This is a genomic window from Acetobacter ghanensis (genome assembly GCF_001499675.1).
Classification (GTDB): Bacteria; Pseudomonadota; Alphaproteobacteria; order Acetobacterales; family Acetobacteraceae; genus Acetobacter; species Acetobacter ghanensis.
In genome coordinates, this window is record NZ_LN609302.1 from 1,540,858 (window position 1) to 1,654,284 (window position 113,427).

The 113,427-nt window shown below is 55.8% G+C and carries 114 protein-coding genes, 1 tRNA gene and 4 pseudogenes (1 of these 119 only partly in view); 65 read left to right on the forward strand and 54 right to left on the reverse strand.

Translation table 11 applies throughout. The features are described 5' to 3' along the window. From galU to moaA, 3 genes are all read left to right on the forward strand, one after another. Positions 1-810, forward strand: the 3' portion of a protein-coding gene (galU, locus tag AGA_RS07360; RefSeq protein WP_059023677.1) for a UTP--glucose-1-phosphate uridylyltransferase GalU. The gene continues 75 nt to the left of window position 1, outside the view; only the last 810 of its 885 coding nucleotides appear in the window; its start codon lies off the left edge, out of view; the stop codon is at positions 808-810. After that, entirely contained in the window at positions 810-2,219 is a 1,410-nt protein-coding gene (gene pgmG, locus AGA_RS07365; protein WP_059023678.1) for a phosphoglucomutase/phosphomannomutase PgmG, read from the forward strand. Before galU ends, pgmG begins: the two co-directional genes overlap by 1 nt. 143 nt (positions 2,220-2,362) lie before the next feature. Beyond that, a complete protein-coding gene (moaA, locus tag AGA_RS07370; protein ID WP_059023679.1) occupies positions 2,363-3,379 on the forward strand; it encodes a GTP 3',8-cyclase MoaA in 1,017 nt (338 codons plus the stop codon). Between the two features lie 3 nt (positions 3,380-3,382). Here moaA and AGA_RS07375 read toward each other — a convergent pair whose 3' ends face one another. Further along, complete coding sequence (locus AGA_RS07375) at positions 3,383-4,258, reverse strand: methyltransferase domain-containing protein (RefSeq protein WP_059023680.1); 876 nt, start codon at positions 4,256-4,258, stop codon at positions 3,383-3,385. A gap of 119 nt (positions 4,259-4,377) precedes the next feature. Between AGA_RS07375 and AGA_RS07380 the strand changes: the two genes are divergently transcribed. From AGA_RS07380 to AGA_RS07395, 4 genes are all read left to right on the forward strand, one after another. Further along, a complete protein-coding gene (locus tag AGA_RS07380) occupies positions 4,378-5,103 on the forward strand; it encodes a double zinc ribbon domain-containing protein (protein WP_231945738.1) in 726 nt (241 codons plus the stop codon). Positions 5,104-5,179: 76 nt separating this feature from the next. Beyond that, positions 5,180-5,440, forward strand: a complete 261-nt coding sequence (gene grxC, locus AGA_RS07385; RefSeq protein WP_059023682.1) for a glutaredoxin 3 — start codon at positions 5,180-5,182, stop codon at positions 5,438-5,440. A gap of 41 nt (positions 5,441-5,481) precedes the next feature. Next, positions 5,482-5,964, forward strand: a complete 483-nt coding sequence (locus AGA_RS07390) for a DUF1178 family protein (protein ID WP_059023683.1) — start codon at positions 5,482-5,484, stop codon at positions 5,962-5,964. A 117-nt stretch (positions 5,965-6,081) separates the two neighbouring features. Beyond that, positions 6,082-6,594 carry a DUF2147 domain-containing protein gene (locus AGA_RS07395; protein WP_059023684.1) on the forward strand — a complete coding sequence of 171 codons (513 nt, stop codon included), beginning with the start codon at positions 6,082-6,084 and terminating at the stop codon, positions 6,592-6,594. A gap of 54 nt (positions 6,595-6,648) precedes the next feature. Here the strand turns inward: AGA_RS07395 and ubiG are convergent, their stop codons facing one another. Further along, a complete protein-coding gene (gene ubiG / locus AGA_RS07400; protein WP_059023685.1) occupies positions 6,649-7,389 on the reverse strand; it encodes a bifunctional 2-polyprenyl-6-hydroxyphenol methylase/3-demethylubiquinol 3-O-methyltransferase UbiG in 741 nt (246 codons plus the stop codon). Between the two features lie 172 nt (positions 7,390-7,561). Here ubiG and AGA_RS07405 point away from each other — a divergent pair, with 172 nt between their 5' ends. The 6 genes from AGA_RS07405 to prfA all read left to right on the forward strand — a co-directional run bounded on the left by AGA_RS07405 (position 7,562) and on the right by prfA (position 14,878). Beyond that, positions 7,562-8,815 (forward strand): aspartate kinase, encoded by a 1,254-nt coding sequence (locus AGA_RS07405; protein ID WP_059023686.1) that lies wholly within the window; start codon positions 7,562-7,564, stop codon positions 8,813-8,815. Continuing rightward, positions 8,808-9,896 (forward strand): NAD(P)H-dependent flavin oxidoreductase, encoded by a 1,089-nt coding sequence (locus AGA_RS07410; RefSeq protein WP_059023687.1) that lies wholly within the window; start codon positions 8,808-8,810, stop codon positions 9,894-9,896. Before AGA_RS07405 ends, AGA_RS07410 begins: the two co-directional genes overlap by 8 nt. Continuing rightward, complete coding sequence (locus tag AGA_RS07415; protein WP_172793727.1) at positions 9,889-11,145, forward strand: helix-turn-helix domain-containing protein; 1,257 nt, start codon at positions 9,889-9,891, stop codon at positions 11,143-11,145. Before AGA_RS07410 ends, AGA_RS07415 begins: the two co-directional genes overlap by 8 nt. 137 nt (positions 11,146-11,282) lie before the next feature. Then, positions 11,283-12,443 (forward strand): flavodoxin-dependent (E)-4-hydroxy-3-methylbut-2-enyl-diphosphate synthase, encoded by a 1,161-nt coding sequence (ispG, locus tag AGA_RS07420; RefSeq protein WP_059023689.1) that lies wholly within the window; start codon positions 11,283-11,285, stop codon positions 12,441-12,443. Positions 12,444-12,572: 129 nt separating this feature from the next. Then, entirely contained in the window at positions 12,573-13,820 is a 1,248-nt protein-coding gene (gene hisS, locus AGA_RS07425) for a histidine--tRNA ligase (protein ID WP_059024741.1), read from the forward strand. Beyond that, positions 13,820-14,878, forward strand: a complete 1,059-nt coding sequence (prfA, locus tag AGA_RS07430; protein ID WP_059023690.1) for a peptide chain release factor 1 — start codon at positions 13,820-13,822, stop codon at positions 14,876-14,878. Before hisS ends, prfA begins: the two co-directional genes overlap by 1 nt. Positions 14,879-14,884: 6 nt before the next feature. Here the strand turns inward: prfA and AGA_RS07435 are convergent, their stop codons facing one another. Next, complete coding sequence (locus tag AGA_RS07435) at positions 14,885-15,286, reverse strand: hypothetical protein (protein WP_231945739.1); 402 nt, start codon at positions 15,284-15,286, stop codon at positions 14,885-14,887. Positions 15,287-15,383: 97 nt separating this feature from the next. Between AGA_RS07435 and prmC the strand changes: the two genes are divergently transcribed. Both prmC and AGA_RS07450 read left to right on the forward strand, forming a co-directional pair. Further along, the gene (gene prmC / locus AGA_RS07440) at positions 15,384-16,286 is read left to right on the forward strand and encodes a peptide chain release factor N(5)-glutamine methyltransferase (protein WP_083503580.1); all 903 of its coding nucleotides are present in this window, start codon (positions 15,384-15,386) and stop codon (positions 16,284-16,286) included. Positions 16,287-16,534: 248 nt separating this feature from the next. Then, on the forward strand, positions 16,535-16,978 hold the full coding sequence (locus AGA_RS07450; protein WP_059023693.1) for a DUF4167 domain-containing protein: 444 nt from the start codon (positions 16,535-16,537) through the stop codon (positions 16,976-16,978). Between the two features lie 147 nt (positions 16,979-17,125). Here AGA_RS07450 and AGA_RS07455 read toward each other — a convergent pair. Together AGA_RS07455 and AGA_RS07460 are read right to left on the reverse strand one after the other, a co-directional pair. Continuing rightward, positions 17,126-17,200, reverse strand: a tRNA-Met gene (locus tag AGA_RS07455). 96 nt (positions 17,201-17,296) lie between these two features. Next, entirely contained in the window at positions 17,297-17,755 is a 459-nt protein-coding gene (locus AGA_RS07460) for an MlaD family protein (RefSeq protein WP_059023694.1), read from the reverse strand. A gap of 131 nt (positions 17,756-17,886) precedes the next feature. Here AGA_RS07460 and AGA_RS07465 point away from each other — a divergent pair, with 131 nt between their 5' ends. Then, complete coding sequence (locus AGA_RS07465) at positions 17,887-18,735, forward strand: undecaprenyl-diphosphate phosphatase (protein WP_059023695.1); 849 nt, start codon at positions 17,887-17,889, stop codon at positions 18,733-18,735. 13 nt (positions 18,736-18,748) lie between these two features. Beyond that, positions 18,749-20,266, forward strand: coding sequence for an amino acid permease (locus tag AGA_RS07470; RefSeq protein ID WP_059023696.1), 1,518 nt, complete (start codon positions 18,749-18,751; stop codon positions 20,264-20,266). 5 nt (positions 20,267-20,271) lie between these two features. On the opposite strand, the gene AGA_RS07475 is transcribed toward AGA_RS07470, so the two are convergent. Together AGA_RS07475 and AGA_RS07480 are read right to left on the reverse strand one after the other, a co-directional pair. Beyond that, positions 20,272-21,345, reverse strand: coding sequence for an ATP-grasp domain-containing protein (locus AGA_RS07475; protein ID WP_059023697.1), 1,074 nt, complete (start codon positions 21,343-21,345; stop codon positions 20,272-20,274). A gap of 2 nt (positions 21,346-21,347) precedes the next feature. After that, entirely contained in the window at positions 21,348-21,914 is a 567-nt protein-coding gene (locus AGA_RS07480) for a DedA family protein (protein ID WP_059023698.1), read from the reverse strand. Positions 21,915-22,147: 233 nt separating this feature from the next. On the opposite strand from AGA_RS07480, the pseudogene AGA_RS07485 reads away from it, so the two are divergent. The 8 genes and pseudogenes from AGA_RS07485 to AGA_RS07520 all read left to right on the forward strand — a co-directional run bounded on the left by AGA_RS07485 (position 22,148) and on the right by AGA_RS07520 (position 29,955). Beyond that, a pseudogene (locus tag AGA_RS07485) lies at positions 22,148-23,136 on the forward strand (lytic murein transglycosylase). Between the two features lie 23 nt (positions 23,137-23,159). Continuing rightward, the gene (locus tag AGA_RS07490) at positions 23,160-23,981 is read left to right on the forward strand and encodes a septal ring lytic transglycosylase RlpA family protein (protein ID WP_194299202.1); all 822 of its coding nucleotides are present in this window, start codon (positions 23,160-23,162) and stop codon (positions 23,979-23,981) included. 9 nt (positions 23,982-23,990) lie between these two features. Continuing rightward, entirely contained in the window at positions 23,991-25,205 is a 1,215-nt protein-coding gene (locus AGA_RS07495; RefSeq protein WP_059023700.1) for a D-alanyl-D-alanine carboxypeptidase family protein, read from the forward strand. A gap of 3 nt (positions 25,206-25,208) precedes the next feature. Continuing rightward, positions 25,209-25,847 carry a dTMP kinase gene (gene tmk / locus AGA_RS07500; protein WP_083503581.1) on the forward strand — a complete coding sequence of 213 codons (639 nt, stop codon included), beginning with the start codon at positions 25,209-25,211 and terminating at the stop codon, positions 25,845-25,847. Beyond that, positions 25,840-26,799: a DNA polymerase III subunit delta' gene (locus tag AGA_RS07505; protein ID WP_231945742.1), complete on the forward strand. Its 960-nt coding sequence runs from the start codon at positions 25,840-25,842 to the stop codon at positions 26,797-26,799. The genes tmk and AGA_RS07505 overlap by 8 nt, the downstream gene beginning before the upstream one ends. Beyond that, a pseudogene (metG, locus tag AGA_RS07510) lies at positions 26,796-28,333 on the forward strand (methionine--tRNA ligase). Before AGA_RS07505 ends, metG begins: the two are co-directional and overlap by 4 nt. A gap of 11 nt (positions 28,334-28,344) precedes the next feature. After that, complete coding sequence (locus tag AGA_RS07515) at positions 28,345-29,133, forward strand: TatD family hydrolase (protein WP_059024745.1); 789 nt, start codon at positions 28,345-28,347, stop codon at positions 29,131-29,133. 15 nt (positions 29,134-29,148) lie between these two features. Then, on the forward strand, positions 29,149-29,955 hold the full coding sequence (locus AGA_RS07520; protein ID WP_059023702.1) for an MBL fold metallo-hydrolase: 807 nt from the start codon (positions 29,149-29,151) through the stop codon (positions 29,953-29,955). Between the two features lie 33 nt (positions 29,956-29,988). Here the strand turns inward: AGA_RS07520 and AGA_RS07525 are convergent, their stop codons facing one another. Beyond that, the gene (locus AGA_RS07525; protein ID WP_059023703.1) at positions 29,989-30,867 is read right to left on the reverse strand and encodes a universal stress protein; all 879 of its coding nucleotides are present in this window, start codon (positions 30,865-30,867) and stop codon (positions 29,989-29,991) included. A gap of 67 nt (positions 30,868-30,934) precedes the next feature. Continuing rightward, complete coding sequence (gene pdxH, locus AGA_RS07530) at positions 30,935-31,573, reverse strand: pyridoxamine 5'-phosphate oxidase (protein WP_059023704.1); 639 nt, start codon at positions 31,571-31,573, stop codon at positions 30,935-30,937. A 191-nt stretch (positions 31,574-31,764) separates the two neighbouring features. Between pdxH and fabI the strand changes: the two genes are divergently transcribed. Beyond that, entirely contained in the window at positions 31,765-32,604 is an 840-nt protein-coding gene (gene fabI / locus AGA_RS07535) for an enoyl-ACP reductase FabI (protein ID WP_059023705.1), read from the forward strand. Positions 32,605-32,612: 8 nt separating this feature from the next. Continuing rightward, entirely contained in the window at positions 32,613-33,686 is a 1,074-nt protein-coding gene (gene aroC / locus AGA_RS07540) for a chorismate synthase (RefSeq protein ID WP_059023706.1), read from the forward strand. Positions 33,687-33,690: 4 nt separating this feature from the next. Here the strand turns inward: aroC and AGA_RS07545 are convergent, their stop codons facing one another. Next, complete coding sequence (locus AGA_RS07545; RefSeq protein WP_059023707.1) at positions 33,691-34,125, reverse strand: OsmC family protein; 435 nt, start codon at positions 34,123-34,125, stop codon at positions 33,691-33,693. 277 nt (positions 34,126-34,402) lie between these two features. On the opposite strand from AGA_RS07545, the gene AGA_RS07550 reads away from it, so the two are divergent. Continuing rightward, on the forward strand, positions 34,403-35,902 hold the full coding sequence (locus tag AGA_RS07550) for a malate:quinone oxidoreductase (protein WP_264811954.1): 1,500 nt from the start codon (positions 34,403-34,405) through the stop codon (positions 35,900-35,902). 57 nt (positions 35,903-35,959) lie between these two features. On the opposite strand, the gene AGA_RS07555 is transcribed toward AGA_RS07550, so the two are convergent. From AGA_RS07555 to bioB, 4 genes are read right to left on the reverse strand one after another with little or no spacing between them, the layout of a single operon-like run. Then, on the reverse strand, positions 35,960-36,484 hold the full coding sequence (locus AGA_RS07555) for a 6-pyruvoyl trahydropterin synthase family protein (RefSeq protein WP_059023708.1): 525 nt from the start codon (positions 36,482-36,484) through the stop codon (positions 35,960-35,962). Continuing rightward, positions 36,477-37,205: a 7-cyano-7-deazaguanine synthase QueC gene (queC, locus tag AGA_RS07560; protein ID WP_059023709.1), complete on the reverse strand. Its 729-nt coding sequence runs from the start codon at positions 37,203-37,205 to the stop codon at positions 36,477-36,479. Before queC ends, AGA_RS07555 begins: the two co-directional genes overlap by 8 nt. 2 nt (positions 37,206-37,207) lie before the next feature. After that, complete coding sequence (queE, locus tag AGA_RS07565) at positions 37,208-37,852, reverse strand: 7-carboxy-7-deazaguanine synthase (protein ID WP_059023710.1); 645 nt, start codon at positions 37,850-37,852, stop codon at positions 37,208-37,210. 8 nt (positions 37,853-37,860) lie between these two features. Continuing rightward, on the reverse strand, positions 37,861-38,859 hold the full coding sequence (gene bioB / locus AGA_RS07570; RefSeq protein WP_059023711.1) for a biotin synthase BioB: 999 nt from the start codon (positions 38,857-38,859) through the stop codon (positions 37,861-37,863). A gap of 184 nt (positions 38,860-39,043) precedes the next feature. Here bioB and AGA_RS07575 point away from each other — a divergent pair, with 184 nt between their 5' ends. Together AGA_RS07575 and AGA_RS07580 are read left to right on the forward strand one after the other, a co-directional pair. Next, positions 39,044-39,319 (forward strand): putative hemolysin, encoded by a 276-nt coding sequence (locus AGA_RS07575; protein ID WP_059023712.1) that lies wholly within the window; start codon positions 39,044-39,046, stop codon positions 39,317-39,319. 22 nt (positions 39,320-39,341) lie between these two features. Next, positions 39,342-39,806: a nuclear transport factor 2 family protein gene (locus tag AGA_RS07580; protein WP_059023713.1), complete on the forward strand. Its 465-nt coding sequence runs from the start codon at positions 39,342-39,344 to the stop codon at positions 39,804-39,806. Between the two features lie 43 nt (positions 39,807-39,849). Here AGA_RS07580 and AGA_RS07585 read toward each other — a convergent pair whose 3' ends face one another. Further along, the gene (locus tag AGA_RS07585; protein ID WP_059023714.1) at positions 39,850-40,929 is read right to left on the reverse strand and encodes a YeiH family protein; all 1,080 of its coding nucleotides are present in this window, start codon (positions 40,927-40,929) and stop codon (positions 39,850-39,852) included. Positions 40,930-41,042: 113 nt separating this feature from the next. On the opposite strand from AGA_RS07585, the gene AGA_RS07590 reads away from it, so the two are divergent. The 19 genes and pseudogenes from AGA_RS07590 to AGA_RS07680 all read left to right on the forward strand — a co-directional run bounded on the left by AGA_RS07590 (position 41,043) and on the right by AGA_RS07680 (position 59,686). After that, positions 41,043-41,930, forward strand: a complete 888-nt coding sequence (locus AGA_RS07590; RefSeq protein WP_059023715.1) for a LysR family transcriptional regulator — start codon at positions 41,043-41,045, stop codon at positions 41,928-41,930. A gap of 151 nt (positions 41,931-42,081) precedes the next feature. Beyond that, a complete protein-coding gene (locus AGA_RS07595) occupies positions 42,082-43,041 on the forward strand; it encodes a threo-3-hydroxy-L-aspartate ammonia-lyase (protein WP_059024749.1) in 960 nt (319 codons plus the stop codon). A gap of 39 nt (positions 43,042-43,080) precedes the next feature. Beyond that, a complete protein-coding gene (locus AGA_RS07600; RefSeq protein WP_172793729.1) occupies positions 43,081-43,764 on the forward strand; it encodes a hypothetical protein in 684 nt (227 codons plus the stop codon). A 187-nt stretch (positions 43,765-43,951) separates the two neighbouring features. After that, positions 43,952-44,320, forward strand: a pseudogene (locus AGA_RS14095) (hypothetical protein); the annotation flags it as partial. An 84-nt stretch (positions 44,321-44,404) separates the two neighbouring features. Continuing rightward, positions 44,405-44,743, forward strand: a complete 339-nt coding sequence (locus AGA_RS13830) for an RNase A-like domain-containing protein (RefSeq protein WP_231946117.1) — start codon at positions 44,405-44,407, stop codon at positions 44,741-44,743. Positions 44,744-45,482: 739 nt separating this feature from the next. Then, entirely contained in the window at positions 45,483-46,181 is a 699-nt protein-coding gene (locus tag AGA_RS07610; RefSeq protein ID WP_157065323.1) for a phosphoadenylyl-sulfate reductase, read from the forward strand. A 59-nt stretch (positions 46,182-46,240) separates the two neighbouring features. Next, positions 46,241-47,035, forward strand: a complete 795-nt coding sequence (gene cysD, locus AGA_RS07615) for a sulfate adenylyltransferase subunit CysD (RefSeq protein WP_059023717.1) — start codon at positions 46,241-46,243, stop codon at positions 47,033-47,035. Positions 47,036-47,061: 26 nt separating this feature from the next. Next, the gene (gene cysC / locus AGA_RS07620) at positions 47,062-48,942 is read left to right on the forward strand and encodes an adenylyl-sulfate kinase (RefSeq protein WP_059023718.1); all 1,881 of its coding nucleotides are present in this window, start codon (positions 47,062-47,064) and stop codon (positions 48,940-48,942) included. A gap of 123 nt (positions 48,943-49,065) precedes the next feature. Next, on the forward strand, positions 49,066-49,917 hold the full coding sequence (gene cysT, locus AGA_RS07625) for a sulfate ABC transporter permease subunit CysT (protein WP_059023719.1): 852 nt from the start codon (positions 49,066-49,068) through the stop codon (positions 49,915-49,917). Further along, positions 49,914-50,717 (forward strand): sulfate ABC transporter permease, encoded by an 804-nt coding sequence (locus AGA_RS07630; RefSeq protein ID WP_059023720.1) that lies wholly within the window; start codon positions 49,914-49,916, stop codon positions 50,715-50,717. Before cysT ends, AGA_RS07630 begins: the two co-directional genes overlap by 4 nt. Beyond that, entirely contained in the window at positions 50,714-51,778 is a 1,065-nt protein-coding gene (locus tag AGA_RS07635; protein WP_059023721.1) for a sulfate/molybdate ABC transporter ATP-binding protein, read from the forward strand. Before AGA_RS07630 ends, AGA_RS07635 begins: the two co-directional genes overlap by 4 nt. Positions 51,779-51,859: 81 nt before the next feature. Next, the gene (locus tag AGA_RS07640; protein ID WP_059024753.1) at positions 51,860-52,207 is read left to right on the forward strand and encodes a DUF2849 domain-containing protein; all 348 of its coding nucleotides are present in this window, start codon (positions 51,860-51,862) and stop codon (positions 52,205-52,207) included. Positions 52,208-52,227: 20 nt separating this feature from the next. Then, complete coding sequence (locus AGA_RS07645; RefSeq protein WP_059023722.1) at positions 52,228-53,919, forward strand: nitrite/sulfite reductase; 1,692 nt, start codon at positions 52,228-52,230, stop codon at positions 53,917-53,919. Continuing rightward, a complete protein-coding gene (locus AGA_RS07650) occupies positions 53,906-54,397 on the forward strand; it encodes a DUF934 domain-containing protein (protein WP_059023723.1) in 492 nt (163 codons plus the stop codon). Before AGA_RS07645 ends, AGA_RS07650 begins: the two co-directional genes overlap by 14 nt. 345 nt (positions 54,398-54,742) lie before the next feature. Continuing rightward, the gene (locus AGA_RS07660) at positions 54,743-55,891 is read left to right on the forward strand and encodes a 3-deoxy-D-manno-octulosonic acid transferase (protein WP_264811947.1); all 1,149 of its coding nucleotides are present in this window, start codon (positions 54,743-54,745) and stop codon (positions 55,889-55,891) included. 2 nt (positions 55,892-55,893) lie between these two features. Then, positions 55,894-56,877 carry a tetraacyldisaccharide 4'-kinase gene (gene lpxK / locus AGA_RS07665; RefSeq protein ID WP_373319919.1) on the forward strand — a complete coding sequence of 328 codons (984 nt, stop codon included), beginning with the start codon at positions 55,894-55,896 and terminating at the stop codon, positions 56,875-56,877. Further along, positions 56,874-57,784 (forward strand): annotated as a pseudogene (locus AGA_RS07670) (lysophospholipid acyltransferase family protein). The gene lpxK and the pseudogene AGA_RS07670 overlap by 4 nt, the downstream one beginning before the upstream one ends. A gap of 170 nt (positions 57,785-57,954) precedes the next feature. Then, on the forward strand, positions 57,955-58,755 hold the full coding sequence (locus AGA_RS07675; RefSeq protein WP_059023727.1) for an inositol monophosphatase family protein: 801 nt from the start codon (positions 57,955-57,957) through the stop codon (positions 58,753-58,755). A gap of 88 nt (positions 58,756-58,843) precedes the next feature. After that, positions 58,844-59,686: a lipid-binding SYLF domain-containing protein gene (locus AGA_RS07680; RefSeq protein WP_059023728.1), complete on the forward strand. Its 843-nt coding sequence runs from the start codon at positions 58,844-58,846 to the stop codon at positions 59,684-59,686. A 46-nt stretch (positions 59,687-59,732) separates the two neighbouring features. Here AGA_RS07680 and mltG read toward each other — a convergent pair whose 3' ends face one another. The 9 genes from mltG to AGA_RS07725 form a co-directional block, all read right to left on the reverse strand. Continuing rightward, entirely contained in the window at positions 59,733-60,767 is a 1,035-nt protein-coding gene (gene mltG, locus AGA_RS07685) for an endolytic transglycosylase MltG (RefSeq protein WP_083503583.1), read from the reverse strand. Next, positions 60,757-62,025, reverse strand: a complete 1,269-nt coding sequence (fabF, locus tag AGA_RS07690; protein WP_083503584.1) for a beta-ketoacyl-ACP synthase II — start codon at positions 62,023-62,025, stop codon at positions 60,757-60,759. The genes mltG and fabF overlap by 11 nt, the downstream gene beginning before the upstream one ends. Positions 62,026-62,131: 106 nt before the next feature. Beyond that, positions 62,132-62,371 (reverse strand): acyl carrier protein, encoded by a 240-nt coding sequence (locus AGA_RS07695; protein WP_025825175.1) that lies wholly within the window; start codon positions 62,369-62,371, stop codon positions 62,132-62,134. Between the two features lie 289 nt (positions 62,372-62,660). Then, positions 62,661-63,401: a 3-oxoacyl-[acyl-carrier-protein] reductase gene (gene fabG, locus AGA_RS07700; RefSeq protein WP_059023730.1), complete on the reverse strand. Its 741-nt coding sequence runs from the start codon at positions 63,399-63,401 to the stop codon at positions 62,661-62,663. Between the two features lie 16 nt (positions 63,402-63,417). Further along, positions 63,418-64,362 carry an ACP S-malonyltransferase gene (fabD, locus tag AGA_RS07705; RefSeq protein WP_059023731.1) on the reverse strand — a complete coding sequence of 315 codons (945 nt, stop codon included), beginning with the start codon at positions 64,360-64,362 and terminating at the stop codon, positions 63,418-63,420. A 162-nt stretch (positions 64,363-64,524) separates the two neighbouring features. Then, on the reverse strand, positions 64,525-65,052 hold the full coding sequence (locus AGA_RS07710; RefSeq protein ID WP_059023732.1) for a YdcF family protein: 528 nt from the start codon (positions 65,050-65,052) through the stop codon (positions 64,525-64,527). A 12-nt stretch (positions 65,053-65,064) separates the two neighbouring features. Further along, on the reverse strand, positions 65,065-66,324 hold the full coding sequence (locus tag AGA_RS07715; protein ID WP_059023733.1) for a class I SAM-dependent methyltransferase: 1,260 nt from the start codon (positions 66,322-66,324) through the stop codon (positions 65,065-65,067). A gap of 12 nt (positions 66,325-66,336) precedes the next feature. Next, a complete protein-coding gene (locus AGA_RS07720) occupies positions 66,337-67,086 on the reverse strand; it encodes a glycine betaine ABC transporter substrate-binding protein (protein ID WP_059023734.1) in 750 nt (249 codons plus the stop codon). A 201-nt stretch (positions 67,087-67,287) separates the two neighbouring features. Beyond that, a complete protein-coding gene (locus AGA_RS07725) occupies positions 67,288-67,644 on the reverse strand; it encodes a hypothetical protein (protein ID WP_059023735.1) in 357 nt (118 codons plus the stop codon). Between the two features lie 726 nt (positions 67,645-68,370). On the opposite strand from AGA_RS07725, the gene AGA_RS14320 reads away from it, so the two are divergent. After that, positions 68,371-69,054 carry a cold-shock protein gene (locus AGA_RS14320; RefSeq protein ID WP_059023736.1) on the forward strand — a complete coding sequence of 228 codons (684 nt, stop codon included), beginning with the start codon at positions 68,371-68,373 and terminating at the stop codon, positions 69,052-69,054. A 111-nt stretch (positions 69,055-69,165) separates the two neighbouring features. Here AGA_RS14320 and smpB read toward each other — a convergent pair whose 3' ends face one another. Genes smpB through AGA_RS07750 form a run of 4 tightly spaced genes read right to left on the reverse strand, consistent with a single transcriptional unit; the run spans position 69,166 to position 72,214 of the window. Next, positions 69,166-69,672, reverse strand: a complete 507-nt coding sequence (gene smpB, locus AGA_RS07735) for an SsrA-binding protein SmpB (RefSeq protein WP_059023737.1) — start codon at positions 69,670-69,672, stop codon at positions 69,166-69,168. Between the two features lie 2 nt (positions 69,673-69,674). Further along, complete coding sequence (gene dapA / locus AGA_RS07740; RefSeq protein ID WP_059023738.1) at positions 69,675-70,565, reverse strand: 4-hydroxy-tetrahydrodipicolinate synthase; 891 nt, start codon at positions 70,563-70,565, stop codon at positions 69,675-69,677. Positions 70,566-70,576: 11 nt separating this feature from the next. Beyond that, entirely contained in the window at positions 70,577-71,473 is an 897-nt protein-coding gene (locus AGA_RS07745) for a prephenate dehydratase (RefSeq protein ID WP_059023739.1), read from the reverse strand. A gap of 6 nt (positions 71,474-71,479) precedes the next feature. Beyond that, on the reverse strand, positions 71,480-72,214 hold the full coding sequence (locus tag AGA_RS07750; protein WP_083503585.1) for a 3-deoxy-manno-octulosonate cytidylyltransferase: 735 nt from the start codon (positions 72,212-72,214) through the stop codon (positions 71,480-71,482). A gap of 107 nt (positions 72,215-72,321) precedes the next feature. Between AGA_RS07750 and AGA_RS07755 the strand changes: the two genes are divergently transcribed. The 4 genes from AGA_RS07755 (at position 72,322) to AGA_RS07770 (ending at position 76,509) form a co-directional block, all read left to right on the forward strand. Continuing rightward, entirely contained in the window at positions 72,322-72,837 is a 516-nt protein-coding gene (locus AGA_RS07755) for a c-type cytochrome (protein ID WP_059023741.1), read from the forward strand. Next, positions 72,834-73,631 carry an inositol monophosphatase family protein gene (locus AGA_RS07760; RefSeq protein ID WP_059023742.1) on the forward strand — a complete coding sequence of 266 codons (798 nt, stop codon included), beginning with the start codon at positions 72,834-72,836 and terminating at the stop codon, positions 73,629-73,631. Before AGA_RS07755 ends, AGA_RS07760 begins: the two co-directional genes overlap by 4 nt. A 102-nt stretch (positions 73,632-73,733) precedes the next feature. Then, the gene (serA, locus tag AGA_RS07765; RefSeq protein WP_059023743.1) at positions 73,734-74,993 is read left to right on the forward strand and encodes a phosphoglycerate dehydrogenase; all 1,260 of its coding nucleotides are present in this window, start codon (positions 73,734-73,736) and stop codon (positions 74,991-74,993) included. Positions 74,994-75,015: 22 nt separating this feature from the next. Beyond that, positions 75,016-76,509 (forward strand): YifB family Mg chelatase-like AAA ATPase, encoded by a 1,494-nt coding sequence (locus AGA_RS07770; RefSeq protein ID WP_059023744.1) that lies wholly within the window; start codon positions 75,016-75,018, stop codon positions 76,507-76,509. Positions 76,510-76,514: 5 nt separating this feature from the next. Here AGA_RS07770 and metC read toward each other — a convergent pair whose 3' ends face one another. Further along, entirely contained in the window at positions 76,515-77,726 is a 1,212-nt protein-coding gene (metC, locus tag AGA_RS07775; RefSeq protein WP_059023745.1) for a cystathionine beta-lyase, read from the reverse strand. Continuing rightward, a complete protein-coding gene (locus AGA_RS07780) occupies positions 77,719-78,570 on the reverse strand; it encodes a sulfurtransferase (RefSeq protein WP_157065324.1) in 852 nt (283 codons plus the stop codon). Before AGA_RS07780 ends, metC begins: the two co-directional genes overlap by 8 nt. A 216-nt stretch (positions 78,571-78,786) precedes the next feature. On the opposite strand from AGA_RS07780, the gene AGA_RS07785 reads away from it, so the two are divergent. Beyond that, positions 78,787-79,875 (forward strand): AI-2E family transporter, encoded by a 1,089-nt coding sequence (locus AGA_RS07785; RefSeq protein ID WP_059023746.1) that lies wholly within the window; start codon positions 78,787-78,789, stop codon positions 79,873-79,875. Next, complete coding sequence (locus tag AGA_RS07790) at positions 79,872-80,579, forward strand: endonuclease/exonuclease/phosphatase family protein (protein ID WP_059023747.1); 708 nt, start codon at positions 79,872-79,874, stop codon at positions 80,577-80,579. Before AGA_RS07785 ends, AGA_RS07790 begins: the two co-directional genes overlap by 4 nt. Here the strand turns inward: AGA_RS07790 and cls are convergent. Continuing rightward, positions 80,570-81,997: a cardiolipin synthase gene (gene cls / locus AGA_RS07795; protein WP_059023748.1), complete on the reverse strand. Its 1,428-nt coding sequence runs from the start codon at positions 81,995-81,997 to the stop codon at positions 80,570-80,572. The genes AGA_RS07790 and cls overlap by 10 nt on opposite strands. 10 nt (positions 81,998-82,007) lie before the next feature. Between cls and AGA_RS07800 the strand changes: the two genes are divergently transcribed. Beyond that, positions 82,008-82,448 carry a YraN family protein gene (locus AGA_RS07800; RefSeq protein WP_331711633.1) on the forward strand — a complete coding sequence of 147 codons (441 nt, stop codon included), beginning with the start codon at positions 82,008-82,010 and terminating at the stop codon, positions 82,446-82,448. Between the two features lie 39 nt (positions 82,449-82,487). Here AGA_RS07800 and AGA_RS07805 read toward each other — a convergent pair whose 3' ends face one another. The 9 genes from AGA_RS07805 to purB form a co-directional block, all read right to left on the reverse strand. Next, the gene (locus AGA_RS07805) at positions 82,488-82,799 is read right to left on the reverse strand and encodes a hypothetical protein (protein WP_059023750.1); all 312 of its coding nucleotides are present in this window, start codon (positions 82,797-82,799) and stop codon (positions 82,488-82,490) included. A 71-nt stretch (positions 82,800-82,870) separates the two neighbouring features. Then, positions 82,871-83,209: a Grx4 family monothiol glutaredoxin gene (gene grxD / locus AGA_RS07810; RefSeq protein ID WP_059023751.1), complete on the reverse strand. Its 339-nt coding sequence runs from the start codon at positions 83,207-83,209 to the stop codon at positions 82,871-82,873. Between the two features lie 39 nt (positions 83,210-83,248). After that, positions 83,249-83,479 carry a BolA/IbaG family iron-sulfur metabolism protein gene (locus tag AGA_RS07815; RefSeq protein WP_059023752.1) on the reverse strand — a complete coding sequence of 77 codons (231 nt, stop codon included), beginning with the start codon at positions 83,477-83,479 and terminating at the stop codon, positions 83,249-83,251. Positions 83,480-83,497: 18 nt separating this feature from the next. Next, on the reverse strand, positions 83,498-85,702 hold the full coding sequence (gene purL / locus AGA_RS07820) for a phosphoribosylformylglycinamidine synthase subunit PurL (protein ID WP_059023753.1): 2,205 nt from the start codon (positions 85,700-85,702) through the stop codon (positions 83,498-83,500). Then, positions 85,699-86,400, reverse strand: a complete 702-nt coding sequence (gene purQ, locus AGA_RS07825; protein WP_059023754.1) for a phosphoribosylformylglycinamidine synthase subunit PurQ — start codon at positions 86,398-86,400, stop codon at positions 85,699-85,701. The genes purL and purQ overlap by 4 nt, the downstream gene beginning before the upstream one ends. After that, entirely contained in the window at positions 86,397-86,768 is a 372-nt protein-coding gene (locus tag AGA_RS07830; RefSeq protein WP_059023755.1) for a Rap1a/Tai family immunity protein, read from the reverse strand. The genes purQ and AGA_RS07830 overlap by 4 nt, the downstream gene beginning before the upstream one ends. Beyond that, positions 86,765-87,007, reverse strand: coding sequence for a phosphoribosylformylglycinamidine synthase subunit PurS (gene purS / locus AGA_RS07835; protein WP_059023756.1), 243 nt, complete (start codon positions 87,005-87,007; stop codon positions 86,765-86,767). Before purS ends, AGA_RS07830 begins: the two co-directional genes overlap by 4 nt. Positions 87,008-87,035: 28 nt before the next feature. Continuing rightward, positions 87,036-87,803: a phosphoribosylaminoimidazolesuccinocarboxamide synthase gene (gene purC / locus AGA_RS07840; RefSeq protein WP_059023757.1), complete on the reverse strand. Its 768-nt coding sequence runs from the start codon at positions 87,801-87,803 to the stop codon at positions 87,036-87,038. A gap of 151 nt (positions 87,804-87,954) precedes the next feature. After that, positions 87,955-89,304 carry an adenylosuccinate lyase gene (gene purB / locus AGA_RS07845; protein WP_059023758.1) on the reverse strand — a complete coding sequence of 450 codons (1,350 nt, stop codon included), beginning with the start codon at positions 89,302-89,304 and terminating at the stop codon, positions 87,955-87,957. 164 nt (positions 89,305-89,468) lie between these two features. Here purB and AGA_RS07850 point away from each other — a divergent pair, with 164 nt between their 5' ends. The 4 genes from AGA_RS07850 (at position 89,469) to AGA_RS07865 (ending at position 93,142) form a co-directional block, all read left to right on the forward strand. Beyond that, entirely contained in the window at positions 89,469-90,077 is a 609-nt protein-coding gene (locus AGA_RS07850; RefSeq protein ID WP_059024757.1) for a YjbE family putative metal transport protein, read from the forward strand. A gap of 83 nt (positions 90,078-90,160) precedes the next feature. Further along, positions 90,161-92,131 carry a lytic transglycosylase domain-containing protein gene (locus AGA_RS07855; RefSeq protein ID WP_059023759.1) on the forward strand — a complete coding sequence of 657 codons (1,971 nt, stop codon included), beginning with the start codon at positions 90,161-90,163 and terminating at the stop codon, positions 92,129-92,131. Further along, positions 92,131-92,613, forward strand: coding sequence for a phosphatidylglycerophosphatase A family protein (locus AGA_RS07860; RefSeq protein ID WP_059023760.1), 483 nt, complete (start codon positions 92,131-92,133; stop codon positions 92,611-92,613). The genes AGA_RS07855 and AGA_RS07860 overlap by 1 nt, the downstream gene beginning before the upstream one ends. 13 nt (positions 92,614-92,626) lie before the next feature. Continuing rightward, on the forward strand, positions 92,627-93,142 hold the full coding sequence (locus AGA_RS07865) for a CinA family protein (RefSeq protein ID WP_059023761.1): 516 nt from the start codon (positions 92,627-92,629) through the stop codon (positions 93,140-93,142). 7 nt (positions 93,143-93,149) lie between these two features. Here AGA_RS07865 and AGA_RS13720 read toward each other — a convergent pair whose 3' ends face one another. From AGA_RS13720 to AGA_RS07925, 13 genes are all read right to left on the reverse strand, one after another. Then, positions 93,150-93,410, reverse strand: coding sequence for a hypothetical protein (locus AGA_RS13720; RefSeq protein ID WP_157065325.1), 261 nt, complete (start codon positions 93,408-93,410; stop codon positions 93,150-93,152). Between the two features lie 73 nt (positions 93,411-93,483). Continuing rightward, on the reverse strand, positions 93,484-93,975 hold the full coding sequence (locus AGA_RS07870) for a type II toxin-antitoxin system RatA family toxin (RefSeq protein ID WP_059023762.1): 492 nt from the start codon (positions 93,973-93,975) through the stop codon (positions 93,484-93,486). After that, entirely contained in the window at positions 93,975-94,949 is a 975-nt protein-coding gene (gene lipA / locus AGA_RS07875) for a lipoyl synthase (protein ID WP_059023763.1), read from the reverse strand. The genes AGA_RS07870 and lipA overlap by 1 nt, the downstream gene beginning before the upstream one ends. A 140-nt stretch (positions 94,950-95,089) precedes the next feature. Then, positions 95,090-96,502: a dihydrolipoyl dehydrogenase gene (gene lpdA, locus AGA_RS07880; protein WP_059023764.1), complete on the reverse strand. Its 1,413-nt coding sequence runs from the start codon at positions 96,500-96,502 to the stop codon at positions 95,090-95,092. Positions 96,503-96,532: 30 nt separating this feature from the next. Then, the gene (locus AGA_RS07885; RefSeq protein ID WP_059023765.1) at positions 96,533-97,771 is read right to left on the reverse strand and encodes a pyruvate dehydrogenase complex dihydrolipoamide acetyltransferase; all 1,239 of its coding nucleotides are present in this window, start codon (positions 97,769-97,771) and stop codon (positions 96,533-96,535) included. A gap of 11 nt (positions 97,772-97,782) precedes the next feature. After that, positions 97,783-99,144, reverse strand: a complete 1,362-nt coding sequence (locus AGA_RS07890) for a pyruvate dehydrogenase complex E1 component subunit beta (RefSeq protein ID WP_059023766.1) — start codon at positions 99,142-99,144, stop codon at positions 97,783-97,785. 6 nt (positions 99,145-99,150) lie between these two features. Further along, the gene (gene pdhA, locus AGA_RS07895) at positions 99,151-100,161 is read right to left on the reverse strand and encodes a pyruvate dehydrogenase (acetyl-transferring) E1 component subunit alpha (RefSeq protein ID WP_059023767.1); all 1,011 of its coding nucleotides are present in this window, start codon (positions 100,159-100,161) and stop codon (positions 99,151-99,153) included. A 131-nt stretch (positions 100,162-100,292) separates the two neighbouring features. Further along, on the reverse strand, positions 100,293-100,769 hold the full coding sequence (moaC, locus tag AGA_RS07900; protein WP_059023768.1) for a cyclic pyranopterin monophosphate synthase MoaC: 477 nt from the start codon (positions 100,767-100,769) through the stop codon (positions 100,293-100,295). A gap of 1 nt (position 100,770) precedes the next feature. Then, positions 100,771-101,637, reverse strand: a complete 867-nt coding sequence (gene trpC / locus AGA_RS07905) for an indole-3-glycerol phosphate synthase TrpC (RefSeq protein WP_059023769.1) — start codon at positions 101,635-101,637, stop codon at positions 100,771-100,773. A 17-nt stretch (positions 101,638-101,654) separates the two neighbouring features. After that, positions 101,655-102,764, reverse strand: coding sequence for an anthranilate phosphoribosyltransferase (gene trpD / locus AGA_RS07910; protein WP_083503586.1), 1,110 nt, complete (start codon positions 102,762-102,764; stop codon positions 101,655-101,657). After that, on the reverse strand, positions 102,757-103,353 hold the full coding sequence (locus AGA_RS07915; RefSeq protein ID WP_059023770.1) for an anthranilate synthase component II: 597 nt from the start codon (positions 103,351-103,353) through the stop codon (positions 102,757-102,759). Before AGA_RS07915 ends, trpD begins: the two co-directional genes overlap by 8 nt. A gap of 57 nt (positions 103,354-103,410) precedes the next feature. Then, positions 103,411-104,943, reverse strand: a complete 1,533-nt coding sequence (trpE, locus tag AGA_RS07920; protein ID WP_059023771.1) for an anthranilate synthase component I — start codon at positions 104,941-104,943, stop codon at positions 103,411-103,413. Positions 104,944-104,951: 8 nt separating this feature from the next. Next, positions 104,952-106,868, reverse strand: coding sequence for a peptidylprolyl isomerase (locus tag AGA_RS07925; RefSeq protein ID WP_059023772.1), 1,917 nt, complete (start codon positions 106,866-106,868; stop codon positions 104,952-104,954). A 230-nt stretch (positions 106,869-107,098) separates the two neighbouring features. On the opposite strand from AGA_RS07925, the gene tpiA reads away from it, so the two are divergent. The 4 genes from tpiA to kdsA all read left to right on the forward strand — a co-directional run bounded on the left by tpiA (position 107,099) and on the right by kdsA (position 110,827). Then, positions 107,099-107,839, forward strand: coding sequence for a triose-phosphate isomerase (tpiA, locus tag AGA_RS07930; RefSeq protein ID WP_059023773.1), 741 nt, complete (start codon positions 107,099-107,101; stop codon positions 107,837-107,839). A 26-nt stretch (positions 107,840-107,865) separates the two neighbouring features. After that, positions 107,866-108,210, forward strand: a complete 345-nt coding sequence (gene secG / locus AGA_RS07935) for a preprotein translocase subunit SecG (RefSeq protein WP_059023774.1) — start codon at positions 107,866-107,868, stop codon at positions 108,208-108,210. Between the two features lie 143 nt (positions 108,211-108,353). Continuing rightward, on the forward strand, positions 108,354-109,988 hold the full coding sequence (locus AGA_RS07940) for a CTP synthase (RefSeq protein ID WP_059024760.1): 1,635 nt from the start codon (positions 108,354-108,356) through the stop codon (positions 109,986-109,988). Then, complete coding sequence (kdsA, locus tag AGA_RS07945; RefSeq protein WP_059023775.1) at positions 109,985-110,827, forward strand: 3-deoxy-8-phosphooctulonate synthase; 843 nt, start codon at positions 109,985-109,987, stop codon at positions 110,825-110,827. Before AGA_RS07940 ends, kdsA begins: the two co-directional genes overlap by 4 nt. 77 nt (positions 110,828-110,904) lie before the next feature. Here the strand turns inward: kdsA and gyrB are convergent, their stop codons facing one another. Next, positions 110,905-113,343, reverse strand: coding sequence for a DNA topoisomerase (ATP-hydrolyzing) subunit B (gene gyrB, locus AGA_RS07950; RefSeq protein WP_059023776.1), 2,439 nt, complete (start codon positions 113,341-113,343; stop codon positions 110,905-110,907). Between the last annotated feature and the right edge of the window lie 84 nt (positions 113,344-113,427).

Below are 113,427 nucleotides of genomic sequence, written 5' to 3' on the forward strand. Positions count from 1 at the left end.
AAGGCGATGCCAAAAGAAATGCTTCCGGTCGTGGATAAACCTCTTATTCAATATGCCATTGATGAAGCACGGGCCGCAGGGATTGAGGAATTCTGCCTGATTACCGGCCGCGGAAAAGATTCCCTGATCGATTATTTTGATATTGCCTACGAGCTGGAAAGCACGCTCAAGGAACGTAACAAGGTGGATTGCCTGGAAGCGCTGGAACCCAGCAGCATTCAGGCCGGGTCTCTTATCGCCGTGCGTCAGCAGGAACCACTTGGGTTGGGGCACGCCATTTGGTGCGCGCGGTCCTTTATTGGGGACGACCCGTTCGCCATTCTGCTGCCTGACGATATGGTGATGTCGCAGAAAGGCTGCCTGAAGCAGCTGGCAGACGCTTACTACGAAACTGGGGGCAACGTAGTGGCCGTGTCCGAAGTGCCGCGCGAGCACACCAACCGCTATGGTATTCTGGCCACAGGCAAGGATGATGGGCGTTTGGTTGAAGTGAAGGGACTGGTTGAAAAGCCCAAGCCCGAAGATGCACCGTCCAACCTCTCCATTATCGGGCGCTACATTTTGACACCTGATGTCATGCCGCACCTCTCCAAGCTGGAAAAAGGTGCCGGGGGTGAAGTGCAGTTGACGGATGCCATGGCTAAGACCATCGGCCATGTGCCGTTTTTTGGTCTGCGCTACGAAGGTACGCGTTATGACTGCGGTAACAAGCTTGGCTTCCTTGAAGCGCAGGTTGCCTTTGCGCTGGAACGCCCGGAACTGGCTGATGGGGTGCGTGAGTTCCTTAAAAAGTATACCGAACAGAATTAATGTCTTTTGTTCATGGCTTTGATGCCACCAGTCTGCGCGAATACGATATTCGCGGCATCGTCGGCAAAACACTAACTGCCGACGATGCGTTCGCCATTGGCCGTACCTTTGGTAGTTTGGTGCGCCGTAATGGCGGTAAAACACTGGTGGTTGGGTATGATGGCCGCCTGTCTTCGCCCATGCTGGAAGACGCACTTATAAAAGGTGCTCTGGAGTGTGGGCTGGATATTACGCGCGTTGGGTGCGGGCCATCCCCCATGCTGTACTACGCATCTGCCACGTTGAATGCCGATGGGGCTATTATGGTGACGGGTAGCCACAACCCGCCCAATTACAATGGCTTTAAAATGGTGCTGGCGGGCAAGCCGTTCTTTGGCGCCCAGATTCGTGAACTGGGAGAACTGTCAGCCAAAGGGGATGTGGTCCCGGCTAAAAAAGGGACTATTCGCACGCTTGATGTGCGGGACAAATACGTCAAGCGCCTTGTTAAGGATTACGACGGTGGCGCGCGTAAGCTCAAAATTATCTGGGATAACGGCAACAGTGCCGCTGGCCAGATTTTGGAAAAGCTGGTGGCCGTACTGCCGGGCGAGCACATTGTGCTGAACGCTGCCATTGACGGTACATTCCCAGCCCATCACCCTGACCCAACGGTTGCCAAAAACCTTGAGCAGCTCATTGCCGCCGTCAAAGACAACCATGCGGACATTGGCATCGCTTTTGACGGGGATGCCGATCGTATTGGTCTGGTGGACAATAAGGGCGAGATTCTGTGGGGGGATCAGCTTCTCGTTCTGCTGGCGCGCGATGTGCTTAAAAGCCATTCAGGCGCCACCATTATTGCCGATGTAAAGGCCAGTCAGACCCTGTTTGATGAGGTGGCACGCGCAGGCGGTAAGCCGCTCATGTGGCGCACAGGCCATTCGCTCATCAAATCCAAAATGGCGGAAACCGGCTCCCCACTGGCAGGGGAAATGTCGGGCCATATTTTCTTTGCGGATAAATGGTTCGGGTTTGACGATGCGCTTTACGCGGCTGTGCGTGTGCTCGGCATTGTTGCCCGGTCGCATGAACCGCTCTCTGCTTTTCGTGAGGCATTGCCCGTCTCGTTGTCCACGCCGGAAGTGCGCTTTGACTGTGACGATCATCGCAAGTTCAAGGTGATTGAAGATGTGGCCGAACGTCTGCGCAAGGATGGCGCGGATGTGTCTGAAATTGACGGGGTGCGTGTTCATACAGCGGATGGCTGGTGGCTGTTGCGCGCATCCAACACGCAGGCCGTATTGGTTGCGCGTGCAGAAGGCCGGGATAAGGCCGGGCTGGAACGCCTGAAAGGTGCTTTGGTAAAGCAGCTTGAGTTGTCTGGACTCGCTAAGCCGGATTTTTCAGGCAACAACGCGGGTCACTAAATTTCTGTTTGCAGCTTGTCTGGTGCATACGGCCCGCTTAAAGCGGGCCGTATGTTTTTTGCAGGGCAGAATGTTGTTTCCGCCCTGACTGGATAATCTTTTGCATTTTAATGCGGCAGGGATTTCTGATATAAAGTGTACCTATGTTGTCCTCTTTAACGGACCCCGCCGGAAGGCGGATTTCCTACCTCCGTATCTCTGTAACAGACAGGTGCGACATGCGGTGCGTGTACTGCATGTCCGAACACATGTCGTTTTTGCCGCGTGCGGATGTGTTGGATTTTGATGAGCTCTTACGCCTGAGCCGGGTGTTTGTGCGCCATGGGGTGCGCCGCTTGCGCATTACAGGTGGTGAGCCACTTGTGCGGCGGGATATTGGTTTTTTCTTCAAGGAACTGGGGTCATGGCTAAAACAGCCAGAGCAGTCCGGCCGATTGGATGAGCTAACGCTCACAACCAATGGCAGCCGCCTGGCCCAGTATGCGGACACTCTGGCGGAGGCTGGGGTCAAGCGTGTGAATGTTAGCCTTGATTCGCTGGATGAAGCGCGGTTTGCAAAGCTAACGCGGCGGGGCAAACTGGCCCTGACGTTGGAGGGCATACGCGCCGCCCGTGCGGCAGGTCTGGCCGTAAGGGTCAATACCGTAGCCATGGCCGGTGTGAATGACGATGAGTTTGATGCGCTGCTGGCGTGGTGTGGTGAAATTGGTGCCGATCTTTGCCTGATTGAAACCATGCCTATGGGGGAAACGGGCGAGGACCGTGTGGGGCAATACCTCTCGCTGGATGTGGTTCGTCAGAGTCTTTCTCAGCGCTGGACTCTGGAGCCTCTGACTTATCAGACGGGTGGGCCGGCCCGTTATGTGCGGGTGGCGCAAACAGGCCAGCGTCTGGGTTTTATTACGCCCATGAGCCACAATTTCTGTGCAACATGTAACCGTGTGCGCCTTTCCTGCACTGGGCGGCTTTATACCTGCCTTGGGCAGGAAGATGGCGTGGACCTACGCCACCTCATGCGTGACGGTGCGACTGATGGCGCTCTGGAAGAGGCCATACAGTACGCCATAGCCCGCAAGCCTACAGGGCATAACTTTCTGCTGGATGCTCAAACAGGGGCCATATCAGGCCCACAAAGGCATATGAGTGTAACCGGGGGCTGACCTTTAACGTTTAGTCTGTTCGGTCTCCTGCTGAGCCAGAACGTCATGCAGTGAGTGCTCGAACTGTCCCGGTTGTAAGGGAACAGGTTGAGTCGGGGCAGGAGCCCAGCCAGACAAAACGGCCATATGCAGAGGCATGGAGAAGCTCTCTGTATCCGGTTTTTCCAATTCAGCGGCAGTTGCCGGGAATAACATCCGTGGAGCCAGATGGCGTGTGCGCTGGACGAGTGCATTTGTTTCTCCCGCAGCGCGCAGGTCAGCCATAAGAGCGCTCAGGGAACGGTAGCGTAGGTCCAGTTGCTCAGTATCAATAACGGGGAGGGCAAACCCGGCCCGCTGCATAAGCTGTGCACAGCTTTGCTGGGTAGGAAGCGGCGAGACATGGGGGGAAACACCATCACATAACGCGAGCTCCGTTGCCTCCAGAGCTGTACGCAATGGGCGCAAAGTCGGCAGAATGGGCATACTGGCCAAAAATAGCCCGTCAGGGCGGAGCACATGCCGGATCTGGCTGAATACGCCTGGCAGGTCATTGGCCCAGTGTAAGGACAGGTTGGCAATGACCAGGTCAAAGCTATGTGGCGCAAATGGCAACCACTCCTCATCCGCGCACACGCGTAATCCACTTGCACGGGCTACTAGCTGGGGGGAGAGGTCCATGCTGACAGTACCAATGCCGCGTGCGGCAAGGCGCTGGCTGGTTATGCCGCGCCCGCCAATGTCCAACGCGCAGGAAAATGTCCGCGCCATGTCATCCAGACGATCGAGCAGAATATCAGTTGCCGCATCTAATACGGGGGTCACGCTATCCAGCGTCCGTGCGGCACGGTCCCTATGCTGTCTAACGGCTTTGCGGTCAAAAATAACAGGTGTATCCATACGTCAGATGTGCGCGTATCCACACTTTTTGCCAAGTTGCCTGCCATGACAAACCTGTGTTTGCGCTAAGGCGGCATATGACCGGAGGGCCGCGGTCCTTTTGGCAGTCGGCCCTACAGGTGCTTTACCCGCCAGCCTGCCTGCATTGTGGAGCGGAGGTGGTGCAGCACGGGACCGTATGTGCGACCTGTTTCCTTCATCTTCAATCCGTTGTCGCACCTTATTGTCAGGCCTGCGCCGTACCGCAGGTCAGCGTTGAAATGCTGGGGGCCGATGGGTTGTGTCCGGCATGTGAGCGGCATCACCCGGCATGGGGGAAGGCGCGTGCGGCTTTTGTGTATGAAAGCGTGGCAAGGGAGCTGATTCTAAAGCTTAAATATGCCGATAGAATCGACAATGCCTCGTTTCTTGCCCAGCATATGGTGCGCATAGGACAAGATATTCTGGTGGAAGACGCCCTTGTTGTGCCGGTGCCTGTGCATCGTTGGCGTCTGTTCAGGCGTCGCTACAATCAGGCGGCGTTGCTGGCGCATGGGGTGGCAAAGCTGGCAGGCTTGCGCTGCCAGCCAGATATGCTGGTCCGTGTCCGTCCTACTGCGCCATTGGCAGCTTTTTCGCGTCAGGCCCGGCAGGATGAAATGGCGCAGGCTATTACGCTGCGGGCTGCCCGCAAGCCAATGGTTTGTGGCCGGGATATTGTTGTGGTGGATGATCTGCTTACGACTGGGGCCACAGCTACCGCATGTGCCAATGCATTGCTGCACGCTGGTGCGCGAAGCGTCAGTCTTCTTGTCGCAGGAGTGGTGCCTGCACGCCCAGATGTTGATATGGATATGCCAACATAGACACGGCGGGCCAACACCATAATATGGTCAGCTAAAGTGGATTGAACCGATAACCCATACTCAGCAAGGACAGTTTATGCCTGAAATTAAAATTTATACCCAGCCCGGTTGCCCATATTGCATGCGTGCAGTGGCTTTGCTGGAAAGCAAGAAGGTTCCGTTTACCGAGATTAACGCACCGCGCGGCACAGCAGAGCGCGATGAAGCCATAGCTCTTTCTGGTGGCCAGACAACGGTGCCGCAGACATTTTTGGATGGAAAGCCTCTGGGTGGGTGTGATGACCTGATGCGTCTTGAACGCACCGGGCAGTTAAATGGTATGCTGGGCCTGAGCTGACTTTTTGTCACAATTAAAAGGCCATATCAGGATAAGTTAACATGATCTGCTACCGTCTGCGTTGTGCCCACGACCATGTGTTTGAAGGCTGGTACAAGGACAGCAGTACGTTCGTCATGCTCCGGCAAAAGGGGCTTCTCAATTGTCCGGAGTGCGGCACGTCCGAGGTGGATCAGGCCCCTATGGCCCCGGCCATTGTTGGGCGCGGTCGTGCACGCCCTGTATCGGAAGAATCTGAGCAGGAGACGGAGGCCGATGCGGCTCCCGTTGCCCCAGTCGCGCCCTCTGGTCCGGCGGTCTTACCTGATGTTGTGCTGAGTGCCATGCGCGAGGTCAGGCGCACGGTTGAAGACAACTGCGAAAATGTGGGGCGGCGGTTTGCAGAAGAGGCCTTGCGCATTCATTATGGTGAGGCCCCTGAGCGCGGCATTTATGGCGAGATGTCTGAATCCCAGCGTGAAGAACTGGAAGAAGAAGGTGTCGCCTTCCAGAATATTCCCTGGGTGCGTGACACGGACAGTTGAATGTCTGGTCTGACCATATACAAATGGGGGTGGTGTGTAAGGGAGTGATCCCCCACATCCTTGAGGGCTGGATGGCCCGGAAGCCATACCGCTAGCCCGGTTGAGGGAGAAGCAGATATGAAAAGAGACAGAGCGTCAGGCATGGTATCTAAAGCCAAAAAGGGTGTGGCAGCCCTGCTGGCTGTTTTTCTGGCTGGTGCGCCTGCTGTGTCTCTGTCTGCTGAATCCTTATCGAATGAAAACACTTTAAGCGGGTACTGGCTGAGTCAGGACCATGATGGTGTTTTTAAAATAGATCGGTGTGGTCAGAATTTGTGCGGGCATCTGGTTGGCCTGCGCTACGAGGGGACAAATGTCCCACATGGGCATGACGGCAAGTCCGAATGTGACCTGCTCATGCTGACGGATTTCCGCCCTATGGGGGATGATAATAAAGGGCGCTGGGCCGGGCATATTCTGGACCCCGATACGGGGCATTTATACGATGCCCAGATATGGTCCAATCAGCCGGACGTTCTGAAGCTGCGTGGTTATCTGGGTCTGCCTATTTTTGGCGAAACCCAGACATGGACCCGCTATAATGGCCCACCTATGGGGCCTGTGTGCAAAATTCCCGACTCAGTTAAATAGCATCGGGTTAGGGGCTGGAGAAATGTGCTCTCCAGCCCGTTAAAACTTTTATAATCAGTATTTTGTAAACGCTGCGATGTAGTTGATCCCAAGGTCACGCGTTTCCTTCCAGCCCGTGGGGCCGGGCATCATGCCTGCAATGTCGATCATGCGTAGGCCTGCCGCTCGGGCATATTGACCCAGTTCGGATGGTTGGATGAACTTGCGCCATTCATGCGTTCCCACAGGGAGCAGGCGGAGAATATATTCCGCGCCAATTTTTCCCACGGCAAGGGACCGCAGGGTACGGTTCATGGTGGAAACAATGACCGTACCCTGCGGTCCTACAAGTTGGGCTAGCATGTCCATAAATGCCGCAGGATCAGTAACATGCTCAATAATTTCTAACGCGACCACGGCGTCAAACTGGCTGCCTTCGGCAACCAGATCTTCCGCGCTGCCATTGCGGTAGTGCAGAGGGCCTGCGTGTTCAGGAAGCGGGCAGGCAGCTAGGTGCTCTTTGGCTGCGGCAATGCCATTGGCCGAGGCATCCAGCCCCAGCACATCGTAGCCAGCTTTGGCCAGTGCTTCGCTCGCCAGCCCGGCGCCACATCCGATGTCCAGAATTTTTGCGCGGCGCGATGTGCGGCCACGTAACGGCAGGTGCCGGCAGGCCCAGTCTATGCGCAACGCATTCATGGCGTGCAGTGGGCGCATGGGACCAGAAGGATTCCACCATTGCTCCGCAAGGGCGCTAAACCGTGCGATTTCTTCATCAGAGACCGAAGAGGCCCCATGTGGGCTGGTGGCGTTCATGCAACAAATTCCTTTCCTGCTGGTCTCCCCGCTGGACGAAAGGGGGCCGGGAAGGTTATGTGACGCGCCTTGTAAAGCTGTGCAACCGTTCCTGTTCGTCTTTTCTGGCAGAGCTGGGGTCGAATTGGGGTTGGTGGCATGTTCTGCGGCTTGTCTGGTGGAGAATAAAGCTATGTCCGGTTCCGCACCCCGGATTGTCATGAAATTCGGCGGAACGTCTGTCGGCGACCTTGATCGTATTCGGGCCGTGGCCGAGCGCGTCAAAAAACAGAAAGACGCAGGATGTGATGTTCTGGTTGTCGTTTCCGCCATGGCGGGGGAGACAAACAGGCTCGTCGGCTTCTGTCAGTCTCTCTCTCCTTTGCATGATCCCAAGGAATACGATTCCATTGTGGCTACGGGAGAGCAGGTGACCAGTGGTCTGCTTGCCATTGCATTGCAGAAGCTGGGTGTGCCTTCCCGCTCGTTTGCCGGCTGGCAGGTGCCTATTCTAACCGATTCGGCGCATGGCAAAGCCAGCCTGGATACGATAGATGGCGCACGTCTGCTGGGCTGCATGGCCGAGGGCATGGTGCCGGTTGTGGCGGGCTTTCAGGGCGTTGCGCCAGATGGGCGTGTGTCCACTTTGGGGCGAGGTGGTTCGGATACGTCCGCTGTGGCGCTGGCTGCGGCCATTAAGGCGGACCGGTGTGACATCTACACGGATGTGGATGGCATTTACACAACCGACCCGCGTATTGTGCCGAAAGCGCGCAAGCTTGATAAAATTACCTATGAGGAAATGCTGGAACTGGCCTCGGTCGGCGCCAAGGTGCTGCAAACCCGCAGTGTAGGGCTTGCCATGCGTGAGGGTGTGCGGGTTCAGGTGCTTTCCAGCTTTGCGGATGGTCCGGCTGTTATGGAAGGGCATCTTCCCGGGTCTTTGGTGGTGGATGAGGACGAAATCGTGGAAAAGAAACTGGTTACCGGCATTGCCTACTCGCGTGATGAAGCCAAGCTGTCGGTTCGGCGTATTCCGGACCGTCCCGGCATTGCCGCAGCGATCTTTGGCCCGATGAGCGAAGCGCACGTGAACGTGGACATGATTGTGCAAAGCACTGGCGCGGACGGCACCACCAACATGACCTTCACAACCAGCAAGAGCGACCTGCCGCAGGCGATCAATGTGCTGGAAAGTGTTCGGGACTCCGTGCAGTACGAAGAACTGGCGACTGACCCGGATATTGTTAAGATCAGCGTTGTCGGCACGGGCATGCGTTCGCACGCTGGCGTGGCTAGCACCATGTTCCGCACTTTGTCTGAGCGGTCGATCAACATTCAGGCTATCTCTACCAGCGAGATCAAGATTTCTGTTCTGGTGGCGGCGGAATATGCAGAACTTGCCGTTCGTGCCCTCCATACCGCATACGGGCTGGACAATGTCTGAGCAAAACCAAGTGGTCACGCCGAGCGATGCCCCCACGGATGCGGAGCTGCAACGCGCCCGCAAGCGGCTGGATGCCCTGTGGCGGCGTGGAACCGAGTTTTTGGGGGCGCAGTATGCCATTCTTGGTGGCGCCATGTCCTGGGTCAGTGAGCGCAATCTGGTTTCGGCTATTTCCAACGCTGGTGGGTTTGGCGTCATTGCCTGCGGGGCAATGGAACCGGCCCGTCTGGCGGAGGAAATTCAGGCCACCCGCGCTCTGACGGACCGCCCCTTTGGCGTGAACCTGATTACCATGCACCCGCAGTTGAATGAGCTGGTGCAGGTCTGTCTGGATGCAGGCGTGGGGCACATTGTGCTGGCGGGTGGTATTCCCCCCGGCGCAGCCATCAAGGCCATTAAGGAGGGAGGGGCAAAGGTTATTGCGTTCTCTCCGGCTCTGGTGCTGGCCAAGCGTCTGGTCAAGATGGGCGTGGATGCGCTGGTGATTGAAGGCGCGGAAGCCGGTGGGCATGTTGGCCCGGTTTCGCTAACCGTTCTGGCGCAGGAAATTCTGCCACATATCCAGAGTGTTCCGGTTTTTGTTGCGGGCGGTCTGGGTCGGGGCGACGCTCTGGTATCCTACCTTGAGCAGGGAGCCTCCGGCGGGCAGTTGGGCACACGCTTTGCTGCGGCGGAAGAAAGCATCGCTCACGAAAAGTTCAAAAAAGCATTTGTGCGTGCCGCTGCGCGTGATGCCGTAACCTCCGTTCAGCTGGATGAACGTTTTCCGGTCATTCCCGTGCGTGCTCTTGGTAACGAGGGTGGGCGGCAGTTTGTCAGCCATCAGGCCGATGTGATCCGTCGTTTTCAGGCGGGGGAACTCACGCGGGAGGCTGCTCAGCTTGAAATCGAGCATTTCTGGGCTGGTGCGTTGCGCCGTGCCGTGATTGATGGCGATGTTGAGCAGGGGTCTGTTATGGCAGGCCAATCTGTTGGTATGGTAACATCTGTCCAGCCCGTGGCGCAGATTATTGAAGATCTGGTCGAGCAGGCTACTGTGGCACTGGTACGTCAACAACGTCGTATGGATGCGGATGGCTGAATACGCCCAAGGTTCTGATCAGGAGCAAGGTTCGCCTTTGCCCCCGCTGCCAGATGCTGCGGCTCTGGGGGTAGGCGAAGCTTTGCGTAAACGCCGGGAGCAGCTTGGCTGGGCAATTGAGGATGTTGCCGCCTGGCTGCGGATCCGTGGCGTTTATCTGGAAGCGTTGGAAAGCGGTAATGCCAGCGTTCTTCCCGCCGAGGTCTATGCACTAGGTTTTTTACGCACATATGGGCAGGCTCTGGGCTTTGACCCGGAGCAGTTGCTCAAGCTGTACCGTCAGGAGGGGCGGCTTGGGGTGCGCAAGCCAGAACTGGATTTTCCCGATCCTCCGCCTGACCGTCGTTTGCCGCCCTCTGTCAGTATTTCGTTGGGGCTAATTGTTATTCTGGCCAGTTATGTGGGGTGGTACTGTTTTGTTGGACATGCCCCGCCTGTGCCGGAAAGGGTGCCGCCTGTAGCGACCCTTATGCCCGGTGAGAGTGCAAAAAACGCACCGTCCCCACAGGTTGCTTCCATTCTGCCTGACCATAACATCGCACAGGTCCCAACCGTTCCTCCGACTGTTATTCCCTTAGCGCCCCCCGCACCACCAGAAGGGGGCGAGCCCCCATCGTCCGGCAATGCGGCCAGTGTTGCGGATGCCGGTGTTGCAAATGCAGGGGGAAGTACTGCACCAGTTGGTGCACCTTTGCCAGTGCCGCCGGCTCACAGTGAGCCGGATGCGGTTGTGCCCGCAGTGGATGCACCGCTTATGCTCAAGGCAGTCGCGCCAAGCTGGGTTCAGGTAAAGAACACCGCAGGCAAAGTGGTGTATGATCACATTCTGCAACCGGGTGATGTTTGGAGCGTGCCTGCCGATAACGGGCCTTACAGCCTTACTGTCGGGAATGCCGGTGGGATTGTACTGGCGCAGGGGGCGTTGACAACACCGCCTTTGGGACGGAATGGGGCCGTGCTGCGGCATATAGCCCTCACGCCAGATGTCATGCAGCAGGCTCAGGCTGGTGGGGTTAGCCCCACACCTGTAGCACCTGTTGTGCCTGCCGGATCAGCGCCGGGGGCTGCATCCTTACCAGTCAATGGTGCAAAGGACGTTGCGCCCGTTACCACTGAGGGTGGGCCGCCTGCACCGGCACCGGCACAGGCTGAGGCGGCTAAACCGCCGCCACGCGGCAATACACCCCCCGCCGAGCCGAGTGCGGACGACCTGAACGCCCGCCAGCTAAATGGGCTTGGCACGCATTGAATGGCTCTTTCCATGCTTTATGTATAGCCAACAGGGCTTGATTTTGGCAGGAAAGCAGCAAACTTAAAGCGGGAGACGCCGCAGCGCCGAAATGCGGCCCACCTCCCTCAACTGTCGTCTCGACAAAAGGATGTAAGATGAGCGGCTACCGGCCATACCAGCATATCGAGCGTCGGAAATCTCGGCAGATCCACGTCGGCAAGGTAGCCGTCGGTGGGGACGCCCCAATTTCCGTCCAGACCATGACCAATACGCTGACCAGCGACGCACAGGCGACCATTGAGCAGATTCGCCGGGCGGAACTGGCAGGCGTTGATATTGTTCGCGTGTCCTGCCCAGATGAGGACAGCACGAAGGCGCTTGCTGAAATTGTGAAGGAAGTGAACGTGCCCATCGTGGCGGACATTCACTTCCATTATAAACGGGCCATTGAGGCCGCCAAGGCCGGGGCTGCCTGCCTGCGCATTAATCCGGGCAACATTGGTAGTGCAGACCGTGTGCGCGAAGTGGTGCAGGCTGCCAAGGATTATGGCTGCTCCATTCGTATTGGCGTGAACGCAGGCTCGCTGGAAAAGCACCTGCTGGAAAAATATGGTGAGCCCAACCCCGAAGCTCTGGTGGAAAGTGCGCTCGAACACGCCAAAATTCTGGAAGATCATGACTTCCGTGAATTCAAGATCAGCGTAAAGGCGTCGGACGTGTTCATGGCAGTTGCGGCTTATCAGCAGCTTGCCGATGCGTGCGAGTATCCGCTGCACATTGGTATTACGGAAGCAGGCAGCAAGCGTGCTGGTACCGTCAAGTCTTCCATTGGTCTGGGCAATCTGCTGTGGGCTGGTGTGGGTGACACCATGCGTGTTTCGCTTTCTGCCGCACCGGAAGAAGAAGTGCTGGTGGGCTGGGATATTCTGAAGTCCCTTGGGCTGCGGCATCGTGGTGTTAAAATTATTTCCTGCCCGTCCTGCGCACGTCAGGGCTTTAACGTGGTGGAAACGGTCCAGACTCTTGAAGATCGTCTGGCCCATATCAAAACCCCGCTCACGCTTTCCATCATCGGGTGTGTGGTTAACGGACCGGGTGAAGCCCTTATGACGGATCTGGGTGTGACGGGTGGTGGTTCCGGCCGCCACATGGTCTATTCAGCCGGTAAGCAGGATCACACCGTGCCCGCAGGGGACATGATCAACCATGTTGTTGGTCTGGTGGAAGAACGCGTGGCGGCCATTGAGGCTGAAGAAGCGCGTGCCAAGCAGGAAGGGGCGGCCCCGGAACTGCCAGACATGGCCTCCGCCAATTAAAACTTGCATACCATCCGCCGCACGTAACCCGGCCTGTTCGGGGCGTGTGGCGGCTTTTTGTTCAGTACATTTCATATATCAGGACGCCAAAGCCCCTTGGGGTTGCCCGTCAATCAGGAAAAACAGGCCGTGAGCAGCATTCAGCCCGTAAGAGGAACGCACGATCTTATTGGAGAAGAGCAGCGCCGCCATGCGCGCGTGGTGAGCACCGCCCGCCATATTGCTGGACTCTACGGGTTTGATGAATGGTCCACCCCTATCTTTGAAGAAACCCGCGTGTTCTCCCGTTCTCTGGGCGATACGTCGGATGTGGTTTCCAAGGAGATGTACTCCTTCAATGACCGGGATGGAGAGAGCCTGACTTTGCGGCCAGAAGGGACTGCTGCGGTCTGTCGTGCGCTGGTTACCAATGCGCTAACCCAGTCTCTCCCGCAGAAAGTGTTTTATACGGGGCCGATGTTCCGGCACGAGCGGCCGCAGAAGGGCCGTTACCGCCAGTTTCATCAGATCGGAGCGGAGTTGCTTGGTGCCGCCGAGCCTCTGGCGGATGCCGAGGCCATTGCCATGGGTTACGCTGTGTTGGAAGCCTTGGGTGTTGCGAATTGTGTAACGCTTGAACTGAATACACTGGGGGATGCTGCCAGCAGGGACGCATGGCGGCATGCGCTCGTGGCATATTTTTCAGCACATGGAGACAAGCTGTCAGAAGATAGCCGTGTCAGGCTGGAAAAAAATCCGCTGCGTATTCTGGACAGCAAGGATGCAGGCGACCGCGAGCTTGTTGCCAACGCGCCGATGATGGCTGAATTTTTGACCCCAGAGGCCCGTACATTCTGGGATGAATTGCGCCAGAAGTTAGATCTGTTTGGCATTGCGTACACCGTCAACCCCAGCATTGTGCGTGGGTTGGATTACTACAACCACACTACGTTTGAGTTCGTGACCAACCGTTTGGGCTCGCAGGGTACGGTGCTGGCTGGTGGTCGCTATGACGGTCTGGTCAAGCAGATGGGAGGGCCGGAAGTGCCCGCTATTGGCTGGGCTGCAGGGGTGGAACGTCTGGCCATGTTGTTGGAAAGTGCCCCAGAGGCTCCACGTTCTGTCGTGCTGATTCCGGTCGGCTCGCCTGATGAAAAAGCCGTATGCCAGATCTTGCAGGGCTTGCGTCAGCAAGGCGTCCGTACGGAAATTGGCTACAAGGGGTCACTGCGTAAGAGGATGGAACGGGCAGGCAAGCAGAATGCAAGCCATGTTCTGTTTTTGGGCGAGGATGAACTGGTCCGGGGCGTATTCCGCGTCAAAAGCATGGAAAGCGGGCAGGAAAGCGAAGTCGCATCTGCCGCCCTTATGTCTGATGCACGGAGCATTTTTGCGTAATGAATCTTGATGAGCGGCTGGACCGGATTGCCAATCGGGCGCTGGAACTGGAAGCGCATCTGGCAAGTGGGCTGAGCGGAGATGCCTTTACGCAGGCATCCCGCGAATATGCGGAAATCGAACCAGTTGTTGCCCGGATTAATGAGCTGCGCGCAACAGAGCAGGGCATTACACAGGCTGAAGCTCTCTTGTCCGACCCGGAAATGCAGGAGCTTGCGGGGGAAGAACTAGCAGAGCTTCGCCAACGCCTGCCCGGGTTGCAGCGGGAGGTCCGCTTGGCGCTGCTGCCCAAAGACGTGGCGGATGAACGCAGCGCTATTCTGGAAGTGCGTCCGGCTGCTGGGGGGGATGAAGCCGCTTTGTTCGCGGCTGAACTGTTTGACCTGTATCGCCGTTACGCAGACCTTAAGGGCTGGCGCTTTACCGTTATGGATTATGACGAGAGCGAGCTGGGTGGCCTACGGTGCGGCATTGCCGAAATTAATGGCAAGAGTGTTTTTGCTCGCCTCAAATACGAATCTGGCGTGCATAGGGTCCAGCGTGTTCCGGCAACAGAGGCTCAGGGACGTATTCATACCTCCACGGTTACGGTCGCCGTGCTGCCAGAGGCAGAAGAGGTGGATGTCACAATTAACGAGACAGAATTGCGGATCGATGTCTTTCGTGCGTCCGGTGCTGGTGGTCAGCATGTGAACAAAACCGAAAGTGCGGTGCGTATCACTCATTTGCCGACAGGCATTGTCGTGTCCATGCAGGAAGAAAAAAGCCAGCATAAGAACCGTGCCAAGGCGATGAAAATTCTGCGTGCGCGTCTGTACGAGCGCGAGCGTGAGCAGGCTCATGCCAGTCGTGCGGCCGATCGGCGCTCTCAGGTTGGTACGGGGGATAGGTCTGAGCGGATACGGACGTATAATTTTCCACAAGGGCGGGTTACAGACCACCGCATTAATCTGACGTTGTATAAGATTGACCGCGTGATGCTGGGTGAGCTGGATGAATTTGTGGATGCGTTAACGCAGGAGGAGCAGGCGGCTCTTCTGGCGGACGCTGGATTCTAGTTTTATTCAGCTAATGGGGGCGGAGCACACTTCGCCCCGACCGGGCAGGCGCTCTGCTGCTTCTGGCGCCTGAGGGTCGATCAGGAAAAAGTCGGTAAATCCATCGGACCCCAACGCATCAAAATGATGTCCGTCCGGGTTATGTAAAATGCCACTACTGCTGACCTCATGGGTTTCTGCCCGACCATCTGGCGTGCGAATGGTAATTTCTCCACACAATGTGTAGGTATGGTCCAGTCGGCCCTGAGGGGTGGCAATGCGCACGGTTTTGTAGCGTGTGCTGTCATCCAGCCGAAAGACGGATGCCAGTCTGCCGTCCAGATAAATGCGGGAGACTTCGGAAATTTCCATGTCAGCTTTTTCGTCCGTCACCGTAAACTCTCCCGCCAGAGCAGGACGCACGGACATAGACAGCGCAGAGATGGCTGCCATGAATGCAAAAGTCCGAAGAGGCAATAAAAAGCTGGAAATAGGCATTGATGTGCGGATCAGGTAATTTGTTGAAATGATACTTCAAAGCAAAGCAGAAAATGCGGCTTCTCACCAGTCAATACAGGACCTACTGGTCCGCGGGACGGCACTTTTGCGCGATGCTGGGGTGGAAAATCCGCGTAGGGAGGCGCGTCTGCTGCTGCAATACGCATTGGGCCTGACGCCAGAGGCTCTGTTGGCCATGTCCCCGCGGGAGGTTGTCGCGGCTGAACCGTTCTTGGCGTGGGTCGGTCGGCGGGCGCAGCACGAACCGTTTGCGTATATTACTGGGAGCAAGGGCTTCTGGAGTCTGGAGCTTGGGGTGTCCCCTGCATCTCTTGTGCCTCGTGGAGATACGGAAACGTTGATTGCCGCTTTGCTGGACCATTGCCCGGACCACAATGCGGAACTGTCATTTCTGGATATGGGGACGGGGTCAGGGTGTATTCTGCTTGCGGCTTTGGCGGAGTATCCGAACGCTTGGGGGCTTGGCGTGGACATTCATCCCGCTGCCGCCATGCTGGCACGTAGTAATGCCCAGCGTTGCAATATGGCGCAGCGGGCATTGATTATGGCCGGGCAGTGGGGCGAAGCTCTGCGTGCAGGAACTCGCTTTGACGTCGTATTTAGCAACCCACCTTATATTCCCACCGCAGACCTGGATGATCTGATGGAGGAGGTGAGGGCGCATGAGCCCGTGCGTGCGCTTGATGGTGGGGCGGATGGTCTGGATGCCTATCGGTATTTGTGCAGCCAACTGCCACTATGGCTGAGTGAACAAGGGATTGGCATTTTTGAAATCGGCATAAGGCAGGATGCGGCATTGCGGGCCATTGCCGGGCAGAATGGGCTGGATGTTGTGCAGATTGTGCCAGATCTGGCAGGTATTCCGCGCAGTGTTGTGCTGCGTCAGAGTGAGCCATCTGCCAGAATATAAAAAAACCGGTTGGCTTTGTGGGTTCGCGTTGTTATTATCGCAAAGCTCAGTCCTGCGGCAGAATGCAGATTAATAAAATCTGCCACGGTGGATGAGCGGTAAGGGCTTTTCTTCCGGCGATAAAAACAGATTGCCTCCAAAAGCCCATTCCGAAAAAACAATTCGGCCTTCATTCAGGAACATGCCTTTTGTATCGGACTGTTTCTTCATGCAAAGTGCCATGAACAGGAAAGCACTGTGATAAACCCATGAATGTAAAACGGATGCGTACCAGACACCATCGTTCCAACGGGAGCAATGGAGCGTCCAGGCAGTTGAATGGCCAGATTCCCATGAATCGGAATCATGTTTTTGACAGTCATGGCCCCGATGTGCGGGTCAGAGGCACAGCGCAGCAGCTTTTTGAAAAATATCTTCAGCTTGGCCGCGATGCAACGGGCAGTGGTGACCGTGTTGCGGCAGAAGCGTACTTCCAGCACGCCGAACATTATTTTCGTATTCTGAACGCTATGGCGCAGGCCGCGCAGCAAAGCCAGCAGGAACGCGCAGAGCGTCAGGCTGCCCGGCAGCAGCGGGTGGCAGCGACGACTTCCGAGGATGAGGAAGCCGGGCAGGCAGACACAGATAATGAGGCCTCTGGCGAACCCAAAGACCTTTCTTCCGAGCCGCAGCCGGAATTGTCAGAAGGCTGATTCTGGCGCGTCCTGTATTCGCTCTGTTGCCATGACACGTATGGCGCAGAGTGGAGCAGGGTGTTTTATGTTTTAAAACAGAACGCACAAATTCCCTGCTTGGGAACGCCCAAGAGGTAAAATGATTGCCTGAATTTTCAAGGGAATTGGTAGCGGCGGAAGGATTTGAACCTCCGACCAAGGGATTATGATTCCCCTGCTCTACCACTGAGCTACGCCGCCATTGGTTGGTGGCGGTTATGTATCCGTTTCGCAGGGGGGCGTCAATCCACCTTATTCGTTTTTTTGCAAAAAACTGAATGTTTGGTGGGGATTGGCTTATTCGCTCAGGTTGCCCGCTCCAAAAATATAGTTGCTGACCTGCTGTTCCAGGCTGGATGGTTCCAATGTGTGGGGCAGCATCTGCCCAGCCTGCGCAAAGGTGGTGGCCTTACCCGGTTCAATCATCAGAGCATTCTCGGAGGAGAGTGTGCTGCTGCTGATTGTGAGGGTGCTGTCCGTGGGGAGGTGTAGCGCACCATCCAGTTGGAAGCGAACAATGGCCATTTGTGAGGCGGGGTCGAGGATAATGGCCGCAACACGCCCAACTTTTACACCGGCAATGTCTACATCCGCACCGCGTGCCAGACCATTGGCGGAGACAAATCTGGCTGTGAGTTCGTACGAAGTTTTCCCCGGTGTTTTTTGCGTGTTGCTGGCATAAACACCAAACCCGGTTGCCGCAGCCAGAACCAGAGTGCTGCAAATAATCGCGCCTATATGGTTTTGTCGGCTCATGGAGCGTTACGACCTCTTATCAGAAATGTGTGCGTGCGTAGAAAGTAAAGAAGACGAAATCCTTGCAGCACTTAGGCGCATGGTGCAAGGACAGCAGTAAGATTTCAGACAGTTTGGAACCCTACACCTACATGTCTCTTTTTCAGGCACTTATCATGGCCCTGCTTCAGGGCGCTACAGAACTGTTTCCTGTCAGCAGCCTTGGACATGCTGTTGTCCTGCCAGCTTTGCTGCACTGGTCGTATGACCTGCATGACCCAACATTTCTGCCGTTTCTGGTTATGCTGCATATGGGGACCTCTGTCGCCCTGCTGATTTTTTTCTGGCAGGACTGGCTGGCTCTGTTCAAAGGCGCATTCGGGTCGTTTGGGCATCGCATCCAGTTGGAAAGTCTGCATATTTTATGGCTGATATGCCTTGCTACCGTTCCGGCGGTTATTATTGGGGGCGTGTTTGAACATTGGTTGCGCAGTGTTTTTGGTTCCGCATCGTCTGCTGCCTTATTCCTGTTCCTGAATGGTATCCTGCTGCTGGTTGTTGAAAAGCTGCGTGGCAGCGTGGTGCGGCGGGAGGTGCGGTACCTGGCCAGCCTGACATCGCGGGATGCTCTGTTTATCGGGTTTTTTCAGTGTTTTGCGTTTTTCCCCGGTCTTTCTCGTTCCGGGGCCACGATCTGTGGGGGGCTGCTCCGTGGTCTGCACCATGATGCGGCCGCAAAATTTTCGTTCCTCATGGCACAGCCGGTTATTATCGCGGCCACCGTGCGTGAGGCATTTAAAATGCGCCATGCCCCTATAGATCCGGCACAGTTGCACATAGCCATGCTGGCGGCGGTTGTGTCTGGCGTTACAGCATTGGCGAGTACGGCGTTTTTGATGCGTTATTTCCGTCGGCACGATAGCTGGGCGCTGTCTCCATTCGCCTGGTATTGCATGGTTGCAGGAGGGGCAGCATTCCTGATGTTCCACTTCGCAGGTTAAGCGGGTGGACAGAATGAAAAAGGCCAGCGCTCCCGTGCGCCGCAAGACGCTTGCGCGCATAAAGCTAGAAAACGGTCGGCAGCGTCTGAAAAAAACGCTGGGCCCCTTGCAATTAACCATGCTGGGCGTGGGGTCCACCATTGGTGCTGGCATTTATGTCATGACTGGCACCGCGGCCGCAGATTATGCGGGGCCGTCCATTCTGCTGTCTTTTATTGTTGCCGGGGTTGCCTGCCTTTTTACCGCACTGTCTTACGCAGAGCTGGCGTCTGTCATGCCTGTGTCAGGCTCTGCGTATACTTACGCTTATGTCTCCATGGGGGAAGGCTGGGCGTGGGCTGTTGGTTGGCTGCTTTTACTAGAATATGGCATTTCGTGCGCAGGGGTGGCGGCAGGATTTTCCGGCTATGCGGCCAGTCTGCTGGAAGACTTGGGTGTGCATGTTCCGCCCGCGTTGCATACCACAACCCTCGGCGTCATTTACGAAGGTGCTAACCGGCACATAGTGGGGCACTGGCAGGGCGACCTGCTCGGAGCATTTTCCATTCTGGTTGTTACGGCCCTACTGATTGTGGGGGTGCGGGAATCTTTTAAAATCAATTCCCTTATTGTCGCTCTTAAGGTCGGGGTGCTGGCAATTTTTGTTGCGCTGGGCATCTGGCAGTTGCACCCGGCTTACTGGGTGCCGTTTATCCCGCCTTATGAGGGGGGATTCCGGTATGGTTTGCCTGGTATTTTTCGGGCTGCTTCAGTTATCTTTTTTGCATATGTCGGGTTCGAGGCCGTTTCCACCGCAGCGGCAGAAGCCAAAAACCCCAGACGGGATGTGCCAGTGGGGATCGTGCTCTCATTGGTGATCTGTACAGCGGTTTATATGGTGGTTGCTGCGGTGCTCATTGGGGTTGTGCCGTGGCAGACGCTGGATGTGGCGGACCCCTTGGCTGTTGCAGTTAATGCCATGCATCAGCCGTGGCTGGCTCTGTTTGTCAAAATTGGTGCGGTAATTGGGCTTTGCTCTGTGCTAATGGGGCTGCTGTATGCCCAGAGCCGCATCTTTTTCGCCATGGCGGAGGATGGGCTGCTATTTTCCGTTTTTTCTCGTTTGCACGCTCGGTATCATACGCCATGGATTGGCAGCATTGTGCTGGGGGTGGTTGTGGCTCTGGCAACCGCTACGCTTCCCATCGATATTATTGGGGATCTGGTCAGTCTGGGTACGGCCACAGCCTTTGGCATTGTCTGTTTTACCGTTATTTGGATGCGCAATACCGCGCCCGATTATGAGCGGCCTTTTATGGTGCCGTTTGGCGGGTTTACTGTGCGCGGAGTGTGGATAGGCTATGTGCCCCTGCTAGGCATGGTCTTTTGCGGCTTTATGGTCGCGCCTCTGTGTGGTGACATGTTTCTGGCGCTTAAGGGCGGAGACCCGGTGCCAGCATTGCTGTTGCTGGTTTATACGCTGTGCGGGTGGGGCTGCTACCGCTTTTACGGCAAGCATAACTCCCGTCTGGGGCGGGAGCAGCGTGGCTGACGGTTTCAGTCGTTGAGGGGGTAAGAGGCCAGAAGTTTTTTCTGGGCACGCCACAGGCGTAATCCGTGCCACAGGTTTGTCGGTTTCCAGCCAGCAGCCTTGTTTTTGGCCCCAATGCGGTAGCTTTCCCGATAATGGTGGAACTGCGCCACATAGGCCTCGCGTAGGGTGGTTTTGGCATCCCATATATGAATGGCTTCTGCCCCCACGCCATTGATTTCTATGATTTCAAAATTTTTGCCGAGGGACAGGTCTTCGACCGAGCGGAATTTAAGATCAATGCGCCCGAAGTAAAAATCGGGAATGTCCTGCATGATCCGGTCAATCTGTGCGGTCAGTTCTGGAGTAATGTCCGGGATACCGTTGCGAAAAACCGCCCCCTTGCAATGATTGCCAGCAAAGACAAGTTCCAGCGTTTCGCCCTTGGCGGGGATGGTGTTCAGGCAATGTTGCAGGCGCGGAGTGTAAATGTGCAGCACCTTACTTGTACGCACATCCTGTTTAAGTAAATCCAGAACGGTATCCCGCCCGTTGCCGGTTAGAAAAGGGATGTCTTTGTAGGTGAGGGAGGTCAGGCGGCCTGTGGGTTCGTCTGGATGGCGGATGTAAAAAAGTCCGGCTTCGTGTGGCCATGTAATCAGTTTTTGAACAACAAGGCTGATATTGCGGGGGAAGGATGCGCAGACCTGCGCCAGTTCCTCCTGTGTGTGTACCAGCTTAACACCCGTGCCGTTGCACCCGATGTCTGGTTTTACAACAACGGGAAACGCCAGATTTTTGGAGCGCATGGCACGTGTGGCATCCGCCAGATCATTGCTGCCAGTTGTAAAGGTGGCATACGGCGCAATCCACTGCTGTGCATAGGGGCCAGCCATATCTAGCAGTTCGCTCTTTTTTTCTCCACACAGGCCGCCGGTTGTTATGCGTGGGTTGGCCGCCGTAGGGAGTGTGACATCCCGATAGCGCAGCCCCAGCAGAATCCAGTAGGCGACAACAGGGGTGTAAAAAACCCAGCGAGGCCAGAATTCAAACAGGGAAAGCGGGTTGGGCTGTTTGTCGTGTGGGGAGGCAGGGAGCATGGTCACATCTTGCGTTTTTGGGTGCGCGCAACCAGTCGCCCCATAAGAATGATAACAATAACAAAACCGGCAATACCAACCCAGCGCCATGCACCAAGGTGAGCCAGCAGCACACCACCAATTCGGAGGGAGAGCATGAAGAGCGCAGTCGTCCAGATTAACGTGGCGCAGGTGGTTGCCGCCGTAAAAACAGGAAGGCCAGCCCGAAAAAAACCGCAGGCAGTATAAAGCGGCAGGCGTGTGCCCGGTACAAAGCGGCTGATGAATACAACCTTAAACAGGTTTTTGTTGAGCCAGGATTGTTGAGCCTGCGCGGAGGGAACCGTAATCCACCGTTGTGCGGGTGGCCATTTGGCAGCGAGTGCACCCAACCCATAAAGCCCCACATCGCCTACAACAATGCCACAATAGAGGGCGATCAAGGCAACTGGAATGCTGATTGTGTGGAGGTGGACCTGAATGGCGGTAATGACGGTTGCCGCATCTTCCAGCACAAAAGTGGCCAGAATAACAATCAGAACCTGCAGGAGGGGTTGTGAAGCTGTGATTTCCAGAAAATGGTCAAGCACAACGGGGCCTAGTCTCCAATGCGGCAGGTCTGTTCAGTTTACGCTCAGAACATGCGGCAACAGGCTCTTTTGCGCGGCGTCTGTCAAGCATTGGGGCTTTATGTCGCCCAAAAAACGCACTCTGCGGTTAGCTCAATTGAGGCATGGATTAAAGAGTAAAGCACAGCCTGACAGACGTGCAAAAGCAGGATACGCTGTATATCCCGTGTCGTCTGCAAAGCGGATTTTGCCTCATGTTACGTAGAGAACTGTTGTTGGGAGGAGGCGCCGCACTGGTGGCCTCGCCGGTTTGTGCGCATAAGGCGGCTCATGCTGGGCATGGTGCGACCGGCGAATATGCCACGTTTCTTGCCGGAGTGCGGCGGGACGCCATAGCTCAGGGTGTTTCTCCCTCCGTAGTGTCTCAGGCTTTGGCGTTGACATCCACCCCCAACCCCAAAGTGTTGCAGGCAGACAGGCACCAGCCGGAATTTACCCTCACATGGGCGCAGTACAAAGATCGCGTTCTAACCGAAAAAAAATGAACGATGGTCTCTCCGCTGTTCAGCGGCGTACGGACCTGATCGGGCAGATCAGCGGGCTTTATGGCGTCAGTAAGGGCGCTATTGCGGGGATCTGGGGGCTGGAATCCGCTTATGGCACCCGGATGGGGACGTTCTCGGTTATCGATGCACTGGCAACCTTGGCGTATGATGGGCGGCGGGCCAGTTTTTTTCGGTCTGAACTGCTCAAGGCGCTGCATGTGGTGGAGCAGGCGGGGGTAGCCCCTGCCAACATGCTTGGCAGTTACGCCGGGGCCATGGGGCAGCCGCAGTTTATGCCCAGTGCGTACCTGCGTTATGCGGCTAGTTACCCTGCCGGGGGACGGGCAGATATCTGGCGGAACGAGGGGGATGTTTTTGCCTCTATTGGCAATTACCTTGCCCGTTGCGGCTGGCAGGCCGGTCAGCCTTGGGGGGAGGGTGTTCTGGTCCCCGATACGGTGAGTCAGTCCCAACTGGGGCGTGGTCAGGTTAGGCCAGTTGCATGGTGGCGGCAGCAGGGGGTAAGGCCTCGGGCCGGATCATTTGATTCGTCCGTCAGTGAAGGAGCGGTTATCCGTCCGGATGGAGCCGGCGGTGAGGCGTTTATTGTTTACCATAATTTCAACGTGATCCGGCGGTACAACCCGTCAGATTTTTATGCATTGGCCGTAGGGCTTCTGGGTGATGCCATAACGTGAAAAAAGTCGTTTTTGGGTGCTGTCTGTTGCTGGCCTCGTGCTCTCCCGCACATCCGCCGGGTCATCCAGATGTGCATTATACCGTTGGCGCAGCGTGGAGCGCGCAGGGGCAATGGTTTTACCCGCGTGAGGAATTTGCCTGGCAGGGGACGGGGCTTGCTGTCCGCCAGACTGACCGCGAAGGGGAACTGACTGCGGATGGTGAGGTGCGAAGCATGGCAACCATGACGGCCAGCCACCCCACACTTCAGTTGCCCGCCATTGTTACCGTGACAAATCTGGAAAATGGGCGACAGGTGCGTGTGCGTGTGAATGACCGGGGACCTGCCCAGCCGGGACGCATCATTGGCTTATCCACGCAGGCGGCCAACCTGCTGGGCATGGGGCGCGACCCGGCACAGGTCCGTATTGTGGAAGATGAATTGGCCAGCCGACAACTGGCGGAATCTTTACCCGGAGGTGTGGCGTTGCAAATTTCGGCCGCCCCCAAGGAGCAGGTTATCCAGTCCAGCCTTGGAGGTGCCGGTAGTGCTCCAGTCGGGAGCAGTACGGGGGGAGAAATTCCCCCCTCATCAGGCGTGCAGATGTCTGATATGCCTGTTACCTACGCGCAGGGATACGCATCCCCCGGCATGCTTTGGGTCGAGACCATGGATTTTACGTCTCGCTACGCCGCTATGAGGCAGGCGGGTGGGCACGGTGGGGTGGTGCGGCCCGTTATGTCTGGCCAAAGCATGATGTGGGCTGTCCGGCAAGGACCGTTTGCGACTATAAGTGCGGCAGACGCAGCCCTTAAGCGGGCATTGGCAGATGGTTTAAATGGTTCTCACATCGTCGTCGAATAGGGAATAGCTTTGCAGACTCGACGGTTTTTACTCGCAGGGGGCGCAGCCCTTTTTTCTGGTGGGCTGGTGGTGGATGCGTTGGCGCGTCCTCGGCACGGGGCTGCACCTTCTTCCTCGCCCGTGGCATCAGCTCCGGCTGGTGGCATGACGCCAGAAACACCGGCCACCACGCCCGTTGGACCGGTGGATACAATGGCGCGCTGGGCCTGCATTCTGGATTATGGTAGCGGCGCTGCCGTGCTGGAAAAAAATGCGGATGAGCGTATGCCTCCGTCATCCCTGACCAAGATGATGACGGCGTATGTCACATTTGGCATGTTGCGGGCTGGGCGGCTCAAGCTGGACCAGATGCTGCCGGTTAGCGAGCGGGCATGGCGGATGCAAGGGTCCAAAATGTTCGTGCCACTGGGGCAGAGCGTTGCCGTGCAGGACCTTATTCAGGGTATGGTCATCCAGTCCGGGAATGATGCCTGCATTGTTCTGTCCGAAGGAATTTCCGGTTCTGAGGAACAGTTTGTCGCGCTGATGAACGATACGGCCGGTAAGCTGGGGCTGACCAATTCACACTTCATGAACGCGACCGGCTGGCCTGCGGAAAACCATTATATGTCTGCGCGGGATGTGGCTTATCTGGCGTTGCGCCTTATTCATGACTTTCCGGAATATTATCATTTCTTTTCGGAAAAAGAGTTTGTTTTCAACAAAATTCACCAGCAGAACCGTAACCTCCTTGTGGTCAAGGGGCTGGCAGATGGTCTGAAGACTGGCCACACGGATGCAGGTGGTTTTGGTCTGTGCGCCTCCTCCGAGCGGGATGGACGCCGTGTGGTTATGGCCATTAACGGTCTGCCATCAGATGGTGCCCGTGGGCGTGAAGGTGAGCGCCTGATGGGGTGGGCATTCGCAAATTTTGAAAATGCCCAGATCGTCAACAAGGGCGAGATGGTTGAACAGGCCCCTGTTTGGATGGGAACAAGCCAGACGGTGCCTCTGGTTGCGGCGCAGGACTTCAAGATGCTGCTGCCTCACGGCTGGAAAAACAGTACACATGTGGGGGTGGATTACGACAGCCCGATTATTGCCCCAGTGCAGGAAGGGCAGGTTATTGGCCAGTTGACCGTGGTGCTGCCCGGCGGCAGGCAGGCTACCATTCCGCTTGTGGCAGGGCAGGCGGTGCCTGCCTTGGGTGTGCTTGGGCGAGCAGCCAGACGGCTTCATCTGTAATTTATGATGTCTGGCCAGTTCATAACGTTGGAAGGCGGAGAAGGTGTTGGAAAATCCACGCAACTCCGTCTGCTAAGGGATGCTCTACAGTCACAAGGGTATAGGGTTCTAGCAACACGGGAGCCGGGTGGCTCTCCAGGTGCCGAGGATTTGCGGCAGCTTTTGCTTTTTGGACAAAACCCTTTGTCTCTGCGGGCAGAAATTCTGACGCATTTTGCCGCACGGTTTGACCATGTTGATCAGGTTATCCGTCCGGCGCTTGCAGACGGACAGATTGTGCTGTGCGACCGGTTTACGGATTCTACCATGGCGTACCAAGGGTACGGCAGGGCGGAGGGAGACCCTGCTATTCTGGCACTGATTGGTGAGTTGCAAAAACAGCTTGGCCTAATGCCGGACATGACATTTCTGCTGGAAGCACCAAGAGAGGTCACGCGGCAGAGGCTGGCTGTGCGTGGTGTGCCAACAGACCGTTACGAGCAGGCGGATGAAGGATTCCACGCCCGTATTGCCGCAGGGTTTAAGCAAATAGCCCGCCAGAACCCTGAGCGTCTGCACTGTATTGCCACGGCCAACCATAGTCAGGAGGCGGTGAACAGCCTGATCATGAAGGAAATTTTGTCCAGATTATCCAATGTCTGACAGGACTTTCATGTCGCCACGTCTGGCGTCATTGCACTTGCAAGGCCATGGCGCGGAACTGGCCCTCTTCCGCGAGGCGCTAGGTAAGGGGCGTATGCCCCATGCGTGGTTGGTGACGGGGCCTCCGGGCATTGGCAAGGCAACATTCGCATTTGCGTTGGCCCGCATTCTGCTGGGTGGTGAGGCGGAAGAGCTGCCCGCAGGACGCCGTATTTCCGCTGCGACCCATGCTGATCTGCTGGTGGTCGAGCGTGGCTATGATGAAAAAAAACAGCGTTATAGGCAGGAAATCGTTGCCGATGACGTCCGGCCGATTAACGCATTTTTACGCCGGACCGCAGCCGAGGGAGGCTGGCGGGTGGTTATTGTGGATGGTGCGGAATGGATGAACCGGAGTGCCGCGAATGCGGTTCTTAAAATTCTGGAAGAGCCACCACCCGCCACGGTCCTGATTCTGACCAGTTCCGCCCCCGGACGTCTGTTGCCGACCATACGCAGCCGTTGCCGCAAGCTGGAGCTTGCCCCCCTGCCAGAGGCCGATATGCGTAAGGTCATGCATACGCAATGGCCGGATCTGCCAGAGCAGGATTTTATGCGTATTCTGGCACAGGCACATGGAGCGCCGGGCAAGGCTGTGGCATTGTTGGCGGATGCTGGCGGTAGTGTAGCCGCGTTGGTAGCCGAAGTATTGCAGGGTGTGCCCGCGTTGCGGGGGTATGAAATTGCCGAAACCATTTTACGTAAGGATTATGGTTTCAGCCTCTTTTTCGCTCTGTTATCAGACCAGTTACAAACCACAGCGCGGCAGGCCGCCAAGGCGGGCAGCGCCCAGTGCATGGCCATTGCCGCCGCGTGGGAACAGATTATGCGCGTTCATACCGAGACGGAACGCTTTAATCTGGATAAACAGGAAGCTCTTATTGAAGCCATGACGATTGCGAGCCCAGAATGACCCGTCGTTTCTATGTGACTACCCCTATCTACTACGTAAATGGAGCACCGCATATCGGCCACGCCTATACGTCCATCGCAGCGGACGTTATGGCGCGGTTTCATCGTCTGGCGGGAGATGATGTTTTTTTCTGACGGGTACCGATGAACACGGGCAGAAAGTGGAGCAGGCCGCGCAGGTCGCTGGTGTAGCTCCTAAAGAATTTGCGGATAACGTTTCCGCCAATTTCCGCGCCATGGCGGATGCCATGGCTATTTCATACGATGATTTTATCCGTACAACAGAGCCGCGCCACATTGCCAGCGCGCAGGCCCTGTGGCGGAAAGTGGCGGGAAATGGTGCCATTTATCTGGATGCGTATGAAGGCTGGTACGCCCTGCGGGATGAATGTTTTTACGGTGAAGATGAACTGGTGGATGGGCCAGACGGCAAAAAGGTTGCCCCCACCGGTGCGCCCGTTGAGTGGGTCAAGGAGCCTTCCTACTTCTTCCGTCTTTCGGACTATCAGGACCGCCTGCTTGCTCTGTATGAGCAGCACCCAGAATTTTTGGGTCCGCATGGTATGCGGAACGAGATTGTCAGCTTTGTTAAGCAGGGGCTGAGGGATCTGTCCATCAGCCGTACCAGCTTCAAATGGGGTATCCCCGTACCGGGGGATAACCAGCACGTTATGTATGTGTGGTTCGATGCGCTGGCTAATTACCTGAGTGCTCTGGGTTACCCGGACCCGGATGCGCCGCGCATGGCATTCTGGCCTGCCAGCCTGCATCTTGTCGGCAAGGATATTGCGCGTTTCCATGCCATTTACTGGCCAGCTTTCCTTATGGCGGCTGGGATTGAGCTGCCTAAAAAGGTTTTTGCCAACGGCTGGTGGACCATAGAAGGCCAGAAGATGAGCAAATCTTTGGGCAATGTGGTTGATCCCAGAGAACTGGTTGCAGAATTCGGGCTGGATGCCGTGCGGTTCTTTGTCCTGCGTGAAGTGCCTTTTGGTGGGGATAGTGATCTGTCCCGCAAGGCGCTGATCATGCGGAATAATGTGGAGCTGGCTAACGATCTGGGGAATCTGGCCCAGAGGACGCTTTCTCTGGTTGCGCGTAACTGTGGTGGCATTCTGCCAGAACGCCGCAGCCTGACGGAAGATGACCAGAAGCTGCTTGGTCAGGTTACGGTGCTACCACAACTGCTGGCCGCCCAGTTTGAACGCTGTGCCCTGACCGACGCACTGGAAGATGTGTGGAAGGTCATCCGCGCCTGTAACGCCTATATCGATCATCAGGCACCATGGGCGCTCCGTAAGACGGACGTGGAGCGAATGGCCGACGTACTGCGGGTTCTGCTGGACGCATTGCGGGGCATTGCCACCATGCTTCAGCCCTTTATGCCGCACAGCATGGCGCGGATGCTGGACCAGCTTGGCGTAGCGGAAGACGAGCGGACATTTGCTGCACTTGAGACACCTTTGCCCGGTGGTCGGCAGTTGCCTCCACCGCAGGGTATTTTCCCCCGTTATGTTGAACCGGAGCAGGTATGACTGTTGTTACCATGCCGGGATTGATCGACTCTCATTGCCATCTGGACCATTTCTCGGATGAAGAGCTTCCGGGGCTGCTTGATGCAGCACGGGAGGCAGGTCTGAGTGGAATGGTTACAATTGGCACTCGCCTGTCTCATGCTCCAGAGCAAAAGCGTCTGACGGGTTTTGGCCAGCCAGATATGCGCATATGGTGCACCGTTGGCACACACCCGGACCATGTGGAAGAAACAGAGCTTCCCTTGGTGCAGGATATTGTCGCCGTTGCAGAGGCCCCGGAGGTTATCGGCATTGGGGAGACGGGGCTGGATTATTTTCATGGCCGGGAAGAGGTGCGACCACTCCAGCAGGCAAGTTTTCGCCGGCATATTCAGGCTGCCAGAGAACTGGATATTCCGGTGATTATCCATGCCCGTCAGGCGGATGAGGATGTTGCCACTATTCTGGAGGATGAATCCGCCAAAGGGGCTTTTCCAATTTTGCTGCACTGTTTTGCCTCTGGCCCAGATCTGGCGCGGCGGGTGGTAGCTTTGGGCGGCTATGTCAGTTTTTCCGGGATTGCCACATTTCCCAAGTGTGAGGAAATTCGGAGCGTTGCCCGTGACGTGCCCTTGGACCGTATTCTGGTGGAAACCGACGCGCCTTATCTGGCACCGGTGCCGCAACGTGGCAAACGCAACCAGCCTGCTTTTGTTGCCCATACAGCGGGTCGTATTGCGCAGGAGCGTGGTCTGGAAATGGCTGCCTTTACTGACCAGACAACGCGGAATTTTCAACGGTTGTTTCGTAAGGTTAGCTAAGCGGGAGAACCGGGTATGAAGGTCAGTGTGCTTGGGTGTGGTGGCTCATCTGGCGTGCCAGCCCTTGGAGGGGCAGATGGGCATGGCCAGTGGGGTGCCTGCAACCCGGATGAACCCCGTAACAGGCGGAGCCGTGCATCCATTTTTTTGCGTATGGAAGATGGGTGTGGCGTTCTGGTTGATACGGGGCCAGATTTGCGTGCGCAATTGCTTGCGCACGGAATTAGCGCGTTTGACAATATTATTTATACGCATACCCACGCTGACCACGTTGCCGGTATTGATGAGATAAGGGGCATTAACCGCCAGATAGGCAAAGCCATTAACGCCTATGCCACCGCCGAGGTGTTGGCGGAGTTGGAGGCGCGGTTTGCCTATGTTTTCAAACCTTGCACACCACCACATTTTTTTCGGGCGGCCTTGCAGTCTCATCCCATTACATGGGGGCAGCCTGTTACCATCGGCGGGTTTGAGTTTGTTCTGTTTGAGCAAAATCACGGCTACGTCACATCCACGGGTATTCGCTGCGGCTCATTTGCTTACAGTACGGACGTGGTGGAGTTACCCGAAGCGTCTCTTGAGTGCCTGCGTGGTGTGCAGACATGGATGGTGGACTGTTTTCAAAAAACACCACACGGAGCTCATGCGTGGCTTGACCGTGTTATGGAATGGAAAGATCGGCTCCAACCGCAGCGTATTATTCTAACCCATATGGGTACGGAAATGGACTGGGGCTGGATGCAGGAGAACCTCCCGGACGGGGTCGAGGCCGCGTGGGATGGTATGAGCTTTGAGGTCCCCGACCCGCCTCATGGTTTGTGAGGCGGGCAGGGGCTTGGGTCATGGCTGGGTGTCTTAGCGGCTCATAAGCACCGTAATATCGGCTGTTTCCAGTACATGCCGGGTCACACCGCCCAGAATAAGCTGTCTGAGGCGGGAATGTGAATAGGCCCCCATGGCCAGCATATCGGCATCAAAGTCCTTGCAGGCAGCGAGCAGACCTTTCCCCACATCACGGTCGATGGGCTGAAATTCTACGGCATCCGCCTTGATGCTGTGCGCGGCCAGATACTCCAGCACGTCTTTTGCGCTGGGACCACGGCGCTGGTAGTCACCACAGTGCAGCACCCGCACGGCTTCGGCCGTCTGGGCCCACGCCAGAGCTCCCCGGAGAGCGGAGGAAGATTCCGCAGTTCCATTCCAGCCAATGCACACGCGTTTAATCAGCCCGACCGGGCTGGTGCGGGGGGCCATAACAACCGGACGTCCACTGTCAAACAGCACAGCGTGCAGCGTTTCGGAAGACGAAACCTCATCTCCAGAATCCGGGTGTGGCACCAGTGTAAAGTCGGACAGGCGCGCCTGTGCGGGAACAATCTCGCTTTCCGCACCGCGCACAACGGTAAAGCTGATGCTTGGCGCATCGACCGGATACATGCTGTGCAGGGGGACGACCTGAATGTCGGGCTGTGCTGCCGTGTAACGCTCGAACAGCGTATGCACGTCATGGGCATGGCGTGCGCTTTCGTGGTCGGCAGAGCGCATAAGGTCTTCCACCATTGCGCCCGACATACCTTCGCCCGCCAGTGGCGCAATGTCGCGTCCATCGGGGCGAACGTGCAGAACTGCAAGGTGTGCGCCAAAGCGGCGGGCAAAATTGCCACCGCGGACCAGTGCCGCTTCGGCATTGGACGTGCTGGGGAGTGGAAGCAGGATTTTGCGGACGTCTTTCATGGTGTTGCTCCTTTTAATGCCTGTACCGGTTGTGCACGTATGCTGTGCGGATAATTGGCGTGATAACTTATGGATATAACCGTGTTACGTCCCATCCGTTCCCTTGGCGTTCCCATATAGCCCGGTCGTGCAGGCGGAACGGACGCTCCTGCCAGAATTCAAAATGCTGCGGGCTGACCCGGTAGCCAGACCAGTTTTCCGGGCGGGGAATGGGGCCGTCCCCAAACTTGTTCTCCGCCTCTTTAAGGCGGTTTTCAAAAATTGCTCGGTCGGCCAGTGGGTGAGACTGGTTGGAGGCAATGGCCCCTAGGCGGGACATGCGGCTCCGACTCGCAAAATAGGCATCTGCTTCTTCGTCCGAGACTGGAAAAATATCGCCTTCGATTCGAATTTGGCGGCGCAGGCTTTTCCAGTGGAAGAGCAGGGCTGCGTGCGGGTTGGCTGCGAGTTCCTGCCCCTTCCGACTGAACATGTTGGTGTAAAAGACAAACCCTCTCTGGTCATGGCCTTTAAGCAGCACCACGCGTGCGGAGGGACGACCATCGGCTGTGGCGGTGGCCAGAACCATGGCGTTGGGGTCACAGGGCTCTGCTTTTTCTGCATCCTGCATCCAGGCGTCAAAGAGCGTGAACGGGTCAGCCTTCAGGTCAATCAGAGGCTGGTCCGTAAAAGGGACAGAGGAGGAGGCTATGTCTGTTTCCGGCATGGTTCGGACTCTTGCTCTAATGGTCATGGAAAGAAGGGTTACTCTCTTTCCCGTGTGATTCCATACTCCTGCCCGATACGAGTTTAAAGCACGTCCATGCGTCTTTGGGCTTGTTTCACGCGCCGGTGTATGCGACCACCCCTACAGAAAACCCAGAATTTTTTCCGAAACAGGTAGGTTGAGGTTCCCACATGTCTTCTCCCAACGCCGAGCTGCCCACAAAAGGTACGCTGATGAAGGGCAAAAAAGGTCTGGTGATGGGTGTTGCCAATGACCGCTCTCTTGCATGGGGCATTGCATCCGCAGTGGCCGCACAGGGGGGCGAACTGGCATTTACCTATCAGGGCGAAGCGTTGGGCAAACGCGTACAGCCTTTGGCAGAAAGTGTTGGTGCAAAGCTGGTTCTGCCGTGCGATGTAACGGACGACGCCGCCATTGACGAAACATTCGCTACGATTGAGCGCGAATGGGGTGAACTGGACTTTGTCGTGCACGCCATTGGCTGGGCTGACAAGCAGTTCCTGCGTGGCCGCTACGTGGATACCCCGCGCGCCGCATTCCTGACTGCGCTGGATATTTCGTGCTATTCCTTTACCGCCGTTGCACGCCGTGCTGCGGGCCTGATGAAGAATGGCGGCTCCTTGCTCACTCTTAGCTATTTGGGTGCAGAGCGCGTTATGCCCCACTATAATGTCATGGGTGTTGCCAAGGCTGCGCTTGAGGCATCCGTGCGTTACATGGCGGCTGACCTTGGGTCTGAGGGTATTCGTGTGAATGCAGTGTCCGCAGGGCCGGTCAAAACGCTGGCAGCCAGCGGAATTGGCGATTTCCGCTACATTCTCAAGTGGAATCAGTATAACGCGCCGCTGGAACGCAACGTGATGCTGGAAGAAGTGGGGGGCGCTGGGCTATATATGCTGTCCGACCTTTCTTCCGGGGTAACGGGTGAAGTGCACCACGTTGACTGTGGTTACCACATGGTGGGCATGAAAAATCCGGCGGCTCCCGATATTTCTGTTGCTGGGGACTAAGCACAGCCGTGTCCTACAATACTTTCGGGCATATGTTCCGGGTTACGACGTGGGGCGAGAGCCATGGTCCTGCGATCGGGTGTGTTATTGACGGCTGCCCGCCGCGGATTGCATTGAGTGAGGCTGATATTCAGCCTTTTCTTGACCGCAGGCGGCCCGGCCAGTCGGCTTTTACAACGCAGCGGCAGGAGCCTGATCAGGTTCGTATTCTGTCCGGTGTGTTTGAAGGGCAGACAACGGGCACACCGATCTCTCTGGTTATCGAGAATACGGACCAGAGGTCGCGCGATTATGGTGACATCGCGCAGACATATCGCCCCGGTCACGCTGACCTTGTGTATGACCTAAAGTACGGTATTCGGGATTATCGTGGCGGAGGGCGCTCCTCCGCTCGTGAGACAGCCTGCCGTGTTGCCGCAGGGGCCGTGGCCCGTAAGGTGCTGGGTGAAGGGGTAAGCGTGCGTGGCGCGCTGGTTCAGCTTGGCCCCAAGGATATTGACCGTACCCGTTGGGACTGGGCAGAGGTAGAGCGTAACCCGTTCTTTGCGCCCGATGCCGGAGTTGTGGAAGAATGGGCCGCGTATCTGGCTGCCATTCGCAAAGCCGGTTCATCCATTGGTGCTGTTATCGAGGTTGTGGCTGAGGGTGTGCCTGCTGGTTTGGGCGCTCCCATTTATGGCAAACTGGATGCAGATATTGCCGCGGCTTTTATGAGCATTAACGCCGTTAAAGGTGTGGAAATTGGTGATGGGTTTGCCTCTGCATCCCTCACTGGCCCAGAAAATGCGGATGCCCTGTTCATGCGTGATGGTGCGTTGGAATTTGGTTCCAACCATGCCGGTGGCGTGTTGGGGGGAATTTCCAGCGGTCAGCCCGTGGTGGCCCGTTTTGCGGTCAAGCCAACCAGTTCCATGCTGACACCTGTTCCGTCCATTACCAAAGATGGGGCGGAAACGCAGGTTATTACCAAAGGGCGGCATGACCCTTGCGTGGGTATTCGGGCTGTTCCTGTTGGAGAAGCCATGATGGCCTGCGTTCTGGCAGACCATCTGCTGCGGCATCGTGCGCAGGTCGGCGGCTGAGAGCTTACGCGACCAGAGTTGCTTCCAACGTTATGGTTGCCTTGAAGAGTTTGGAAACAGGGCAACCCACTTTGGCTTTGTTGGCCAGTTCCTCAAACTGCTGTTGCGTTGCGCCGGGGACCTGTGCCTTCAGGCGTAGGGTAATGGCGTCAATTTCAAAACCCGCATCTGTCTTGTTCAGGCTGACATCGGCCTGCGTATCAATGGACGTGGCGGTTAGTCCCGCATCTCCCAGAATGAGGGACAGCGCCATGGAAAAACAGGCAGCGTGGGCGGCACCGAGAAGTTCTTCCGGATTGGTGCCGGGCTGTCCTTCAAAGCGCGTGTTAAAACCGTAAGGTTGCTTGTTGAGTGCGCCACTCTGGGTGGAAACAGTGCCTTTGCCTGTTTTAATGGCACCTTCCCAATGTGCGCTGCCATGTTTGATAATGCTGCTCATATGCGCTGTATCCGTCTTCTGTTCGCCTGATGTGTGTTGTCAGGCATCGTATTGGACGAACGTTGGGGCGGTCGATAAAGTTCACGCATGGCTGCCTGCTCTCGCAGAGATGAAAAGGCGTTTTGGACGGAATGTGCCTATACTGCTTTTAATAATATGGCTGTGAACGCTCTGTAAAACCTTGCAAGCAGGGAGGAGTAGGGGCATTCCGGCTTATTCTTTGGCCCCGTTTCCATGCGCAGACGCGGCGGCGGGCGAGGCTGACAACGCGGAGACCATAATGAGTTCCACCACGACCGATACCGCTTCTTCCGTTGATGTTGTCCTTATTGGCGGTGGCGTCATGAGCGCCACGCTGGGGACATTGCTGCGCCAGCTCCAGCCGGACTGGAGCATTAGCGTTTTCGAACGTCTGGGCAGTGTTGCGGAAGAAAGTTCCAACGCGTGGAATAATGCAGGCACGGGGCACTCCGCCCTATGCGAGCTGAATTATACCCCCCAGGGGGCAGATGGGACCGTGGATATTACCAAGGCTGTGGGGGTGAACGAACAGTTCCAGATTTCCCGTCAGTTCTGGTCTTATCTGGTGGAAAACGAGATTATTGTATCGGCCAAAAGCTTTTTAACGCCTGTTCCGCACATGAGCTTTGTGTGGGGGGATGATAACGTGGCGTTCTTGCGCAAACGTTACGAAGCGCTCTCCCAGCATCCCTTGTTCTCCGGTATGGAATATACGGAAGATACGGCCCAGATTAAGCAGTGGGCACCGCTTATTATGCGTGACCGTCCGGCAGGGCAGAAACTGGCTTTGACACGTAGCCTGAGAGGGACAGACGTTAATTTTGGCGCTCTGACCCGTTTGATGTTCACCTATCTGGCCAGTACGCCAGCCTGCACGCTCCATACGCAGCACGAGGTGAGTGATCTTGTCCGCAATGGTCAGGACGGCTGGAAGCTCAAGGTCAAGGATCTGCGTCAGAATACCCAGCGTGAGGTGAACGCCCGGTTTGTCTTTATTGGCGGTGGCGGTGGGGCACTCTCTCTGTTGCAGAAAACAGGCATTCCCGAAGCGCGCGGCATTGGTGGTTTTCCGGTTAGTGGGCAGTTCCTGCGTTGCACCAACCCTGACCTGATAGCGCAGCACCATGCCAAGATTTACGGTAAGGCCTCCGTGGGGGCTCCTCCCATGTCTGTACCGCATCTTGATACGCGGATGATTGACGGAAGTCCGGCCCTGCTGTTTGGCCCGTATGCTGGTTTTTCCACTCGTTTTCTAAAGCAGGGGTCCCTTATGGATCTGCCGCTTTCCGTTCGCGCAGACAACATTGGTCCCATGCTGGCGGTTGCGCGGGATAACTGGGCTTTGACCAAGTATCTGATCGAGCAGGTTTTGCAGACACAAAGCGCGCGTATTAAGGCATTGCAGGACTTTATTCCCGACGCTCAGGCCAAGGATTGGGAGCTGGTGGTGGCAGGCCAGCGTGTGCAGATTATTAAAAAGGATGCTGCCAAAGGTGGTGTTCTTCAGTTTGGTACGGAAGTTATTGCCAGCAAGGATGGCTCTGTTGCGGCCCTGCTGGGGGCATCGCCCGGCGCATCCACGGCAGCGCCAATTATGCTGAACGTTCTGGAGAAATGCTTCTCCGCAAAAATCCCGGAATGGACCGATAAGCTGCGGCAGATTATTCCGTCTTTCGGGCAGAAACTCGCCCGTCATCCAGAACTGTGTGACGAAGTTTTTGATAAAACAACGCAGGTTCTGGGGCTAAGCCAGTAATATCAGGCACGCTGCCCCGTATAAGTCATACTGGGGCAGCTGCTCTGGCCGCGTAATTTAGTCGGCTATGCTCATATCGGCCCGGTTCCACCAGCATGTTTGCTCTGTGGAACGCTGCGGAATAAAGTCTGCCGGGTCACCATCAAAGCTGACGGTGTTGGTGGGCGTTTCCTCAATGCTCAATTCAGAGCACCGCAGAACACCCCCTTCAGCTAACAGGAACGCATTGACCTTGGCCATAAGTAGGCAGGTCATGAGTTCTGTTGTCGGGTCACCCGGCGTGACTACAATACGTGCGGCGCGTGCTGGCTCATGTGTTTGGAACCATGCAAGGAGCGGGTCGTCTTCCGCCAGTTGCAGCGCATGGTCCAACCGCTCGTCCACAAAGCGATGCCATGTCTGTTTTGCGTTCTGGAAGGAAACAGGCATGTTTCCGCGGCCATCAAGCCGGGTTGCTTTGGTGGGTGTAAGGCGGACAGTCACAAATTCGTTGTGACCGTGGGGCAGGGCGCAGCTCTCGCTTGCTCCGTGGATCAGACGGTGCCCCATGGAAAAACGACGCGTAAAAACAAGGTCAGGCATTTTGGTTTTCTGCTTTGTAGGCTTCCCATCCGGCACGGCGGAGTTGGCAGGCTGGGCAGGTACCACATCCATACCCCCAAGCGTGGCGTGTACTGCGCTCACCCATGTAACAGGTATGACTCTCATGGTTAATGAGGGTAACTACTGCTTCACCGCCAAGCTCTTCCGCCAGTGTCCATGTTTCGGCCTTGTCCAGCCACATGAGAGGCGTGTGCAGGACATATCGGCTGTCCATACCCAGATTGAGAGCGACCTGTAGGGCCTTGATAGTGTCATCCCGGCAGTCCGGGTAGCCGGAATAGTCTGTCTCACAAACACCGGTCACGATGTGGCGTATGCCTCTACGCGCGGCAAGGGCGGCGGAAAATGTCAAAAAAATCAGGTTCCGGCCGGGCACAAAAGTGTTGGGCAGGCCGCTTTGCGTCATGGAAATTTCGGCATCGCGCGTTAGGGCAGTGTCGGAAATATCATTCAGGGCGTGCAGGGGCAAAGTATGGTCTGGTCCCAGACGCTGTTTCCATTGTGGGTTTGCTGCGGCTAGTCCGTCTCTTATGCTCTGGCGGCATTCTAGTTCAATGGCATGGCGCTGGCCGTAGTCAAACCCAACGGTTTCCACATGCCCAAAGCGGGATAAGGCCCATGCAAGGCATGTTGCAGAATCCTGTCCGCCAGAAAAAAGAACCAGGGCGGATTCAGTCTGTTCCTTGGAGGACAGGGGCATGATCAGGGTATTCCCGTCAGCTTGTGAGTTTGTAGGGATAACGCCCATTGGGGCGTTTGCAGGCAGTAGGCAATGGCTGCCTGTGTGTTGGCAGCCTGATCGGGACCATCCTTAGGCTGTAGCCAGAAGTGGGTAAAGTCCAGCCCAGCGACGTCTGCCGGGTTCAGTCCCTCTTGAGGGTAAACGAGTTTAAGCTCGGTACCACTGGTTTGTACAAGCGGAGCACCGGCTTTGGGGCTGATACATAGCCAGTCTATGCCCTGAGGAGCGGCTATGGTGCCATTGCTTTCGACCGCAATGGAAAATCCTCTGGCATGCATGGCGTCAATTAAGGGCGCATCAAGCTGGAGCAGTGGCTCCCCCCCCGTAAAAACGATCAAACGACGTTGTGGGGTTGCTGGAGCCTGCGCAGGCCAGAAGTTTGCAATACAGTCAGCTAGATCGGCGGCGGTCTGGAACCGCCCGCCATTGCTGCCATCTGTGCCAACAAAATCCGTATCGCAAAACTGGCAGATGGCCTCTTGCCGATCTTCCTCCCGACCGGACCAGAGGTTACATCCGGTAAAGCGGCAGAACACGGCCACACGCCCTGCCTGCCCGCCTTCGCCCTGCAGGGTAAGGAAAATTTCTTTGACCGAGTAAACCATTGAAAATCTTACAGGCCAATCCCGGTCGTGTGCATGCCCAGATTGTCCAGCAATGCACGGTCACGCTGGGCTTGAGGGTTGGGTGTGGTCAGCAGCCGCTCGCCGTAGAATATGGAGTTGGCTCCGGCCAGAAAACACAGAGTCTGGGTTTCATCGGTCATGTTTTCACGGCCCGCGGCTAGCCGCACGCGGCTTTTGGGCATGGTAATGCGGGCCGCGGCAATCATCCGCACAAAGTCTAGCGGACGCACTTCATCCGCTTGGGCAAGGGGGGTGCCTTCTACGCGAACAAGCAGATTGATGGGTACACTTTCGGGGTGAGAGGGCATGTTGGCCAGTGCTGTAATCAGCCCTGCGCGGTCGGTTTCATTTTCACCCATGCCAACAATGCCACCACAGCAGACGTTAATGCCTGCATCCCGCACGTTGGAGAGGGTGTCCAGTCGTTCCTGATAAGTGCGGGTGGTGATGATCTGGCCATAATACTCAGGCGATGTATCAATATTGTGGTTATAATAGTCCAGACCAGCCTGCTTTAGTCTGTGGGCCTGCGCATCATCCAGCATCCCCAAGGTTACACAGGTTTCCATACCAAGGTCTTTAACGCCTTCAATCATGGCGCAGACGGTTTCCATGTCGCGTTCTTTGGGGCTACGCCATGCGGCGCCCATGCAAAAACGGCTGGCACCTGCGGCCTTGGCTTTTTTGGCTTCGGTCAGAACCTTTTCGACTGCCATAAGCTTTTCAGCTTTAACACCGTCTTCGTGCGCGGTGCTCTGGGGGCAGTATGCGCAGTCTTCCGGGCAGCCGCCTGTTTTGATGGACAGGAGGGTGGAGATTTGTATCTCTGTCGGATCAAACGTTGCGCGATGGATTGCTTGCGCCTGAAACATTAGTTCCGGAAACGGAAGATCAAGCAAAGCCTGCACTTCGGCCACACTCCAGTCATGGCGGATGTCCAGAGAGGGGGAGGCAGGGCGGGAAAAGGAGGGCGAACCGTCAGGCATGGAATGTTGACCGAACCAGATATGCTAGAGGAAAGTGCAATGCAGCATAGCGTGTTTGGATGGTCAAAGCCAGTTTTTAGCAGATGGCCGAAGGGGGGGGGTGGGTGCCCCACCTTCACAACGGGCGGAAAGTGTTTGAATACTCGAAGCGCGCAAAACCCAACGACAAAGAAAGGTGGGTAAGATGACAAAAAAGAAGGCGGTTACAGGGCTGGTGCTGGCCATGACGGCAGTGACGTCGCTTGCAGCTTGCGAACATCACCCGGAGGAACGTTCTGGGCGCGGTGTAAGGCCGTTACGTATGCCCAATCCGGCCTCCCTTTACTGCGTTAAAAAAGGTGGCGAGCTGAAGATGGAAACAACGGACAAAGGGCAGGTAGGCTACTGCCATTTGCCTGATGGTCGTGTGGTTGAGGAATGGACGCTGTTCCGCCAGGAAAATCCGCGTCCGAGCAACTGACCCTGTTGGGTAGGAGTTTTTTATGTCTCGTCCTCCTTTTCCACCATTTGACGCGGCATCAGCTGCGCAAAAGACCCGCATGGCTGAAGACGCCTGGAACTCTCAGGAGCCAGAAAAAGTGGCGCTGGCCTATACGCCCGACAGTGTCTGGCGGAACAGGACGGACTTTGTGCGTGGACGCACAGAGATTGTTGCATTTTTAAACCGCAAGTGGGCGCAGGAGCAGGACTACAGACTGATCAAGGAGGTCTGGGCCTTTGGCGGAAACCGCATTGCTGTGCGTTTTGCTTATGAGTGGCGTAATGCGGCAGGGTTGTGGTTCCGCTCCTACGGTAACGAGAACTGGGAGTTTGATGAGGCAGGGCTGATGCAGCAGCGTCATGCGTCCATCAATGATCTGCCAATTACAAGTGCTGATCGACTGTTCCACTGGCCAAAAGGCCGTAGGCCGGATGACCATCCGGGGCTGACCGCACTCGGCCTGTAAGCAGGCCAAGTGCAGGAATGGATGGTGCATTATGGTGACCTCGTCAGTCACAAAAAGTGACTTTGACGAGCGCCAGACTGGCGCCAATCAGGCCAGCTAGGGAAAAACATACCGTCAGAACGAGCGGCTTGCCTGCGCGGATGACGGACCGTAAATCCACACTCAGGCCCAGTGCCGCCATGGCCAGAATGGTCAGGTTGGTTGCGGTAAGCCCCAAAGGGGCAACTGCGGCTGTCGGAATAATGCTGAGCGAACGGGCGATCATCATCACAAAAAAGCCAGTAATGTACCACGGCACCAGCCGGGAAAGAGGCAGGTGATATGGTGCAGCAGGGGGCTTGCTGGATGCCCCCATATGCAGCAGCTTTGGAGCGAGTAGGGACAGGCTAATGCAGACCGGTCCCAACATAAGGACGCGCATAAGTTTGACTAGTGTGCCAACGTGCACAGCCGTTAGGCCAAACGGGGCTGCTGCGGCAACAACCTGAGGCACGGCATAAACAGTCAGCCCGGCTAGTGCGCCCTGAGCACTCTGGCTCATATGTAGGGTGGGAACCAGTAAGGGCAGACACAAGACGACCACAAGGCCTCCCGCCGCAGTAAAGGCAATGGTTGTCCCTACATCTTCGTCCTTGGCCCGAATAACTGGTGCCGCAGCCATAATGGCAGAATTTCCACAAATGGCGTTACCACATGCCACCAGCAAAAGCTGAGGTGTGGGCAGGCCGATTACGCGTCCAACGCCATATGTAAAAATAATGCTGAACAGCACAACGCCCATAACCCCCACCAAGAGCAGAGGGCCTGCGCAAAGAACGGCGTTGAGGCTGAAAGATGCTCCCAGAAGAACGATGGCAATGTTCAAAAGGGTTTTGGAGCAGAGTTTAATTCCATCTGCCCATATGAGTCCGGGTTCGTAGAGGGTTCTTGCAAAAACGCCCAGTAGCAGAGCCAGATTCAGGCTTTCCAACCATGCTTTGCCCAGCAGGAAGGTTTCGGCTGCCTCAAGCACCATGGCCATGCAGGAAATGAGCAGGCAGAGCAGAACGCCGGGTAGGTTTGTTTTTACAAACCGGAAAGCCTGTTGGGGCAGAATGAAGGGGGCGAGAAATATTCTGGTCATGGCGCGCTTCCTTTCGTCTTCGCAGACTTAGGGGAAGATTATTCAATCAATCCAACGCATAGTTTTTGTGGTTTTAATCGCGAATAGTGATTGATTGTGCTAAGGGCCCCAAAATGACCTTGGAGCAACTTCGTCTTTTTGTCGCTGTGGCTGAACGTGAGCACGTCACAGCCGCCAGCCGGGCCCTGCATGTGACGCAATCAGCCGTATCCGCCGCCATAGCGGCGCTGGAAGAACGGCATGGCGTTAAGCTGTTCCACCGTGTGGGGCGTGGTATCTGTTTGACCGAGGCAGGGCGCCTGTTTCTACCAGAAGCGCGCGGTGTTCTTGCCCGCGCGGCTTCGGCAGAGAATGTGTTGGAAGAGGTGGCGGGCCTCAAAAGGGGCACATTACGTGTTGTCGCCAGCCAGACCATTGCGGCTTACTGGCTGCCTCCCATTCTTGTCGCCTTTCACAGGCAGTATCCCGACATCGAAATTGATCTCGCAATCAGCAACACGCAGGATGCCGCCTCCCGCGTGCGGGATGGTGTTGTGGAACTGGGTATTGTTGAAGGTTTGGTGGAAGACCCGGTCCTTGCGCAATGGCCTGTGGGGGAGGACCACCTGACACTTATTCAGGCATCTCCTGAGTTACCTCATACCATCAACCGCGCATGGCTACGGGCGGCGCAATGGGTTATGCGGGAGCCTGGCTCCGGCACGCGTGCGACGCTGGAGCAGCATTTGCGGCAACTGGGGATTGATCCGCAGGAGCTGACAATCAGCCTCGTTCTGCCCTCTAACGAGAGTGTGCGAACCGCCATAGAAGCCGGGGCAGGCATTGGTGCGCTCTCATCTCTGGTTGTGGCACCCTCTTTGCAGGCCGGAACAGTGTATGCCGTGCCGCAAACGCTCAAAACCCGTTCGTTTTACGGACTGAGGCACAAAGAGCGTTATCGCAGCCGTGCGGCCGATGCCTTGCTGATGCTGATTGACCAAAACAACCGCCAAATGAAGTAAGGCGTGCTCTTTTTACCCCATTATGCTCAAAATGAGGTTATGTAGCTTCCGGTAGCATTGCATGGTGCTGCTTGTGGGATAATAAGGCTTATTGTCTCAATCCATCCCACATATGCAAAACGCGTTGGATAAAACCGGGAAAACATTCAAGATGACAGCTCTGCCTGCTTTTTGTGACGTGGTTGCGGCTTCTGCCAGACTTAAGGGGCGGGCTCACCGGACGCCGGTTCTGACGTCGCGTTACTTTAACCAACAAAGCGGCATGGAGCTGTTTTTTAAGGCAGAAAATTTTCAGCGGGTGGGGGCCTTCAAGTTCAGAGGTGCCACCAATGCAATTATGGCACTGCCGGAAGAGACGCGACGGAAGGGGATTGTTGCTTTCTCTTCGGGGAACCATGCGCAGGCCATTGCCTGTGCTGCAAGGGATGCCGGGGTCTCTGCGGTGGTCGTGATGCCCGAGGATGCTCCAACCATGAAGCTTGCAGCAACCCGCGGGTATGGGGCTGAGGTTGTTACGTATGATCGTTATACAGCAGATCGTGAGGAAATAGCTGCACGCCTTGTGGCCGAGAGAGGTGGGACGCTGCTGCCGTCTTTCAATCATCCTGACATCATTGCGGGTCAGGGAACGGCAGCGTTGGAACTGCTGGAGGAGACTGGCCCGCTGGACGCTCTTTTTGTCCCGGTTGGCGGCGGAGGGTTGGTCTCCGGGTGTGCGCTTGTTGCACATGAAATAGCGCCAGACTGTGCCGTGATTGGCGTTGAGCCTGCTGCGGGGGATGATGCCCGGCAATCGCTGGCGGCGGGGCATATTGTTAAAATTCCTGCGCCACGCACAATTGCCGATGGCGCGCAGACCACGAGTGTTGGAAGTCTGACGTTTGCACTCATGCAGCAGTATTTGCGTGGTATTGTCACGGTTGATGACGCTTCGCTAGTTGCAACCATGCGCCAGATAGCGGAACGGATGAAAATTCTTGTGGAACCAACCGGATGTCTGGCCCCGGCGGCGGCCCTTGCCGCAGCGCCGGAATGGCAGGGACGGCGTGTTGGCGTTATTTTATCCGGAGGGAACGTGGATATTACGAGATTTTCCGCTCTTGTTGGATAAAATACGATATCGCAGAGCCTGAAGCAGGAGGGAATAGCCGTGCGCAGTATGGATTTCAGTTCATGGCATAGTGCGCTCATAACGGTTATTGGACTGGTATTTTTGACCCTGCTAGGGGTGGGCATTCGTCTGGTTATGATGCTGACAATCCAGCAGCGCAGGGAACGCCTAAACAGGCAGATTAATGAACGGATCAGAACGCTGATCGCGGCATATAAAACATTGGGGGGGTCATTTACCGGAGACCTCAGTGTTAGTCCGATACACCTGCGGGAAATCAAGACCAACGGTCAGGACGCGGTGTCTCTGGATATGTCAGGGAGTTCGGAGCGTGCGCGCCGTATCCGTGATGCTGTTGAAGGCGCTCTGTCGGATATTATCCTGCTAGGCACCGAAGAGCACGTCCGTCTGGCCGTAAGAGCTGCGTCTGAACTGGCACAGGGGCGCAATGTTCATACGCATGATCTGGTGGTGTCGTTACGTAATTTTATTCGTAAAGCGCTTGATATCGAACATATTCCATCTGATCTGGAACTCCCGCGTCAGGGGCCAAGCCGTCCTTCGGCATCTGGCGGCCGAGATAAAGGAGAAGGGGGCAAAGATGGAGGCGCTAAAGGTGGTGGTGCCGGTGGAATGGGGGGAGGAAATGCCGGTGGCAGCGGCATGGGAGGGAGTATCTCTGCCGATAACGATGCAGACACCTCATCCAGCCATCATATGTAACGCTACGACCGGATAAAAAAGACTGCCTTAGGTGCCTTGCGTGGGGGGCGTTGTAGGCGGAACAGCCCACATCACACAGGCTTGCGGGAGAAGAGGGGCAGTCGTTGTCGAGGGTGCTATTCGACAACGCATGGAGCATGGTGCATTCAAGTTAAAATTATCAAAAAACACACTTGGATGACCCGTTATGCCCAAGCTCTTAAATTGTACCAGTGACGATATTCTCGACACGTTTCCTCGTCTGGCAGACCTTGGTAGCGGTACATTTGGGGAAGACGCTGATACCTTTGCCGATACACTACGTGACGGCATTCGGGATGATCCGCAAACGCGGAGTTTGCTATTCAAAAGCCAAACAATAGATGAATTAAGGCTTTTTCTGATTCATTGTGATGAAGATATTGAGCGGGTTAGCCGGGTTGTGCTTGGGATAAACCCTGCAGTTAATCCGGAAGAGCCGCCTGACTGGGGTAGTTTTCCAAGCCTGCGGTCATTCTGGTCTGCTGTTCTGCATGCCTTTGAAAATGATCTCGAGGTGCGGGTGGGCGAGAGCTTGGCCCGAGCAGACACGGGAGGGTATTTGTTATCGCGGGAGATAGTAGGCGAGGCTCTGCCATATAGTCGTCAGGCGGGCGGCTGTGTGCTGCGAAACCATGTTAATCTGACCGATGCGTATATTGAGAGGCGGTTCGCAAGGGAGAGGCTCTTTGTGGTTTCGTTCTTCACTTCAAAGGAGGGGGCCGAACAAACCATTCTCAAGGTACTGAGTGATAATTCTGACAAAATTGACGACTGGCTCCAAATTGCAGGGACAGGAGCCAAGCTGGATATTGAAGGATATATCTCAGGAAAGGGAACTGTCGTTATCGAGAGCGCTAATAGGCAGCATAAAGCTGCTCGGCGTATCCGCGTTACAATTGTCAAAGAAGAATACAACGGGATGGTTTATTATGTGCATACCGTCAAATTGTACCAATAAGGACATCCCGGCCGGGGATTATTAACGATGCACAGCAAAGCCTTCGCCCGTTGCTCAGGCAGCAAATCATTAGGGTGGGGGCTGATGGTGGGCCTTTAACCGTTCGGCTAAAAAATCAAAGATTTCGACATATTGTCCCGCAACATCTTTAGGGATGGACTTGCGGGACAATCGACGATTGGTGTCATTGCAACCGTGATACTGGAAATTAACGTCTGACCCGACTGAGAAGACATTTCCATTCGGTTAGAGTGAGCCTCCTCCAATCTGGCGCGTAGAACCAAAAATCGCATAAGATATATTATGCCAACAAAATATGGTTCTAAAATTGTGGGGTGAGGTTCAAGCTGAATGATACGCAGGTTTGTGCGAGATGGACATATCAAGCACGACAAATGCGTTTTTCAGGCCTTTGTAAGGCTCTCAAATGGCTATCAGACCCTAGCTGGCTCGTGTGTCGCTGCCAGATTGTCCCCTAAATCGCCTCTGATCGCGGGATTTCCCCATAATTTGTGTTGTGTGGACGTCGTCTGGTGTTCTGTAGTGTGATGAAGACGGACGATGTTGCCCCTCTCTTTGTGCTCAATCCATGACCAGCAGTTTTGCGAGATATTAACGAATTAAAATAGTGCAATGCGGAGGGTGATTGGTAGGATTGTCGATTTTTATGTGTTGTTATTGGAGGAATATATCTATAAAAGGTCGTTAAATAAGTTTCTGTCATTCACTGTGGTGGGTTGTGGATATTTCTTCCTCTGACAATGCGGCCGTTATTGCGCAGTTGAATGCTGTGCAGGATGACCCTGTCCGTCTGTTGCGCAAGGCGCATGAACTGCTGGGTAATAAACTGGCAGTTATGTCCTCTTTTGGTGCGGAATCTGCGCTGCTGCTGGCTTTTGTGGCCGAAGCAGACCCGAACATGAAGGTTCTGTTCCTCAACACAGGCAAGCACTTCCCTCAAACACTCGCTTACCGTCGTGAACTGGCCGATGTTCTGGGGCTTACGAATGTTGAGGACATAGGTCCTTCCCATGAGCGGGTCAGTGATAGAGACCCAACTGGAGAGCTTTGGGCTTTTGATCCGGACGCATGTTGCAAACTGCGCAAGGTCGAGCCCTTGAATCTTGCTTCCCTGCCATATGAAGTGCTGGTGACTGGCCGCAAGCGCGGGCAGGCTGTTACCCGTGCATCTATGACCATTGTGGAAGAGCGGGCTGATGGTCAACTCCGCATCAACCCGCTGGCATTCTGGCAGGCGCAGGATATTCAGGCGGAAATGCAGCGCAGGCACCTACCACCTCATCCGCTTGTAGCAGAAGGATATTTGTCCATTGGATGTGCGCCATGCACACGTCCGGTGGATGGGCAGGAAGACGCCCGGTCAGGCCGTTGGTCTGGCCTGAACAAGACCGAGTGCGGAATTCATATAGCGGGCTGACCTGCTGTTTCGTACTTCAGGAATTACCCTTACCCGTCAAAATTACAGGGTCGTGGAACATGGATCATCTTGATCAACTCGAAGCTCAGAGCGTTTTTATCCTGCGGGAGGCTTATCGTAAGCTGAAGCCGCTTGCCATGCTGTGGTCATTGGGGAAGGACTCCAATGTTATGGTCTGGCTGGCCAAGAAGGCGTTCCTCGGGCGCGTTCCCTTCCCTGTTATGCATGTGGATACAGGCAAGAAATTTCCGGAAATGTACAAATTCCGGGATGAATATAGCAAAAAATGGGAGCTGGACCTGCTGCTGGGGGATTGCCCGCCGGTAGAGGAAATGGACCCTTCCCTCCCTCCTGCTGCCCGTTCTGCCGCACGTAAGACGGCGGGCCTTGCCGCCATGATCGAAAAGCACAAGTTGCAGGGGGTTATTGCCGGCATCCGGCGTGACGAGCAGGGAACCCGCGCCAAGGAGCGTGTGTTCAGCCCGCGTGGTGCCAGCCATAAATGGGACATTCGCAACCAGCCGCCCGAATTCTGGGATCAGTACGCTACGCCGCACGAAGAGGGCATGCATATCCGCGTGCATCCTCTCCTGTCTTGGCGTGAAATTGACATTTGGCGCTATATCGAGCGTGAGGGTATTCCGCTGGTTGATCTGTATTTTGCCAAAGATGGCAAACGCTACCGCTCTTTGGGCGATGCGGACATTACCTCCCCGGTGGAGAGCAACGCCTCTACCCTTGCAGAGGTGATTGCTGAGCTGGAAACAACCAAAACATCGGAACGCTCGGGCCGGGCCATGGATCATGAATCCGAAGATGCCTTTGAACGCCTGCGTGTGGCTGGTTATCTCTGATAGAGCGTGGATCGGAAAATACGAAAATGAGTGATACGATTTCTTCCTCTCAGGATGCCGCAACACCTATCGTCATTGTGGGGCATGTTGACCACGGCAAATCCACGCTGATCGGGCGTCTGCTCCATGACACGGACAACCTGCAGGACGGCAAGGTCGCGCAGATCATTGAATCGTCCAAAAAGCGTGGGCTGAAAATTGAATGGAGCTTCCTGCTGGACTCCCTCCAGATCGAGCGTGATCAGGGCGTTACGGTGGATTCCACGCGTATTCCTTTCAAGCTGGGGTCGCGCGAATACGTTATTGTGGATGCGCCGGGACACCGCCAGTTCCTGCGGAACATGATTACGGGTGCAGCCGATGCGGAGGCCGCCGTGCTGGTGGTTGACGCCGTGGAAGGTGCGCGTGAGCAGACCCGCCGTCATGCCATGTTGCTGCACCTTATTGGCATCCGCCATGTCATTGTGCTGCTCAACAAGGTTGACCTGCTCGACTTCGATCAGGCCAAGATTGAAGCCGTCGAGGTTTCGGTGAACGAGCTTCTGGGCAAGCTCGGGCTGGAAGCCGCTTACTTTGTTCCGGCCTCTGCGCGGGATGGGGATAATATTGCCAGCCGTTCCGACCGTATGCCGTGGTACAAAGGGCCAACTCTGACGGAAGCACTGGCCCGCGTTCCAACGCCGGCGTCCCGCTCCGAACTGGCTTTGCGCTTTCCCGTGCAGGATGTCTATCGGTTTGGGGACAAGCGCTACGTGGCGGGCCGCATTGAGCGTGGTCGAGTGCGTGTGGGCGATACGGTTGTGATTGGCACGCAGAAAACCCCTGCCCGCATTGCGTCGATCGAAAGCTGGCATACGGCTCCGCATGTTAGCGCAAGTGCTGGACAGTCCATTGCCGTTACGCTTGAGCCGGACGTTATTCCTGACCGTGGTGACCTGCTGCATCACGTCGATACCCCGCCTGCTCAGGCATCCCGCGTGCGTACGCGGCTGTTCTGGCTGCGGCAGGAGCCTCTGCGCGTGGGGGAAAGCTTCCGCCTGCGTTTGGCAACGGCTGAACATGCCGTAACGGTTACCAGCATTGAGTCCGTTGTTAATCTGGACGATCTGACAATGCACCCGGGCACGGAAGTGCCGCCCGAAGGCTTTGCTGAAATTACGCTTTCTGCTGCGGAAAACATTCAGTTCGATGCCTTTGCCCCCGGTACGCCAGATGGTCGGGGTGTGCTGGTCGATCTCCAGCAGCGTATTGTCGGCGGTGCGCCACTTATTGGCCCTGCGGCTATTGCTGCGGGTGAAAAAGCCATTCATCCAAGTGCGAGTGCCGTTACAACGCAGGACCGTCAGCGCGTTAAGGGCCACAAAGGGAGTGTGTTCTGGCTGACGGGGCTGTCGGGTGCGGGTAAAAGCACGCTGGCTCGTGCGGCGGAAAATGCTCTGTTCGCTGCCGGGGTGGATGTCAGTGTGCTGGATGGGGACACGCTCCGCGCAGGGCTGTGCAAGGATCTTGGTTTCTCCGAATCCGACCGGACCGAAAATGTCCGCCGAGCAGCAGAGGTAGCCCGTATTCTGCGTGATGCTGGTCAGGTCGTTCTGGTTGCGCTGATTTCCCCGCTTCGTTCTGACCGGGAACTGGCTCGCCAGATTATTGGCGAAGGGTTTGAGGAAGTGTTTGTGGATGCCGATCTGGGCACCTGCGAGCAGCGTGATCCCAAAGGCCTGTATGCGGCAGCCCGCGCGGGTAAGATTAGCGGCTTTACGGGTATTGATGCTCCGTACGAAGCACCGGAAGCCCCTGCTCTGCGTGTGGCGACAGGCAAAGGAAGCGTGGAAAACGCGGTTTCGCAGCTTGTTTCTTTTGTGGAGGCCAGTGTGCGAGCGGGTGGCCGTTCGCGCGCACATTCCTGAGAACACAGCAGAAGTGGCTGCCGGAGCGAGGAAAAGCTCTGGCGGCCACTTTTCAGATAACGTTGTTCGCCTGTAAGGTATGGTTTTGGTCAGGCGGGCCGGCAGATATATGAGTGCTGTGTTATGACACTGTCACGTCTTGCTTTTTTCAAAGCTGGCGGCTCCGCCCTGCCCGGTTACAGACTATCCCTCACGCTTACGTTGGTCTGGACGGGTTTCTTTATTGTTCTCCCCCTGTCTACCCTTTTGGTTTACCCTTGGCAGGGTGGACCAGCCGCCATGCTGGCAGCCCTGCACGACAGCCGTATGCTGGCGGCATTATGGACCAGCTTTTCGTGCGCTGGCATAGCCGCCGCCTGCAACGTTCCTTTTGGGTTGCTTCTGGCATGGGCGTTGGCAAGGGGAAATCTCCCCGGCCATCGGTTGGCGGATGCGCTGATTGATCTTCCCCTTGCTCTTCCAACGGCGGTCTCCGGTATTACGCTGGCCACGCTGTATGGCCCACATGGCTGGCTTGGAGCTCTGTTGTCCGTTTTTGGGATCAGCGTTTCCTACAACAAGGCCGGTATTGTGCTGGCTCTGATGTTTGTGGGGTTGCCTTTTGTGGTCCGTGCGGTCGAACCGGTTTTGCGCAATCTGCCGCATGAGTTGGAAGAAGCAGCCCATCTGCTGGGGGCAAGGCCGTGGCAGGTTTTTGTACGCATTATTGCGGCTCCCCTGCTCCCGGCGCTTATAACGGGTTTTGGTCTCGCCTTTGCGCGTGGCATTGGGGAGTATGGGTCTGTCATCTTCATTGCGGGTAACCAGCCGTTTAAAAGTGAGATTGCCCCTCTCCTCATTGTTGTGCGGTTGCAGGAGTTTGACTACCCAGGGGCAACGGCCATAGCCTTGGTGCTTTTGTGTGTCTCGCTTCTCTCTCTGGCTCTTATCGGGGGTGTTCGGCGGCGGTTCGCATTGTGGAGTGAACCAGCATGACCCGTTACGTGGTGTGGGCGGCAAGCTGGCTGTTTATTCTGCTCGTGTTGGTAACGCCGCCGTTAATGGTGTTAACAGAGGCGCTGAAGGACGGCGTTGCTGCATCGCTGGCCACTTTGTCTGACCCCGATGCACAGGCTGCTATCTGGCTGACGTTCCGTGTGACGGTTGTCACCGTTATGCTCAATACCATTTTTGGTATTCTGGCCGCTTGGGTGCTGGTTAAATTTCGTTTTCCCGGTCGGCAGCTCCTCCAGATTCTGGTCGAGCTTCCATTGAGCATATCCCCGGTTGTGTCGGGGCTGGTCTGGTTGTTGCTGTTTGGCGCACAGGGGTGGTTTGGCCCCTTGCTGGAGCGATGGAATATTCATATCGCTTTCGCCGTGCCGGGTATTATTCTGGCAACGCTGTTTGTTACCCTGCCTTATGTTGTGCGCACGGTTATGCCGGTTATGGAAGTACAGGGGCGAGATGCGGAAGAAGCCGCTGTGCTGGCTGGTGCGGGTTTCTGGCAGGTTCTGTGGCATGTGACCCTGCCCGGTGTACGGGGCGCCCTGCTTTCTGGCGTGTTGCTTACAACGGCGCGGGCCTTGGGGGAATTCGGCGCTGTTTCTGTCGTATCCGGGCACATTCCCGGCGAGACGGAGACCATGCCGTTGCATATTGAAAATCTATATAACGGGTACCAGTCGGTTGCGGCCTTTACTATGGCAGCCTTGCTGGCCCTGATGGCCATGAGCGCAGTGCTCCTGCGTTCGGCCCCAGAGTGGATTGCAAGGTTGCAGGAGAAAAAGGCGTGAGTATTGAGGTCTGCAATCTGGTCAGGTTTGCGCCGGGTACACAGCAGTGTTTGCTGGATAATGTGTCGCTCAAGGTGCCCGATGGTGCATTTGTAGCGTTGGTTGGCCCGTCCGGCGCGGGCAAGACAACCCTGTTGCGTGCTATTGCGGGGCTTGATGCCTGCAATAGTGGCTCCGTGTTGCTGGATGACCGCCCGATGACCAGCGTAAAGGACCGTGCTGGTCGTATGGGATTTGTATTCCAGAATTACGCCCTGTTCCCGCATATGACCGTGGCACGTAATATTGCCTTTGGGCTGGATGTGCAGGCTAGGTCAGAGCGCCCTTCTCGCCCGGAAATTGCCAAACGGGTTGAGGAACTGCTGGAGCTTATGCAGTTGCAGGGGATGGGGAACAAACATCCCGCCAAACTGTCAGGTGGCCAGCGGCAGCGTGTGGCGCTGGCGCGGGCACTGGCAACGGGGCCGCGTGTCTTGCTGCTGGATGAGCCTTTTGGTGCGTTGGACCCCATTGTCCGACGTTCTATTCGCACATGGTTGCGTGAACTGCATGATACGCTTGGCCTAACCACTATTCTGGTGACGCATGATCAGGAAGAGGCGCTGGAGGTGGCAGACCGCATTGTGGTCATGCAGTCGGGTAAAATCATGCAGGATGCCACTCCAATGGAGTTGGATGAGCAGCCTGCTACGGAATTTGTCATGGAGTTTTTGGGAGAGGCCGTCTCGTTCGCCGGGGAAGTCCGGCATGGCAACATGATTGTGGACGATGCACTGGTTCTGCCGTTTGCGGTGCCAGAGGGTGTGACCGATGGCCCCGCCGTTGCAATGATCCGACCATACGAGATGACCATACAAAAACCCTCTTCCGAGCAGGATGTGCTGAGCATTTATGCGGCTCCCAGAGGGACACGGAACGGCTATCGGCATTATACACTTCAGGTCGGTGAGCGGATTATTCCGTTCTACCGGCCGGTAGAGGAAGCTGACGTACAGGTTCAGGGTGTTGCGCTGGACATTAGTCGTTCCCGTTTGTTCCGTCAGGGACGATTGTGTGTATGATACGCGCCTGATGCGTGATATGTTGATGAAGACGAAAATTTATGTAATTTTCTGTCGTGGAATACGCGGAAAGGTATGAGCGTGGATCGCAGGAATAACCGTCGTGATGCTGAAGGCTGGAGTGTTGTGACAGCCAACCGTTTGCTGGACGGCCGGATTGTCTGGCTGGACGCACAGGGCAAGTGGCAACTGACTATTAGCTATGCGCACCTCTTCCCCAATGATGGGATGGAAGACGTGCTACGCAACCAGAATGCCCGTGCAGCCGTAGATGAAGTGGTGGGGATTTATGGCGTGCAGGTTGAGCAGACACCACACGGCCCATGTCCCCGTACTGCGCGCGAGCGTATCCGTGCCGCAGGACCAAGTGTTCATGCTGAATTTACACCCTTATGGCAGCCTGCCCCCGCTGCGGTAAGTGGTTCCTGACTAACCGACGGACCAGAAACATGCCCCACACTCCCCAGCCCCCTACAGATGTCGGCCGGTATGCGTATGACGCGGTTGACCGTGAGTTCCTTAAACAGCGGGTCGAGCAGTTCCGCGATCAGGTGCAACGCCGGATTGCCGGAGACCTGAGCGAGGATGAATTCAAACCGCTGCGTCTGATGAACGGGCTTTACCTGCAATTGCACGCCTACATGCTGCGGGTGGCCATTCCCTATGGTATTCTCAGCGCTCATCAGATGCGGACATTAGCGCATATTGCCCGCAAGTATGACCGTGATTATGGGCACTTTACAACGCGCCAGAACATCCAGTTCAACTGGATTAGGCTGGAAGACACGCCCGATATCCTGAATATTCTGGCGGATGCGGAAATGCATGCCATCCAGACCAGTGGGAACTGCATTCGCAACGTCACATCTGACCAGTTTGCCGGTGCGGCGCAGGATGAGGTGCTGGACCCACGTGTACATGCCGAAATTCTACGGCAATGGTCTACCCTGCATCCGGAATTTACGTTTTTGCCGCGTAAGTTCAAAATCGCCATTTCGGGCAGTACGCAGGATCGGGTTGCAGCACGCTTCCATGACATAGGGCTTCTGGCGCGCCCGGGTGCTAATGGCCGCGCCGTTTTTGAGGTCTATGTCGGTGGTGGTTTGGGCCGTACGCCAGTTATTGGCGTAAAATTGCGTGATGACCTGCCAGAAGAAGATCTGATTGCGTATCTTGAGGCTGTTCTGCGCGTTTATAACGCCTACGGTCGGCGGGATAACATGTACAAAGCCCGCATCAAAATTCTTGTGCAGGCTCTGGGGTTGGAGGCTTTTCGGGATCAGGTGAATGCTGAATTCCTGGCCATGGACCGTAGCCGCTACCGTCTGGAGCCAGCGGTGGTCGCGGCCATTCATGCCCGTTTTGCCAGCCCGGTTTTTGAGGATGCGGCAGCAGCGCCCGCACAACTGGACGCGCAGAAAAAGACAGATCCCGCTTTTGCGGCTTGGGTTAACGCCAATACGCACCCCCACCAGCAGGCAGGGTATTGCAGTGTCACAATTTCCTGCAAACCAGCCGGAGGTATTCCGGGTGATGTCACATCTGCCCAGATGGACCTTCTGGCGGATCTGGCGGACGCGTATAGCTTTGGTGAGCTGCGGATTACGCATTTGCAGAATGTGGTGTTTGGGCATGTCCGTCAGGACAGGCTGTTTGCGCTGTGGCAAGTGTTGGAGGCTAACGGTCTGGGAACAGCCAATATTGGTATGATTACCGATATTATTGCATGCCCCGGTCTGGACTATTGCGCACTGGCCAATGCACGTTCCATTCCCATCGCGCAAAAACTGAGCCAGCGTTTTTCCAATGCAGCTTTGCAGGAGGAAATCGGGGCTTTGCGCCTGAATATTTCAGGGTGCATCAATGCCTGCGGGCATCACCACGCCGGGCATATTGGTATTCTCGGGGTTGATAAACGCGGCGAAGAGGCTTTTCAGATCACGCTGGGGGGGAATGCTGGAGAGGATGCTTCCATCGGCCAAATCATAGGTTCCGCCATGTCGGAAGATGAAACGGTTGATGCGATTGCCAGAATTGTTGATACGTATCTGGTCCGGCGCGAACCGGGCGAACGCTTTATAGAAACCTGCCGCCGCCTAGGCGTCGCGCCATTCAAGGACGCAGCTTATGCCACTGCTTGAGAACGGTCAGATTGTAGAGGACGGATGGACTCTGGTGCAGGACGATCATGCCCTGCCGGATGGGGATATTCTGGTACCTCTTGCCCGACTGTCCGAAGGGCTTGGTCGTAATGGTAAGGGGCGTCTGGGTGTAGCACTTAAGCCGGATGAGCGGGTGGAAGAGCTGAAAGAAGCCCTGCCCCGGATTGATCTGGTTAGCCTGACTTTTCCTATCTTCCGCGATGGTCGTGCTTTTACGCAGGCCCGCTCCTTGCGTGAGCATCTGCATTTTGCAGGGAGTGTGCGTGTAACAGGCCATTTTCTGCCAGACCAGTACGAGTTTCTGCTGCGCTGTGGGGTCAGTCAGCTTGTTATCCCCGAAGGGAGCGATCCTGCTGTGTGGCAAAAGGCACATGAGCGGATAACAGTGGCGTATCAACCTTCTGTGCTGAACGAACGACCAGAAGGGTTTGCATTCAGGCGCTTTCTGTCACCCTGAGTGGATGGAAGTGCCAACGTTGCAAAAGAGCGCTAGCCTGTTGGTCCGCTCTTTTGTTGTTGGCGCTATCCGGCCCCATAAGGGGTTTGCCTTGCGCGCTATGCGGTGGTTGCTTCTGGGTGTTAAGCATTCCAAGCGGGACAAAGTGCAAGAACGGGGCATGAGGCTGCAAATGTACCAGAATATCCGTGGGCAGCGCCTCATAAAACCACAGATTATATTGTGATAAAGCGGCAGGCTATTAGCCCTTCCCGATCATGGGGAATTGTGGGCACACTTTTGGCTCCGCTGTTGCCATTTTATTTGCGTTGGCGGCAGACCCGCGGGAAGGAAATACCCGCGCGTGTGCGAGAAAAAATGGGTTTCCCCTCCCATCAACGTCCGGCTGGGCCGTTATTGTGGTTTCATGCGGCCAGTGTGGGAGAAGTCTTATCCATTCTGCCACTGGTTCAGGCCAGCCTGAGGCAAGACCCAACAGCTACAGCGTTGCTTACAACGGGTACGGTGACAGCCAGCGCCATTGTAAAACAGCGTTTTGAAGCAGGTCGCGTCATTCATCAGTTTATGCCGTTGGATGTTCCCCGCTGGTGTCAGCGTTTTCTGAACCATTGGACGCCGCAGGTGGCTGTTTTTACCGAGAGTGAGTTGTGGCCGACCATGTTGGGTTTATGCCATGCCCGCAATCTCTCCGTTGTTTTGGTTAATGGTCGCATGTCGGCGGCTTCCTTCCGGCAGTGGCGTCGTCTTTCTGGCGTGGCACGTCGGATGCTGGAATGTTTTGCGTGGGTTTCGGCTCGCACGGATGAGGATGCAACGCGCTTTCACGCGTTAGGCGCCGAAGCTCAACTGCCTCCCGGAGACCTCAAAACTGCGGCGGCTCCCTTGCCGGTTGATGCGCGAGAGTTGGGGCATCTGAAAGGGCTTATTGGTGCACGCCCTGTATTCCTTGCGGCCTCTACTCATGAGGGGGAAGAAATGCAGATTGCCCATGCGGCAAACCGTGTACGCCAGACCTTTCCTGACCTTTTGACAATTATTGTGCCTCGTCACCCCGAGCGTGGCGCGGAAATTGCCGCTCAGTTGGATTTTGCGCCAAGGCGGTCCCAAAAGGCTTTTCCTACCCGGCAGGATATATTTTGGGTATGCGACACGCTTGGTGAGCTAGGGCTTTTTTTCAGGCTCGCAACCTGTGTGTTTATGGGCAATAGCCTGCCCGCTTGCCATGGGGGGGGACACAATCCATTTGAGCCTGCTCGTCTGGGGTGTGTTGTGGCAACAGGGCCAAAGGTTCAGAATTTCACACAGGCATTTCAGGGTTTGCGGAGTTGTGTGGAGGTTGTGCCAGATGAGCGTGCTCTGGCTGAGTGGGTCGGGCAGATGCTTAGCCACCCGGATGAACGGGTAGAACTAGGGCGGCAGGCACAAGCTATTGCCACAGCAAACGCGGCATTGCCCGAGATGCTGGCTCGTCAGATTTTGGCTCTTACATGGTAAAGCTGTCCGCTCCCTCATTCTGGTTCAGGCCTCAGGTCAAGCTGTGGCCTGCGGTATTGACGCCTCTGGCATGGGCGGTGGCCAGAGTGGCGCGTTGCAGAATGCAGCGTAAGGGGTGGCAGGCCCCCGTACCGGTTCTATGCTGTGGCAACCTGACCGTTGGCGGTGCTGGTAAAACAACCGTTGTCATTGATCTGGTGCAAAGGTTGCAGGCTCGGGGCGTCCATCCTCATGTGCTGACACGTGGGTACGGGGGCAAAGTCCCCAATGGCACACAGGTCATGCCTGCTTTTCATACCGCGCGGGATGTAGGGGATGAACCGCTGTTACTGGCGCGTTACTGCCCTGTCTGGGTTGGTGGCGATCGTGCTGTAACCGCACGGTGCGCCGTGAGTGCTGGTGCGGATTGCCTGATTATGGATGATGGTTTTCAAAACCCGTCATTGGGAAAAACAGTGTCGCTCGTGGTGGTGGATGGTGCTGTTGGGTTGGGTAACGGGCATGTTTTACCAGCTGGCCCTTTGCGGGAGACCGTAGAGGATGGATTGGCCCGAACGGATGCGCTGCTTATTATTGGAGCAGACAGGCACGATGTTGAAAGGCTGGCACAAAGCCGGAACCTGCCCGTTTTACATGCAGAGCTGGAGCAGGTTGATGCGCCAGAAGTCTTGCGCAGTAGCTTATATGTTGCATTTGCGGGTATAGGGCGACCGGAGAAGTTCTTTGAAGGCTTGCGCTCAGCTGGGATTAAGGTGGTGGAGGCACTTCCTTTTCCAGACCACTATGCATACAATAACCGCGATATAGCGCGCCTTCAGGCTGAGGCTAGTCGTCTTGGCGCGCGGCTTGTGACAACTCCCAAGGATGCCATGCGACTGCCTGCCAGTTTTCGTCAGAATGTTGTCGTTATGAACGTCCGGTTGGTCTGGCGTGACCCGCAAGCGCCGGAATGTCTGTTAGACACTTTGCTGGCACGGCAGGCATGAAGAAGCTGATGGCAGCCGTGCTCTACTGGCTCGAATTCCTTGTTGTTTCAGCCTTATTGCAGGTGTTGGCACGGTTGCGTCCTGACACGTCATCCAACTTTGTTGGTCGGCTCTGCCGTGTTGTCGGCCCAATGCTGCCTGTTTCCCGCATTGCGTACCGCAATTTGGAAATGACCATGCCTGAACTGGATGGCCATGCCCGCAAGCAGATAGTGCTTGGAATGTGGGAAAATCTGGGGCGCAATATGGGCGAATTGCCTCATATTGCCGCTCTGCGGGAGAACACGGTCACAGGCCCCGGGTTTGAGGTGCAGGGTGCCGAGTATCTGGCACAACAGGCGCATCACGGTGGCTCTGTTCTGTTTGTATCTGGCCACATTGGTAATTGGGAAATGCTTCCGCCTGCGGTGGCACAGCATGGCACGCCGTTTGCCTCATTCTATCGTGCACCAAGTAATCCGCTGATTAATGGTGTCATTTGTTCTTTGCGGAGCAAAGCCATGGGGCGTACGCCCGTGCCCTTGTTTGCCAAAGGAGCCAAAGGAGCACGCCAGGCGTTGGCTTATGTCTCTCGCGGTGGACGTCTGGGTATGTTGGTGGACCAGAAAATGAATGATGGCATTGAAGCCTCATTTTTGGTCGTCCTACAATGACGGCGCCAGCCCTTGCCGCCATGGCTTTGCGTTACAGATGCCCTGTTATTCCGGGTTATGTGGAGCGGCTGGGGCCTGCGCGGCTCCGTATTGTGGTGGAACCGCCTATGGTTCTGCCCGATACAGGGGATAAGCAGAAAGACCTGCAAACATTAGTCCAGATGGTCAATGACCGTCTGGAGACATGGATCCGGAAGAACCCGTCAAGCTGGTTATGGCTGCATCGGCGCTGGGCTAAGGAATTATACCGCTAATTCCCCGTTGTCCGCTCCCTTGGTGAGCTAGGTAAAGCCATGTTTTGAAGATGTTTTTGTGGCATCTAGAAATGGCAGACATGTGGGTGTGAGGTATATAAAGCGGGTCGCCCTATGCCCGGCTTGGCAGTATGGTGGGGGCAAATACACTTTGTCGGAGTAGCCTGCTCATGTCTTCCCTTCCCAGCCCTGCCCTTGCGTACCGATTGGAAGCCGCCCGGGCTGTTGTGCACGATGCCGCCCGTCTGGCTATGTCCATGCGGCCGCCACCGGGTGGGCCGCAGGGGGAGTTAAAGTCTGCGCAGGACTGGTTGACCGAAACAGACGGTGCAGTCGAAGCATTTATTGCACAACGGATGCAGGCTCTTTTTCCCGAAGATGGCTTTCAGGGGGAAGAAGGCGGTCTGACCCGCACGGGTAGTTTGCGCTGGGTTGTGGATCCCATTGATGGGACTTCCAATTATGCGCGTGGCAGATGCAGATGGTGCGTGTCTCTGGGGCTGATGGATGGAGATGAGCCGGTTGCTGGCGTGATTGACGCCCCCGCTTTAGGGGAAGTCTATACCGCGCTGCGCGGTTATGGTGCTTTTTTAAATGGTAAACCGATCAAGGCATCCCCTATCAAGGACCCTGCCCGCTCCATGATTGAAATGGGGTGGAGTGGTCGTGTTCCCAAATCCGTCTTTATGGAAAAGATGGATGCGATTATGGAACTGGGCACCATGCCGCGTTCTGGAGGGTGTGGCGCATTGGCGCTGGCCGATGTGGCAAGTGGCCGGCTTGATGGGTATATCGAAATTGTTATCAATTTGTGGGATGTGGCAGCGGCTCTGCCTCTGTTGGCCGAGGCTGGTGCCGTTGTGTCTCCCTTCCTGCGGGATGGTGGGCTGACCGGGGGGGCAACCATTATGGCAGCTAACCCACATATTGGGCCTGTTCTGGCTAAGGCGGTTTCCATTCCTCTGGAATGAGGACAAAACGGAAGCAGGCCTTTCTCGTGCCACAAAAGCATGTTCTTTTTTAACAATAATTCACCGGCTTATCGTGGAGAAACCCGGAATGTATTTCTTTAGACGTCTGTCTTCAGTTTCTCTGGTTCTGGCGGCAACCATGCTGGCTTCCGGCATGGTGGGACGTGCGCAGGCAGCGGATAGCCCCCAGGCCACTGTTGATAAAGCAGCTTTGAGCGTGCAGGACATTTTTATTGGCGCAAACGCTCAGAATGCGTTGGTCACCAATCTTGCCAAGGCTCGGGCGGTCATGGTCTGCCCCGCCATGTTCCGGATGTCCATTGCGTTTGGTGGAGCGCATGGTGACTGCGTTCTGCTTGCAAAAGATGCGCGCGGCTCATGGTCAGACCCGGCTTTTTACAAACTCAGTTCTGCATCATTTGGTATTCAGTTTGGTGTTCAAAGCTCACAGATCATCTTTTTCATCATGACGGATCGTGGGCTTCAGGCGCTGCTAGATAGCCAGTTCCAGTTTGGTTCCAATGCCGGGGCATCGTTTGCGAATATGAGTTCAGCCGTAGCTAGCGCTAATGCTGGTGCAAGCAATACGGATATTCTGGTTGCCCAGAAGTCTCAGGGTGTGTTTGCCGGTGCGTCTCTGGGGGGCAGCAAGCTGACCGTGAACAGTGACGAAAACCGGGCATATTACAAACAGAGTGTTGGCCCGGAAGATATTGTTGTCAGTATGCGCGTCAACAATCCTGATGCGGACCCATTGCGCAGTGTCCTTATGCGCTATGCTCGCAAGGCTGGTACTGTCACAGGGGCAGCACCGCGTGCAGGAACAAGTGCAGACACTACCGATTCAGTAGCTAGCGACAGTACGGGTGTAACAGCTCCCAGTGGCGGCATTCAGCAGGAAAGCCTGTCCCCGGTACGGTCTGCACACTAAAAAAATCTAGCTTTTTAAGCTACCAGCCACCTTATGCCCTGCGGCGTTAGTGGCTGGTTTTTTGTTTGCGGAAAAACGTCACATTATGATTGTGGTCCGCCAAGGTAGTGGCAAAATTATGCCCACCAGACCCGCTTGCTACAAAATAGAGCATATCCCCTTTGGCAGGGTGTGCTGCTGCCTCTAACGCAGCGCTACCGGGTGAGCAAATTGGTCCAGGTGGCAGGCCGGTGTGCAGGTACGTATTGTAGGGACTGGGGACTTGAAGGTCTGCATGGGTCAAAGGCCTGTCCAGCGGGGCCGCGCCCTGTGTCAGAGCGTAAATAACTGTAGGGTCGGTCTGGAGCTTCATGCCTTTTTGCAAGCGATTGTAAAAGACACGGGCAACGGCTGGGCGTTCAGCTGGTTGGGCGGTCTCTTTTTCAATGATAGACGCGAGAGATACCAATTCTTCCGGGCTGGTTAGTGGGAGTCCGCTGTCCCTGTCTGCCCAGTTCTTTTTTAATGCTTGCACCATATCGGCTTGCATATGGGCAAGGAGTTCTCTGCGGGTGCTGTTGCGTAGATAGGTATACGTCTGAGGGAGCACACTTCCTTCTGCAGGTAGAGGGGGATCCCCCGTGAGCAGAGGTGTGTTTTGGAGCAGTCCCTGTATTTGTCGGGCTGTCAGACCTTCTGGTACGGTCAGTCTGTGTTGGACAGGCTTGCCGTGTCGCAAGATCCACAAAGTTTGCTCAATGGATACTGAAGCGGGGAAATGGAGTTCCGCAGCATGCAGCTGTCCGTCATGGCGGGTTAAGGCAACGGCGCTCAAAAATACGCGGGAATTCCACCAGCCTGTATGGATTACCCCTGCATTTTGCAGGGCGGCCAGAGTTGTTGCGTAATTGCCGTGGGGAACCACAATATCCTGATCAGAGGATAATGGCCCCTTGCAGGTATAGCTCTGCCAACCAGTAAAGGCAGTGAGTCCCAGACCTGTCAGAAGGGTAAAAACCCCTCCCCCAGCCCATATGAGAAAACGTGAGAGTTTACTGCGGCCGGAAGGAGGGGAAGGCTGTTTTTTCCGTTTAGACGCCACGCACGATCAAGCTGGCATTCGTACCACCAAATCCAAAGCTGTTGGACAGGGCAATATTAATCGGACGCTGCTGTGCGGTGTGCGCCACACGGTCAATCACGCTCTCGCGTGAAGGGCTGTCGAGGTTCAGCGTGGGCGGCGCCACGTTGTCCCGAATGGCAAGAATGGAGAAGATGGCTTCCACAGCGCCAGCTGCACCGAGAAGATGCCCTGTTGCGGATTTAGTGGAAGACATGGCCAGCTTTTTGGCATCATCGCCAAACAGGCGCTCAACAGCTTCCAACTCAAGATCATCCGCCATGGTCGATGTGCCATGAGCATTGACGTAATTGATGTCAGCTGTTGTCAGCCCGGCACTCTGCAGGGCGGAGCGCATGGCACGGTAAGCACCATAATGGCCTTCCGAGGGGGCTGTAATATGGTAGGCATCGCCCGACATACCGTAGCCGATGACCTCGCCATAAATTTTGGCACCACGGGCCTTGGCGTGCTCGTACTCTTCCAGCACGACAATGCCAGAGCCTTCGCCCATCACAAAGCCATCACGGTCCTTGTCCCACGGACGGGAGGCCTGCTGAGGCGTTGCGTTAAACCCGGTGGACAGGGCGCGTGCAGAGCAGAACCCGGCAATACCCAGCGGGCAGACAGTGGCTTCCGCCCCACCTGCCACCATAACGTCGGCATCACCAAACATAATCAGGCGTGCGGCGTCACCAATGGCGTGCACACCTGTGGCACAGGCGGTCACAACCGAATGGTTAGGGCCCTGAAAACCATATTTGATGGAGACATGACCGGAGACGAGATTGATCAGGGCGGAAGGAATGAAAAATGGCGAAAGCCGTTTTGCACGTCCCTCATGCACCGTGATGGAAGCATCATAAATGGTCTGGAGACCACCAATGCCAGAGCCGATCATCACGCCGGTGCGGCATTTATCTTCCTCGGTCTGGGGTTTCCAGCCGGAGTCTTCAACCGCTTCTGTTGCGGCAACCAACCCCATATGGATGAAACGGTCCATCTTGCGCTGGTCTTTGGTCGGCACCCACTCAGACAGAGTAAGTTTACCTTCCTCCCGCGGGCCATTGGGGACTTCCCCCGCAACCTGCGCAGGCAGATCACTTGCATCGAATTGCGAGATTGTTCCAATCCCACTTTCGCCTGCAATCAGACGTGACCATACGTTTTCGACACCCAGGCCGAGAGGCCCGACGATGCCCATGCCGGTGACGACAACGCGTCTCCGTCCAGAATTCATTCCGGCCGAAAGCAACAAACCAGCCCGCTCCCCATTCGACACATATCTGGTCCCTCAGCCATCTGAGGGACCATAATTCTGTAATTTAAAGGCAGATGGCCTGAAATCAGGCAGCTTTCTGCTTTTCAATGTAGTCGATGGCGTCTTTCACCGTGGTGATTTTTTCAGCGGCATCTTCCGGGATTTCGACATTGAAGGCTTCTTCGAACGCCATCACCAGCTCAACGGTGTCAAGGCTGTCTGCGCCCAGATCGTCAATGAACGACGCTTCCGGCGTGACCTTGCTTTCCTCAACGCCGAGATGCTCGACCACGATTTTCTTAACCTTATCAGCGATTTCGCTCATCTGTCTTTCTATCCCATATGCCTGCCTACCGAAAATGGCAGGTTGTTCAGGTGTTTAATCTGCGACGGACCTCGATACTGGCAGGTAACAGGAAAGACGAAGGCCCGCCCATTTCCGGTCCAGCAGTAAGGTGTTGCGCGCGATTAGCACGTTTTCTCTCTCCACGCCAAGGCAAACCAGACAAATACCTCTGTCTCATGCCCCAAACAGCGTGGTTGCGCTGCATGTGTGGCACATCTTAAAGCATTTTGCACCACCTGTTCTAGCCGTGCATATGCTTTTCGTGCGCTCAGGCCATAACCATGCCGCCGTTAACGTGCAAAGTGGCCCCAGTAACCCACCGAGCTTCATCCGACGCCAGATAGAGGACGGCGGAGGCAACATCTTCCGGCTGACCAAGGCGGGCCAGCGGAATGGAGGAGAGGAGTTTCTCCTTCTGTGCATCCGGCAGCACATCAGTCATGGGGGTTACAATAAAGCCGGGCGCTACAACATTGACGGTTACCCCGCGTGAGCCTGCTTCCTGCGCCAGAGATTTGCTCATGCCGACCATGCCGGCTTTGGCAGCAGCATAGTTGGCCTGCCCTGCATTGCCGGTTGTGCCAATGACGGAGGCAATGTTGACAATCCGTCCGGCCCGGCGGCGCAGCATTCCCTTTAGTGTTGCGCGGCAGAGGCGGAATGGCGCTGCAAGATCAACATTGAGAACCTGATTCCAGTCCTCGTCCTTCATGCGCAGGGCCAATGTATCCCGCGTGAGGCCCGCATTGTTGACCAGAATATCCAGCGGCGCGCCGGCAACGTCTTCAGCCTTGGCAATCAGGGCATCCGCTTCGGATGGTTCGCTCAGGTTTGCGGCCGCGTAGAATGCCCCTTCCCCCAGTTCTTCTGCCAGTTCGCGAATAACAGCTTCACGCGTGCCAGATAGAACCACTTTGGCACCCTGAGCATGAAGTGTTTTGGCAATGGCGCTGCCAATGCCGCCCGAAGCACCCGTAACGAGTGCTGTTTTTCCATCCAGTCGGAACATAGTGTGCAAGCCTGTTTTAGAGGGATTTCAGGAAGGTTTCGATATCCGCCGGCGTGCCGATGGAAAGGGTCGAAACTTCGGGGTCAATGCGGCGGACAAGACCGGACAGAACCTTGCCAGCCCCGATTTCTACAAACGTATCAACGCCCATGCCGGTCATGGTTGCCACGCTTTCGCGCCAGCGGACCCGGCCGGTAACCTGCTGAATCAGATTAAGGCGAATCGTATCCGCATCTGTTTCACGCTCGGCCGTAACGTTGGCGATAACGGGCACGACCGGAGCGGCAATATCCGTTTTGGCCAGAGCCTCGGCCATAACATCTTCCGCGGGTTTCATGAGTGAGGAATGGAATGGGGCGGAAACAGGAAGTTTAACAGCCCGCTTGATGCCCATTTCCTTAGCGATGGTAATGGCCGCATCAATCCCAGCCATTTTGCCAGAAACAACAATCTGGCCACCGCCGTTGTCGTTAGCAATTTCTATGCTGCCAGCTGCGGAGGCGCGGTTACATATTTCTTCTGCCTGCGCCAGTGTGACGCCGATCAATGCGGCCATGCCGCCCTCACCCGCTGGAACGGCCCGCTGCATGGCCTGACCGCGCAGACGCAGCAGTTTGGCGGCCTGTGCCACATCAAATGCCCGGCCGGCGGCTAGAGCCGCATATTCTCCCAAAGAGTGGCCGGCCAGCAAGGTCACGCGCCCCGCCAGATCAAGCCCGCCATCCTGTTCCAGTACGCGCAGGACTGCCATGGAAACAGCCATAAGGGCTGGTTGGGCATTTTCCGTGCTGGTCAGTGTTTCTATCGGACCTTCAAAAATCGTTTTTGATAGATGTTCACCCAGAGCATCATCAACTTCCTGAAAAACGGCTCGCGCCGCGGGAAAAGCTTGCGCAAGCTCCTGCCCCATACCGACAGACTGGCTGCCCTGTCCTGGAAAAGTAAATGCGTAAACGGCCATGATACTCACTGTTTCATAAAGCCCCGCTCAAAGCGGAGATATTGCAAAGAGTGGAAGGGGCAGACCGTTGGGGTGCGCGCAACAAAGCTTGGGCGTTACAGAGACACCCCTGTATATTCTGCCCTTCCGGCAGGCAAAAGTGCGCGCAGAATAGGGCCTGAGTTAGCGTGGCACAATACGCCAGAGCAGAACGAGCAGCGCATCCCACGGAATTGCAAGGATTTCATGCGTAAAGTGGCGCAGTCTGGTGCGTAAGGTGGCGGCATAATGCGGCATGGGGATGAATGGCACCATATGTGCGTGCCATCCTGCTAGACGCAGAAGTAAAAGGCAGCGTGGTGCGTGGTATGGGCTTGTGACCACCGCAACAGGCGTTACCCCTCCTACACCTGACTGTTTGAGGATATGCGAGCACGCGACAATGGAATCAAACGTGTCTGACGCACGTGTTTCCTGAATGATCCGTTGGGGTGGTAAGCCTGCCTGTATGAGCAGTTCGGCCATTACAGAAGCCTCTGTCCGCCCGTTTCGTGGCACGCCACCTGTTACGATATAGAATACGTTGCGCGTTGCACCGTAAGCTAGAGCGCTGCGTATGCGTCCTAGCAAGGCTGGAGTTGGGCAGCCATCCGGCCGAAGGGCTGCGCCAAAAATAATGATGGGGTGTGCGCCGACTATCGGCAAATTCATGCCAGATGACTGTTATGCTGGGGCGCGTAGGAGAACACGGTTCAGGCGTTCTAGAATATCAAAGCTTTCGCGCCAGACGTGCCGGAATTTTTCTGCACTTACGCCGCGGGTCGCCAGAATGGCGGCCAGTTCTCTCACGGTTCTTTCTCCATCAATCAAGGGTAGAATGCCCCGTGCTTGTGGAGGAAGCGGGATAGGGACAACCAGAGTGCCAAAATGGAATGGTAGCATGTTATCTGGCGTCATCTGCTTGGCCAGTTCAGCCCCAGGAATTTCTCGCATGATGGGAACAGCATCGGGCGCGAGCGGGTCGGGTTTTTTCGGCTTGGCATCTTTACGGACAACATACGCCACATGGGTTGCCATGTTGCCAGCCAGATCCTCTGCAATAGCGGCCTGTTCCTGCCATGGGAGGACTGCGATACGTGCGCGCAGCCTTGGGTCTGGCAAAAAAAGACCGGGATTGTAGCGTGCGGGTTCCATAAGTGCCGCCGGTTCCAGCCCTGTCTGATCCAGCAGGGAAAGGAACTCGGTAATGGTATAGGAGCGGTCTCTGGGGTTGAGCAGCAGGTCATACAAACCGGCGTCCCCACCAGAAAGATGGTCGCCAAAGTTGCCATTCTGACGCAGCCATGCGGTTGCGGGTAGAGTACGCATGACCCGGCGGGCAACATCCAGCCGTTCTTCTGGTGACTGTGTGAAGGGCGCCAGTTTTGCTAGCGCATCTTGCAACATATAAACGCCAGTACGGCCGTATGGAGCATAGACCATAAGGCCCATGCCGCCTTGCGGAGCCAGATGACGTTCGAGGGATTGCAGGGCGGATGCCGGGTCTGGCAGGTGATGCAGGACGCCGCAGCAGTCAATGTAATCGAATAGCCCTAGGTCCAGTGTTTCCATTTCGGTCAGGGATCCCTGAATAAAACGGATATTTTCTAACGAGCGGACTAAAGCACGGGCCTCTGCAATGGCCAGTGCTTTAGTCGAACGGTCCAGACAAATAACTTCAGCCGGGCGGGCAACCCGAGCAAGCTGGGTGGCCAGCATGATGGCGCCATCCCCTGTGCCGCACCCTGCTACGAGCACCCGTAATGGCTGGCTACGGGGGCGCTGTGCGCCAAAAACCCAATAGTCTATTTCCCTCAGGTGGCTGGGGCTGCCAATAAGCAGCCGGCGAGCCTCATCCTGTGGGTTGCGCTCTGGGTATGGATAAGCCTCGTACTGGGCTGCCAGCCCGGCATCGCGGTCATCTGTTGCGGCGTTATTTGTCATGGGTTTTGGCCTTTAGCGGGGCAGCAGTTTTCCACGCTGCCAAGCTTCCGCAGCTTCATCTGCACTCATACCTTCCACGCGCATGGCATAATCCATGGCGCTGATGATCTTGGCGCTGAGCATCAACTCATCCAGTTCATCCAGCAGGTCAGTTTCCAGCTCGTCTCGCAGTCCTTCGCGGAGGAGCAGAGTAACTTCCTGCTCTTGTCCCAATGCTTTTTCGGGATCATTCAGAATACGCAGACCGCCCTGATGGAACAGAAAGCAGGGCTGGAACAACGGCATGATGTTCTGCGGCGTGGAACCCAGTGCGGCATTCAGCTTTGCCAGTGCCTCTTCGTCCGGTAGGACGTCCAGTGTGAAGCCCGCATCTGCCAGCCTGTAAGCTGCCAGCACCCGCTCCATACGTTTTTCCAGAGATTGTGGCGTTATAATAACGCGTGAGATTTCAGGGCCAGCCTGCGCCAGCTCACTTAAAGATGCGAGCGGGCTGTTCTCGTCCGAAATACAGCAGCAGGCTTCTGGCCGGAACAGTCGGCCCAGTTGCGTGATGCCGGGGGACAGAAGGTCGGCATCGTCCTCTGGCAGCCATGCAGCAACGTAGATGTCAATTTCATGCTTGCGCAGTAGGTCAGCCAGAGCCTGTTTGGGGCCAGTTACAATTTCGGGCTCAACATCGTTGGCTTCCAGAACCCGAATGATGGTGGCTGCCGTCGCCTCATGAATGGTGGAATCAGGATAGGCGAGTGTCAGGGATGTCATTTCGGGTTCCTCTGGATCGGTCGGGACTGCAAAAGAAGTCTGCCTAGTCCTTGCCGCACGAGAAAGCGGAGTGGCAATCCCTCAAATGGAAATATCTGCCTCCATTGGGCATTTTTATACGGCAGATGGCAAAGAAAAACCGCCACACCTCATGGCAAGGCGTGGCGGTTGGAAAGCACCAGAAAAATGGTTGAGGTAACGTTAGGCTGCAACAATCCCCTGCTTAACCGGGAGAACAGGGCGGATCATGTTCAGCGCATCGGCAAAAGATGCGAACTGACCCAAAGTGGTGTCACGCACGGCGTCCATGACAATCCAGCGGTTGCCGCGTGAATAGACTTTGTAAGCAGGGTTTGAGGTTTCGCGCACCCAGACCAGAACGTAACCGGAGGACACACCGGCCTGTTTTTCTTCCGCAGGAAAAATGTCCGCATCGCAGATGCCCATCGGCTGGCTGGCCGCAATCCAGCGATCCAGATAGTCGCGGTGACGGCACATGATTTCCATCTGAAACGGAATAACCTGACAGACGTTCTGTGTTTCCGACTGACGCAGCATGAATTCTGTATCCCCTACTCAAAACCCGGTGGCTCTTTCTGTTTTGGAGCTTAAGGGGGAAACTTCCTGTCGCGCTATAGGAAAGAGAGACCTTTCGCCTCATAAAAGGGCAGGTTGATAGGGTAGTGACGAAAAAAACACAGAAAGTGAGAATCTGAGGGCAAAAAATGCACAAAAAAACAACATATGAGTAAAAATTAGGCAATTAAAGTGGCGTGTGGTGTTTCTTGAGTGAGGCGAAATTAAACAAATCGTCTTTGTGTGGGTGAATGTGACGGCCCGATCCTGCTGGGTTGGTAAAAAAATAAAGGCCAAAGGCTGTATGAATGATGGCCTCCCTCTCCCCCATTTTATCTAGTGGTCAAAAATATAATGCAGCCCAGCCCGGATTCTGAGTGCTGCTCAATGTCTCTGCAAATCTGGAGATATGTCGTGTGTCGTATGGTGGGATATCATGCAGGCGGCGGCAGGCGGCGTTTCCGTCAATTATCACAACCTTGTGATATGAAGAAAAGTGCGTGAAGCGGGCGCGGATTTCATGCTTTGCTGTAGCAGCACGCTGATGACTGTGCTACGCATGTGTTGGGCATGTTTGCAGTATTCAGGAGGGGGAATGATGGGCTTTTTGTTCAAAGCACGTAAACCTGTCAACCCACTCTTGCAGTTTGCCCGTATTTCAATATCCGGAGAAGCTTCCATCTTCTCCGCACTCCAGGATCAAGACCGTTGAAAAGTAACAGGACCGACCGCAGCCCCCGTTCTCCTCGCCGCGGCGGATTTGATGACGACTATATGTCGATGCCTTCTTTCGGTGAACGCCCCTCTTATGGTGGTGGCGACCGTGGTGGGTTTGCTCCGCGCCGGCCCGCTGGTGGTCCGCAGGTTATCGCTTCCGGCCCGGAAGTGGGTGCAGCCGTCAAGTGGTTCAATGGCGAAAAAGGCTTCGGCTTTGTCGAACTCGCTGATGGCACAGGCGATGTGTTCCTGCACGCCAACGCGCTCTCTCAGGCTGGTGTTCAGGGTGTAAATCCCGGTGCTACGCTGGTGGTGCGCATTGGTCAGGGCCCGAAGGGGCGTCAGGTCGCCGAAGTCATCTCTGTTGATGAAAGCACGGCTCAGCCGGAACGTCCGCGTAGCCCCGCTGGCGGTCGCCCGGGTTTTGGTGCGCGTCCTGCGCGTCCGGCTCCTGATCTGTCCAACGCTGAAGACACGCGCGGTACCGTTAAATGGTATAACGCTGTTAAGGGCTTTGGCTTCATCACGCCAGAAGGCGGCGGCAAGGACATCTTCATTCACGCATCAGCACTGGAACGCTCCGGTCTGCCTGGTCTGAACGAAGGTCAGGGTGTCAACGTCAAGGTTGTTCAGGGCCAGAAAGGCCCGGAAGCTGCTGAAGTGACCTCTGCCTAAAATATTGCTTTTTAGCGGTATGTAAGAAAAAAGCCCCGGTTTTTTAACCGGGGCTTTTTTTGTGGCTGCGCAATGGACAAATGTATGGGGCTCTAGGCTTTTGGGAAAAGATTAGTAGTCGCCCTTCCCTTTGTTGCGCAGTAGGCGCGCCTTATCGCGCTGCCAATCCCGGTCAGCAACAGTCTGTCGTTTATCAACGCTTTTCTTGCCAACGCCCAATCCGAGCGTAACCTTGGCCAGCCCGCGATCGTTGAAGTGTATATCCAGCGGGACAAGGGTTGCCCCCTGTTTGGCTATTGCGCCCATAAACTTTTGCACCTGTTTGCGGTGCATGAGCAGTTTGCGTGGAGCGCGCGAATCAAAGCGGGAGAGCACCCCGCCCTGATATTCTGGAATATAGCTGTTAAACAGCCACAGCTCGCCATTACGTTCGCCAGCAAAGGCTTCGCCAATTGTCGCGCGGCCCAGTCGTAGGCTTTTAACTTCTGGGCCTTTAAGAACAAGCCCGGCTTCCACTGTTTCTTTTATGGCGTAGTTGAAGCGTGCCTTGCGGTTTTGCGCGACCATGCCGTGGGAGATCATGGTGCTTTTGCTGGATTTTCCAGATTTGCCCGACATGATCAGTCCAGCAGCCCGACTTCGACCAACGCCTGCCGTACTTTTTGCCGGGATGCATCAGAGAGCGGAGCAAGTGGCAGACGGCATGTCTCTCCCGCAAGGCCCAACAGGCTTGCTGCATACTTGGCTGGTGCTGGGTTGCTCTCGCAGAACAGTGTGTCGTGCAGAGGTGTCAGGCGGTCCTGAATATCCATGGCTTCCTGCGTTTTCCCAGCTTTCCACGCGCTTTGCACTGCGGCGCAGAGAGCAGGAGCAACATTGGATGTTACGCTGATGCAGCCATCTCCCCCAGCAGCCAGAAAGGCAACGGCTGTGCCGTCTTCGCCTGAAAGCTGATTAAAAGGCTTTTCAACCGCACGACGAACCTGAAGGGGGCGGAACAGATTAGCGGTCGCATCTTTTACGCCCACAATGTTCCCATGTTTTGCTAGGCGGGCTGTTGTTTCCACGCTGATGTCAATAATGGAGCGACCCGGAATATTGTAAAGAATAACCGGAATGGAAACGGCATCAGCAATTGCCATAAAATGCCTGTAAAGCCCTTCCTGCGTAGGCTTGTTGTAGTACGGTGCGACAACAAGGGCTGCGGCCGCTCCAGCCTGTTCCGCGTGGCGCGCCAGATCAACAGCTTCAGATGTGCTGTTGGAGCCTGCCCCGGCAATGACGGGCACGCGACCATTGGCGATTTTGATGGTGCGCTCCACAACGGCGTGATGCTCGGTATGGGAGAGCGTGGGGCTTTCTCCCGTTGTGCCGACGGCACAAAGCCCTGCTGTGCCTTCCTGTATCTGCCAGTCCACCAATTTTTCAAACGAGACAAAATCCAGGCTGCCGTCCCGGTTCATCGGGGTGATGAGTGCGGTTATGGAGCCGGAGAAGAATGTATGAGACATGGAGCAGTCACTTATCCTGGAATGGCATCTGCGGGAGCGGAACGCGGAGTGTCCTGCTCATTGGCTGGTGCGTTGCGCCGGAAAGGCGATTGTTTATACACGCCTAGAATTGTGGCGTTTTTGGAAAAAAATTCAAGTTCCGCCAAGGCTTTGCCCAGACGGGAATCACCGGGGTGTCCTTCTACATCCATCAAAAAGCGTGTAGCGGCAAACGTATCGCCCGACATATAACTTTCAAGTCGGGTCATGTTCACGCCGTTGGTAGCAAAACCGCCTAACACTTTATAGAGAGCGCCCGGCGTATTCTGCACGCTAAAGAGGAGCGTTGTCATGACGTGGGGTGTCTGGGGTTCGGGTTCTTCGGGCGTGCGGGCCGTAATATAGAAGCGCGTCGTATTGTGGGCGGCATCTTCCACATTGCGCTTTAGAATTTCCAACCCGTACAGGTCTGCGGCCAAAGCGGAAGCTACTGCTGCTTCTTCGGGTTTTTGCCATAAGGCAACCAGTTCTGCCGCACCCGCCGTGTCAAACTCCGTAACAGGAGTCAGGTTGTATGTTTTAAGCAGGTTGCGGATTTGGGCCATGGCAACGGGGTGTGTATGAACCCGGCGGATCTGCTCCATGCGCGTGCCGGGTACAACCAGCAGGCAGTGTTCAACACGCTGGAAATGTTCCCCAATAATATGCAGCCCTGCGGCAGGCAGGAGAGAATGGATGTCTGGCACGCGGCCAGCAAGGCTGTTTTCGCACGCCAGCATGGCCTGTTCCGCCCTGCCCGCATGGACTGCATCTATGGCGTCGGCAAAGCTATGGCATGGCAAGGTTTTCCAGCCCGGTCGTGCTGCACGACAGGCCATGTCCGAATAGGCACCGGGCATACCCTGAAAGGCGATAACTTTGTCCATCATGGGCTTTTATGCTCCAAGCAGGCGGCGAGCCCGTTCCAGATCCTGTGGTGTATCAACCCCAAACGGCGCGATTGCAATACGTGAACACCCAATGCGCATACCATTTTCCAACGCACGAAGCTGCTCCAGGCTCTCACGTGTTTCCAGCCCGGATGGCGGGAGTTGTACAAAACGCGCAAGAGCCTCGCGCCGCCACCCATAAATACCAACATGATGCCAGAAAGTGCCCTGCCCCCATGGGATGGGCTGGCGGGAAAAATAGAGCGCCGGAGCATGTTCGGTTGTCGGGCCAAAGTGGCAGGCAACCTTAACGACGGAAGGGGCTATTTTTTCCTCTTCCGTAGTAATGGGTGCGACCAGCGTGCCAATATCGTATGCCGCATTGTTCATGGTTGTAAGAACCGCGCGTAACGTGGCGGGTTCAAGCGTAGGCAGATCACCTTGCAGGTTGATAATGGTGTTGTGGCGCCCATCCGGGTCAAGGGTTTGCACGGCCTGCCATACCCGATCGGAACCGGATGGAAGGTCAGCGTCTGTCAATACGGCCTGACCGCCAGCATTTGTGACAATATCACAGATTTCTGGGTCTGCGGCAGCAACTGCTACGGGGCCAATATCAGCCCGGAGAGCCGCATTAAGGACATGCAGGATCATGGGGCGCCCGGCTATGTCGGCCAGAGGCTTGCCGGGGAGTCTTGTCGAGGCAAGTCTGGCGGGTATGACAACGAGGGGCGGCATGATCGGCTTGCTCCAAAATACTGCGCGGCTTATAGCCGTGGAAAAGCGGCGCGCAGTCTAGAAAAGCTGCAATGTAAACGCAACCAGTGATACACAGGGCGGTAATGCGGATGGATGGCAGGTTCCTGAACAGGGTGGCGGTTTCGGCCTTGCTGAGCGTTGTAGCTATGGCTGGCGCATTTGCAACCGCGCAATCTGTTGTGCCGGACACGGCTCCGACTGCTCCCGTTTTCCAACTACCTAACACGCAGTCTGTGGCTGTGCTTCCGTTCCTGTCTCATGCCGATCAGGTGCATGGTGGGCAGTTGGTCCGGCGGATATGCGCCCAGTGTCATGGCCTTGTGGCCGGGGACGAAAGTGCCGGTCCGGTGCTGGACGGAGTTGTAGGGCGTAACGCCGCCTCCCTGCCCGGTTATGCTTATTCCGCGGCATTGCGTCAGCACGCATCTCAGGCCTGGGATGATCAGAGGCTGGCGGACTGGCTTATGGCTCCGGCCCGGTATGCACCGGGCACGCGCATGTCTTTTGCCGGGCTGTCAGACCCGCAGGATCGGGCCGATGTGATCAGCTTCCTGCATACGCTGCATACTTCCCTCCCAACCCCAACAACAGGAGCGGCCAGATGAGCCACCAGACGAAGATCGACCAATTTGTGGACGTGGCCACCATGCTGGCCGATACGGCGCGGAGCGTTGTTCGTCCGTGGTTCAGGCGCGGTGTGGATGTGGATAGCAAGAAGGATGCCAGCCCTGTTACCATTGCCGACCGAAGCGCTGAACGGGTGATGCGTGCCATTCTGGCTGAGCGGTTGCCAGGGCATGGTGTGTTTGGGGAGGAGTTCGGTCAGGAAAAAGCGCAAGCAGACTACCAGTGGTTACTGGACCCGGTGGATGGCACTCGGGCGTTTGTAACAGGTCGTCCGCTGTTTGGAACGCTGATAGCTCTTTTTTATCAAGGGGAGCCGCTGCTTGGTGTGCTGGACCAACCGGTTCTGCAGGAGCGCTGGTTCGGCGTAAAAGGGCGGGCAACCGAGTTTTCCTCCAGGTTGGGTGGTAAGGCCGGAACCCGGCAGGATGTAACGTTGGACAGGGCCGAAATGTCCTGCACATCCCCCGAGATGCTGGAACTGGCACCACATGATAACTGGAAAATTCTCAAACAGCAGGCCCGCCGCATGACATGGGGCGGGGATTGTTATGCCTATGGCCTATTGGCGCTTGGGCAGATTGACCTGATTGCAGAATGTGACATGAACCCGTGGGACTGGGGTGCCCTTGTTCCCATCGTGCAGGGGGCTGGTGGCGTGATGACCGCATGGGATGGTTCTCCCTTGCGCATGGATGGGGACCGCACGGTTCTGGCTGCCGGGTCTGCCTCCCTGCACCGCGAGGCCGTAAGGATTTTGGGTGCGGGGCGGTAAGATTTCTATGCGCGATACAGGCAAATTTAGGGGCGTAGGCTATTCATTGCGTCTGTTTTGCGATAGGTCTGCGCATCGGTACAACAGCGATGGTCAGTCCATATGAGCACGAGCACGCACCTGTCCCTCTCCAAGGACAAGATCCGTATTCTTCTGCTGGAGGGTATCCACGATAGTGCCGTCGCCCTTCTGAAGGCCTGTGGTTACGAAAATGTCGTACGCCACAAAGGGGCGCTGGAAGGCGATGCGCTCAAGGCGGCGCTCGAAGGCGTGCATATTGTCGGTATCCGCTCCCGCACGCAGCTGACCAAGGAGGTCATTGAAGGCGCAGACCGCCTTATGGCCATTGGCTGTTTCTGCATTGGCACCAATCAGGTGGATCTGGAAGCTGCCCGGTTGAGCGGGATTCCAGTTTTTAACGCTCCGTACAGCAACACACGTTCCGTGGCCGAACTGGTCATGGGCGAGATTGTTATGCTGATGCGTCGTATTTTCCCACGCTCGGTTGAATGCCATAAAGGGTCTTGGACCAAGTCGGCAGCCAATAGCTGGGAAGTGCGCGGCAAAACCTTGGGTATCGTGGGTTACGGTTCCATTGGGTCGCAGCTTTCTGTTCTGGCGGAAGCCTTTGGTATGCGCGTTGTCTATTACGATGTAATCGACAAGCTCGGTCACGGTAACGCCCTGCCCGTGGATACGCTGGATGACCTGCTGGCGCAGAGTGATGTGGTCAGCCTGCACGTGCCGCAGTTGCCGACAACGGCTAACCTGATGGGTGCCGAGCAGATCAAAAAAATGAAGAAGGGCTCCTTCCTCATTAACAATGCTCGCGGGAATGTTGTTGATCTGGAAGCCTTGGCCGAAGCACTGAAAAGCGGGGATCTGCTGGGGGCCGCCATTGACGTGTTCCCCAAGGAACCTAAAGGTCCGGGTGATCAGCTCTCCACGCCCATCATGGGGCTGGATAACGTTATTCTGACCCCGCACATTGGTGGTTCCACAGCCGAGGCTCAGGAACGCATTGGTGTGGAAGTGGCGCGTAAGCTGGTGGAATATTCCGATGTGGGTTCCACATTTGGTGCCGTCAACTTCCCTGGGGTTCAGTTGCCGCAAAGCCCGCGTGGTACACGCTTCATGCATGCACATCATAACATTCCGGGCGTTATGATGAAGCTGAATGAAATCTTCCTGCGTGAAACCTGCAATGTTACCGCACAGTTCCTCCAGACGGATGGGGAAATTGGTTATGTGGTGATCGAAGCCGATACCGGGGGCGATACGGAGCTGGATGACCGTCTGCTCAAGGCTTTGCGTGAACTGGATGGCACGGTGCGTGCCCGTCTGATTTACAAAGGCCGTTAAGCATGTGCTGCGGAGAGCGGGTATGATCTATTCCCGCATCCGCAGTTTTGCCTTTTCGGGTATCGAGGCCAGACCCGTATGGGTTGAGGTGCAGATATCCAGTGGTTTGCCTGCATTTCTTGTTGTAGGTCTGCCAGACAAGGCTGTGGCTGAAGCGCGTGAGCGTGTAAGGGCAGCCTTGACCGCCATTGGGCTTGCGCTCCCAGCAAAGCGTATTCTTGTCAATTTGGTCCCTGCGGATCTCCCCAAAGAGGGTTCGCACTTCGACCTGCCAATAGCATTGGCCTTGCTCGCTGCCATGGGTGTCATTCCCGCAGAGGAAGCCGGTCGTTATGCAGCCTTAGGCGAACTTTCGCTGGATGGCCGGCTTAATCGGGTCTCTGGTGTTCTTTCAGCGTCGTTGGAAGCCGCTTCCATGGAGCTGGGGCTCATTTGCCCTGCGTCTCAAGGGGAAGAAGCACTATGCGGCGGAGATATTGCCATTCTGGCGTCTCCTGACCTGCTCTCATTGATCAATCATTTCACCGGACTGCAAATTCTTCCCGCTCCTGTTTTTTCCAACGTACCCGCCGTTTCTGATGGGAATGAGCCGGACCTGGCAGATGTTAAAGGAATGGAGACAGGACGCAGGGCATTGGAAATAGCAGCTGCTGGTGGGCACTCCCTTTTACTATCTGGCCCACCGGGGGCTGGTAAATCCATGCTGGCGTCAAGGTTGCCGGGGTTGCTCCCGGATCTATTACCTTCGGAAAGTCTGGCTGTTTCGCGTATCTACAGTGCGGCTGGGTTGTTGACGGATGGCAGGCCCATGCGGCGCCCGCCTTCGCGCGCTCCTCATCATTCTGCCAGCCTGCCTGCTCTGGTGGGAGGCGGTGCACGCGCGCGGCCCGGTGAGATCAGTCTGGCGCATCATGGTGTCTTGTTTTTGGACGAATTGCCGGAATTTTCGCGGGCTGCTCTGGAGGCGCTGCGTCAGCCGTTGGAAACCGGTCAGGTCAGTATTGCGCGGGCCGCCGTGCATATTACATACCCTGCCCGTTTTCAGCTTATTGCCGCCATGAACCCCTGCCGCTGTGGGTACATGGGTGATGCGGAACGGGAATGCAGCAAAGCGCCGCGTTGTGGGGCGGATTATCTGGCCCGGTTATCCGGCCCGCTGATGGACCGTATGGACCTGCACGTAGCCATGCAGCCCTATGAGCCTCTTGGTTATATGACACAGGCGGACGGGGAAAGTACGGCTACGGTTGCCAAACGTGTTGCTCAGGCCAGAACGCGCCAGACAACTCGGCAAGGGGCGCGCAGGAATGCCGAAGCACCGCTCGACGTCCTTGCTCTAACCAGTGCAGGCCAAACCCTTGCGCAGGCCATTGCCGAGCGTTTTCGTTTTTCTGCGCGAGGGTACACCCGCTTGCTACGGGTCGCCCGGACCATTGCGGATCTGGCTGGGGAGCCTGAAGTGGAGCCGCCTCATATTGCTGAGGCGGCTACTTTTCGTGCACGCGCCAATCCATAGGTTTGTTAAAGAGCATGGTGGAGCGCGTTAAACGCCTGCTCCAGATCGGCAATCAGGTCCTGAACATTTTCCAGACCAATCTGGAGCCGAAAAGCCGGGTCACTTGGTTGTTCCGTGCCAAAGCTGCGCGTTATGCCGCCAGTCGTTGGGAGCACAAGGCTTTCATACCCTCCCCATGAGGCACCAATGCCAAATAGGCGCATGGCATTAATCATGCGCTCCATATTTTTTTGAGTGTACGTACTGTTCAGAACGACACCAAATAGGCTGCCTGCCCCCGTAAAATCTCGCTTCCAGAAGGCATGGCCGGGGCAATCCGGGAGTGCGGGGTGCAAAACCTGCGCCACTTCGGGCCGCTCCTGTAGCCATGTGGCAATCTGTAGGGCCGTGCGGGCCTGCTGTGCAAGGCGCACTCCCATTGTGCGCAGGCCACGCAATGTCAGCCAGCAGTCATCTGGCCCAGCTAACTGGCCGAGCTGAATGGAAGCATCGCGCAAAGTCCGCCAACAGGCCTGATTAGCCACGGTTATGGCCCCAGCAATAACGTCCGAATGTCCTGATGGATATTTGGTTAGAGCCTGAATGGAGACATCCACACCATGCTCGAATGGGGCGAAAATCCCAAATCCCCATGTGTTGTCAAGAAAAAGCAGTGCTCCGTTCTTATGGGCAACATCCGCCAGCATGGGAATGTCCTGCACTTCAAAAGTGTGGCTGCCCGGACTTTCTGTAAAAATAATGCGGGTGTTGGGCTGAATATAGTCTTCTACCTCTGCCCTGCTGGCACAGGGAGGAAAATAGGAAATATCAACCCCGAACCGCCTGAGCATATTTTCGGCAAAGCGGCGGGTCGGGCCATATACACTATCGGCTAGAAGGCAGTGGTCACCAGCTTTTAAAAAAGCAAGGAGAGGCGTCGTGCACGCAGCAAGGCCGGAACTGACAATCTGGCAGTCTGTTCCGCCTTCTATCTGTGCAATCAGCTTTTCCAGTTCATGCTGGGTGGGGGACCCCATGGCGCCATAAATACTGGCGTGGTTATAGCGTTCAAGCCCTCTCTTCCCCATGCTTTCCAACGATGGAAAGAGAACGGTTGAACCACGCTCTACGGGTGGGTTGACGTAAACACCGCCCTCGGGTGCCTCTGGCCTCCCTGCATGGGTCAGTGTCGTGCCGAGTTTCTGCCATCCAGTGTCAACGCCGCTGCGATCAGTCATGAGTTTTGTCCGTTGTAATAGGCGTGTTTGGGGTGCTGCCCCACTCAGCCCACGAGCCATCATAAAGTGCATTGGACCTAAAGCCCGCCAGTTCCAGTGCAACGGTAAGGACGGCGGCGGTCATGCCTGAACCACAGGTGGTGATGGGGTGCGTCGTGGCGGAAACGCCAGCCTGCAAAAACAGGGCTTCCAAGGCTGGAGGGGAAAGGAAAAATCCTTTCTCGTCCAGGACATTTTTGTAGGGAATGTTACGGGAGCCCGGCATATGGCCAGACTTTACCCCAGCGCGCGGTTCAGGCTGTGTGCCATAAAAACGGGCGGCGCTCCGGGCGTCTAGTATCGGGCGGTTTTGCAGCCGAACATGTTCGAGCATGTCACCCAAGCCTGCGATACGGGAGTATTCCGTTTGGGGGTGGTATCTCTGGGTGGGGTAATCAGCCCCCTCCCCTTGCTCTACAGGTAGGCCCTGTTGTTGCCACGCAGTAAGGCCGCCATGAATGATCTGGGTTTTTTCGTGTCCGAATAGTTTGGTCATCCACCATGCCCGGCAGGCGGAGGCAACATTGCCCTGATCGTAAAAAACAACGTGGGTCTGTGGGGTAATACCCATTTTGCCAAACAGGTGCGCAAAGTGGGCAGCCGATGGAACTGTATGGGGTAAGGTGCTTTGCGGGTCCGAAAAGGCATCCATGTCAAAAAACTGGCTGCCGGGGATATGGCAGGCGGTGAATCTTGCCCGTGGGTCAAATGTCTCCCCCGGCAGGGTTGTCGTGGCATCCAGAAAGCGGATTGAGCCATCTTTGGCGAGTGTGTGCAAAAAATCGCCAGAAACAAGAGGAGACATAACGAAAAGCCTCATGGAATTTTCAAAACAGGGGACACAGGATCACATAGTCCGTGGCAACTGGCAAACGTGTTTGTGGCTGTTTGAATGTGCGACACACAGCCTTTACAGGAACCGACTGGAAAGTCGGGGCATAATGCGCCATACCATTAAGCCGATACGCCATGTTCCAGTAAGGAACTGACAATTTAAGGCGTTCCGTGGTTTGTTGCGCGCATGACAGATGGTCACACATTGACGGCAGAACGTATTCTCCGGTTTTTATTACTGGCTGGGATCGCATACGGTTGTGTAACCGTATTGGTGCCTTTTTCCTCCGCTCTGTTGTGGGCAGGGGTGCTGACCTACACAACATGGCCACTTTTCCAGTACCTGCGGCGGAGTATGGGGCCTAATGCTGCCAGCCTCATTATGACGGTGCTGTGTGCAGTTTGCGTTGTCTTTCCATTAGCCCTTCTGGCGTCTGCCTGTGTGGCATCTGGCCCGCGTTGGGCGTTGCAACTGACCAGCCTGTTTGGACAGGTCAATCAGCTGCCTCCCCTTCCCCGCTGGCTTGATAATCTGCCTGTTTTTGGGCCGGATATTCATCATCGCTGGGCTTTATGGAGCCGTAACCTTGGGTTGGCCGCAGCAGAACTGAGACCGTATGCTGGAGGAATTATCCAGTCTGTTCTGAGTGTGCTGATGCAGATGGCTAACGGCGCGCTGCATCTTGTTACAGCATTGTTCATTTCTTTCTTCTTCTGGATTAGTGGCTCCATCCTGTGGGACACATTGCAGGCTGTTATGTTACGTATTGCCGGACAACAGGCCGGGAGGCACCTGTCCATTATTGCCAGTACGGTACGTGGCACGGTTTATGGTATTCTGGGTACGGCCATCATTCAGGGTATTCTAACTGGCGTGGGGCTTTGGATATTCGGTGTAGCTGAACCGGTTATTCTGGGGGGCATTGCCGCCTTTCTGGCCGTGTTCCCGGTCGGTGCGCCGCTAGTGTGGATTCCAGCAGCCGTATGGCTGTTTGCGACGCATCATCAGCTCAAAGGTATTCTGCTTATTCTGTATGGGGTGATTTTTATTTCTGGTGCGGACCATCTGATCCGCCCATTGTTTATCGCCCGCGGGTCAAAGCTGCCTTACCTTCTTACGGTGCTGGGGGTCATTGGTGGCCTGCTGGCGTTTGGTGGCGTTGGCATTTTTCTGGGGCCAGTCCTGCTCGCAATCGGTTTTACGCTGACCATGGAGTTTGCGCAGGGCGAGCCAGCACGGCCCGTAATGGATGATACGAGGAATATCTCATCATGAGGCGTGGTCTGGCCCGTTTTGTTGAACTTGCATCCAGAGGGCGGCATCGCCATCAGGTCGCCAATGATGCGCCGGGAGTTCGGATTATCAGCTGGAATCTCCTGCGCCGTATTGGTGCGACGGTGCATGACGTCGCCGCGCTAATAGAGGCGGAGCAGCCAGATATTCTGCTTATGCAGGAAGCAACCATAGAAATAGACGTGTTGCCGGATGTGATTGGCGGTCACTACGCCCGCTCCCCATTGCCGGGGCGTATTCATGGCGTGGCCTGCTGGAGCCGTTTACCGTTTGCCCGGCCGCCGCGCGCATGTACTATTCCATCTGGTCCTATCGTCAAACGCCACGCCCAGATTATTGATTACGCGCAGTTCTCGTTGGCCAATGTGCATCTCTCGCATGGGCAGATGCTTAACCGCAGGCAGCTAAGGCGTATTGCGTCACTTCTGTCCGCGCCATGTGCCATTCTGGGGGACTTCAATCTTGTCGGGCCAACCCTTGTCCCCGGTTTTTCCGATGTGGGGCCAAAAGCACCGACGCATCGTATGGTTGATCTGCTTCCTATACGGTTGGACCGTTGCCTTGTGGAAGGCATGGTGTGTTCAGATGCGCAGGTGTTACCGGTTTTTGCATCAGACCATCGTCCCATAGCGGTAACGCTCAGGCCGGAGACGGTCCGTAGATCTGGGAATACGGTTTACAGATAAGGCATGAACAGTCGGGCAAAGGAATCCCGGATTCTTGTCAGTCTATTCCGCTTGTCCAGATCATAATGTGTCAGCCGCCGGTTACGGTGCTGACAAATAAAATCGTCCAGAATTTCGGCCATGGTGACATCATACGTTTCCATGTTGATTTCAAAATTCAGACGTAAACTTCTGATGTCGAGGTTTGAACTCCCCACAAAGGACCATGCTTTGTCCACAACCATCAGCTTGGAATGGTTGAATGGAGGATTGGCGTGCCAGACACGCACACCCGTATCCAGCAAGGGGGATATATTGGCAGCACAGGCCCAGTCTAGGGGACGGTGATTACTGTGAAGCGGGATAATAAGGTCAACCTGCACACCACGTAGCGCCGCCAGTCCAAGCTCCGACAAAAATCGTGCTCCGGGCAGAAAATACGGGGTCATCAACCGTATGCTTTTGCGCGAGAGCGTAATGGCCTGCAGCATGGTGTATTCAATTTTTTCAAGGTCCGTGTCAGGCCCAGCCGTTACAATACGCGCCAGAGACGTACCTTTGCCTGCATGTTCCTGCAAAAACAGGTCTCGGTTCAGCTGTTCTCCGGTTGTAAAATACCAGTCCCATGCCGCGACCTGTGCCAACTGATGAACAACAGGCCCCTCGATTTGAAAATGTGTGTCGGAAACAGGGTGCTTGGGCTTGCGGGTGACAAGGTTATCATCAGCAATATTGAGGCCTCCCATAAAGCCGATACACCCGTCGATAACCAGAATTTTGCGGTGGTTCCTCAGGTTCAGGAATGGCATTCGCCACGGAAGCAGCGAATGCATAAAGCGCGCACACGGCACACCTTCCCTTTTGAGGTAGCGGTATATGGGGGACAGGAAATACCCACTGCCAATTCCATCAACCAGAACGCGGACATTGACCCCTCTTTTGTGCGCAGCAATCAGTTTGTCTGCAAAAAGCTGTCCTATGGCGTCATGCCGGAAGATGTAGGAACACAGGAGAATACTTTTGCGTGCATTTTCAATAGCTTCCAGCATGTGAGGGTACGCGCCGTCCCCATCATGCAGGCAGGTAATACTATTATTGCCAACCACTGGGCGCGTTGTCAGTTTACCCACCATAAGCGCCAGTGGCGCAAATTGCCCGTCCAGTTCCCGGTTCCAGGAGGAGAGGTCCACATTGTCCTGCCTATGACTGGTTCGATCCCCCACCAGTTTTTTGGCCAGCCGTGTAACACGGTTTATACCAAACATAAGGTACAGAACCGTGCCAAGAAATGGCATGAGAATACATACGCCAATCCATCCTATGGCGGATGATGTATTTCGTTTGGTCAGGAGAATGTGCAGGCTAACACTTGTAACGAGGGTCAGGCGCGCACACGCAATGAGGAAGTCTGTTGCGGAAAATGGGAGATCAAAAAGCATGGTAGAAAGAATGCTTTCACAACAGGCGGCTGGCGTCCACAGCATAGCGAATAAGTGTTCTGCAAAACAGGCCCCGGCCTCTTCCGCCAGACGCGCCAGAGGCCTTGCATCCTATCAGAGCGGCCTAGCCGCGGAGGAAACTGTTTGCCAGGAACTACGCAAAGAAGGTTGGAAGATATTATTGCAGAGGGCCAGAACGCGGAGGGGTGAAATTGACATTGTCGCCCAAAAAGACGCGATCATCAGTTTTGTCGAGGTCAAACAACGCCAAACGCTGCGAGGGGCTGCCGAATGTTTATCTGTTGCGCAGTCCAGAAGATTATATCGGGCTGCGGAATGTCTTTTACAGAGCCACCCTGCCTGGCAGTATGAAGAACTGCGATTTGACCTGTTCATGCTGGACGCGGCAGGTCAGATGGAATGGTTAAAAGACATCATCCGTCAGATGTAACACGAGAGGCGTGAGTAATCTGGAGGATGTTAATGGCAATTAGGTTCTGTGGTGGCGCTTGGTATGTGCCGCATGCACGGTCTGATGATAACTGACCAGATGAACCATTTTACCATGCTGGGCAGAGGCCAAGGTCACTTTATGGGGCGTGCGCCCGGCAGCCGCCGTATGACGAACAACATGACGCACACGAATAACTGGTGGAGGCGCCGTCAGGGAAGCAAAGGTTAATTTGCTGGCTTCCAGATCAGAAAGAACGCGTTCCGCATGCACAGAAGAGCTTGTGGCCATTATGCTCATGCCGATACCAGCAAGAGCAAAAAGCCCGCGTACAAACGGAACTCGCTTCATCAACCTTAGTCCCCTGATCTTATGTCTGCCTCAAACTATACAAAGCAGTTGCAGGCTGACAACCTAATAATTCAGGCAGACGCGTTGCAGGCAATGTTTTTTTCCTGCAGCAGTTTCTGCAGTTCACCTGTCTGGTACATTTCGGTCACAATGTCACAGCCACCGATGAACTCACCCTTGATGTAAAGCTGGGGAATGGTTGGCCAGTTGGAATAGTCTTTAATGCCCTGACGCAGAGCCGCATCTGCCAGAACATTGGCAGCTTTGAACGGTACGCCAACATGCTGCAGAATCTGCACAACGCGGGCAGAAAAGCCACACTGTGGGAAATCGGCATCCCCTTTCATGAACAGCATGACAGGGTTTGAATCAATATCCTGCTGGATGGTCTGTTTGATGGAATCAGTCATGTTCTCTGGTCCTTGATCGTGTGGAAGGCCGCCTTGGGTTCAGGGCGCGGATGTGCGGAGGGCCAGCGCGTGCAGCTTGCCCCCCATATGACCTTCGAGTGCATTATAAACGAGCTGATGCTGCCGTACCCGGGGAACACCGCGAAAAGCCTCGCTTACAATCGAACAGGCATAATGGTCTCCGTCCCCAGCCAGATCATCAATTTTGATCTGGGCATCGGGGAATGCCTTCAGAATATAAGCTTCAAGCTCTGTGGCTGACATGGCCATGGTGCTGTGTCTCTTCCCTTATTTATCCATCAACGCAGGAAAAAAGGTTTCGTGCGCAGATTTAAGGCGTGCAGCAGATATGGTGACGCCACTGGGCAGAATCAAATCATTTCCACCGGAGCGACCAATCAGACGTGCTGGTACGCCAGCCTGTGCCGCACGGGCGCAGAAAGACTGGGCATCGGCTACGCAGACAAGGTACCGGGCCTGATCTTCACCAAACCAGAAGGCCTCAGGGCGCATACCGGAATCCGGGCTTTCCAGCTCGCAACCCGTGCCAGACGCCATGATCATTTCTGCTACGGCAACCAGAATGCCGCCATCAGCCAGATCGTGGCAGGCTGTAATCTGACCAGCCTGAATTTCAGCCCGAACAAAATCCCCGTTCCGTTTTTCCGTCGCCAGATCAACAGCCGGTGGAGGGCCTTCCTCGCGTCCCAGAATTTCACGCAGCCACACAGACTGTCCAAGTTCGCCCTTTGTCGCGCCGACCAACACCACATCTTTGTTGGGCTGCATACCAAGGCCGATGGCAGAAGACACATTGTCCAGAACACCAAGCCCGCCAATGGCCGGGGTTGGTAGAATGGCCTGCGTTGTGCCGTCGGGCATCCGGGTTTCGTTGTAGAGAGACACATTGCCGCTGACGATGGGGAAGTCGAGCACCTTGCAGGCTTCACCCATTCCCTCAAGTGCGGCAATGAACTGACCCATGATCTCCGGTTTTTCCGGATTACCAAAGTTCAGGTTGTCGGTCACAGCCAGAGGGCGCGCGCCGGTCGCAGTAATGTTGCGCCACGCTTCAGCCACAGCCTGAGCACCACCTGTACGGGGGTCTGCCTGACAGTAACGCGGTGTGCAATCCGTTGTGAGCGCCAGACCAATTTCCGTATCGTCAACTTTAACAATAGCGGCATCGGCAGCACCGGGACGGCGAACGGTCTGGCCCCCTACCGTGCTGTCATACTGGTTCCACACCCACGCCCGGGAGGCGAGGTCTGGTGACCCAACCAGTTTGAGCAACATGGCATCCAACGACAGAGGTGCATGAAGGCCATCAAGCTCGGCGGGTTTGGTCGGGGCAATGGAGGGACGGTCATAAACCGGCGCTTCATCAGCCAGAGGCTCAAGCGGAATATCGGCTTCTACCTGCCCTTTGTGTTTGATGACGATATGCCCCGTCTCGGTCAGATGACCGATAATGGCAAAGTCCAGTTCCCATTTTTCAAAAATCTTGCGCGCCAGTTCCGTGCGGTCTGGGCGCAGGACCATGAGCATGCGTTCCTGACTTTCGGAAAGCATCATCTCATAGGCAGTCATGTTGGGTTCACGCTGAGGTACGGCGTCGAGATCAAGCTCAATGCCTACGCCACCTTTCCCGGCCATTTCCACGGCGGAAGATGTCAGACCAGCGGCCCCCATATCCTGAATGGCGACAATGGCATCTGTTGCCATCAGTTCCAGACAGGCTTCAATCAGCAGTTTTTCAATGAAGGGGTCGCCCACCTGCACGGTTGGCCGCTTGGAGAGGGCGTCTTCATCAAACTCGGCGGAGGACATGGTGGCGCCATGAATACCATCGCGCCCGGTGCGCGAGCCCACATACACCACGGGGTTGCCAACGCCAGCAGCCGCAGACAGGAAAATACGATCTTGTCGGGCAATGCCAACAGTCATGGCATTAACCAGCGGGTTGCCGTCATAGGCCGGGTGGAAGTTGATTTCCCCCCCAACAGTAGGCACACCAACGCAGTTACCATAGCCACCAATACCGCGGACCACCCCATCTACAACACGGCGGGTTACCGGGTTTTCGGGGCTACCAAAACGCAAGGCGTTCAGGTTGGCCACCGGTCGCGCCCCCATGGTGAACACATCTCGCAGGATGCCACCTACACCTGTAGCAGCACCCTGATAGGGTTCGATAAAGGAGGGATGGTTGTGGCTTTCCATCTTGAAGATGGCGGCATAGCCTTGGCCAATATCCACCACCCCCGCGTTTTCACCCGGCCCATGAATAACCCACGGCGCCTTTGTGGGCAGGCCGCGGAGCCATTTGCGGGAGGATTTGTAAGAGCAGTGCTCCGACCACATGACCGAAAACACACCAAGTTCCGTCAGGCTGGGATTACGCCCCATGATAGACAGAACACGGCCGTATTCCTCGGCTGTCAGACCGAACTCACACGCTAGGGATTCATCAACGGTTACAGGCTTATTCACCGGACAAGAGCCTCCACCAGACCTTCAAACAGAGGCAGACCATCCTCACCCCCCATAAGCGGATCAACCAGATCCTCAGGGTGTGGCATCATACCGCAAATACGTTTGTTTTCGCTCAGAACACCGGCAATGCTATTCACGCTGCCATTAGGGTTGCTGGCTCTATCATCCGCCTGCACGTTGCCTTTGGCATCCGCATAGCGGAACGCAACACGCCCCTCGCCTTCCAGTAACTCAAGAGTGGCTGGGTCGGCTGTGTAGTTACCATCTCCATGCGCCAGAGGCGTACGGAAGATGTCCCCTTTTTTCCAGCGGCGGGTAAAGGGTGTGTTCTCGACCTCGACCCGCAGATGACAATCCTGAGAAAGGAAGCGCAGGTCTGCATTGCGCAGCAATGCGCCGGGCAGAAGATTGCTTTCAGTCAGAATCTGGAAGCCATTGCACACACCCAGAATGTGGCCACCCTTGGCTGCAAAGTCACGCACTGCGCCCATGATCGGGGAGTGCGCAGCCATGGCACCGCACCGCAGGTAATCACCGTAACTGAAGCCACCAGGTAGCACGACCAGATCAATACCAATCAGGTCGGTCTCATGGTGCCAGATCATGCGAGGGGCCTGCCCGGTCACGCGCCGCAGGGCAATGGCCATATCACGCTCCCGGTTCGTGCCGGGGAATACGACAATCGCTGCTTTCATTTCTTTACGTCACACGGGTAGGAGTCATGCAGGGCAACAAAAACACTCTCGCCAACGGGTTTACCCAGAGAGTCAGAGTGTGCCTTCAGCCATGTGAGCACCTTGGCACGCATGGCGGCAATATTTTCCGTTGCAGGAACACAAAAGCCAGCTGGCGCGTTGGCGTCCCCTTCGTTGCTGCCATTGATTTTGGCGAGTGTTACGCCATCAGTCAGGCCGCTCAGGTACGCATCACACGCCGTGCGGCCAGATGCGCTGGAACACATCTTACCAAAGGCGCCGGCCTTCATGGGGGCAAGGCGTTGTGCGTGGGCCATGCCGGGAGCTGCCAGCACCCCGACAAGGGCGATTAAGGCAAGGCGCTTCATCCCACAACCTCAACCGAGTAGTCTTCGATCACCAGATTGGCGAGCAGATTGCGGGCCATCTCGCCTGCTTTGGCGTGGGCTTCTTCTGCTTTAACGCCGTGCAGGTCCAACTCTATGATCTTGCCAACGCGCACATCCTGCACGCCATCAAAACCCAGTGTTTGCAGTGCGTGACCAATGGCCTTTCCCTGCGGGTCCAGAACGCCGTCTTTAAGCATGACGGTTACACGTACTTTCATTCTCAAACTCCCAAAGTACCCGTAGGGGTTACTGAACTGTTTCTGGGCCCTTCATGTCACCACCCGCACCATTTTCGGGTAGGATGCCCATGCGGCGTGCAACTTCCTGATAGGCTTCCTTCACGTTGCCCAGATCGCGGCGGAAGCGGTCCTTGTCGAGCTTTTCGTTTGTGCGAAGGTCCCACAGGCGGCAGTTGTCCGGCGAAATTTCATCAGCCAGAACAATACGCATATCTTCGCCTTCCCAGCAGCGGCCGAATTCGAGCTTGAAGTCCACCAACTGGATGCCGATGCCGCTGAACAGGCCGCAAAGGAAGTCGTTTACACGCATGGACATGCCCGTAATGTCTTCCAGATCATGCGGACAGGCCCATCCGAAGGCGATGATGTGGTCTTCCGAAACCAGCGGGTCGCCCAGTTCATCATTCTTGTAATAGAACTCAACAATGGGGCGCGGCAGGCGCTGGCCTTCGGGGATGTTGAAGCGCTTGGAAATGCTGCCAGCGGCAACATTGCGGACCACAACTTCCAGCGGAATGATTTCCACTTCCTTAACCAACTGCTCCCGCATGTTGATGCGCCGGATGAAGTGGGTGGGAATGCCAATTTCCTGCAGGCGTAGCATCAGGTGCTCGCTGATGCGGTTGTTGAGCACGCCTTTGCCGGTAATCACACCGCTTTTGGCACCGTTGCCAGCCGTGGCATCGTCCTTGAAGTATTGCACAAGGGTCCCGGGTTCCGGACCTTCAAAGAGGATTTTGGCTTTACCTTCATAAAGCTGGCGGCGACGGGCCATGATGATCCTTACCTGTCGAAAAATGTGTGGGGGCGGTTGGACGACCGCCCCAAAAACTGGAGGAACCAGGTCATGGTTCCCCCCTTTACTAGTTACTGTTCATAGCAGGCTTCCTGCATGGAGGATACAGCCTGCAAAAACGGGCAGGCTCTTACTGCTTGGGGCCTGCTTCGCCGAAGATTTTCTCAAACTGAGTGTCCAGCGCCTTTAGGTGCTGGCGGCTATCCATGGCGGCATCCAGCACATCTGCCGGAATGCGGCCTGAAATTTCAGTGTCGTCCGCCAGATTTTCACGGAAGGTCTTGCCTTCAGGTGTTCCCAGTTTGGTCCATGTTGCCATTGCATTACGCTGGACAATTCGGTAGGCGTCCTCGCGGGAGAGGCCGGCTTTGGCCAGTGCGAGCAGGACTTCGCCGGAATGGACGACCCCGCCAAGGCTCTCGATGTTTGCAGCCATCCGGTCGGGGTACACAACGAGCTTGGAAATCATGCCGGACAGGCGGGCCAGAGCAAAGTCCAGACCGATTGTGGCGTCGGGGCAGATGTTGCGTTCGACTGAGGAATGGCTGATGTCCCGCTCATGCCACAGGGCCACGTTTTCCAGTGCGGGAATGACAGCTGCGCGTACCAAGCGAGCAAGCCCGGTCAGGTTTTCCGTCAGCACCGGGTTGCGTTTGTGGGGCATGGCGGAAGACCCCTTCTGCCCAGGGTGGAAGAATTCTTCCGCTTCCCGGACTTCCGAACGCTGGAGGTGGCGCACTTCTGTGGCAAGGCGTTCAATACCGCTGGCAATAACGGCCAGAGCGCAGAAGAATGCTGCGTGGCGGTCACGCGGGATTACCTGAGTGGAAACCGTTTCGGCCTTCAGCCCAAGGCGTTCGGCCACATAGGCTTCAACACGTGGGTCAAGATGGGCGTAAGTGCCCACGGCGCCGGAAATGGCACAGGTGGCAATTTCAGCCCGTGCTGTTTCAAGGCGGGTTTTGTTCCGCGCGAATTCTGCATAATGCCCGGCAATTTTGAGCCCGAAAGACGTGGGTTCCGCATGGATGCCGTGGCTGCGGCCGATGGTCAGGGTGTGTTTATGCTCAAACGCACGGGCCTTGAGTGCGGCTAGCGTTTCGTCCAGATCCTTGAGCAGTAGGTCCGTTGCCTGCACAAGCTGCACAGCAAGGCATGTGTCCAGCACGTCAGAAGACGTCATGCCCAGATGGACAAAGCGGCTTTCGGGGCCCACTTTTTCCGCAAGCCAGGTCAGAAACGCAATGACGTCATGCCGTGTTTCGGCTTCAATCTCATCAATTCTGGCAAGATCCGCATCGGAAAAAGCGGCCATGGCGGCCCCACCTTTTTCACGCACAACCTTGGCGGCTTCTTTGGGGACAGTCCCGTATTCAGCCATGGCCTCGCAAGCGAGTGCTTCGATTTCGAACCAGATGCGATAGCGGTTTTCAGGGGACCAGATTGCGGCCATGACGGGGCGGGTATAGCGCGGCACCATAACGCAGATTTCCTTAACCAGAACAGTTTGAATGTCAGAACAGGTGGCGTCTCTCTAGCGGATTTCGCGCATGTCGTCTGCCCGCAATCCGGAAAACTTTGACATTTTCTGTCGCGTGCCAGAAATTCCCGCCATTCAAGGCTTTGTTTGGAATCGGAGTTATTGTGTCCAACCTATTTGATTCTGCCAGTTTTCCGGCACTTACGGCCCTTCTGCAGGTGGTGCTGATTGACGTTACTCTGGCAGGAGACAATGCGGTTGTCATTGGTATGGCGGTCCGGTCTTTGGCTGGTGCGCAGCGGCGCAAGGCCATTTGGGCAGGTGTGGGGCTGGCTGCTGTTATTAGGGTTCTGCTGGCTCTTGTTGCTGTCAAACTTCTGGCAGTTGTGGGGCTTACACTGGCTGGCGGCCTGCTACTGCTCTGGGTCTGCTGGCGGATGTACCGTGAGATGCAGGACAGCCATACTGCCGATGAAGAAGGCACCCCTGCCCCCGGAAACCTGCGCTCCGCGATTATCAGGATACTGATAGCCGATTTGTCCATGAGCCTCGATAACGTATTGGCTGTGGCGGGTGCGGCGCGTGAGCATCCCGGTATTCTGGTTATGGGGCTTGCGCTATCTGTGGTGCTTATGGGGCTTGCTGCCTCGCTGATTGCACGCCTGCTTGAGCGTTATAAGTGGATTTCGTGGGTGGGGCTGCTGGTTGTTCTGGCTGTTGCTATTGAGCTGATTGTATCCGGTGGTGGTGAGGTTTGGGGGCATTTGTCCTAAGCCTGACGGATCTGTGATGATCAGCCCTTTGTGGCCAGACAAAAGAGCTTGCTAATTTGCAAGAAACCCGTTGAATTTCGGGTATGATCCGTTTGTACCCTTCATGGCGGCGGCAGCTTGTCGCCGCAGTATCCCTCGTCGGACTGTCGCTGACTGCCTGCTCCGGCCCATCTGCGCAACAGGTCTCCACCAATGAGTGGCGTGCTGCTGACAGTTCTGAGGCGCCTCAGGGGGGCGCATCGTCCGCCAGCCTGAACAGCCGGCTGGATGTCTGGCTGCGTCTTGTTGGTCCGGTCCATGCTAGTGCGCAGGACTATGCTGATTTTCTGCAATCTGGCGGGATATGGCCGCGCTGGTCGGTTCTGGTTCTGCGTATGCAGCAGGCGCTGGCGAACGAGACGGATCCGCAGGTTCTGGCGCGCTTGTGCCATAGTCAGAAGCTGACTTATGCGCCTGCCCTTGCCCAATGTGCAACGCAACTGCCCGACGATAAGCCGCTACAGCAGCAACTTGCGTCCGAGGCCGTAGCAGCATGGACAGATGGCAATGATTCCGCCAATGCTGCCGGTATTCTGGCCAGCCAGTTTAGGGCAGCTCTTACACCCAAAAGTTCTTGGTTGCGGTTTGACCGGGAGGAACGGACTGGGTTGATCAACGCTGCTCAGCAAACCCTGCCTTATTTGTCCGCCCAGCAGCAGCCACTCGCTCAGGCGCGTCTGGCACTTCGGAATAATGATGCCGCGGCGCAGACCTTGCTGGATAGTCTGCCCGTGTCGTTACGTGCTGATCCGTGGTTGGTGCTGGATCAGGCGCGATGGTTGAGAAAACAGCAGCGTTATGATGATGCCGTTGCCTTGTGGAAAGCTGGCGCCGTTGAGGCGGAGAGAAAAGCGTCAGCCAAAGTGTTCTGGCGCGAGCGGGACGCCCTTGCGCGGGAACTGATCCAGCAGAATCGTGCCGCAGATGCCTTTGCCGTAGCGAATGACACGGTTGTTGGTGGCGAGGGCCGTCTGGATGCCGTGTTCCTGAGTGGCTGGATTGCTCTGCGTATGCAGCATGACACGGTGACGGCTGAAGATTTCTTTCGTCAGCTGACAACGTCATCATCGCTTATTACTCGTAGCCGAGGGTTTTACTGGTTGGGGCGTGCGCGTGCGGCGGCGGGTAACATGGTTTCCGCTCAGGCGGACTGGACACAGGCAACATCCTACCCCGCTACGTATTATGGCCAAATGGCTGCTGCAACGCTGGCCGGTGGGGGCAATGCGTTGCTGGCGCCGGAACAGGTGCCAACGGTCATTGTGCAGAATCTGAAAGTGGCAAACAATACGGCCACCACATACCCGGAAGACGTTCTGCCGACAGATAATGATCTGCTTCGTGCGGCGCTCAGGTTGGCTTCCATGGGAGATACCGAGCATACACGCGACTTTTTGAGTATGTTTGAAAGGCAGATTACGGAGACGCCACAGCGGCTGGCGCTGTCATCCCTGTCGCTGCGGTTGGGGGTGCCGGATGTTGCTGTAACCGTTGCCCGCCATGCTGGGCGAGATGGGGTGTTTTTGCTCCGCTCGGGCTGGCCCCTGCCCTATACCCCGCCTGACAGCAGTTTGCCCAAAGGGTTTGTGCTGGGGCTGATGCGGCAGGAAAGCAGCTTTAACCCCGATGCAGTTAGTCCGTCCAACGCTATTGGGCTTATGCAAATCAAGCCCTCCACGGCAGCAGATATGGTTCGTGCTGCGGGTGTACCAGCTTCTGCGGCTACTGCTGCGGGTTTGCATAACCCTCAGAGCAATATGCAGTTGGGTACAGCTTACCTACTGCATATGCAGGATCGTTTTGGCCCGGTCGTGCCATATATGGCGGCAGCCTATAATGGCGGGCCAACCCGCCTTGCAAAATGGCTGAGCGTTGCTGGCGATCCCACACAAAATGGGGCGGATCTGGAGCAGATGATCGATTGGGTTGAAAATATTCCCTATGCCGAAACACGGAATTATGTGCAGCGCGTGTGGGAGAATATGACCGTATATAAAGCACTGGGAGCACCATAATGACCCCTGCCCGTCTGATAGCGACATTTGGGGGGTGTGGGTTGTCTCCTCGCGCTCCTGGTACGGTTGGGTCTCTTGCCGCCTTATTGCTGGGGCTACCGCTGCTACGGCGGCCTCGCGCACTTGCGGGTGCGGCCGCAGTTGCAACCCTTGTTGGTTGGTGGGCAACAGCCCGTGCCGGTGAAGGGGAAGATCACAGTTGGATTGTGATTGATGAGGTGGCAGGGATGTGGATCGCTCTTCTGGCTTGCCTGCCTGAGCAGAATGCAGGAGAGGCTTCCCGCAGCGCGACACATCGTTTTTTATGGCCTATTGTAGCGTTTGGACTGTTTCGCCTGTTCGATATTACCAAGCCCGGCCCTATTGGTGTGTTGGATAAACGACATGACGCGCTGGGCGTTATGGGGGATGATGTCGCCGCAGGTTTTGCCAGTGCTGGGTGTGTGCTGGCGTTACGAAAACTGCTGGCTTCCCGCTCATAAAAAAGGGTCGGACATGGGCTATCATGAGACTGTTCTTGGCCATGAGGTTTTGTCGGAAGCAGCTCGTCTTCTGGAGCAGTTGCGTCTGACCGGTATGAGAGTGGTAACGGCAGAAAGTTGCACGGGCGGATTGGTGGCCGGTGCGTTAACGCATTTTGCTGGTTCGTCCGATGTGACTGAAGGTGGTTTTGTAACCTACTCCAATAGTATGAAGCAGGCTGTTCTGGGTGTTCGGGCCGATACACTGGCGTTACATGGTGCTGTTAGTGCAGAGACTGTGCTGCAGATGGCAGAGGGGGCGCTTACGGCCTGTGCGACGGCAGATATTGCCGTTGCCATTTCTGGCATAGCCGGTCCGGGAGGTGGCAGTCTGGACAAACCCGTGGGGTTGGTCTGGTTTGCGACCGCTCTGCGGGGTGGGGAGACCTGCGCCAGCAAACAGATTTTTGCGGGAAGCAGGCAACGGGTGCGGGAACAGGCCGTGCTGTATGCTCTTGCCAGCGTTTCTGGCAGGCTTGTTAACCGTTAATCCCGTATTATCGCCTGTCGGCCGGGTTATAAACCGGAGCTTCCAACAATTCAGGAGCTACAACCCCCGTTCCTTTGGCTATTGTGCCTTCAGTTGGATGCGGTTGTGGTATTTGGGGGGCTGTGGGCCTAACTGGCTGTGAGCGGGCTAGACTGCGGGCATTCAGGGCATCAGTCCTGTCCGATGTGTTGGTCGGATCAACAGGTCGGTAGGTTTCTGGTTTTGGCTGGTTGGGTAACGTATCGGCCAGAGCCTGATGAGTGGGCATTGCAAGGCACCCGAGCAGAATCACATAAAATAATCGGTACATTGTTGGTCCTTTTTTGCTCTGGTGCACTGTGTCAGGTCGCTGTTTTTTGTCCCGGAATGCTGGGAGCCGCTGCTGTGGAGCCCTGTAGGGCCGGAGGGCCATAAACGTCCTTGGCACGTTTGATGAAGGCAGAAACCATCAGACGTGTTGCTTCTGTAAAGACCACGCCGATTGCAGCCTGAAGGATGCGTGAGTTGAATTCAAAATCGACAAAAAAATCGACCTGACAACCATTGGCGTGGGGTGTGAACTTCCACACATTGCGAAGGTAGCGGAATGGCCCACGCTCGTAACGTACCGTAATGGTAGAGGGACGCTCCAATGTGACGCGGGAGGTAAAGCTCTCGCGGAACGGACCGAAGCCGATGGTCAGGTCAGCCACCAGTTCCGCCTCGGTGCGTGTGCGCAGGCGCGCCGCAACACACCAAGGTAGAAAAGCCGGATAGTGAGCCACATCTGCAACCAGATCAAAAATCTGGTCGGGGCGGTAGGGCAGAACACGCGTCTCTGCGTGTTTAGGCATTACTGAGCCTCCTTCAGGCGTTTATTGCGTGCTTCGCGGAGTTGGGCAAAATCCGTATCGGCATGGTATGAGGACCGTGTAAGAGGGCTTGCGCTAACTTGCAAAAAGCCTTTTACGCGCGCCATGGTTCCATAGTCCTCAAATTCGTCAGGGGTCACAAAGCGCGCAACGGCAGCGTGCTTGACCGTGGGCTGCAAATACTGCCCCATGGTAATAAAATCCACATCAGCAATGCGCAGATCATCCATGACCTGAGCGAGTTCCATTTTCTCTTCCCCCAGCCCCAGCATCAGGCCGGACTTGGTGAAGATGGATGGATCCATCTGTTTGACGCGGTCCAGCAAACGCATGGACTGATAGTAGCGTGCACCGGGGCGAATGGTGGGATAAAGCCGAGGCACGGTTTCCAGATTATGGTTGAACACATCCGGGCGTGCTGCCACCACAACCTCTAGCGCTTTGTCCTTACGCAAGAAGTCAGGGGTCAGGATTTCAATGGTCGTGGTGGGAGATGTCGTACGGATGGCCTGAATAACACGGGCAAAGTGTAACGCTCCGCCATCAGTCAGGTCGTCACGGTCCACAGAGGTAATGACCACATGGCGGAGCCCCAGCTTGGCTACGGCTTCAGCCACGCGTTCTGGCTCACCCTCATCCAGTGGTTTGGGCAGGCCTGTGCTGACATTGCAGAATGCACAGGCGCGGGTGCAGATTTCCCCCATGATCATCATGGTGGCATGGCGCTGCGACCAGCACTCTCCAATGTTTGGGCAGGCAGCTTCCTCACAGACGGTGACAAGCTTATTGTCACGCATGAGGGAGCGTGTTTCGTGGTAAATCGGGTGGTTGGGCGCTCTGACGCGTATCCACTCAGGCTTGCGGGCAATGGGATTGTCCGGCCGATGAGCTTTTTCCGGATGTCTTATCCGGCTTGTCCCACCTTTACGATGATCAATCTCGACACGAGTAGACATGACTTTGCCCGTTTTTACCCAAAGAGTTCAGACAGAACTGGAACGCCCCTGTTCACACGTCAAGGCGTGAAGAGACAATGACGGTGGAAGCGGCATCAAACTCTAGAGATCAAGGCCACTCCCACCAACAGAGCAAGGGGCTAGAAGTGCAAGGCGCCGTCATAGGCAGCCAGAACCGCCTCATGCATGGACTCAGAAATGGTGGGATGCGGGAAAATGGTTTCCGCCAGTTCCGCTTCTGTCAGCTCAGCTGTGCGGGCAATAACATATCCCTGAATCATTTCGGTCACTTCTGCCCCAATCATATGGGCGCCAAGCAGTTCGCCGGTTGCTGCGTCAAAAACGGTTTTGATCAGCCCATCCGGTTCGCCCATAGCCAACGCTTTACCATTGGCAAGAAGCGGGAATTTGCCAACGCGCACCTTATAACCGGCATCCTTTGCCTTGGCTTCCGTATAGCCGACGGAGGCAATCTGGGGACGGCAATAGGTGCAGCCGGGAATTTTGGTTGGGTCAATGGGATGGACCGCCCTGCCCGCTATGGCTTCTATGCACATAACGGCTTCGTGGCTGGCTTTGTGGGCTAGCCAAGGGGCACCTGCCAGATCGCCAATGGCGTAAACGCCCGGCTCCCCCGTCCGGCACAGGGCATCTGTAACCACATGGGTCCGGTCAACCTGAATTTTGGTCCCTTCCAGCCCAATGTTTTCAACATTCCCTACAATGCCAACTGCCGAGATGACCCGGTCGGCAACAAGGGTATCGGTTTTGTCATTGAGTGTGACTGGGATAGTGACTTCCGTTGCCGTTTTTTGCAACGCGCCAACTTTCGCGCCTGTCAGAACGCGAATGCCCTGCTTTTCGAAGGCTTTGCGTGCAAGTTGGCTGATTTCTTCATCTTCTACAGGCAGAATGCGGTCTGCAACTTCTACCAGTGTCACATCCGAACCCATGTTACGGTAGAAGGATGCAAATTCTGTGCCAATGGCGCCAGAACCAATAACGACAAGCCGCTTTGGCAGCTCTTCTGGAACAAGGGCTTCCTTGTAGGACCACACAAACTTGCCATCCGGTTCAAGGCCAGGCAGCACGCGCGCGCGCGCACCAGTTGCCAGAATAACGTGTTGCGCCGTCAGAGTGGTAGGATTTGCACCATCTTTTGTAACAAGAACCTTACGTCGACCATTGGCCGATGTGCCATCCAGTTTGCCAAAGCCATTAAAGACTGGAACTTTGGCTTTTTTCAGCAGGTGCGCAACGCCGCTGGCAAGCTGTTTGGATACGGCGCGAGACCGGGCAATGATTTTTTTAAAATCAAAGCTTACGCCCTCGGCCTTGAACCCATAGGCTGGCAGGTCATGCAGTAGATGGTTGATTTCCGATGCCCGGAGGAGCGCCTTGGTGGGGATACACCCCCAGTTAAGGCAGATACCACCGAGGTGCTGGGCTTCAACGACCGCTACAGAGAGTTTAAGCTGTGCAGCGCGCAGGGCGGCCACATAACCACCCGGTCCACCACCAATGACGATAACGTCAAAATCTGTCTGGCTCATGGTGCCAAATTTCTCCCGCAAAAAGCCGCGTTACACAACAAGAGCCAGAGGCGCCTGCACAATGGAGCGGAAAGCAGACAGCCACTTGGCGGCTGTGGCTCCATCCACTGCACGATGATCGACCGAGAGCGTAACTGTCATGACGGTTGCGATTTTAATTTCATCACCGCTCACAACAGGCTGACGCTTGCCAGCCGCAATGGCCAGAATGGCCGCCTGCGGCGGATTGACGATGGCTGCAAATTCCTTAACGCCAAACATACCCATGTTGGAGACAGAGAAAGTTCCACCCTGAAATTCTTCAGGTTTCAGTTTGCCAGCTCTGGCACGCGCAACCAGCCCTTTGGCTTCCTGACTGATCTGCTTCAGGCTTTTACGGTCAGCGGCACGGACGATGGGGGTAATCAACCCGTCATCAAGGGAAACGGCAACGGAAATATCCGCATCGTCATGCAGGATCATGCCTTCTTCCGTAAAGGAGGCGTTCACTTCTGGAACCTGCTTGAGTGCAAGGGCGGATGCCTTGATCAGCATGTCATTCACGGACAGTTTGAATGCGTCAGGTCCTTCATTGTCGGACAACGCATTGAGCTGTGACCGTAGAGCCATAAGGGCATCCAGTTCTACATCCATGGAGACATAGAAGTGGGGAATGGTGGCCTTGGACTCACTTAACCGACGGGCAATGACCTTGCGCATGGTAGAATGCGGGATCAGACGGCTGCTACCGGCAGAAGGTGCAGCCGATGCTGGTTGCTGCACGGCGGTTTTTGTAGCTTCGGCGGCTTCCACATCGCGTTTGACAATGCGACCGTTGGGGCCTGTTCCTTTGATGGAGGAAAGGTCCACACCTTTGGAAGCCGCAATACGGCGCGCTAGAGGGGAGGCAACAATCCGGTTTACCGGACGAGATGCCTGAGGCGTCGCAGCCTGCGGTTTAGGCGCATCCGCCGTTACGACCGGAGCTGCTGTGGACGCGGCCGCTGCGGTGGTAGGAGAGGACGGAGCTTTTTCTGGCACAGCCTCTCCTTCTTCTACCATAATGGCGATGGGTGTATTGACCGCAATACCTTCCGTTCCTTCTGGAACCAGAATGCGGCCAAAAATACCTTCCTCAATGGCTTCTACTTCCATTGTGGCCTTGTCGGTCTCGATCTCGGCCAGAACATCACCATTGCTGACCGTATCGCCCTCTTTTTTCAGCCAGCGGGCAATCTTGCCCTCTGTCATGGTGGGAGAGAGGGCGGGCATCAGAATTTCAGTTGCCATCTTTCAACACCTCAGATCAGGCTGCGCACGGCTTTAACAACGTGCTCGGGCTGTGGGAGGGCCAGTTTTTCCAGATTAGCGGCAAACGGCATGGGCACATCCACGCCAGCCACACGTACTGGCGGTGCATCCAGCCAGTCAAAGGCATGTTCAATAACCTGCATGGCAACTTCAGCGCCAATGCCAGCAAATGGCCAGCCTTCTTCCACGGTAACGAGGCGGCTGGTTTTTTTGACACTGTTGACGATGGTCGCAGTGTCCAGCGGCCGAATGGTACGCAGGTTGATGACTTCCGCCTCAATGCCCTGTTTGGCAAGTTCGGCTGCGGCATCCAGCGCCGTGCCAACAGCAATGGAGAAGGCGACAATGGTGACATCCGAGCCTGCCCGCTCAATTTTGGCTTTACCAATAGGCAGAATGAAATCCTCATCAACCGGGCAAGCGAATTTTTGCCCGTAAAGAATTTCATTTTCCAAAAAGACAACCGGGTTCGGGTCTCGGATCGCAGCCCGCAGAAGGCCTTTGGCATCTGCAGCAGACCAAGGGGTGATAACTTTAAGCCCCGGTACGTGGCCATACCAGCTTGCATAACACTGCGAATGTTGGGCCCCCACACGGGCCGCTGCTCCGTTGGGACCGCGGAACACAATGGGGCACCCCATCTGCCCGCCAGACATGTACAGTGTTTTGGCCGCGGAATTGATAATGTGGTCAATAGCCTGCATGGCAAAGTTCATGGTCATGAACTCTACAACGGGCTTGAGGCCAGTCAGTGCCGCCCCGACTGCCATACCCGTAAAACCGTGTTCGGTAATGGGCATGTCAAGAACGCGCTTGTCACCAAACTCCTGCAATAGCCCCTGAGAGATTTTGTAAGCGCCCTGATACTCGGCAACTTCCTCACCCAGCAGGAACACGTCGGGATCACGCCGCAATTCGGCCGCCATGGCATCCCGCAGAGCCTCGCGCACAGTGATTTCACGCGTTTCGCCCCAGTTACGCTCTGGTTCAGGGAGAGCATCAGCTATGGGAGCGGCAGGCACGCTGGAAGGGGTGATGGTATCGCCTTTGGGTGCCTCTGCCGGAGTGTTGGCCACTGGCTGGCTGGCTACGCTATCAGGCACAGCCTCGCCATCTTCCACCATAATGGCGATGGGCGTGTTAACGGCAATGCCTTCAACCCCTTCGGGGATCAGTATGCGGCCAAGAATACCTTCTTCAATGGCTTCAATTTCCATTGTCGCCTTGTCTGTTTCGATTTCAGCCAGAACATCACCGCCAGTAACGGTATCGCCTTCCTTTTTCACCCAGCGGGCAAGCTTGCCTTCTGTCATGGTGGGAGAAAGGGCGGGCATCAAAATTTCAGTCGCCATAATTGCTCAGGCCTCCAGCACAACGTCCGTATAAAGTTCAGATGGATCAGGTTCCGGGCTGGTCTGCGCGAATTCGGCTGAGTCGTTCACGACGGCTTTAATTTCGGCTTCCATAGCTTTTAGCGTGGCTTCTTCAACCCCGGCATCAAGAAGGATGTGTTTGACATGTTCGATCGGATCGCGCGTTTTGCGAACGTGATCGACCTCTTCACGCGTGCGGTATTTTGCAGGATCGGACATGGAGTGACCACGGTAGCGGTAGGTCATCATTTCCAGAATGTAGGGGCCTTTTCCTGCCCGGCAATGCGCTACAGCCTCGGCCGCGGCTTCATGCACGGCGGCAACGTCCATACCGTCCACCTGTCGGCCGGGAATGCCCCATGGTTCGCCATTTTTATACAGCTCGTGTGAGGCCGAGGCGCGTTCAATCGCCGTTCCCATGCCGTATTTGTTGTTTTCAATTACAAAGATACACGGCAGCTTATGCAGGGCGGCGAGATTGAAGCTTTCGTAAACCTGCCCCTGCCCGGCTGCGCCATCGCCAAAGTAGGCTACAGCGACTTCGTCTGTTCCACGATATTTGTTGGCAAATGCCAGCCCGATGCCCAGAGCAACCTGAGCGCCAACAATGCCATGACCACCATAAAAGTTCTTCTCGCGCGAGAACATGTGCATGGAGCCACCCTTGCCGCGTGAGTAACCCGTAGCGCGTCCGGTCAGTTCTGCCATAACGCCACGTGGGGTCATACCGGCAACAAGCATCTGCCCATGGTCACGGTAGGAGGTGATAAGTTTATCCCCGTCCTTCAGACACATCTGAATGCCTACCACAACAGCTTCCTGCCCGATGTAAAGGTGGCAGAACCCACCGATCAGGCCCATGCCATAAAGCTGCCCAGCTTTTTCTTCAAAACGACGGATCAGCAGCATATCGTGGTAAGCCGTCAGAAACTGCTCCCGCGTCAGTGATGGACCATTGCCACCAACTGCGCCGACCTGCTCAGATGTTGTTTCCATGTATGGACCCTCTACGATACATAGGTAAATGCGTCTTAAACGTAATGTCTTGGCGGCCAGAGGACTGGTCGGTCCGAGCATTTTATCTTGTTTTGTATAAAAAAGGATGCCGTCTAGCTGGGGCACCTTAATTATTTGGCGTTATATTCTCCCGATCTGCCACCGCTTTTGTGTTGTAGCCGGATATTGTCCACGCGCATTCCGCGGTCAACGGCCTTGCACATGTCATAGATCGTAAGTGCCGCGGCAGACACAGCCGTTAACGCCTCCATTTCTACGCCGGTTGCGTCTCTTGTTGTAACAGTCGCGATGATCTCGATTTTGTCATCTGCGCCAATTAAATCAACAGTGACGGATGTCAGACGCAGGGGGTGGCATAGAGGGATAATGTCAGCCGTTTTTTTGGACGCCATAATGCCAGCAATCCGCGCTGTTGCCAGCACATCCCCTTTTGGCATGGAGCCGGAGAGGATCAGGTCCAGAGTGCTGGGGTGCATATGCACCTCAGCCGCCGCAACAGCCTTGCGAAATGTCTCATCCTTACCAGATACATCCACCATATGGGCGTGTCCGGCAGCATTCAGGTGGGTTAACGGCTGTTCGGTCACGTTACTTCAGTCCGAGCAGAGTACGTGCGGCTTCACCTGGGTCAGGCTGACGGAGCAGGGTTTCGCCAACCAGAAAGCCCGTTACACCAATAGACGCAAGCTGGGCGATTTCCGCGTGGGTTTTAATCCCGCTTTCGGAGATGATAATCCTATCCGGCGGCACCAGCGGAGCCAACTGGCGGGTGGTGTTAATGTCCGTTGTCAGGGTCTTCAGGTTGCGGTTGTTAATGCCTATCAGGAACGTATCCAGCGCCAGAGCGCGGTTCAGTTCTTCCTCATCATGCACTTCCACTAGCACGTCCATGTCCAGACCTTTGGCATGGTCCACCAGTTCCAACGCCATTTCATCTGTTAGAATGGACATGATCAGCAAAATACAATCTGCCCCAATCATGCGGCTTTCATAGACCTGCCATGGGTCTAGAATGAAGTCCTTGCGCAGCACGGGCAGCGAGCAGGCAGCCCGTGCCGTTGCCAGATCCTCATTTGCTCCATGGAAGCAGGAACTTTCCGTCAGCACGGAAATGCAGGCAGCACCAGCCTGCTCGTAGGCAAGGGCAATACGTGCCGGGTCGTAGTCTTCCTGTAGGATGCCAGCAGAAGGAGAGGCTTTTTTGATCTCGGCAATCAGACCGACTGCACGGTCTGCGGCTTTTTCCTTCAGGGCACGACCAAAACCGCGTGGTGCTTCTTTGGTTTCCTGCGCTTTGGCTACAACTTCCTTCAGGGGGTGTAGCGTGGAGCGGTGTTCCACTTCCAGCCGTGTCCGTGCGCAGATGCGGGAGAGAACATCTGGTAGTTCATCAACCTTGCAGTCAGGTGTGACAGCAGAGGCAGCTACAGTGGACGTGGAGGATGTATCGTTCATGATTGTCCTGTCATGTCTCAGGCGTGTGCATCGGAAGACGAAGCACGTAAACCATTAAGCACCGCGAGGGCAGTGCCATTGTCGAGTGAGCGTGCAGCGATCGCCACACTGTTCTTGAGGGCGGCTGGATCAATCTGCCCATCCCGCAAGACGGTCTGTTGACCAGCAACATGCAGCGCGAAGGCTGCATTCAGCACAACCGTATCACGGTATGCACCATGTGCGCCACGCAGGAGTGCTTCCAGAGCCTGCGCATTATGCTGAGCATCCCCCCCCTTAATGGCGGATACGGGGGCGTAGGGCAAACCCGCCATGCCAGGCTCAATCAGGTAAGGCCGGATATGTCCATTTTCCAGCGCAATAGCCTGTGTTGGGCCTGCCAGCGTTATTTCGTCTATTCCACCCTGCTCGTCCTGCGGCTGGCCGCAGACGGTCCATACGCATTCCGAGCCCAAACGAGCCAGAACTTCAGTAACGGGCAGGAGCCAGTCCGTGGAGAAAACTCCCATAAGCTGCCGCTTTACGCCTGCAGGATTCACCATTGGCCCAACAAGATTGAACAAGGTGGGCAAGCCTAGCGCCTTTCTGGCTCCTGCGGCGTGGCGCATGGCCGGATGGTGATGCGGTGCGGCCATAAAGACCACATGGTGCTGCGCAAGCTGTTCGGCAAGTACCTCGGCTTGGGATGAGAGAGGAACGCAAAGGGCCGCCAGAACATCCGATGCGCCAGAGCGGGAGGAAATGGCTCTGTTCCCATGTTTGGCTACGGGCACACCAAGGGCCGCCAGAACAAAAGCGACAGCGGTGGAAACATTAAGAGTGCCGTAGTTGTCGCCGCCGGTCCCGCAGACATCAATCGTGTTGTGGGGGGCGTTCGGCACTGGGTACATTCTCTGCCGCAGAGCGGTTACGGCTCCAAGCAACTCATCCTGCGTTTCGCCCCGTACACGTAGCGCCATCAGAAACGCGGCAATCCGTTCTGGAGGCACATGGCCATCCATAATACTGCCAAAAGCTGCTTCAGCCTGTTGGGCGCTTAGCGTTTTTCGTTCCGCAAGGTGCGTCAGAATGGTTGTGAAAAAAACGGCTTCATCCCTGCCGCTAGCCATACTTCCACGTTCAGGCATGGACTGTCTCGGCCTTCCATGCGCGCGCATGGTCTAGGAAATTGCGGAGCAGATCATGCCCATGTTCCGAGGCAATGCTTTCAGGGTGAAACTGTACGCCCGATATCGGATATACTTTATGCCGCACGCCCATAATAACGCCATCGGCTGTCCATGCTGTGACCTCCAGATCATCTGGTATGCTGGTCGGTTCCAAGGTCAGGCTGTGGTAACGTGTGGCATTAAATGGGTTTGGAAGGCCTGCAAAAACATCCGTTCCGTTATGGAAGACAGGACTGATTTTGCCGTGCATGGGGGTTGGGGAGCGTACAACTTTGGCCCCGAATACCTGCCCAATGGACTGGTGGCCAAGGCACACCCCAAATACCGGCACCTTCCCTGCGGCCGCCGCAATCAGGTCACAGCATATCCCTGCTTCGTTGGGGGAGCATGGGCCGGGTGAAAGCACAATGGCGTCTGGGTTAAGGGCCAGTGCGTCTTCAACACTTAATGTGTCGTTCCGGCGGACATCACAATCTTCGCCCAGTTCACCCAGATAGTGAACGAGATTGAAGGTAAAACTGTCATAATTGTCGATCAGTAGGATCATGGCGGAATGATGACCTTTTCGTGCGCACGGGTCAAATGACGTGAAGGAAAGGCGTGTTTACGCCCTTCCCGCTCGTGCCACTCTTAGCGCTTCCTCAGCCGCCCGGAAGACGGCTCGCGCCTTGTGCTGTGTTTCCTCATATTCTGTCTCAGGCACACTGTCTGCCACAACGCCACAGCCCGCCTGAACGTGCATTGCGCCATCCTTGACCACCGCCATGCGCAGGCCAATACAGGTGTCCATATCGCCCCCTGCGCCAAAATAGCCGATGCAGCCAGCGTAAGTGGCGCGGCGGGTGCGTTCAACTTCGTCAATAATTTCCATGGCGCGGATTTTTGGCGCCCCGGTCAAAGTCCCGGCAGGAAAAGCTGCAACCAGAGCATCCAACGCTTCTAGGTCCGGCTTGAGCATCCCCTCCACATTGGACGAGATGTGCATGACGTGGCTGAACCGCTCGATAACAAAACGCTCGGTCACTTTAACAGAACCGGGGATGCTGACGCGCCCTACATCGTTACGCCCAAGATCAATCAGCATCAGATGTTCAGCAATTTCCTTCTGGTCAGACAGAAGGTCTTTTTCAAGCGCCAGATCTTCGGCGGGGGTTTTTCCGCGTGGGCGGGTTCCTGCCAGCGGGCGAACGGTCATTTTGCCTTCTCTGAGGCGCACAAGAATTTCAGGTGACGACCCGACAAGCGAGAAAGCCCCAAAATCCAGATGGAACAGGAAAGGTGCCGGATTGATCCGCCTAAGCGCACGGTAGAGCGCGAGAGATGGGAGCGGAAAAGAGGTGGAAAACCGTTGGCTGGGAACAACCTGAAAGGCGTCGCCAGCAGCAATATACTCTTGAATACGGGTAACGGCCGCGCAGAAATCCTGATGGCTGAACGTCGAGGAGGGTTCAACAAACGCAGGAATGTTGTCTGGGGCCGCAGTGTGAGGGAGTGCGCCATCAAGGCAGTCACGGGCATTTTGTAGCAATGCCTGTGCCCGGTCCCATGCCTGCTCTGCTGTGTCAGTCGTATTGGGGCGGATAGGGGCTGCCAGAATCAGTTCGTCTGTGACCGTATCGAATACGGCAAACAGACCGGGGCGCATCAAAATTGATTCAGGTAAGTCCAAATCGTCAGGAGGGGCATCAGGTAGATGCTCCATCTGACGTACCATGTCATAACCCAGATAGCCAAACAGACCGCCAATCATAGGAGGAAGTTCAGGCGGCAGGTCCATGCGTGAGGCATGGATGAGAGCACGCAGACTGGCCAAAGGTGCTGTTGTGTCCGGCATGGCCTCTGTTGGCTGACCATCAACACACATACTGGTTGTGACCTTGCCGTCATGGCAGGTCCAGACAAGGTCAGGCTTAAGCGCAATAACGGAATAACGCCCGCGTGTGGTCCCGCCTTCCACACTTTCCAGCAGCAGGGTGTATTTGCCTGTGCCGCCGTCCAGATGGGCCAGTCGCATATAAGCGGACACAGGGGTCAGCAGGTCTGCGGGCTCGACAGAGTAAATGATTGTCCCCCTGCCCTCGTCCCACGCTGCTGCACAGGCGCTCTTGTCAGGAGATGAGGCTGTATGTGCCTTCATGGCAGGGCTCACTGTGCCGTCCCTCCAAATCCAGCGGCGGACAGAGCCGCCTGAATGGCCGCATTGTTAATGTGCGCAGGCAGTCGTTTGTTCAGAAACTGCACATAGCTGGCAGCCAGATCATCACCATAAGCCTGAGCAAGATTGTTTTTCAGCTTTTGCATCATATCAGCCGAAGCTGGTGGATTGGGGACGAACACCTTGGTAACCACAGCCACAAAAAAGGTATCGGCATTCTCCGCCATAACTGCCTGCCCGGCCTTCATATGCGCGATGTAGCTAGCCACTTCTGGCGGAAGGGCCTTGTTGGGGTTGGCAAAGGAGAATGGAATATTCCGCACAATCTGAACGCCGGAGGCATCCTGATCCGCAATGTTACCTTTCTGGCGGGCGGTCAGGAACAACGCTGTAGCTTTCTGGTCAGCAGCATGATGGCGCGCATCAGCCTGCCACGCAGTCACAACATCCGCTTTAGCTTGCTCAAACGTGCGCGGCGAGGCTGGCGTGATGGAATCAACCGCTACGGCAAACCAACTGTTATCCGGTCCATCTATCAGGATCGGGTTGTCGCCGGCCTTCTGCGCAAAGACCTGATGAATGATGGCGTCACGCAGTTTGCCAGAAGCAGGAATCGGGGCTGGTTGTTTTTCGGCAGTGTTGCCCTGTGCGTCTAGCGAGCCGGAAATGGCAACGGCTCCGAGCGTATCGGGGATAGCATCCAGACCTTTGCCAGCAATGGCATCCTGCAACTGACGACGGCGTTCCGTTACAACGGAAGGCGCCATGGCTGCACGGTACTGCTGAAGAATGTCCTGCTTGGCATCTGCAAAAGAGGTGCTGTGTGCGGGCAGAATTTTGGTCACCCTAAAAGCGGCCCAGCCCATTTCAGTCTTGACCGGCCCCATGATCTGCCCCTGCGGGGCCTGAAACAACGCCTGCTTCAGAATATCCGAGGGAATGGTGGCTGGGCGAGCGCCCGGCATGTCCACAGATGCCGCCCCTTTGACCGCAGCCTGCGCGCTCTGCCAGTCACCTTTCAGGTGCCACGCATCGACAATTTTCTGGGCATCCGCCTGAGTGGAAGTCGTAATAAGCTGCACATCCCGAGTTTCCGGAACATTGTAACGGCTGCTCTGCTCATCATACACGCGTTTGAGCTGCGCATCATCCATTGAAATGGTGTCAGCAACCGTCTGGGCCGATAGAACTACGATACGTGCGTGCCTGAGTTCTGGTGTGCTGAACTGCCATGGGTGGTTGGCATAATAACGCTGCAACGTTGCGTTGTCTGGAGCAGGAAGGGCTGGTTGTGCCGCAACGGGAATGCTGATCAGGTCAACCAGTCGGGTTTTTGCGCCATAATTTACAAGCGTATTCAGGAGTGTGGTGGAAACGGAAGCCCCCTGCGCCATGGGTTGCAGTAGGGTGCGGACGGTCAGATCATCACGGATCATGTCCAGCACCTGCTGCTCGCTCAATCCCTGCGCGCTTAGCCGCTGGTTGAATATGCTGCGATCAAACTGCCCTGTTGGCCCCTTGAAGTAAGGGAGTGAGAACACTTCCTCCCTTATGGCGGAATCCGGCACCATGATCTTGAGCTGTCTGGCGGCTTCCAGAAGTTCTGCCTGCGCTATCAGGCGCTGAAGAATCTGGTGCGCGATCTGCCCCTGCATGATGGGAGACATGGCGGACGGATCCTTGATGCCCATCTGCTGGGTGATCGTTGGCATTTCCGAGCGCAGGGCCATCGCCAATTCACGCGTGGCGATGCGGTGCTGGCCAACCCGGGCCACCACGTCAGTTTCTTCGCTCATGAAGCCGATAACATCGCCAATACCCCAGCCGACAAAGGCCAGAAAAATAACAATGGCAATAACGCGGCCCAGCCACGATTCAACTAGTACTCGGCGCAGGTAGGAAATCATGACCCTATGGATCCACAGCTTGTCATAAATGGTTTATGCTGGTCTCAGCACATCTTGGGGCGGCACCATAAGCGGAGGTGTGCCGCTTGACCAGACATAACCGTTATGGGGCAGCAATAAGGTATTAGCCCTCTCTTGCCCCGTAGGGGGAGTATATGGTTTAGCCTGTTGTCAACCGTGCCACTGCAGACGCACTGCGCGCGTGGCAGCACAGGATCTGGAGGAAGGGTATGAGCAGGCAGATTATTGTCGGCAATTGGAAAATGAATGGCACAAGCCGGGACGCGCAGGCGCTGGTGCAGGCGCTGGTTGGTGGTTTGCCAGCAGCCGCGCCGGATGTGGTCGTCTGTCCGCCCTTTACGCAACTGGCGCTTGTGCAGCCTACGCTGGCTTCCTCCCCCATCGCATTGGGTGCGCAGGATTGCCATAAAGATGTCTCGGGCGCGCATACGGGGGATATCTCCCCGGCCATGCTCACAGACCTTGGGGTGTCTTACGTTATTCTGGGTCACTCCGAGCGTCGCCAAGAACATGGTGAACTCGATGAGACCGTGCGTGAAAAAGCCGTGGCCGCCACCAAGGCAGGTCTGACTCCCATCATCTGTATTGGTGAGACGGAAGACCAGCGCGAAAGTGGAGAATATCAGGACGTTTTGGGCTGGCAGATCAAGGGATCGCTTCCTGATGGTTTTGCCGGTATTGTAGCTTACGAACCTGTATGGGCTATTGGAACCGGGCTTGCCGCGACAACCGACCAGATCGCCGAAACTATGGCTTTTCTGCGTGCAGAATTGGTTCGTCAGTTCGGAGAGGCTGGAAAAGCTATCAAAATCCTGTATGGAGGGTCCGTAAACGCCGGGAATGCTGTTTCCGTTCTTTCCATTCCGGAAGTCGCGGGTGCACTGGTTGGTGGCGCCAGCCTTAAGGCGGACGCATTTCTTTCTATTGTCAACGCAGCATCCGCTGCCTGACATGTTGCTTTGATCTGGAACCTGACATGACGACAGCCCTGCTGATCCTGCATTTCTGTGTCACCATTGCTCTGATTGGCGTTGTGCTGATTCAGCGGAGCGAGGGTGGCGGCCTTGGTATTGGTAACAGTCAGGGTATGGGAGCCTTTATGTCCGGTCGGGGGACGGCAAACCTGCTGACCCGCACAACTGCCGTGCTGGCCGGACTGTTCATGCTCCTCTCTCTCCTGTTGGCAGTGCTTTACAAAGGGAGTGTGACAGGCGCAGGGCATGACATTCTGGCCCAGCCTCCGGCGGAAACCGCACCGGCGGCAGCGTCGGCTCCGTCCGCAGTCCAGACCCCGGCAGCACCTGCGGCTTCCAAGCCCTGAAAAATGCTGACATCCTTCTCTGATATCCGTCTGATACACAGAGAAGATCATAAATTTCTGTCCCCCGCATGCAGCAATGCATGCGGTGGATTGTGTTTGTTTATCTTTATCCACCCGCTCCAGTTCGTGTAGGAATTCTGCTCATGACACGCTTTGTCTTTATTACTGGTGGTGTGGTGTCCTCTCTTGGCAAGGGCATTGCTTCAGCCGCTCTCGCAGCGCTTTTGCAGGCGCGTGGCTATAAGGTCCGCCTGCGCAAGCTGGACCCCTACCTGAACGTGGACCCCGGCACCATGAGCCCTTACCAGCATGGTGAGGTCTTTGTAACAGATGACGGAGCGGAAACGGACCTCGATCTTGGCCATTATGAACGCTTTACCGGCGTTAATGCCACCAAAGAGGATAATGCGACGACCGGACGCATTTATTCCGACGTGATCGTGCGTGAACGCCGGGGGGATTACCTTGGTGCCACGGTACAGGTTATTCCGCACATTACGGATGCGATTAAGGATGTGGTCGTCGCCAATACGGATGACCTCGACTTTGTTCTGGTCGAGATTGGCGGCACTGTTGGTGATATTGAGAGCCTGCCGTTCCTTGAATCCATTCGTCAGTTACGCAACGATCTGGGCATGGACCAGACAATGGTGGTCCACCTTACGCTTCTGCCGTGGATTCCATCTGCCGGGGAGCTGAAAACAAAGCCGACGCAGCATTCCGTCAAGGAATTGCAGAATGTTGGTATTCAGCCGCAGATCCTGCTTTGCCGTTGCGACCGTCCCATTCCTCCGACTGAACGACGCAAGATTGCAAACTTCTGTAATGTGCGTCCTGAAGCCGTGATTGCAGCACGGGATGTGGATACAATTTACGCATGTCCCCTCTCCTACCATGCGGAAGGGATGGATACGGAGGTTCTGCGGTATTTCGGTCTTCCGTATGCAGAAGAGCCTGATCTGTCCAATTGGCAGAAGGTTGTGGATGCCCTGCGCCACCCCAAAAGTGAGGTGCGTGTTGCTGTGGTTGGTAAATACACAGCTCTGCTGGACAGCTACAAATCTTTGAACGAAGCGTTGCTGCATGGTGGGATTGCCCATCAGGTAAAAGTAACACTCGACTGGATTGATTCTGAGCAGTTTGAAAAAAATCCTGCCACGCTGGAAGAGCGCTTGGGTGGTGCGGATGCCATTCTGGTGCCAGGCGGCTTTGGCGAGCGTGGTTCACAGGGTAAAATTGAAGCCATTCGTTATGCGCGTGAAAAAGGCATTCCATTCCTCGGAATCTGCTTTGGTATGCAGATGGCGGTTATTGAATGTGCCCGTAATCTGGCTGGACTGGCCGATGCGTCTTCCACCGAGTTTGGTCGGACGGACGAGCCTCTGGTTGGGTTGATGACGGAATGGGCACGGGGCAATGAACGTTTGCGTCGTAGCGAAGGCGGAGAACTGGGCGGCACCATGCGGCTGGGCGCTTATCCGGCCACTCTTGTTGCAGGCTCCCGCGCCGCAGAAGTTTATGGCACCACCTCCATTCGTGAGCGCCACCGCCACCGGTATGAGGTGAATATTCATTACAAGGAACAGCTTGAGAAAGCGGGCCTGCGTTTTTCTGGTCTGTCTCCTGATGGTATTTTGCCAGAGGTTGTAGAATATACCGATCATCCTTGGTTTATCGCCGTTCAGTACCATCCTGAGCTGAAGTCACGCCCATTCGCGCCGCATCCGTTGTTCGCCGGGTTTGTTGGTGCTGCGGTCGCTAAGGCAAATCAAGCATGACCTCGCCCATAAGCGCACCAGTTGAAATTGGTGGGCTGACAATTGGGAATAATCAACCGTTCGTGCTGATTGCAGGGCCGTGTCAGATTGAATCAGCCGCCCATGCCATGGAAACGGCGGCTGCCCTCAAAGAGCTGTGTCTGGCCGCCGGTGTGGGGCTGATTTACAAAAGCTCTTTTGATAAGGCAAACCGCACCAGCCTTTCTAGCGCCCGTGGCGTGGGGCTGAAAAATGGCTTGGCTATTCTGGCGGATATTCGGCAGACTTATAATCTGCCGGTTTTAACCGATGTGCATACGCCAGAGCAGTGTGCGCCTGTGGCGGAAGCTGTGGATGTATTGCAAATCCCTGCGTTTTTGTGCCGTCAGACGGATCTGCTTCTGGCGGCAGGGAGCACGGGGGCTGCTGTTAACGTTAAAAAAGGTCAGTTTCTGGCGCCATGGGATATGCAGCATGTTGCGGCAAAAATTGCGTCAACAGGTAACCAGCGTGTTCTGCTGTGTGAACGTGGTACGAGTTTTGGTTACAACACGCTTGTAAACGATATGCGTGGTTTGCCCATTATGGCCCAGACTGGTTGCCCGGTCGTGTACGATGCAACACATTCCGTGCAGCAACCTGGTGGGCTGGGTGGCGCAAGTGGTGGGCAAAGAGAGTTCGCTCCTATCCTGTCCCGCGCGGCACTGGCAGTTGGTGTGGCTGCCTTGTTTATAGAAACGCATGAGGATCCTGATAAAGCTCCTAGTGACGGCCCCAATATGTTGCCGATTAGCAGCCTCCCTCCTCTGCTGAAACAATTCCGTGCCATAGATGACCTGATTAAAGGGTCTATTTCCTGATTGTTTCGGGGCATTGGGCATAAAAAACCGCACAGACTGAGCTGTGGCGGTTTTTTTTGTATCTCTTCTGGGTTCGTTTAGACGTCCAGATTGGCGACTTTAAGGGCATTGCCGACAATAAAGTCACGCCGAGGCTCTACAACATCGCCCATCAGGGTTGTAAAGACGTCTCCAGCTTCTTCTACATCGCCGACGCGAACTTGCAGCAATGTGCGCATGGCGGGGTCAAGCGTGGTCTCCCAGAGCTGTGCATCATTCATCTCGCCCAGACCTTTAAAGCGATTGATGGCGAGCCCTCTGCGGCCTTGTGCAAGCAGACGGGTAAACAGGTCAGATGGTCCGTTCAAGCGGTGCTCTGTTATTTCAAACTTGAGCACAACGCCAGTTTCAAAGTCTTTTTGCAGACGTGTGAGCTGCGACGTTAGCCAGCGGGCATCTGATCCGGCCAGTGTGGCGGGGTCAATTCGGTAAACCTCACCAACACCACGGACATTACGGGCAAGCTCCACTCCATCCACGCTAGCCGCGGCTTTCCACCCCCGTTCCGTGGTGGAAGATGCGGCATCTAGCCGCTGTTGAAGCGCAGGCATACGCTGTTGCAGCTGTTCCAGATCAGCCGTGAGCGCGCCAGCGAGGGCAAGCTGCTCAACAATCCACGCCGGAATGCGTGTTGAGATGCGAGAGATAGCCTGACAGGCTTGCCGGATAAACGGAATGTCAGATTCCAGTTCAGCGCCAGAAACCGTGCGTCCATCGGCATACACAAAACTGGCGTTATTCAGAGCCTTATCCAGCAGGTACTGCTCAAGTGCGGCATCATCCTTCAGGTAGGTTTCTTCATTCCCACGCTTTGCCCGGTAAAGCGGTGGCTGGGCGATGTAAAGGTAACCCCGCTCAATCAGTTCCGGCATTTGACGGAAGAAGAATGTCAGCAGCAGGGTGCGGATGTGAGAGCCGTCCACGTCAGCATCGGTCATGATAACAATGCGGTGGTAACGGAGTTTCTCAATAGAGAACCCGCCCTGATCGACTTCTCCTCGACCGATGCCGGTGCCAAGTGCGGTAATAAGCGTACCAATTTCCGCTGAGCCAAGCATACGGTCAAACCGTGCGCGCTCCACATTCAGGATTTTGCCCTTCAGTGGGAGAATAGCCTGAAAGCGCCTGTCCCTTCCCTGCTTTGCCGTACCACCTGCGGAGTCACCTTCCACAATAAACAGTTCAGCTTTGGCTGGGTCGCGCGCCTGACAGTCTGCCAGCTTGCCCGGTAGGGATGACACGTCAAGAATGCCTTTGCGGCGCGTCAGTTCTCGTGCCTTACGTGCTGCTTCTCGGGCAGAAGCAGCATCCAGCACTTTAGAGATAACAACCTTCGCTTCCTTGGGGTGCGTCTCAAACCAGTGGGCAATAATATCTGCTGCCGCAGCGTGCACAACGGGCTGTACCTCGGAGGAAACAAGTTTGTCCTTGGTCTGGGACGAGAATTTGGGATCAGGCACTTTAACCGACAGAACGGCAGTCAGACCTTCGCGCATATCTTCGCCCTGCAGGGACTGTGCATCTTTTTTGGCAAGGCTCTCGGCATATTTGCCAACAACGCGCGTTAGCGCCTGACGGAAGCCAGCCAGATGCGCGCCACCATCCCGCTGAGGGATATTGTTGGTAAAGCAGAGCATGGTTTCGTGGAAACTATCGTTCCAGCTCAGCGCAAACTCGACTTTAATCCCATTTTCCGGGTTTTCAAGGCTGCCTGTAATAGGGGGGGTAATCAGCGATGTACGAGAACGGTCAAGCCAGTTTACAAAAGCCTCAAGGCCGCCTTCGTAATAGAATTTTTCTTCCCGAACCGGGGTTGTGCGCGCATCACGCAGCACAATTTCCAAGCCAGAGTTCAAAAAGGCCAGTTCCCGCAGTCTGCGTTCGAGAATTGTAAAGTCGAACTCAATACGTGGGAATGTCTCCAAGCTTGGTTTGAAGGTGACCTGTGTTCCACTTTCCTGCGTGGAGGGGCCAACTACTTCCAACGGTGCATCACGCTCGCCATGACGGAAGCGGATGCAATGCTCCTTGCCATTGCGCCAGATGCGGACTTCCATCCACTCTGAAAGAGCGTTGACAACAGCAGCTCCCACCCCGTGCAGACCGCCAGAAACCTTGTAAGAGTTCTGGTTGAATTTGCCGCCCGCGTGCAGGCGTGTCAGCACCACTTCGGCGGCACTGATGCCTTCTTCGTGGTGCATATCGGTTGGAATGCCACGGCCATTGTCTCGGACGGTCACGCTGCCGTCTGCATTGAGGGTGAGAACACAGCGCGTTGCAAAACCGGCCTGTGCCTCGTCCACCGCGTTATCAATGATCTCGAATGCCATGTGATGCAGGCCAGAACCATCATCAGTATCACCGATGTACATTCCGGGCCGTTTGCGGACAGCATCAAGCCCCTTCAGCACAGAGATAGACGCGGCATCATACTCTTCGGTACCAGCAGATGGCGTAGGCTGAGAGAGGTCTGTCATAAGAATGCTGCACTCCGCAAAAAAAGAATGGAAGCCATTCTTTCTTATACTCTGCCCATGGCTTTGCGACCAGCGCGTAAGGCG

Bases quoted from the DNA above. Each gene is read 5' to 3' on its own strand.
- pgmG (WP_059023678.1), top strand. From the start codon at position 810: ATGTCTTTTGTTCATGGCTTTGATGCCACCAGTCTGCGCGAATACGAT.
- moaA (WP_059023679.1), top strand. From the start codon at position 2,363: ATGTTGTCCTCTTTAACGGACCCCGCCGGAAGGCGGATTTCCTACCTC.
- AGA_RS07375 (WP_059023680.1), bottom strand. From the start codon at position 4,258: ATGGATACACCTGTTATTTTTGACCGCAAAGCCGTTAGACAGCATAGG.
- grxC (WP_059023682.1), top strand. From the start codon at position 5,180: ATGCCTGAAATTAAAATTTATACCCAGCCCGGTTGCCCATATTGCATG.
- AGA_RS07390 (WP_059023683.1), top strand. From the start codon at position 5,482: ATGATCTGCTACCGTCTGCGTTGTGCCCACGACCATGTGTTTGAAGGC.
- AGA_RS07395 (WP_059023684.1), top strand. From the start codon at position 6,082: ATGAAAAGAGACAGAGCGTCAGGCATGGTATCTAAAGCCAAAAAGGGT.
- ubiG (WP_059023685.1), bottom strand. From the start codon at position 7,389: ATGAACGCCACCAGCCCACATGGGGCCTCTTCGGTCTCTGATGAAGAA.
- AGA_RS07405 (WP_059023686.1), top strand. From the start codon at position 7,562: ATGTCCGGTTCCGCACCCCGGATTGTCATGAAATTCGGCGGAACGTCT.
- AGA_RS07410 (WP_059023687.1), top strand. From the start codon at position 8,808: ATGTCTGAGCAAAACCAAGTGGTCACGCCGAGCGATGCCCCCACGGAT.
- AGA_RS07415 (WP_172793727.1), top strand. From the start codon at position 9,889: ATGGCTGAATACGCCCAAGGTTCTGATCAGGAGCAAGGTTCGCCTTTG.
- ispG (WP_059023689.1), top strand. From the start codon at position 11,283: ATGAGCGGCTACCGGCCATACCAGCATATCGAGCGTCGGAAATCTCGG.
- prfA (WP_059023690.1), top strand. From the start codon at position 13,820: ATGAATCTTGATGAGCGGCTGGACCGGATTGCCAATCGGGCGCTGGAA.
- AGA_RS07435 (WP_231945739.1), bottom strand. From the start codon at position 15,286: ATGTCCGTGCGTCCTGCTCTGGCGGGAGAGTTTACGGTGACGGACGAA.
- prmC (WP_083503580.1), top strand. From the start codon at position 15,384: ATGATACTTCAAAGCAAAGCAGAAAATGCGGCTTCTCACCAGTCAATA.
- AGA_RS07450 (WP_059023693.1), top strand. From the start codon at position 16,535: ATGAATGTAAAACGGATGCGTACCAGACACCATCGTTCCAACGGGAGC.
- AGA_RS07460 (WP_059023694.1), bottom strand. From the start codon at position 17,755: ATGAGCCGACAAAACCATATAGGCGCGATTATTTGCAGCACTCTGGTT.
- AGA_RS07465 (WP_059023695.1), top strand. From the start codon at position 17,887: ATGTCTCTTTTTCAGGCACTTATCATGGCCCTGCTTCAGGGCGCTACA.
- AGA_RS07470 (WP_059023696.1), top strand. From the start codon at position 18,749: ATGAAAAAGGCCAGCGCTCCCGTGCGCCGCAAGACGCTTGCGCGCATA.
- AGA_RS07475 (WP_059023697.1), bottom strand. From the start codon at position 21,345: ATGCTCCCTGCCTCCCCACACGACAAACAGCCCAACCCGCTTTCCCTG.
- tmk (WP_083503581.1), top strand. From the start codon at position 25,209: ATGATGTCTGGCCAGTTCATAACGTTGGAAGGCGGAGAAGGTGTTGGA.
- AGA_RS07505 (WP_231945742.1), top strand. From the start codon at position 25,840: ATGTCTGACAGGACTTTCATGTCGCCACGTCTGGCGTCATTGCACTTG.
- AGA_RS07515 (WP_059024745.1), top strand. From the start codon at position 28,345: ATGCCGGGATTGATCGACTCTCATTGCCATCTGGACCATTTCTCGGAT.
- AGA_RS07520 (WP_059023702.1), top strand. From the start codon at position 29,149: ATGAAGGTCAGTGTGCTTGGGTGTGGTGGCTCATCTGGCGTGCCAGCC.
- AGA_RS07525 (WP_059023703.1), bottom strand. From the start codon at position 30,867: ATGAAAGACGTCCGCAAAATCCTGCTTCCACTCCCCAGCACGTCCAAT.
- pdxH (WP_059023704.1), bottom strand. From the start codon at position 31,573: ATGCCGGAAACAGACATAGCCTCCTCCTCTGTCCCTTTTACGGACCAG.
- fabI (WP_059023705.1), top strand. From the start codon at position 31,765: ATGTCTTCTCCCAACGCCGAGCTGCCCACAAAAGGTACGCTGATGAAG.
- AGA_RS07545 (WP_059023707.1), bottom strand. From the start codon at position 34,125: ATGAGCAGCATTATCAAACATGGCAGCGCACATTGGGAAGGTGCCATT.
- AGA_RS07555 (WP_059023708.1), bottom strand. From the start codon at position 36,484: ATGCCTGACCTTGTTTTTACGCGTCGTTTTTCCATGGGGCACCGTCTG.
- queC (WP_059023709.1), bottom strand. From the start codon at position 37,205: ATGCCCCTGTCCTCCAAGGAACAGACTGAATCCGCCCTGGTTCTTTTT.
- queE (WP_059023710.1), bottom strand. From the start codon at position 37,852: ATGGTTTACTCGGTCAAAGAAATTTTCCTTACCCTGCAGGGCGAAGGC.
- bioB (WP_059023711.1), bottom strand. From the start codon at position 38,859: ATGCCTGACGGTTCGCCCTCCTTTTCCCGCCCTGCCTCCCCCTCTCTG.
- AGA_RS07575 (WP_059023712.1), top strand. From the start codon at position 39,044: ATGACAAAAAAGAAGGCGGTTACAGGGCTGGTGCTGGCCATGACGGCA.
- AGA_RS07580 (WP_059023713.1), top strand. From the start codon at position 39,342: ATGTCTCGTCCTCCTTTTCCACCATTTGACGCGGCATCAGCTGCGCAA.
- AGA_RS07585 (WP_059023714.1), bottom strand. From the start codon at position 40,929: ATGACCAGAATATTTCTCGCCCCCTTCATTCTGCCCCAACAGGCTTTC.
- AGA_RS07590 (WP_059023715.1), top strand. From the start codon at position 41,043: ATGACCTTGGAGCAACTTCGTCTTTTTGTCGCTGTGGCTGAACGTGAG.
- AGA_RS07595 (WP_059024749.1), top strand. From the start codon at position 42,082: ATGACAGCTCTGCCTGCTTTTTGTGACGTGGTTGCGGCTTCTGCCAGA.
- cysD (WP_059023717.1), top strand. From the start codon at position 46,241: ATGGATCATCTTGATCAACTCGAAGCTCAGAGCGTTTTTATCCTGCGG.
- cysC (WP_059023718.1), top strand. From the start codon at position 47,062: ATGAGTGATACGATTTCTTCCTCTCAGGATGCCGCAACACCTATCGTC.
- cysT (WP_059023719.1), top strand. From the start codon at position 49,066: ATGACACTGTCACGTCTTGCTTTTTTCAAAGCTGGCGGCTCCGCCCTG.
- AGA_RS07630 (WP_059023720.1), top strand. From the start codon at position 49,914: ATGACCCGTTACGTGGTGTGGGCGGCAAGCTGGCTGTTTATTCTGCTC.
- AGA_RS07645 (WP_059023722.1), top strand. From the start codon at position 52,228: ATGCCCCACACTCCCCAGCCCCCTACAGATGTCGGCCGGTATGCGTAT.
- AGA_RS07650 (WP_059023723.1), top strand. From the start codon at position 53,906: ATGCCACTGCTTGAGAACGGTCAGATTGTAGAGGACGGATGGACTCTG.
- AGA_RS07675 (WP_059023727.1), top strand. From the start codon at position 57,955: ATGTCTTCCCTTCCCAGCCCTGCCCTTGCGTACCGATTGGAAGCCGCC.
- AGA_RS07680 (WP_059023728.1), top strand. From the start codon at position 58,844: ATGTATTTCTTTAGACGTCTGTCTTCAGTTTCTCTGGTTCTGGCGGCA.
- fabF (WP_083503584.1), bottom strand. From the start codon at position 62,025: ATGAATTCTGGACGGAGACGCGTTGTCGTCACCGGCATGGGCATCGTC.
- AGA_RS07695 (WP_025825175.1), bottom strand. From the start codon at position 62,371: ATGAGCGAAATCGCTGATAAGGTTAAGAAAATCGTGGTCGAGCATCTC.
- fabG (WP_059023730.1), bottom strand. From the start codon at position 63,401: ATGTTCCGACTGGATGGAAAAACAGCACTCGTTACGGGTGCTTCGGGC.
- fabD (WP_059023731.1), bottom strand. From the start codon at position 64,362: ATGGCCGTTTACGCATTTACTTTTCCAGGACAGGGCAGCCAGTCTGTC.
- AGA_RS07710 (WP_059023732.1), bottom strand. From the start codon at position 65,052: ATGAATTTGCCGATAGTCGGCGCACACCCCATCATTATTTTTGGCGCA.
- AGA_RS07715 (WP_059023733.1), bottom strand. From the start codon at position 66,324: ATGACAAATAACGCCGCAACAGATGACCGCGATGCCGGGCTGGCAGCC.
- AGA_RS07720 (WP_059023734.1), bottom strand. From the start codon at position 67,086: ATGACATCCCTGACACTCGCCTATCCTGATTCCACCATTCATGAGGCG.
- AGA_RS07725 (WP_059023735.1), bottom strand. From the start codon at position 67,644: ATGCTGCGTCAGTCGGAAACACAGAACGTCTGTCAGGTTATTCCGTTT.
- smpB (WP_059023737.1), bottom strand. From the start codon at position 69,672: ATGTCGGGCAAATCTGGAAAATCCAGCAAAAGCACCATGATCTCCCAC.
- dapA (WP_059023738.1), bottom strand. From the start codon at position 70,565: ATGTCTCATACATTCTTCTCCGGCTCCATAACCGCACTCATCACCCCG.
- AGA_RS07745 (WP_059023739.1), bottom strand. From the start codon at position 71,473: ATGATGGACAAAGTTATCGCCTTTCAGGGTATGCCCGGTGCCTATTCG.
- AGA_RS07755 (WP_059023741.1), top strand. From the start codon at position 72,322: ATGGATGGCAGGTTCCTGAACAGGGTGGCGGTTTCGGCCTTGCTGAGC.
- AGA_RS07760 (WP_059023742.1), top strand. From the start codon at position 72,834: ATGAGCCACCAGACGAAGATCGACCAATTTGTGGACGTGGCCACCATG.
- serA (WP_059023743.1), top strand. From the start codon at position 73,734: ATGAGCACGAGCACGCACCTGTCCCTCTCCAAGGACAAGATCCGTATT.
- AGA_RS07770 (WP_059023744.1), top strand. From the start codon at position 75,016: ATGATCTATTCCCGCATCCGCAGTTTTGCCTTTTCGGGTATCGAGGCC.
- metC (WP_059023745.1), bottom strand. From the start codon at position 77,726: ATGACTGATCGCAGCGGCGTTGACACTGGATGGCAGAAACTCGGCACG.
- AGA_RS07780 (WP_157065324.1), bottom strand. From the start codon at position 78,570: ATGTCTCCTCTTGTTTCTGGCGATTTTTTGCACACACTCGCCAAAGAT.
- AGA_RS07785 (WP_059023746.1), top strand. From the start codon at position 78,787: ATGACAGATGGTCACACATTGACGGCAGAACGTATTCTCCGGTTTTTA.
- AGA_RS07790 (WP_059023747.1), top strand. From the start codon at position 79,872: ATGAGGCGTGGTCTGGCCCGTTTTGTTGAACTTGCATCCAGAGGGCGG.
- cls (WP_059023748.1), bottom strand. From the start codon at position 81,997: ATGCTTTTTGATCTCCCATTTTCCGCAACAGACTTCCTCATTGCGTGT.
- AGA_RS07800 (WP_331711633.1), top strand. From the start codon at position 82,008: ATGCTTTCACAACAGGCGGCTGGCGTCCACAGCATAGCGAATAAGTGT.
- AGA_RS07805 (WP_059023750.1), bottom strand. From the start codon at position 82,799: ATGAAGCGAGTTCCGTTTGTACGCGGGCTTTTTGCTCTTGCTGGTATC.
- grxD (WP_059023751.1), bottom strand. From the start codon at position 83,209: ATGACTGATTCCATCAAACAGACCATCCAGCAGGATATTGATTCAAAC.
- AGA_RS07815 (WP_059023752.1), bottom strand. From the start codon at position 83,479: ATGGCCATGTCAGCCACAGAGCTTGAAGCTTATATTCTGAAGGCATTC.
- purQ (WP_059023754.1), bottom strand. From the start codon at position 86,400: ATGAAAGCAGCGATTGTCGTATTCCCCGGCACGAACCGGGAGCGTGAT.
- AGA_RS07830 (WP_059023755.1), bottom strand. From the start codon at position 86,768: ATGAAGCGCCTTGCCTTAATCGCCCTTGTCGGGGTGCTGGCAGCTCCC.
- purS (WP_059023756.1), bottom strand. From the start codon at position 87,007: ATGAAAGTACGTGTAACCGTCATGCTTAAAGACGGCGTTCTGGACCCG.
- purC (WP_059023757.1), bottom strand. From the start codon at position 87,803: ATGGCCCGTCGCCGCCAGCTTTATGAAGGTAAAGCCAAAATCCTCTTT.
- purB (WP_059023758.1), bottom strand. From the start codon at position 89,304: ATGGTGCCGCGCTATACCCGCCCCGTCATGGCCGCAATCTGGTCCCCT.
- AGA_RS07855 (WP_059023759.1), top strand. From the start codon at position 90,161: ATGATCCGTTTGTACCCTTCATGGCGGCGGCAGCTTGTCGCCGCAGTA.
- AGA_RS07860 (WP_059023760.1), top strand. From the start codon at position 92,131: ATGACCCCTGCCCGTCTGATAGCGACATTTGGGGGGTGTGGGTTGTCT.
- AGA_RS07865 (WP_059023761.1), top strand. From the start codon at position 92,627: ATGGGCTATCATGAGACTGTTCTTGGCCATGAGGTTTTGTCGGAAGCA.
- AGA_RS13720 (WP_157065325.1), bottom strand. From the start codon at position 93,410: ATGCCCACTCATCAGGCTCTGGCCGATACGTTACCCAACCAGCCAAAA.
- AGA_RS07870 (WP_059023762.1), bottom strand. From the start codon at position 93,975: ATGCCTAAACACGCAGAGACGCGTGTTCTGCCCTACCGCCCCGACCAG.
- lipA (WP_059023763.1), bottom strand. From the start codon at position 94,949: ATGTCTACTCGTGTCGAGATTGATCATCGTAAAGGTGGGACAAGCCGG.
- lpdA (WP_059023764.1), bottom strand. From the start codon at position 96,502: ATGAGCCAGACAGATTTTGACGTTATCGTCATTGGTGGTGGACCGGGT.
- AGA_RS07885 (WP_059023765.1), bottom strand. From the start codon at position 97,771: ATGGCAACTGAAATTCTGATGCCCGCCCTCTCTCCCACCATGACAGAG.
- AGA_RS07890 (WP_059023766.1), bottom strand. From the start codon at position 99,144: ATGGCGACTGAAATTTTGATGCCCGCCCTTTCTCCCACCATGACAGAA.
- pdhA (WP_059023767.1), bottom strand. From the start codon at position 100,161: ATGGAAACAACATCTGAGCAGGTCGGCGCAGTTGGTGGCAATGGTCCA.
- trpC (WP_059023769.1), bottom strand. From the start codon at position 101,637: ATGAACGATACATCCTCCACGTCCACTGTAGCTGCCTCTGCTGTCACA.
- trpD (WP_083503586.1), bottom strand. From the start codon at position 102,764: ATGCCTGAACGTGGAAGTATGGCTAGCGGCAGGGATGAAGCCGTTTTT.
- AGA_RS07915 (WP_059023770.1), bottom strand. From the start codon at position 103,353: ATGATCCTACTGATCGACAATTATGACAGTTTTACCTTCAATCTCGTT.
- trpE (WP_059023771.1), bottom strand. From the start codon at position 104,943: ATGAAGGCACATACAGCCTCATCTCCTGACAAGAGCGCCTGTGCAGCA.
- AGA_RS07925 (WP_059023772.1), bottom strand. From the start codon at position 106,868: ATGATTTCCTACCTGCGCCGAGTACTAGTTGAATCGTGGCTGGGCCGC.
- tpiA (WP_059023773.1), top strand. From the start codon at position 107,099: ATGAGCAGGCAGATTATTGTCGGCAATTGGAAAATGAATGGCACAAGC.
- secG (WP_059023774.1), top strand. From the start codon at position 107,866: ATGACGACAGCCCTGCTGATCCTGCATTTCTGTGTCACCATTGCTCTG.
- AGA_RS07940 (WP_059024760.1), top strand. From the start codon at position 108,354: ATGACACGCTTTGTCTTTATTACTGGTGGTGTGGTGTCCTCTCTTGGC.
- kdsA (WP_059023775.1), top strand. From the start codon at position 109,985: ATGACCTCGCCCATAAGCGCACCAGTTGAAATTGGTGGGCTGACAATT.
- gyrB (WP_059023776.1), bottom strand. From the start codon at position 113,343: ATGACAGACCTCTCTCAGCCTACGCCATCTGCTGGTACCGAAGAGTAT.